Source organism: Pseudomonas sp. OTU750018 (assembly GCF_011636575.1).
GTDB lineage: Bacteria > Pseudomonadota > Gammaproteobacteria > Pseudomonadales > Pseudomonadaceae > Aquipseudomonas > Aquipseudomonas peli.
The window spans coordinates 1,353,752-1,467,522 of sequence record NZ_JAAPAU010000001.1 but is presented as its reverse complement, the minus strand read 5'-3'; the positions used below and the strand labels follow the sequence as shown (position 1 = coordinate 1,467,522).

Genomic DNA, 113,771 nt, shown 5'->3' with positions numbered 1-113,771 from the left:
GCCAGAGGCCTTCGCAGATGATCGGCAGCGGGTCGTCGGCATGCCGTACCAGCGCCAGGCAACAGACGAACTGCGCGCCGCGCTCGGCATCCGGCACATCTTTCAGAGCGTCGAGCAGCTTGGCGTTATTCGCCGCATCACCCTGGCCATCGGCGTAGCGCGCCGAGTAGATGCCCGGTGCGCCACCTAGAAAATCCACCGCCAGGCCGGAGTCATCCGCCAGCGCCGGCATGCCTGACAGGCGGGCAGCATTGCGTGCTTTGAGAATGGCGTTTTCGATAAACGATAAGCCGGTTTCTTCCGGCTCGACCATGGAGAACTCGCCGACTGAGCGCACGTGTACGCTGCTGCCGAGCATGGCCTGCAGCTCTTTGAGTTTGCCGGCGTTATGGCTGGCGAGTACAAGCTCGTTGAAAGGCATCATGTATTCAGGGCCATCATTCGTCTGGGAAGACTTCCTGGTTGAAATTAAAACTGTGCGCCACGCCATCGGCCGCGCGCACGTTGATGGTGAAGCGCAGCATTTCACGCTGGCTGAAGGTGAATTGCGCCAGGTAATAGATGGCTTCACCTTCGTTGACCTGCTTGAAGGTCAGCGGCTGGCTGCGACCGACCAGATCCTTCACTTCGCCACTGACGCTGGCGCTACTGGCCTTGCCGGCTTTGAGTACGGAAATGTTCACCACGCCCTGAGTTTTGCTGCGCACCAGGCCGTTGGCCGCGGCTATGTCCGGCTGCAGAAAGCTGGAGTTGAAGGTGATGTAGTGCACGTCGAGGTCGCCGAACGTCTGCTTGCGTTCAGCCAGCGCAGGCAGGCTCAGGCACAGGGCGATAAATAAAAGTGCGATGCGACGCATATGGGTTCTCCAGATGGACAGCGGCCTGGGATAAGGCCGCTCAATTGGCGATTTGAACATCCTGGGCAGTAGGCCCGCTGATCCGGTAAATGCCGATTTCACCTAACAGATTAGGCCAGATCCGGCTGGCCCAGCCGTGCCGGTGGTCGCGGTCCACGGCCAGACGATCCATAACTTTTGCGCCCTGATCGTGGCACAGCTTTTCGAAGTCTTCGAAGGTGCAGAAATGGATGTTCGGCGTGTTGAACCAGGTGTACGGGAGAAAATCCGACACCGGCATGCGGCCCTTGGTGGTGAGGTACCAGCGGCAGTGCCAGTGGCCGAAGTTAGGGAAGGTGATGATGCAGGTCTTGCCGACGCGCAGCATCTCCGCCAGTACTTTGTCCGGGTAATGCAGGGCTTGCAGCGACTGGGTCATGACCACCACATCGAAGCTGTTGCTGGCGAAGTTGCCCAGGCCCTTGTCGAGGTTCTGCTCAATTACGTTGACGCCCTTGCTCACGCATTGAGCGATGTTGTCCGCATCGATTTCCAGGCCGTAGCCGCTGACCTGCTTGTGTTCGGCCAGCCAGGCGAGCAGCTCGCCATTGCCGCAACCCAGGTCAAGCACCCGGCTACCGGCGGGAATCCACTCTTGGATGATTTCGAGATCCGCGCGCATGGCTACACCTTAATCCGTTTCATATAGCTGTCGAACGCCTGCAGGTAGCGCGGGATCGGCATGAGGAAGGCGTCGTGGCCCTGGGGCGCATCGATTTCCAGGTAGCAGACGTTTTTCCGCGCGGCGGTCAGTGCATCGACGATTTCCCGCGAGCGTGCCGGCGAGAAGCGCCAGTCGGTGGTGAAGGACATCACGCAAAAATCGGCGCTGACGTGGGCCAGGGTCTTGGCCAGGTCGCCATCGAAGGACGCGGCCGGGTCGAAGTAGTCCAGCGCCTTGGTCATCAGCAGGTAGGTGTTGGCGTCAAAGCGCCCGGAGAACTCTTCGCCCTGGTAGCGCAGGTAGCTTTCCACCTGAAATTCGACGCTGTGGAAGTCGTAGTTGAGCTTTTCGCTCTTCAGGCCACGGCCGAATTTCTCGCCCATGGCGTCATCCGACAGGTAGGTGATGTGACCGACCATGCGCGCCAGCATCAGCCCGCGCTTGGGGATCACGCCCTGTTCCTGAAAGTGTCCGCCATGGAATTGCGGGTCAGTGAGGATCGCCTGACGCGCCACTTCGTTGAAGGCGATGTTCTGCGCCGATAGCTTGGGCGCCGAGGCGATGGCTAGGCAGTGACGCACGCGCTCGGGGTAGCTGATGGTCCATTGCATGGCCTGCATGCCGCCTAGGCTACCGCCGATCACCGCTGCCCACTGCTGGATGCCGAGGTTGTCGGCCAGCCGCGCCTGGCTGTGTACCCAGTCTTCCACGGTCATTACCGGGAAGTCGGCGCCGAAGGGTTTGCCTGTGGCCGGGTTGATGCTGCTGGGGCCGGTGGAACCGTTGCAGCCGCCGAGGTTGTTCAGGCTGACGACAAAGAACTTATTGGTGTCGATGGGCTTGCCGGGGCCGATGCAGCTGTCCCACCAGCCCGGTTTACGGTCTTCCGCGCTGTGATAACCGGCGGCATGGTGGTGGCCGGACAGGGCGTGGCAGATCAGCACGGCGTTGCTTGCCGTGGCATTCAGCTCGCCATAGGTTTCAAAGATCAGTTGGTAGTCGGCCAGGCTGCGCCCGCAGGCCAGCGCCAGAGGTTCTGCAAAGTGCAGCACCTGCGGGGTTACCAGGCCAACAGAGTCTTGGGGAAAGGCAGTCGACATCGACCCTGCTCGCAATAAAGGAAGAGCCGCAGTCTAAAGAGCGCCGCCCCAGGCGGCAAGCGCATGGGGCGGCTGGGGTACGGCGGATATGGCAGAGCTGAACCGGGGCTATTCGCCGATGCTGTGCGGGCGTGCAGCTCCTGGCAGGTTGACCACCTTGCCCTGGCGCTGCACGGGGGCAGGGCGCCGCAGGATGCGCAGCATGTCGTTGGCCTGCGCCAGTTGCTGCTCCAGTTCGCCGCTGTAACGCGCCAGTTGCTGGCCGCGCTGACGCGCCTGCTGGGTTTCCTGGGCCAGAGCTTTAAGCCGCAGCATGTGGGTTTCCAGCAGCTGCTTGTGCTCCAGGGTGTGCTGCATCAGTGGCATCAGTGCATCGCTGGCCCACTGTTCGGCTTCCTGGCGCATGCGCTGGTGCAGGCCGATCACTTCCTGTACCAGGGTGGCGAAGAAGCGTTTGGTCAGGCTGCGCTGTTCGGTCAGCAGGGTTTTAAGCTGTAGGCGGAACTGGTCGGCCTTGGCCTGCTGCTGCTTGAGCTCACGCAGGTAGCGGTTGACGTTGAACTGCGGTGCGTCGACGCCATGCAGCGGGTTCTCTTCGTTGTGCCGACGGTAGATGGCCGCGACCATCTTGTTGGCCATGTCGGCTTCCTGCGCCAGGTTGTGCAGGTCCTGCTCCACGCTGCGGAAGAAATGCAGGATGGCCTGGTTGATACCCAGGGTGGTCCAGCTGCCGGTAAGGTTCTTGCGTACCTTGCTCAGGTGTTCGTCCAGGCGCTCGCTGCGTGAGGCATGGCGCAGCAGGTCGCCCTGACGTTTGAGCAAACGCTGGTTGGTTTTCAGGCCAAGCAGGCGTTTATGGTGCTGGCTGTGGTCTTCCTTGGTCTTGGCAGTCAGCTCGAACAGCATCTGGCCGTTGTCGTGCTGGTGATTGCTCAGCAGACCCTGTTGCTCGTTGACCTTTTCCAGACGCAGGTTGAGCACGTGCTGGCTGTTCTGCAGCAGCCTCAGCACCTGATTGACTACGCGGTCTTCGAGCAGGCGTTCCTTCTGCGCGATGATGCGTTCGCAGAGCAGGTTTTCCAGGTTGCTCATCTGGCTGCGGGCCAGCAGTTCCGGGTCCTTGCGCACCTTTGCCAGCATGGCCTGCTTGGCCGACAGCGGCAGCACGTCCTCGACGCGGATGCCGAGCTGGCGCGCGGTGCTGGTCTGAATCTGGCGGATGGCGTTCTGCACAAAGGCTTCGCCGGCCAGGTCATCCCAGAGCACGTCGATCTTGTTCAATACGGCGAACAGACTGGTCTGGGTGTCTTCGTCGAGTTGGCGGATATGCTGCTGCCACACGGCCATATCGCTGGCAGTCACACCGGTATCGGCGGACAGCAGGAAGATGATCGCCTGGGCGCTGGGCAGCATCGACAGGGTCAGCTCCGGCTCACTGCCGAGGGCGTTTAGGCCTGGGGTGTCGAGGATGCGCAAACCCTGACGCAACAACGGGTGGTCGAAGTTGACCATGGCGTGACGCCAGGCTGGCACCAGCACTTCGCCGGGCTTATTGGTGCTTTCCAGCATGTCCGGGTGAAAGCCCAGGGCAATCGCCTGTTCGACCGGCATGGGTTTGGTGCGGGCGACCTGGATAAAGGCCTGAACCATGTTGTCCGGGTCGCTGAGGTCCAGCGGAATATTTACCCAGTGCCGCGGAATACGTTTGAACTGCGCCACGCTGGCCTCGGACACGCGGGTCTCGATGGGCAGCAGGCGGATATAGGAGCGCTCCGAACGTGGGTCGAAGAACAGCTCGGTAGGGCACATGGTGGTGCGCCCAGCCTGGGACGGCAGCATGCGCTGGCCGTAGGAGGAGAAGAACAGGCTGTTGATCAGCTCGGTCTTGCCGCGTGAGAACTCGCCGACAAAAGCCAGGGTGATGTGGTCAGTGCGCAACAGTTTAAGCGCGCGCTCAAGCTTGGCTTCCACGGCCTCCGAGTTGAGTCGATTGGTCAGCAGCCAGCTGCGATAGCGGGTGATTTCGCGCATCAGCTCGCGCTTCCAGGCGACGTAAGCATCGACCTGCTGACTGAGACGTTCCATGCTCATCCTGGGCTTTCCTCCGGTTGGCGCATCCATTGTGGGGCGACTGGGCTATACGGCACCCAGGTTGAGTCGGGCACACATTGAACGGTACCGCGTGGGCAACTGACGCGGCAGATAATGCTTTAAAGCCTGCGCAATTGCGCCAGATCCACGACGTTCGTGGATTGACCTGCCTGGCATTATGCGGGTCGCAGCTATGGCGTCAATCGCATGTCGTCGCCCGCCCGCCTTATGGTCGGTCAGGATGACCGAGCGGTCAGTGCGAGTTCGGTGGGTAAACGCTGTGGTTGTTTGATGCGCACGCGCTTTTGCCGGCTTTGTTGACCGCTTTCCAGGCTGACCTGGCTTTTGCTGACTGCAAATACGCTGGCGAGGAACGCCAGCAGCTGGGCATTGGCTTTGCCATCTACAGGCGGTGCGGTAAGACGGATTTTCACCCGCTCACCATGCAGCCCCGCGAACTCATCCTTGCTCGCCTTAGGCTGCAGGTGGCACTCGAGAATCAGGTCGGCGCCGTCCCAGCGAAAGTGGCTCATCCGGCGCTCGCGGTCAGATTGCCAAACTGAGGCCTTTGTACATACCAGTCATGACCGCCAAGTTGCGGATCACCAGCATGTCGATCAGGTTGAGCAGCAGGAACGCGACGATCGGCGACAGATCCAGCCCGCCCATGCTCGGCAGAATGCGGCGAATTGGCGACAGCAGCGGCTCGCAGATCTGATTGATCAGCATGGCGGTGGGGTTATGGCTGCCTTGGGCGACCCAGGACAGAATCACGCTGATGATCAGGGCGAAGAAGAACACCTTGAGGAACAGTGCAGTGACGCCAATGATCGACCACACCAGCAGCTGCAGCGGGTTCTCCAGGCCATAACCAAGGAGCATCAGGGTGAGTGCCATCAGCACGAGCTGCACCAAAATGGCCAGCACCAGCGAGGCCAGATCAAGCCCGGCGACGCTTGGAATCACCTTGCGCAGCGGTTTCAGCAGCGGATGGGTGGCACGCACAATGAACTGGCTGAGCGGGTTGTAGAAGTCTGCACGTACCAGTTGCAGGATAAAACGCAGCAATACGATCAGCAGGTAGAGGCTGCCAATGGTCTGCAGGATGTAAACGGCGGCGGTGTTGAGTCCGATCATTTTCGTTCCTTATTGACCGAGTTGTTCGGCGAGCTCGGCAGAGCGGTGGGCGGCGGCATTCAGGGCTTTCTCGACCAAGGTCTCGAAGCCGTCAGCCTGGAAGGTCTTGATCGCAGCCTCGGTGGTGCCAGCCGGTGAGGTTACCCGGCGGCGTAGTTCGCTGGCATCGACATCGCTGGCCACAGCCATACGGGCCGCGCCGAGGGCGGTGTGCAGTGTTAGCTGGGCAGCGGTTTCGCGCGGCAGGCCGAGTTTCTCGCCCGCGGCGGTCATGGCCTCGATCAGCAGGAAGAAATACGCCGGGCCGCTGCCGGACACGGCGGTCACGGCATCGATCTGTGCTTCCTGATCCAGCCACAGTGCCAGGCCGACGGCGCTGAGCAGCTGTTCGGCCTGCTGGCGCTGGGCCGGCGAAACCTGAGCATTGCTATACAGGCCGCTGACGCCCTGGCGCAGCAGCGCCGGCGTGTTGGGCATGCAGCGCACAATCGCACGTGGGCCGAGCCAGCTTTCCAGGCTGGCGCAGCTGATGCCGGCGGCAATCGACACCACCAGCTGCTGTTCGCCGATATGTGCGGCGAGATCCAGGCAGACTTCTTTCATCACCTGCGGCTTGATCGACAGCACGATCACGTCCGCGCCCTGAATCGCCTCGGCGTTGCTGGCAAAGGTTTCGATGCCATGTTCGGCGCTGATCTTATTGCGCTGTTCGGCGCCGCGGTCACTGGCGCGAATGGCGCTGGCATCAGTGCCCTGGGCGCGCAGTCCGCCGATCAGGCTGGCGGCCATATTGCCGGCGCCGATAAAGGCAATGCGAGGCGTGGTCATAACGGGCTTCCTTTTATAGCTGAAGGCAAACTCAATCAGGTTGTGCTGTAGTCACGTGCGCCGAAGAGGGCGGTGCCAATCCTGACCCAGGTTGCGCCTTCGGCGATGGCGGCCTCCAGGTCATGGCTCATGCCCATGGACAAGGTGTCGAGGTCCAGGTTCAGGCCTTGCATCAGCTCGCGCAGGCGGGCGAAGGCGGCGCGTTGCTCGCTGGGGTCATCGGTGGGCTCGGGGATTGTCATCAATCCGCGTAGGCGCAGGTTGGGCAGTTGTGTAACCGCTTGTGCCAGGGCCTGCAGCTCATCAGGGTTGCAGCCAGATTTGCTGGCCTCACCGCTGACATTCACCTGCAGGCAGATATTCAACGGCGGCAGATGCGCCGGACGTTGATCCGACAGGCGCTGGGCGATTTTCAGGCGATCCACCGAATGCACCCAGGCAAAGTGCTCGGCGATGGGCTTGGTTTTGTTCGATTGGATCGGACCGATAAAGTGCCAGGTCAGCGGCAGGTCGCTCAATTCTGCCTGCTTTTCCAGGGCTTCCTGCAGGTAGTTTTCACCGAAATCGCAGGTGCCGGCTGCAAAGGCCTGGCGAATTGCTTCGGCCGGTTTGGTTTTGCTCACCGCGAGTAGGCCAACAGTCGCACAATCTCGCTGCGAGGCTTGCGCCGCCTCACGGATGCGCACTCCGACCTTTGCAATATTCTCTGCTATCGTGGACATTACTTGCGCCCGCCGCCTGGGTTTCGCGGCATTCTACCTGCTTGTCTGTCATTAGGGAGTCCCATGGATATCACTGAATTGCTGGCCTTCAGCGCCAAGCAAGGTGCATCGGACCTGCATCTCTCCGCTGGCCTGCCTCCGATGATTCGGGTCGACGGTGATGTTCGCCGGATCAATTTGCCTGCGTTGGACCATAAACAGGTGCACGCACTGATCTACGACATCATGAACGACAAGCAGCGCAAGGATTTCGAGGAGTTCCTCGAGACCGACTTCTCCTTCGAAGTACCCGGCGTGGCGCGTTTCCGGGTTAACGCCTTCAATCAGAATCGTGGTTCTGGCGCGGTATTCCGGACCATTCCGTCGAAAGTGCTGAGCATGGAAGACCTCGGCATGGGAGAGATATTCCGCAAGATTTCCGATGTGCCGCGCGGCCTGGTGCTGGTGACCGGGCCAACCGGTTCGGGCAAGTCGACCACCCTGGCGGCGATGCTCGACTATATAAACAGCAACAAGTATCACCATATTCTGACGGTCGAAGACCCAATCGAATTCGTTCACGAGTCGAAAAAGTGCCTGATCAACCAGCGTGAGGTGCACCGCGACACCCTCGGCTTCTCCGAAGCCCTGCGCTCGGCACTGCGGGAAGACCCGGACATCATCCTGGTCGGCGAGATGCGCGATCTGGAAACCATCCGCCTGGCCCTGACCGCCGCGGAAACCGGCCACTTGGTGTTTGGCACCCTGCACACCACCTCGGCGGCCAAGACCATCGACCGCGTGGTTGACGTATTCCCGGCCGAAGAGAAGTCCATGGTTCGTTCCATGCTCTCCGAATCGCTGCAATCGGTTATCTCGCAGACCCTGCTGAAGAAGATCGGCGGCGGTCGTGTGGCGGCCCACGAAATCATGATTGGCACCCCGGCCATCCGTAACCTGATCCGCGAGGACAAGGTGGCGCAGATGTACTCGGCCATTCAGACCGGTGGCTCGCTGGGCATGCAGACCCTGGACTCCTGCCTGAAAACTCTGGTGACCAAGGGCATCGTAAGCCGCGAAGCCGCGCGCGAAAAAGCCAAAACGCCAGAAAACTTCTAAATCGACAGTACCTGGCCGGCATTCGCCTGTCGGGTTCAGCCCAGCGGCCATTCACGCGTCTGCCGCTGGCCTTGCATAACCGCGTGATGCACATGGGCGAACAACGATGGAATTCGAAAAACTGCTGCGCCTGATGGTGGAAAAGGGCGGCTCTGACCTGTTTATTACCGCCGGCGTACCGCCGTCGATGAAGGTCAACGGCAAGATTATGCCGATCACTAAGACGCCCATGTCGCCAGAGCAGACGCGTGAAACCGTGCATGCTGTGATGAATGAGCAGCAGCGCCGCGATTTTACCGAGAACCACGAGTGCAACTTCGCCATCAGCGCACGCGGCGTCGGCCGCTTCCGCGTTAGTGCGTTTTATCAACGTAACCTGGCGGGGATGGTACTGCGTCGTATCGAGACCAATATCCCGACGCTGGACGAGTTGAAACTGCCGGAAATCCTCAAGAAATTGGCCCTGACCAAACGCGGTCTGGTGTTGTTTGTCGGTGCGACCGGTACCGGAAAATCGACCTCGTTGGCGGCAATGATTGGCTACCGCAACAAGAACAGCAGCGGCCACATCATCTCCATCGAAGACCCGATTGAATACATACACCAGCACCAGAGCTGCATCGTCACTCAGCGTGAGGTGGGCATCGACACCGAATCCTTTGAAGTGGCGTTGAAGAACACCCTGCGCCAGGCGCCGGATGTGATTCTCATCGGTGAGGTGCGTACCCGCGAAACCATGGACCACGCCGTGGCCTTCGCCGAGACAGGGCACTTGTGTCTGGCCACGCTGCACGCCAACAACGCCAACCAGGCGCTTGATCGCATCATCAACTTCTTCCCCTCCGATCGGCAGAACCAGGTGTGGATGGACCTGTCGCTCAACCTCAAGGCCATCGTCGCCCAGCAACTGATCCCAACCCCGGACGGCAAAGGCCGCCGCGCAGTGATTGAGGTATTGATCAACACCCCGCTGGCGGCCGACCTGATCCGCAAGGGTGAGGTGCACGAGCTCAAGGCGCTGATGAAACGCTCCACCGAGCAGGGCATGCAGACCTTCGACCAGGCGCTGTATAACCTCTACAGCCAGGGCGAAATCACCTACGAAGATGCGCTGCTGTATGCGGATTCGGCCAACGACCTGCGCTTGATGATCAAGCTCGGTTCGGAAACGGATGGCGATCACCTGAGCAGCATGGCGCAGGGTTTGTCACTGGAAGTCAGTCAGGACGATCCAGGTCGTCGTTTTCGTTGATTGGCGCCGGTTTCGCGTTGGGGTGATGGATGCGTTTGCCACCCTGTCGCGCAACGGATTCGGCTTGGCCATCGCGTTGCGCGCCGGCGCGAGCCTGGCTCATCAGTTGCGGAATCAGCGGGCCTTCCGGGAGGTTTCTCCAGAAACGCACCGGCATGCTGGTTTCCAGTGCGCTGCGGTTGAGCCGCGCAGGGTTGAACGTGCTGCCGTAATACGCCAGCCACAGGGCTTCCCCCGTATCCTCGGGCGTTTGCGCCAGGCGTTGCCACTCACTCGGGCAAGGGCGCTGGTAATGCAGGCGCTGGCCATCCCAATACACACCGTCATCCGGTGTGGCAATCAACCAGCGGGTGCGCCCGAGGCGCTCGGCAAAGTGCCCACTGGCACTGGCCAGGATGTCATGGGCCGGTTCATGCCAGGCCACCAGCTGTGGCCCTTCGGCGTCTTCGGGGCGCGGATGAAAACGCAGAAAGGCATGCAGGTGGTGGGCTTCGCGGCGCACCGCTTTTAGCCGTTTATGCAGCTGGCTGCCATCGATGTCTCCCGGCAGCATGGCTGCGCGATCACCCTGAGCGACCCGCCAGAGAATCCGGTAGAGCAGACTCCAGCGGTCCTCGACACGAAAGTGTGCGGCGCTTTGCAGCAGCTCCAGCAGCTGCTTGGGGATCCGCGGTGCAGGGTTTGTCACCGTAGACGTGAGGCTTATCGGTGCTTGGTCAAACAACCCACCGCTGTCGTTGTTGCCCAGCCACGTGATCTGATGCGGCGGTATACCGTGCTGCACCAGGTTTCTGGCAACCTCGCGCCAACCGGGAAAGCTGCCGTCAAATGAGGCGTGGTGCATTACCACAGCGCCATCTGTGCTGGGGTTTCGCTGAGCTGCTGGCGCAGCAGCAGGGATTCGCGGCTGGCCTGCAGGGGGCGATAGTCATGGGTGACGATAAAGGGTTTGGCCTTTTCCAAGGCGCAGCGCAGGCGCGTCAGGTCTTCAAAGCGGATGCGCTTCTGCCGGCGCAGGGCAACCAAGCGTTTCGCACTGAGTACGCCGATTCCAGGCACGCGAGCGATCATTGACGGTTCGGCGCGATTGAGGTCGACGGGGAAGTGCTCACGGTTGTTCAGCGCCCAGGCCAGTTTCGGGTCGATATCCAGCGCCAGGTTACCGGGGCCGCTGAGCAGCTCATTCACGTCGAAACCGTAGCCGCGCAGCAGGAAGTCGGCTTGATACAGGCGGTGCTCGCGTAACAAGGGCGGCGCTTCGAAGGGCACGGTGTTCGGGCTCTGCGGGATCGGGCTGAATGCCGAGTAATACACCCGGCGCAGGCGGTAGTTGCCGTAGAGCGACGCGGCCGTATGCAGAATGGTGCTGTCGTCGGTGGCATCGGCACCAATGATCATCTGTGTGCTCTGCCCGGCCGGGGCGAAACGCGGTGCGCGCTTTTCCGCGCGCGCTTCGCTCTCGCCCTGGTGGATCGAGTGCATGGCCTGCTTGATGGTGCGCACCTGCTTTTCCGGGGCCAGGCGAATCAGGCTGCTTTCGGTGGGCAGTTCGATATTCACGCTAAGGCGGTCGGCATAACGCCCTGCTTCGGCAATCAATAGCGGGTCGGCGTCGGGGATGGTCTTGAGGTGGATATAGCCGCGAAATTCGTGCTCTTCACGCAGCAGCTTGGCCACACGGACCAGTTGCTCCATGGTGTAGTCGGCCGAACGGATAATCCCCGAGCTGAGAAACAGCCCGCTGATGCAATTACGTTTGTAGAAGTCGAGGGTCAGAGTCACCACTTCTTCTGGGGTAAATCGCGCGCGCGGTACGTCGCTGGAGCGGCGGTTTACGCAGTACTGGCAGTCATACAGGCAGAAATTGGTCAGCAGGATCTTCAACAGCGCCACGCAGCGTCCATCTGGGGTGAAGCTGTGGCAGATGCCCATGCCATTGGTCGAGCCGATGCCGCTTTTGCCTTTTGAACTGCGGTTAGGTGCGCCGCTGCTGGCGCAAGACGCGTCGTATTTGGCGGCGTCGGCAAGTACCGTGAGTTTTTCGATCAGCTGCATGGTGATGTCTGCTTAACTGTTTATGCATACAGTATTTAGCAATCTTCAGCAGGCATCAAGCGTTGGGATGACTGAACGTGCCGTGGATTTCCCAGGGCAGCGAACCTTGCGTAGAGTGTGGCGTCAAAGTGATACCAGCCATCAGGAGGCACACCTATGCAGCGACAGGACACGCACAGCAAACTTATCGGCTATCTGCTGTGGATTTTCGGTTTTCTCGGCGCGCACCGTTTCTATTACGGCAAGCCAGTAACCGGGACCATCTGGTTCTTCACCTTCGGCCTGCTGTTTATTGGCTGGATCGTCGACCTGTTTCTGATTCCGGCGATGGATCGCGAGGCCGATCTGCGCTTTACCGCCGGCGATACTGATTACAACGTCGCCTGGATCTTGCTGACTTTCCTCGGCATCTTCGGTGTGCACCGCATGTACCAAGGTAAGTGGATCACCGGGATCATCTACCTGTTTACGGGTGGTCTGTTCCTGCTCGGTGTGCTGTATGACTTCTGGACGCTGAACTCCCAGGTGTCGATCAAGAACGCCGAACGCAGCTAAGGTTCAGGCAAGAAAAAGCCCGCCAATTGGCGGGCTTTTTTGTGGCATGAGGCATCACGCCTGGTAGCTGATATGCCCATCTACCAGGGTGTAACGCACGGCGCACGGCAGGCAGTGGCCGATAAAGGGGCAGTTGGCCCCTTTCGAATACCAGCTCTCCCCAGCCAGCGTCGAGGCCTGAGGATCAAGCAGCAGCAGGTCGGCGGGAGCGCCCACGCTCAGTTTGCCAGCAGGCAGACGCAGCGCTTGCGCCGGGCCACTGCTGAGGCGAGCGAGCAGGGTGGGCAGGTCGAGCAGGCCATCCTGCACCAGACTCATGGCCAGCGGCAGTAACAGTTGCACGCTGCTGATGCCGGGCTCGGTGGCTCCGAAGGGTGCCAGCTTGGCGTCGCGCTCATGCGGCTGATGGTGGCTAGATATGGCCGAGATCACCCCGCTTTTCACGGCGGCGCGCAGGCCATCGCGGTCAGCGGCGGTGCGCAGCGGCGGCTGTACGTGGTACAGGCTGGAGAAGTCGCTCAGCGCTTCATCGGTAAGGATCAGCTGATACAGCGCCACATCGGCGGTGACCGGTAGGCCACGGGCCTGGGCGTCGGCGATCAGCTGGGCGCCACGCGCGCTGGTCAGTTGGCTGAAGTGCGCACGCACGCCGGTCTGCTCGACCAGCAGCAGGTCGCGGGCAAGGGCCACAGTTTCCGCGGTTTCCGGAATGCCCGGTAGGCCAAGGAAGCTGGCAGTGGCGCCCTCATGAGCCAGGCCGCCTTCAGCCAGGTCGTGATCCTGAGAATGGAAGATCACCGTCAGGTCAAAGGTGGCGGCGTATTCCAGGGCGCGGCGCAGGGTGCGGTTATTGCTGAAACTGTCCAGGCCGTTGCCGAAGGCCACGCAGCCCGCGTCCCGCAGGGCTACCAGCTCGGCCAGCTGCTCGCCTTCGAGGCCTTTACTCAGTGCGCCAATCGGGAACACCTTGGTGTGCCCGGCTTCGCGGGCGCGGTCGAGAATCAGCTCGGCGACAGCCGGGGTGTCCAGCACTGGCTTGGTGAAGGGCGGGCAGCACAGGCTGGTGACGCCGCCGGCGGCTGCGGCCAGGGTTTCCGTGGCGATGCTGCCTTTACGGCTATAGCCTGGCTCGCGCAGGGCGACGTTGAGGTCGACCAGGCCAGGTGCGGCGATCAGGCCTTGGGCGTCGATGCTCTGCTCGGCAACGAAGCCAGCAGGGATATGGCCGATGGCAACAATCTTGCCGCTTTCGATATAGATATCAGCTTGCTGATCGAAGCCGCTGCTGGGGTCGATTACCCGGGCTCCGAGGATACGGATACGCATCAGTTCTGTTCCTCGGCATCTTGATTAAGTTGGCGCTGGGCGTTTTGCCCGCTCATGGCCATGGACAGCACGGCCATGCGGATGGCGATGCCGTAGGTGACCTGGTTAAGAATCACCGATTGCGGGCCGTCGGCCACTGCCGATTCGATCTCCACTCCGCGGTTGATCGGCCCTGGGTGCATGACCAGCGCATCCGGCTTGGCCAGTTTGAGGCGCTCTTCGGTCAGGCCGAACAGGCGATAGAACTCGCCTTCGCTCGGCAGTAGGCCGCCGGTCATGCGTTCACGTTGCAGGCGCAGCATGATCACCACGTCGACGTCTTTGAGACCGGCGGCGAGGTCGCTGTAAACGGTCACACCGTATTGCTCGATACCGACCGGCAGTAGGGTCTTTGGTGCAATTACGCGGATATCCGGGCAACCGAGTGTCTTCAGCGCCAGCATATTCGAGCGTGCCACGCGCGAATGCAGGATGTCGCCGACGATAGCTACCGAGAGGTTCTCGAAGCTGCCTTTATGCCGGCGAATGGTCAGCATATCGAGCATGCCCTGAGTCGGGTGGGCGTGACGGCCGTCGCCACCGTTGATGATCGCCAGGTTCGGGCACACATGCTCGGCGATAAAGTGTGCGGCACCGGAGTCAGCGTGACGCACGACGAAGATGTCGGCGGCCATGGCTTCCAGATTGCGCAGGGTGTCGAACAGCGTTTCGCCCTTGCTGGTGGAGCTGGTCGACACGTTGAGGCTGATCACGTCGGCCGACAGGCGCTGGGCCGCCAGCTCGAAGGTGGTGCGGGTGCGCGTGGAATTCTCGAAGAACACGTTGCACACGGTCTTGCCGCGCAACAGCGGGACTTTCTTCACGGCGCGGGCGCCGACTTCGAGGAAAGAGTCGGCGGTATCGAGGATTTCCGTCAGCAACTCGCGGGGCAGACCGTCGAGGGAGAGGAAGTGGCGCAGTTGGCCTTGGTCATTCAGCTGCAGCGGGCGCTTGGCGGCTATGGTCGTCATCTGGCGAGTCTCAGTGGGCAAGCGTCTGGAGTTCGAGTGTCAGCGGCGTGGGGCCGGACAATTTTACCCGCTGATCCGCCGCCAGCGACAGGGTCGCGCCGACCACATCCGGACGGATCGGCAGCTCGCGGGCATTCAGGTCAAGCAGGCTGACCAGGGTCACGCTGGCTGGGCGGCCATAATCGAACAGTTCGTTGAGCGCGGCGCGGATGGTACGGCCGCTCATCAGTACGTCGTCGATCAGCACCAGGTGCTGGCCTTCGATTTCGAACGGCAGCTCGGACGGCTGCACTTGCGGGTGCAGGCCGTTTTGGGTGAAGTCGTCACGGTAGAAGGACACATCGAGAATGCCCAGCGCATCGTCGCGGCCCAAGGCTTCGAGCAGTGCTTGAGCAACCCAAACGCCGCCGGTACGGATGCCAATAAAGCGCGGTTCACTGATCCGCCGCTGATTCAGGTGGCTGGTCAGGGCTGCGGCCATTTGTGGTAGCAGTTCGGCCGGGTTGGGTAAGCTCATGGCAACACTCCAGATGCAATCTTAGTAGGCGTCAGCCCAGGCAATTTTCTTCGAGCCAGCCTTGCAGCAGCAGGGCGGCGGCCAGGGCATCGACCGGGCGTTCGCGGTAACCGCTGTTCTGTCCCTGCTGCAGGCGCTGGCCCTTGGCCTCGTAGGTGGTCAGGCGTTCGTCGTGGGTGTGCACGGGCAGATTGAAGCGGCCGTTAAGGCGGCGGGCGAATTTCTCGGCACGGTCGCTCATTTCGCTTTTCGTGCCGTCCATGTTCAGTGGCAGGCCAACGACGATGGCGTCCGGCTGCCATTCCTTGATCAGCGTTTCAACTTTCTGCCAGTCCGGCACACCGTTCTGCGCCTTGAGGATGCACAGCTCGCGGGCCTGGCCGGTGATCACCTGGCCGACCGCAACGCCGATCTGTTTGCTGCCGTAATCGAAGCCCAGCAGCAGGCGTAGCGGTTTTGCGTTCGCCTCGGCCATCAGGCGTGCCCGGCTTGTGAGGTGAGCAAACTGAGGTTGACACCCAGGCGCGCAGCCGCGGCGTTCAAGCGTTGGTCAAAGGGCAGTTCGAACAGAATGCTGTTGTCAGCCGGGCAGTTCAGCCAGGCGTTGTCGGCCAGCTCGGCTTCCAGCTGTCCAGCTTCCCAGCCGGCATAGCCGAGGGTGATCAGGTATTTCTCCGGGCCAGTACCGTCGGCGATGGCGAACAGCACGTCTTGCGAGGTCGACAGGCCCAGCTCGCCCAACTCCAGGGTGGCCTGAAACTGCGGGCCGCTGGGGTGTAGGACAAAGCCGCGGTCAGTCTGCACCGGACCGCCGGTAAAGATCGGCAGGCTCTGGCACAGCACTGGCGGCTCTTCATCCGGACGCAGTTGCTCGAGTACGTCAGCCAGGTTGAGGCCGTTGGGCTTGTTGATCACCAGGCCCATGGCGCCGAATTCGTTGTGGTCGATCAGGTAGGTGACGGTCTGCGCGAAATGCGGATCGGCCATGTGCGGCATGGCGATCAGGAAGTGATGCTTGAGGTAGCTAGGGCTGGCGTCTTTCATGGGCGTTAGTTTCAGGCTTCAGGCCATTGGCTTCAAGCGCTGCGCTTGTTGCGACCGGTAAAAGTCTGCCTGATCAGTTGCTCGACAGGCGGTCGCCGCGCTCGAAACGCCAGGTGCGGATGATTTCCAGGCGGTCGACATCGGCCAGGTCGCCGGTAAACGGCGCGAACGGTGCGGCCAGGCGGACGATGCGTAGAGCGGCCTGGTCGAGCGTGCGCTGGCCGGAGGATTCCAGTACCTGCACTTCGTACAGGGTGCCGTCACGGTTGATCGACACCAGCAGGCGCAGGCTGCCGTAGATGCCCTGGCGGCGCGCTTCATCCGGGTAGTTGAGGTTGCCGACCCGCTCGACCTTTTTGCGCCACTCATCTTTATACCAGGCACCTTTGTCGCGCATGGTCGAGGCGGCATTCAGGCGATGGATCTTCGGGCGCTTGGCGTATTGCTGGACTTCCTGGGCCAGTTCGGCTTCCAGGCTGGCGATTTCCGAAGACAGTTGCGCGCTGTCGAACACCGGCGCTGGCCGGGCTTGCGGAGTGGGCTTGGCTTCTTCGCGTTTGACCGGGGTTTTCTGTTGTTGCGGGGTGCGCGTGGCAACGGCGGCCTTGGGTGCTTCCTGGCGCACTGCTGGTTGCTGAGGTGCAGCGGGCGGGGTGATGCGTTTGACTTCGCTGTCCTGAAATAGCGCCTGTTCGGTGGTCTTTGGTGCTGCCTTGTGTTCCAGAGTGCCGCTGCCTTGCTGGTTGTCCTGGGCGAGGAAGTCGGCCTCTTTGGGCTTTTCTTCGCTCTTGAAGGTGGACAGGGTGATTTCCAAGGTTTTGCTGATCTGGCTCGGTTCGGCCAGGGTAAAGCCCAGGCCGAGGATCAGCGCGGCATGCAACACGGCAGCGAGGAACAGAGTAAAGCCCAGGCGGTCCGCCGGCTGTACGCCGGCGCTGGAAAGTTCAGGGAGTTGGGCTGCTGCGTTCATCGCGTTTCGGGTCTGCTCAGGTTGCCGCGCAGTCTGCCGAGGGCGCATGGAAAAGTCTATGAAGCACTGCGCGCATTGAGCTTCTCGGCAATCTTGTCCATCAGCTGCTCGCCGATGCGGGTATCGAAGGCGGCGTCGATCTCACGGATGCAGGTCGGACTGGTTACGTTGATCTCGGTCAGGTGCTCGCCGATTACGTCCAGGCCGACAAACAGCAGGCCTTTCTCGCGCAGGGTCGGGCCGACGGCAGCGGCGATTTCACGGTCGCGTTCGGTCAGCGGTCTGGCTTCACCGCGTCCGCCGGCGGCGAGGTTGCCGCGCGTCTCTCCCGCGGCAGGAATCCGCGCCAGGCAATATGGCACAGGCTCACCATCAATCATCAGGATGCGCTTGTCACCGTCCTTGATTGCCGGCAGGTAACCCTGGGCCATGATCTGCTGCTGGCCGTGGTTGGTCAGCGTCTCGAGAATCACGGACAGGTTGGGATCACCTTCGCGATGACGAAATATCATCGATCCACCCATACCATCGAGGGGTTTGAGAATGATGTCACGCTGCTCTTTGGCAAACTCGCGCAGAATGTCGGCCCTGCGGCTGACCACGGTCGGCGGCGTGTATTGGCTGAACTGGGTGGCAAAGTACTTTTCATTGCAGTCGCGCAGGCTTTGCGGACGGTTGACGACTAGAACCCCTGCGTCCTCGGCTTGCTCCAGCAGGTAGGTGGAGTAGACGAACTCATTGTCGAAGGGCGGATCCTTACGCATCAGGATCACGTCCAAGTCACTCAGGGCGATGTCCTGCTCGGCGCCGAGTTCGAACCAACGCTGGGGGTCGTTGAATACGCTAAGCTCTGACAGGCGAGCGCGTGCTTGGCCTTTGGCTTGGTAGAGGTCTTTCTGTTCCATATAAAAGAGGGTCCAGCCGCGCGCTTGGGCGGCCAGCAACATGGCCAGCGAGCTGTCCTTCTTGAAGGCGATCTGGGCGATGGGGTCCATGACAATGCCGAGGCGGACGCTCATGGCGGTGTTCTCCGTAAAATGGCAGCGATTAAAGTGTGCTAAGACGTGATGTGGCGTCAGGGTGGCGCTGACAAGTCGGGTGGTCAAGGAAAAACCTTGGCCCCGTGCGGCTTATAGATTGCATCAGGAGAGTGTGCTAAAAAGGCCCGACGATTGGGTTGTAGCCCGTCGGTGACAGGGCCTCAGGCGCACTGATATAACGCAAAAATAACGACTCACCGAGGCGATGGTAGGGCAAACATGGAACAGCATTCCGAGGGTTTGAGGGTAATGGTGATCGACGATTCGAAAACGATTCGTCGTACCGCGGAAACCCTGCTGAAAAAGGTGGGCTGCGATGTAATTACCGCAGTTGACGGCTTCGATGCTTTGGCAAAGATCGCCGATACCCATCCGAACATCATTTTTGTCGACATTATGATGCCGCGGCTCGATGGCTATCAGACCTGTGCCTTGATCAAGAACAACAGCGCTTTCAAATCCACCCCGGTGATCATGCTGTCTTCCAAAGACGGTTTGTTCGATAAAGCCAAGGGGCGCATTGTCGGCTCTGATCAGTATCTGACCAAACCTTTCAGCAAAGAAGAGTTGCTCGGTGCGATCAAAGCTCATGTGCCGGACTTTGTACCGGTGGAGCAAGCCTCCTGACGTCCGGCTAAACAGTCGTACGCCTTTTTAAAGTATTGGGAAACACCATGGCTCGAATTCTGATTGTTGATGACTCGCCGACTGAGATGTACAAACTGACCGCTATGCTGGAAAAGCACGGCCATCAGGTACTGAAAGCGGAAAATGGTGCGGACGGCGTTGCCCTGGCGCGTCAGGAAAAGCCTGATGCCGTGCTGATGGACATCGTCATGCCTGGCCTGAATGGCTTTCAGGCGACTCGCCAGCTGACCAAGGATGCGGACACTAGCCACATCCCGGTAATCATCGTGACCACCAAGGATCAGGAAACCGACAAGGTCTGGGGTAAGCGCCAGGGTGCGAAGGATTACCTGACCAAGCCAGTTGATGAAGACACTCTGGTTAAAACCTTGAATGCGGTATTGGCCGGCTAAACCCGATCAGTCCGCAATTAAAAAAGAATAAGGCCGCAGCTGGCATGTCGGACGCGCAAACCCCGTTTCAAACTCTTCAGGATATCGACAGGCTCTGTCGTTCGCTCGCTGCTGGCTTGCCTTCGCAGCAAGCGGTCGTGCAGACATGGAGCGGTATTGGCTTCCGTATGGGCGAGCGTTTTTTTGTCGCGCCCATGGGCGAAGTGGGTGAGGTTTTGCATGAGCCGCGGCATACCTTGCTGCCTGGCGTAAAAAGCTGGGTCAAGGGCGTGGCCAACGTGCGTGGTCGCTTGCTGCCAGTGATGGATCTGTGTGGTTTCTTCGGCAATGAGTTGTCACCACTGCGCAAGAAGCGTCGCGTGCTGGTGGTTGATCACCAGGAAGTCTTTGCTGGCCTGACGGTCGATGAAGTGTTTGGCATGCAGCATTTTCCTGTGGATACCTTCTCTGAGCAGCTGCCGCCGCTCGAGGCGTCCATAGCACCCTTTATCCACGGAGTCTTTCAACGTGAACAGCCTTGGTTGGTGTTCAGCCCACACGCGCTGGCCCAAAACCCGGGTTTTCTCGACGTGGCGTATTAACAGTTTATCGGTGGGGTCGGCGTTGCCGGCCTTTTGGCGTTACATGGGAACCGTAGTGCGGTCGGTCCAGGCGGGGGCCAGTAAATGAAAAAACTAAATGCAGGTAATTTGTTAGCAGGTGCGCGCAGTAGCACATTGATCGCAGGGCTGTTTATTGTCCTGATCGTTTCGATCGTGCTGTTGTTCGCCAACTTCGCCTACATCAACACTCAATCCAACTACGACACGGAGTACATCGGTCACGCCGGTGAGCTACGCGTGCTGTCCCAGCGTATCGCAAAAAACTCCACGGAAGCGGCGGCTGGTACGGCCGAAGCGTTTGCCTTGCTGCGTGATGCGCGTAACGACTTCCAGACTCGCTGGGGTTATCTGACCGACGGTAACGAGGAAACCGGCCTGCCTGCAGCGCCAGAATCCCTGCAGCCTCAGATTGCTGTTGTGCAGCAGGACTGGGATACGCTGCGGCAGAACACCGACGCCATTCTGGCCAACGAACAGACCGTACTGTCGCTGCACCAGGTAGCTGCCACCCTGGCGGAAACCATTCCGCAGCTGCAGGTCGAGTACGAAGAAGTCGTCGATATCCTGCTGGAAAGCGGTGCGCCAGCCGCTCAGGTTTCGGTTGCTCAGCGCCAATCCTTGCTGGCAGAACGTATCTTGGGTTCGGTAAACAAGGTACTTGCCGGTGACCAGGACTCGGTTCAGGCCGCTGACATGTTTGGCCGTGATGCCAGCCTGTTCGGCCGTGTATTGGCGGCCATGCTTGAAGGCAACGCCGCCATGGAAATTACCCAGGTAAGCGACGAGGAAGCCCTCGAACGTCTGGCGGAAATTTCCGAGCTGTTCGAGTTTGTATCGGGTTCTGTAGACGAGATTCTCGAAACCTCGCCTGAACTGTTCCAGGTGCGCGAGTCGGCGAACGTGATTTTCACTGTCTCTCAGACCCTGTTGGACAAAGCTTCCGACCTGGCCGTCGGTTTTGATGACCTGGCTACAGGTCGTGCCATCAACACCCTGATTGGTTACGTGCTGGGTGCTTTGGCGCTCGGTTCGATTATCCTGATTGGCCTGGTGATGGTGCGGGAAACCAACCGTCGTCTGGCGTCCACCGCTGAGAAGAACGAACGGAACCAGGCAGCGATTCTGCGACTGCTCGACGAAATTGCTGACCTCGCAGACGGTGACCTGACAGTAGCCGCGACGGTAACCGAAGACTTCACCGGTGCCATCGCTGACTCCATCAACTACTCCATCGACCAGCTGCGCGACCTGGTAGCCACGATCAACCTGACCGCCGTTCAGGTAGCCGGTGCAGCCCAGGAAACCCAGGCCACGGCGATGCACCTGGCCGAGGCTTCCGAGCACCAAGCACAGGAAATTGCTGGTGCCTCTGCGGCGATCAACGAAATGGCCGTGTCGATTGACCAGGTATCGGCAAACGCCTCGGAATCCTCCGCGGTAGCAGAGCGTTCCGTAGCCATCGCCAACAAGGGCAACGAAGTGGTGCACAACACCATCACCGGCATGGATAACATCCGTGAGCAGATCCAGGACACCTCCAAGCGTATTAAACGCCTCGGTGAATCGTCCCAGGAGATCGGTGACATCGTTAGCCTGATTAACGACATTGCTGACCAGACCAACATCCTCGCACTGAACGCCGCGATCCAGGCATCCATGGCGGGTGACGCGGGTCGAGGCTTCGCCGTGGTAGCGGACGAAGTACAACGCCTCGCAGAACGTTCCTCTGCGGCAACCAAGCAGATCGAAGCGCTGGTTAAGACGATTCAGACCGACACCAACGAAGCCGTTATCTCGATGGAGCAAACGACTTCTGAAGTGGTGCGCGGTGCTCGTCTGGCGCAGGACGCCGGGGTTGCACTGGAAGAGATCGAGAAGGTTTCTAAGACCCTCGCGGCCTTGATTCAGAACATCTCCAACGCTGCTCGCCAGCAAGCATCGTCGGCTGGCCACATTTCCAATACGATGAACGTGATTCAGGAAATCACCTCGCAAACCTCCTCCGGTACCACTGCCACTGCCAAGAGCATTGGTAACCTGGCCAAGATGGCCAGTGAGATGCGTAAGTCGGTATCCGGCTTTACCTTGCCGGGTGGGGAGCAGGCGTAATCAGGTGCTGCGCGGCAGGCTGAAAGGCCTGTCGCACAAGGACTATGGCCGTGAGCGAGGGGCACGACATGCAGTCAGGCGTCTGGGCCTTGCAGCCTCTGGCAGACATGACAGCCACGGAGTTTCGTGACTGGCAGACGCTGCTTGAGGAGCGTACCGGGGTCGTTCTCAATGAACGGCGGCGGGCGTTTTTGCAGACCAATCTGAGTGCGCGTATGCGCGAGCTGGGCGTTATGGACTACGCCACGTATTACCGGCAAGTCACTGATGGTCCTCGCGGTGCGGTGGAATGGTCGACCCTGCTGGATCGGCTGACTGTGCAGGAAACCCGTTTCTTTCGTCATCGTCCTTCCTTTGAAGTGCTCGAAAGCTATTTGCGTGAGCGTTTGCAGCAGGGCGTGACGCAGCCATGGGAACTTTGGAGTGTTGGCTGTGCCAGCGGCGAAGAGCCTTACTCGCTGGCCATCAGTGCGGCTGAAGTGTTGCGTGAAAGTGAACACCCGGATCATTTCGGGGTAACAGGTACTGACATCAGCCTGAATGCCCTGAGCAAGGCGCGCGATGGTCAATATGGTGCGCGCCGTCTGGAGCAGTTGGATGCCGATCTGTGCCAGCGCTATTTTCTGGCCCAGGACGATGGACGTTTCAAAGTAGTGCCGAATTTGGCCGCGCGCGTGTGTTGCGCCCGGCTCAATGTGCTGGAGCTGGCCAAGGCACCGATGTCCGGAATGGACGTTATTTTTTGTCAGAACTTGTTGATCTATTTTCGTCGCTGGCGCCGCCGCGAGATCCTCAACCGCCTGGCCGAGCGCCTGGTGCCCGGGGGGTTGCTGGTGGTGGGAGTGGGCGAAGTAGCAGGTTGGCAGCATCCGGAGTTGATCCCGGTAGCCGACGAGCGAGTGCTGGCGTTTACCCGCAAGGGATAAGGCAGAAGAGCCAAGTTTATGAGTGGAGTGGCTATGGGTGATCGGCACGATTATGTCGCCCTGGAATGGGTTAAGGGCGAGATCGCGGAAACCCTGAAGCAGGCGCGTCAGGCGCTGGAGGCGTTCGTCGAGAACCCCCAGGACGCCACGCGCATGCGTTTCTGCCAGACCTATGTGCATCAGGTGCTCGGCACCTTGCAAATGGTCGAGTTTTTCGGCGCGGCGCTACTGGCTGAGGAAATGGAACAGCTGGCCGGTGCTTTGATCGATGGCCGGGTGACCAACCAGGGTGAAGCCCTGGAAGTGCTGATGCAGTCGATTCTGCAGCTGCCGGTGTACCTTGATCGTATCCAGACTGCTCGCCGCGACCTGCCGATGGTCGTGTTGCCACTGCTCAACGACCTGCGCGCTGCGCGTGGGGAAAAACTACTCTCGGAAACCAGCCTGTTCGCCCCGGATATGTCCGGCCGTACACCCGCGCTGCCCCATGAAACCATCGACCAGCTTCGTACCGCCGAACTGCCGGTGTTGCTGCGCAAGCTGCGGCAAATGCTGCAAATGGCTCTGGTTGGGGTAATCCGCAACCAGGACCTGCCGACCAATCTGGGCTACATGGCACGGGTGTTCGCGCGCCTGGAAAACCTCTGCAAGGACTCGCCGCTCGGCCCGTTATGGCAGATTGCATCGGGCGTTGTTGAAGGTCTGGCCAACGGCAGCGTGGCCAACGGCACCTCGATTCGCACCTTGTTGCGTCAGGTTGATAAGGAACTCAAACGTCTGCTCGAGCAGGGCGCCGATGGTCTTAACCAGGCCGCTCCCGACGAACTGAGCAAGAACCTGCTGTTCTATGTGGCCAAGTCGTCGGCGCAGTCGCCGCGCGTGCGCACCCTCAAAGAGCAATACCGCCTCGACGATGCGCTGCCGGACAACGATGTTGTCGATGAAGAGCGTGCCCGCCTAGCCGGTCCGGATCGCGATGCGATGCGTTCGGTGGTGGCTGCATTGTGTGAAGAGCTGGTGCGGGTCAAGGATAGTCTCGATCTATTTGTGCGCAGCGACCGCACTCAGGTCACCGACCTGGATGCCCTTGCAGCACCACTCAAGCAAATTGCCGATACCCTCGCAGTGTTGGGTTTTGGGCAGCCGCGCAAAGTTATTGCCGATCAGCTTGATGTTGTCAGTGGCCTTGCCAAGGGGCAAGGCGAGCCGAGCGATGCCGTATTGATGGATGTGGCTGGGGCGCTGCTCTATGTCGAAGCCACCTTGGCCGGTATGGTCGGTCCGTCGCAGGATAGCGGCCGCGAAGAAAGCCATCTGCCAACCACCGACGTGGCGCAGATTCACCAACTGGTGATCAAGGAAGCGCGCAATGGCCTGGAGCAGGCCAAAGACGCGATCATCGAATTTATCGCCTCACAGTGGAATCACGAACACCTGGCCCGCGTGCCTGAGTTGCTGACTCAGGTGCGTGGTGGCCTGGCGATGATTCCGCTGCAGCGTGCCGCCGACCTGCTGAATGCCTGCAATCGCTATATTCAGGAACAGCTGCTGGCACGCAAGGCCGTACCCAACTGGCAGAACCTCGACACCCTGGCGGACGCCATCACCAGCGTTGAGTACTACCTTGAGCGTCTGGCAGAAGACCATGCGACCCAGGGCGATCTGATTCTTGATGTGGCCGAGGAAAGCCTGGAAAGCCTGGGCTACCCGCTGAAAGAAAAGCCGTCGATTCTCGATCGAGTCGAGCCGCCGGTAGAGTCCTTCGCGCCATTGGCTGATCCGTTGGACGATATGGAGGTGCTCAGCGCCGAGCCTGAGGCGCCTTTGGAAGTTGAGCTCACCTTAGAACCGGTTGCAGAAGAACCGTTGAGCTTGGACCTGGCCGACGACTTCAGTGCAGAGTTTGCTGGTCTGGATTCGACGGCGATTGACGCGTCATCCAGCGATGCCAAATGGGCGTCTGAAGCGCCGAGTGCTGAGCTTGAACTGATTGATTTCAGTATCGACCTACCCGATGCCGACCCCCTCCCGCTGGCTGAGTCTCAGCCGGAGCAGCCGTTCGCCGGTGAAGAGCTGCAACTCGGCAGTTTTGAGCTGGACGAAAGCGACAGCCCGGCCAACTGGAATGAAGCTGAACTGGCTGCCCTCGAGTTGCCTGAGGTTGAGCTGCCCAGCGCTCTGGTGAGTGAAGAACCAGAACCTGTTGTGGCTGAAAAAGCGCTGTCGATGGCTGATGTGATGGCTGCTCCAGTGCAGGCGATTAATCCGCCGGCTCATGATGTGCCGCCAAGCCTGCTGCCGCCACCGGCTGATGAAGAGCCAATTGATGAAGAATTGCTGGAAGTCTTTATCGAAGAAGTCGGTGAAGTGCTGGAGACCATTAGCGAGTTCTTCCCGCAGTGGTGTGCTGACACTGAAAACAAGGACGCCCTGACCGAGATCCGTCGTGCGTTCCACACCCTCAAAGGCAGTGGCCGTATGGTCCGCGCCCTGGTTATTGGTGAGTTGGGTTGGGCGATTGAGAACCTGCTCAACCGTGTGCTTGATCGCAGCATTCAGCCGGGTGCCGAGGTGCAGCAGGTCATCGCCGACGTGGTCGCGCTGATGCCGTCTCTGGTCGATGAATTTGCCAATAAAGCGCAACGTCAGCGTGACGATGTTGACCACCTGGCTGCAACGGCACATGCCCTTGCCAAAGGCCGAAGTCTCCCAAAACCTCAAGCCCCGGTTGAGCTGGTAGCAGAGCCCGAAGGCGGCCCAGTAGCTACCAGCGAAATTATTGAGGATGAAGACGGGCTCGATCCGCAGTTGCTGGAGATTTTCCGTAACGAAGCGGAAATGCACCTCGATACACTGGTCGGATTCTTGGCTGACTGTGCTCAGGAACTGCCGCAGCCGGTCACTGATGACCTGCAGCGTGCTCTGCACACCCTCAAGGGCAGTGCTTCGATGGCCGGTATTCAACCGGTGGCCGAGATTGCTTCGCCGCTGGAAAAACTGGTCAAAGAATTCAAAACCAACTTGATCCCAATGGACCTGGCCGAAGCGGAGCTGCTGAGCAGCGCCGAGAAACTCTTCCGCCTGGGTCTTGAGCAGCTGGAAAGTCAGCCGCTGGCCGTTTTGCCGGGTGCAGCCGAGTTCCTTGAGCGCGTACAAAAGCTGCACAGTGACCGTCTCGAGCACGCCGAAAATAGCCGGCAGACCGATCAAGGCGTGAAACGCGACCCGCAGATGATCAGCATCTTCCTCGCCGAAGGCATGGACATCCTGCTGGATGCTGAAGACTTGCTGCGCAAATGGCGCGAGCACCCGTCCGAGCGTCAGGAGTTGACCTCCCTGCTGGACGAACTGACCACCCTGGGACGCGGCGCCGAGATGGCCGATTTGCCGCAGATTGATGAGCTCTGCGAAGCCTTGCTCGACCTCTATGGTGCGGTCGAGGAGGGTCGTCTGGCGGTTAGCGAGCGCTTCTTTAGCGAAGCCGAACAAGCCCACGAAGCGCTGATTGGCATGATGGATCAGGTGGCCGCCGGCCTGCAGGTCAGCGGTGCTCCCGAGCGCGTAATGGCCCTGCGCAACCTGCTGTTGGAGGCGCTGGACCCTAATACCCTGGCACTGCTGTCCAACAATGGTGACGCCGGTATCGAGATCGTCGAGCTTGCCGACGCCACGGCTACGCTGGAAGCACTCAGTCAGGACGCGCCGGACGAATTGGCCGAGCCGCTTGAGCTTGATCTGCCGGACGTTGAAGAACTGGCGGCACCTGTTACCGAGGACGCCAGTGAGCCGTTGGCCGACGCACCAGTCGCTTCGCTGTACGAGTCGCTCGACGAGGAAATGGTGTCGATCTTCCTTGAAGAAGCAGTCGATATCCTCGAGAGCGCCGGTCAAGCGCTGGAGCGCTGGTTGGCCGATACGGACAACAAGGCGGCACTATCCTCGCTGCAACGAGACCTGCACACCCTCAAGGGTGGTGCACGCATGGCCGAGATTCGCCCGATTGGCGATCTCGCCCATGAACTCGAATCCTTGTACGAAGGTCTGGTTGATCGCCGCTACAGCTTCTCGCAACCACTGGCGAACCTGCTGCAGCAGAGCCATGACTCCCTGGCACAGCTGCTGGAGCAGCTGCAAGCGCGCGTCGCCATGCCGTCACCGCTGGAGCTGATCGAAGCCATTCGCAGCTTCCGCCAGAGTGGCGGGCAAAGCTTGCCAGTGCCTCCTGTTACCTCTGAGCCTGTTGCCGAAGCCGAAGCCGAAGCCGAAGCCGAAGCCGAAGCCCTGCCAATGATCGAGTCGTTTGATCTGGCAGAGCCTGAGCCTGCTGAGCTGCCTGAGATTGAAGAAGAGATCGACTTCGGTATCCTCGCTGATGCCCCGCAGGAGCCTACGGATAGCGAGCCGCAGGACACCGGAACGTCGGAGATCAACGCGTTCGAATTGCCCGCCGTAGAGCTCGGTGAGCTGCCATGGGTCGACTCTGCTGTTGAAAGCGAAGTCGAGTCTGCCGAGCTTCTCGACACTGCTCCCGAGCTAGAGCCAGCACCGGTTGCTATTGCTGCGCCTGCTGTATTGGATGACGAGCGTGATCCTGAACTGGTGGAAATCTTCCTCGAAGAAGGTTTCGACATCATCGACAGCGCCGGTGCGGCGTTGCAACGCTGGATGGGCGACGTCAACAACAGCCTGGAACTGGAGTCGCTGCAGCGTGACTTGCACACCCTCAAGGGTGGTGCACGCATGGCTGAAATCCGTGAAATCGGTGATCTGGCCCACGAGCTGGAATTCCTCTACGAAGGCCTTGGCCAAGGGCGTTTGCGCGCCAGCCAGGACCTGTTCACGCTGCTTCAGGCCTGTCACGACAGCCTGGCTGAGATGCTTGAAGCCGTACGCGGCAAGCGCGGTGTACCAAGTGGCGAGGCGCTGATCGAAACCATCAAGCGTTTCCGCAGCAATCCGGATGAACAGCTCAGCATGCCGTCCGCGGTGGCCCTTAAGGCCGCTGAGGCCGAAGAGGATGACGATGCCGAATCGGACATCCTCGACATCTTCCTTGAGGAAGGTGACGACCTGTTGGAAGCCATGGAAGTTGCCATCGGCCGTTGGGAGGCTGACCGTGAAGACGGCGCCGCCATCGACGATATGCTGCGCATCCTGCACACCCTCAAAGGTGGTGCACGCCTGGCTGGACAGAAGCGCCTGGGCGACCTCACTCACAGCCTTGAGCAACACCTGACCGAAGCGCAAGCCCAGGGCGCGCCGTGGCCGCAGAGTCTGTTTGTTGATGTGCAGTCGGGCTTCGAAGGTTTGCAGCAGGAGCTCGATGCGCTGCGTCAGCGCCTGAATGACAGCCTGGTGGTCGATACGGCGAGCCAGCAAGCGCCTGAGCCCGTGGTCGAGCAAGCGGCGCGTATGCCGGAATTGAGCGCTCCTATTGTTGCGGCCAGTGCCATGCCCGCGCAGGAACTGGTGGCCAAGGTGCTACCGTTCGTGCGCCGCGCTGAAGAGGCCGCTCAGGAAGCCGCTTCCCGTCGCGCCCCGCAGGAACTGGTCAAAGTGCCGGCCGAACTGCTTGAAGGTCTGGTTAACCTGGCCGGTGAAACCTCGATTTTCCGTGGCCGTGTTGAGCAGCAGGTCAGCGACTTTGGTTTCACCCTGAGTGAGATGGAAGCCACCATCGACCGCGTACGTGACCAGTTGCGCCGCCTCGATACCGAAACCCAGGCGCAGATCCTCAGCCGTATTGAGGCTGAAGCCGAGCGTATGGGCTATGAGGATTTCGACCCACTGGAAATGGACCGCCACTCTCAGCTGCAGCAGCTGTCGCGCGCACTGTTTGAGTCCGCTTCCGACTTGCTTGACCTGAAAGAAACCCTGGCAGCGCGTAACCGCGATGCGGAAACCCTGCTGCTGCAACAAGCGCGGGTCAATTCCGAGCTGCAGGAAGGCCTGATGCGTACGCGCATGGTGCCGTTCGACCGTCTGGTGCCGCGCCTGCGCCGTATCGTGCGGCAGATTTCCGGTGAGTTGGGCAAGCAGGTCGAGTTTATCGTTGGCAATGCCGATGGTGAGATGGACCGTACCGTACTCGAGCGTATCGTCGCACCGCTGGAACACATGCTGCGAAACGCGGTTGACCATGGCATTGAAGCGGCTGACGTGCGTCGAGCAGCCGGTAAGCCGGAGCAGGGCACTATCCGCTTGGCGCTGGGCCGTGAGGGTGGCGATATCGTCCTGACCCTGGCCGATGACGGCGGTGGCATTCGTCTAGAAGCGGTCAGGCGCAAAGCCATCGAGCGCGGCTTGATGGACGCCGACGCCGACCTGACCGACTACGAAGTGCTGCAGTTTATCCTTGAGGCCGGTTTCTCTACCGCCGAGAAGGTCACGCAGATTTCCGGTCGTGGTGTGGGCATGGACGTGGTCCACTCCGAGGTCAAGCAGCTCGGTGGCTCGATGAGCATCGAGTCGATCCCAGGCACGGGTACCACGTTCACCATTCGGTTGCCGTTCACCGTGTCGGTCAACCGTGCGTTGATGGTGTTGTCGGGTGAAGACCTCTACGCCATTCCGCTGAACACCATCGAAGGTATCGTGCGGGTCTCGCCGTACGAGCTGGAAGCCTACTACGCGCCCGATGCACCGCGCTTCGAGTACGCCGGCCAGAGCTATGAGCTGCGCTACCTGGGCGACCTGCTTAACAACGGTCAGCAGCCCAAACTGGTGGGTCAGAGCCTGCCGCTGCCGGTGATTCTGGTGCGCTCCAAGGAGCATGCCGTTGCCGTGCAGGTTGACTCCCTGGCTGGTTCGCGCGAGATCGTGGTTAAGAGCCTCGGTCCGCAGTTTGCTGGCGTACACGGGATTTCCGGTGCGACCATCCTTGGTGACGGTCGCGTGGTAGTGATTCTCGACCTGTTGGCGACTATCCGCGTGCTGCATGCGCATTTGCTCACTCAACTGCAGCCACGCCAGCTCAGGCAGTCAGCGACGGCAGCGGAGATCGAAGCGGATCGGCCGACGCTGGTCATGGTGGTCGACGATTCGGTCACGGTGCGTAAAGTTACCAGCCGCCTGCTTGAGCGTAACGGCATGAACGTACTGACCGCCAAGGACGGTGTCGATGCCATTTCGCAGCTGCAGGAGCGCAAGCCCGACATCATGCTGCTCGACATCGAAATGCCCCGCATGGACGGCTTCGAAGTGGCCACCCTGGTGCGCCACGATGATGGCTTGAAAGACTTGCCGATCATTATGATCACCTCGCGTACCGGTGAAAAACACCGTGAGCGGGCCATGAGCATCGGCGTCAACGAGTACCTTGGTAAGCCTTACCAGGAGTCCTTGTTGCTTGAAACCATTCAGCAACTGGTGGGTCGCCACCCGGTAAACCGCAATGACTGAGAAAACTGCAGCCCGCATTGCGGTGATTGCCGATACCTCGCTGCAGCGCCACGTGCTGCAGCAAGCGTTGACCGGCAGCGGCTACCAGGTGGTGATGAACAGCGACCCGGCGCGTCTTGATCAGGAAACCCTGAACGCCTGCGAAACTGACCTGTGGCTGGTTGACCTGGCGCAGTCGGAAGATTTGCCGCTGGTCGACAGCCTGATGGAAAGCGCCTCGGCTCCGGTGCTGTTTGGCGAAGGCCACGCACCCGAGCGTCATTCGGAAAATTACCCGCGCTGGGAACGCCGCCTGTTCGGCAAATTGAAGAAGCTGGTGGGCGATCCGTCTCAGGCCGTCGGCCCAAGCCTGGAAGCCCTGTTGGCTGAAGCGCAGCGTCCATCACGCCTGGATCTGCCGGCTGCACTGGCCGATACCCCGCTGGTGGCCGGCGAGCCGGCGCGTCAAGTGTGGTTGCTGGCTGCCTCTTTGGGTGGTCCTGCGGCGGTAAAAGCCTTTCTCGATGCCTTGCCCGGCGGGTTGCCGGTGGGCTTTGTGTACGCTCAGCATATTGATGCCAGTTTCGAGAGCACGCTGCCGCAAGCCGTGGGGCGCCACAGCCAGTGGCATGTGAACCCGGCTCGACATGGCGACGCGGTGCGTTGCGGTGAAGTGGTGGTGGTACCGATCAGCCACGAACTGGGCTTCAGTGATGATGCCCTGATGCAGATATCTGAGCGTGGCTGGCCGGAACCCTATAGCCCGTCCATCGACCAGATGATGCTTAACCTGGCCCAGCATTTCGGCGCCATGAGTGGCGTCATTGCGTTCAGTGGCATGGGCAGTGACGGCAGTGCTGCGGCGGCTTATGTGCGCCGTCAGGGTGGCTTGATCTGGACCCAGCGTGCAGACAGCTGCGCCTGCCCAAGCATGCCGGACAGCCTGCGTGAAGCCGGCTACAGCAGCCACAGCGGTGATCCGCGTGAGCTGGCCGAAGCTCTGGTCAATCACCTGGCCGAGCAGTGCCGTTAATCTGGGGCTATGCCCTGTACAGGAAATTTTCATGAGCCAAGCCGTCGCCACGCAGAACAGCGCCAACAGCCTGACCGGCCTGTTGATGCCGCTGACTGACCGTACTCTGCTGCTGCCTAACGTGGCAGTGGCCGAGTTGATCCCTTATCGCGCGCCACAGACCAGTGAAGGCATGCCCGGCTGGTTCCTCGGGCAGATTGCCTGGCGTGATCTACGCCTGCCGCTGTTGTCGTTCGAAGCGGCATCGGATGGCCAGGTCAGCGTCAGCCCCGGCTCGCGCGTAGCGGTGATCAACGCTTTGGGTGGACGGCCGAACGTCAAGTTTATTGCTGTGCTGGTGCAGGGTATTCCGCGCTCGATCAAGGTCGGTGCCGATCTGGTGCGCGCCGATGTCGCCCTGTCGCCGCTGGAGCTGGATGCGGTTCAATTTGGCGAAGCCGTGCTGAAGATTCCGGACCTGATTGGGCTGGAACAGAAGCTGGCGGATGCCGGGTTGATCTGATTGACGGTAAACAAAAAAGCCCGCGTTAGCGGGCTTTTTTATGATGTTATGTAGCGCTTAGAAATCGCCCCACAACTGCTGCGCCACGCTTAACGCCACCACCGGCGCAGTCTCCGTGCGTAGCACGCGCGGGCCGAGGCGGGCGGCGTGGAAGCCCTGGGTCTTGGCCAAGGCAACTTCGCTGTCGTTCAGACCGCCTTCCGGGCCAATCAGAAAGGCCAGCGACTGAGGCTGCGGATGGCTGGCCCAAGGCTCAGCGACCGGGTGCAGCACCAACTTGAGTTCGGCGGTTACCTGCCCCAGCCAGTCATTCAGGCTGATCGGCGGATGAATGATCGGCAACACCGAGCGACCGCATTGCTCGCAGGCGCTGATCGCCACTTGGCGCCAGTGCGCCATGCGCTTGTCGGCGCGTTCATCCTTGAGGCGCACTTCGCAGCGCTCGCTGACGATCAGGCTGATTTCATTGGCGCCCAGTTCGGTGGCCTTTTGAATCGCCCAATCCATTCGTTCGCCGCGCGACAGACCTTGGCCCAGATGAATATGCAGCGGTGATTCTGCCTGGCCGGCAAAGGCTTCGCGCAACTCGACGCGCACGCTTTTCTTGCCCACCTCGATCAGCTCGCCCCGGTATTCCTGGCCGCTGCCATCGAACAATTGCACCGCATCGCCCACGGTATGGCGCAGCACGCGGCCGATATAGTGGGCCTGGGCTTCGGGCAGCTCGTGTTGGCCGATGAAGAGGGGGGCGTCGATAAAGAAACGAGAAAGGCGCATGGATTGATCGCTGCAGCGGCACAGTTGAGGCGGCAAGCTTAACGCCTCAGGCGTGCCGCATACAGCCGGCTGAGGGTGAATGCCTTAGCCCGGATCGCGAAAGCCGGGGTAGTTGGCATTACCTTGCGCCACGCTGACCGAGGTACGGGTGGCGATATCGATGCCTTCGCTGGCCACCTCGGCGAGAAAGTCGATCTGCTCCGGGGTGATCACGTAAGGCGGCAGGAAATACACCACGCTGCCCAGTGGCCTTAGCAGCGCGCCGCGCTCCAACGCGTGCTGGAACACCTTGAGGCCGCGACGTTCCTGCCAGGGGTAGGCGGTTTTGCTGGCTTTGTCCTGCACCATCTCGATGGCCAGGGCCATGCCAGTCTGGCGCACTTCGGCGACATGCGGGTGATCGGCCAGGTGTGCGGTGGCGCTGGCCATCCGAGCGGCCAGGGCCTTGTTGGCCTCGATCACATTGTCCTGCTCGAAGATATCTAGGGTTGCCAGGGCCGCCGCGCAGGCCAGCGGGTTGCCGGTGTAGCTGTGTGAGTGGAGGAAGGCGCGCAGGGTCGAGTAGTCGTCGTAGAACGCCTGATACACCTCGTTGGTGGTCAGGCAGGCGGCCAGCGGCAGATAACCGCCGGTTAGGGCTTTCGAGAGGCAGAGGAAGTCCGGGCGGATGCCGGCCTGTTCGCAGGCGAACATCGTCCCGGTGCGGCCGAAGCCAACGGCGATCTCGTCATGAATCAGGTGCACGCCATAGCGGTCGCAGGCCTCGCGCAGCAGCTTGAGGTAGATCGGGTGATACATGCGCATGCCGCCAGCGCCCTGGATCAGGGGCTCGACGATTACCGCAGCGACGGTACCGTGGTTCTCGGCCAGGGTTTGTTCCATGGCCAGGAACATATTGCTCGAATGTTCTTCCCAACTCATGCCGTCGGGGCGGTGATAGCAATCCGGACTGGGCACCTTGATGGTGTCGAGTAGCAGCGCCTTGTAGGTGTCGGTAAACAGCGCGACATCGCCCACGGACATGGCCGCGATGGTTTCGCCGTGGTAGCTGTTGGAGAGGGTAACGAAGCGCTTCTTCGCCGGTTTGCCGACGTTGAGCCAGTAGTGAAAGCTCATTTTCAGCGCGACTTCGATGCAGGATGAGCCGTTGTCGGCGTAGAACACTCGGTCCAGGCCGGCAGGTGTCATCTTGACCAAGCGCTCGGACAATTCGATCACCGGCTGATGGCTGAAGCCGGCGAGAATCACATGCTCCAGCTGATCGACCTGATCTTTGATGCGCTGATTGATCCGCGGGTTGGCGTGGCCAAACACGTTGACCCACCAGGAGCTGACCGCGTCGAGGTAGCGCTTGCCATCGAAGTCCTCGAGCCACACGCCTTCCCCACGTTTGATCGGTATCAGCGGCAGCTGTTCGTGGTCCTTCATTTGCGTGCAAGGGTGCCAGAGCACCTTCAGGTCACGCTGCATCCACTGGTCATTCAGGCTCATCGCTTTACTTCTTCCTCGGCTCACACTCATCTGCCCCCAGCCTATCAGAAGCATTGCAGTGGATGGGCAGCACAACCCTAAACGATGACTCTGGTCGCCCGCTGGTCCGCTCTATTCTGCCTTCTGTAGCCCTTGCGCTGAACTTTGCAGTGTGCCGCTAGACTAATCGTGCTGAGTTAAAGCATTAGGGCTACGCATCGTATTTCCCGATATTTCAAAGCGAAAAATTCCGCTTTTAGTCGATAGGTTTGTTGCTAGTCTTGCTCCACTCGCGGTTCTAGTCCTTCTCTCCGGAAAGTGTGTAATGCAATGGCGCAATAGTTCTTCTTACTACGGGCTGGTCAGCATCTTTATGCACTGGCTGGTCGCCGTGGTGGTCTTCGGTCTGTTTGGCCTGGGTTACTGGATGGTCGGGCTGGATTACTACAGCAGCTGGCGTCAGACGGCTCCGGATCTGCACAAGAGCATCGGCCTGGTGCTGTTTGCCGTGATGCTGGGGCGGGTGCTGTGGCGCTGGTTCAGTCCGCCCCCGGCGAGTCTGCCTAACCATGGGCGGATGACGCGTATGGCCAGCAAGCTGGGCCACAGCTTTCTCTATCTGGGGCTGTTTGTGCTGATGATTTCCGGCTACCTGATTTCCACGGCAGACGGTCGTGGCATTCCGGTATTCGGTCTGTTTGAAGTGCCAGCCAGTTTGACCAGCATTCCTGATCAGGAAGATGTCGCCGGGCTGGTGCATGAGTATCTGGCGTGGACGCTGGTGATTTTTGCCGGCATTCATGCACTTGCAGCGTTGAAACACCACTTTATTGATCGTGACCGTACGCTCACGCGGATGTTCGGTCGCTAGTTGCGTTTGCTGTTTCCGGGGCTGGACTGGCCCCATCTCACACTCACAAGGAGCATACCCATGTTGAAGAAAACCCTCGTAGCCCTGGCACTGGGTGGCGCATTGATCGGCGCTGGTCAGGCGATGGCGGCCGATTACGCCATCGACAAGCAAGGCCAGCACGCTTTCGTCAATTTCAAGATCAGCCACTTGGGTTACAGCTGGCTGTACGGCACGTTCAAAGACTTCGACGGTAGCTTCAGCTTTGACGCTGCCAAGCCGCAGGACAGCAAGGTCAATGTCACCCTGAACACCACCAGCGTCGACACCAACCACGCTGAGCGCGACAAGCACATTCGCAGCGGTGACTTCCTCAACGTCAGCAAGCACCCAACGGCGACCTTCGCGTCAACCTCGGTCAAATCCACCGGTGAAGGCACTGCCGACATTACTGGCGACCTCACCCTCAACGGCGTGACCAAACCGGTGGTGATTGCCGCCAAGTTTATCGGCGAAGGCAAGGACCCATGGGGTGGCTACCGTGCTGGCTTCGAAGGCAGCACCAAACTGAAGCTGAAAGACTTCGATATCCAGAAAGACCTCGGCCCGGCGTCTCAGGACGTTGAACTGATCATCTCTGTAGAAGGCGTGCGCAAGTAAGCCTGTCAGGCGGGGCATAACCCGCCTGAGATTAGACCTGCCAACAAAAACGCCGCCCATTGGGCGGCGTTTTTGTGTGCGGCTGGCGGACTATGACTCTTCGCGGTTGCGTGTCAGCAGGGCCGGCTTTTCGCCACGCGGACGTGCGCTCGCCAGTTCGTCAAGCTGCTCCGGTGTCGGGAAGCGGTCCAGGCGTGAGCCCTTGTGCACGATCACTGGTTGCTTGTCGCGTGGGCTTTTCACCGCCGCTTCCTGGCGTGGCAGCTCATCGCGGTTCAGCGATGTGGTGCGGGTGTCACGCGGCGGACGTGCACGGCCGGAACCATTACGGCCCTGACCGCCTTGGCCACCAGAGCCTGTGCCCTGACGACGGCCTTGACCGCCAGCATTGGCACCACCGCCATTGCTACGCGGTGGTTTGGCCGGGCGAGCGCCCAGACCAACGCCATTGCTGGCGCTTGGGCCACTTGGCGCTGCAGGCGCACCGGGCCGACGGCCACGGTTCTGCTGCTTGTTCTGGTTCGGGCTTACATAGTCGGCACGGTTGCCGAAATTATCGATTTCATCGTCGCGGAACTCGTCCGGCGCACGGTCCGGAGGGAGTGCGGGTACGGCTGGTGCGGCGGCGCGGCTCGATGATGCGCCACGCGGCTGTTGGCTGCGGCCGCCCTGTGGCTTGCTGCGGTTGTTGTCGCGACCGCTGTCCTTACCCTTGTCCTTGCGGCCACCGCCATGGCGCTCGCCTTCTGGCTTGGCGCCGCGTGGTTGACGTGGCTTCTGCGGCTCGCGCACTTCCGGACGCTCAGCCTCAACGGTGCTGGCATCAAAACCCAGCAGATCGCCGTCACCGATCTTCTGCTTGGTCATGCGCTCAATGCCCTTGAGCAGCTTCTCTTCATCCGGTGCGACCAGGGAAATCGCCTCACCGCTGCGGCCAGCCCGGCCAGTACGGCCAATGCGGTGCACGTAATCTTCTTCGATATTCGGCAGCTCGAAGTTGACCACGTGCGGCAGCTGATCGATATCCAGGCCGCGGGCGGCGATATCAGTGGCTACCAGAATGCGTACTTTGCCGGCCTTGAAGTCAGCCAGGGCTTTGGTGCGGGCGTTCTGGCTCTTGTTGCCGTGGATCGCCACAGCTGGCAGGCCGTGTTTATCCAGGTACTCGGCCAAGCGGTTGGCGCCGTGCTTGGTGCGGGTGAATACCAGTACCTGTTCCCAGGCGCCAGCGGTGATCAGGTGAGCGAGCAGGGCGCGCTTGTGGCTGGCCTGAACGCGGAATACACGCTGCTCGATGCGCTCGACCGTGGTGTTCGGCGGCGTGACCTCGATGCGCTCCGGGTTGTGCAGCAACTTGCCGGCCAGATCAGTGATGTCTTTCGAGAAGGTCGCCGAGAACAGCAGGTTCTGGCGCTTGGCCGGCAGCTTGGCGAGGACCTTCTTCACGTCATGGATAAAGCCCATGTCGAGCATGCGGTCGGCTTCGTCGAGGACGAGGATTTCCACGTGCGAGAGGTCGATGGCGCGCTGGTTGGCCAGGTCGAGCAGGCGGCCGGGGCACGCCACCAGTACGTCGACGCCTTTGGCCAAGGCCTGGACCTGCGGGTTCATACCAACGCCGCCAAAGATGCAGGCGCTGACGAATTTCAAATCGCGGGCATACAGCTTGAAGCTGTCATGCACCTGGGCGGCCAGTTCGCGGGTCGGTGTCAGTACCAGGACGCGCGGCTGCTTTGGGCCGTGACGCTGTTCGCGATCCGGGTGACCGTTGGGGAACAGTCGCTCAAGGATCGGCAGGGCAAAACCGCCTGTTTTACCTGTACCCGTCTGGGCTGCAACCATCAGGTCGCGGCCTTGCAACGCGGCGGGGATGGCCCGCTGTTGCACCGGAGTGGGTTGGGTGTAGCCGGCGGATTCGACCGCACGGACTAAAGCCTCGGAGAGACCGAGGGAGGCAAAGGACATGTGTAATCCTGTCTAGTGAGGGCGCAGCCCTATGGGGTGTATTGCCTGGCTTGAATCACGCTTGGGGGGCGTAATCCCGTCCGGTACTACTGGCCTCTGGGGGCTAGCATCCGGGCGCAAGCCTGGCGGGAAGGCCCGAGTATAACAGAGCCGCTAGTCAGCGCGAGCGTCGGTCTGCTCGGCGGTCTGAGCCGGTACTTCTTGGTGATAGCGTCGCAGTATTGCCGCGTACTCGGGGCTGCTTTTTAGGCGTCGCAGTTCGCTCTCGAAGCGTGGCACCAGTGCTGCCACGGCAGGCCGTTTGCTGAAGGCGGCATACACCTTGTCGCTGTACAGCGGTTGCGGGCTGTAGGCGATGGCATTCTCGGCGCCCATTGTCTTGGCGGTGTAAAGGCCGACGGCACGGTCAGTTATCACCAGATCAATGCGCCCCAGCAGGAGTTTGCCAATATTGGCGTCCAGCGTTGGGGCGTCCTCACGCACAAAGTGAGTGCCCTTCGCGAAGGCTTGGTTGCTGTAGGCGTAGCCGGGTTCTGTGCCAACCCGCAAGCCTGCAAGATCGTCCACCGAGTTGATCAGGTGAGGGCGTGCTCGTGCGTGGAACAGCACCATTGCGCTGTCGGCCATGGCTTCATTGGGGAAAATCATGCCTTTGGCGCGTTCGTCGCTGTAGAACGCATCGAGCAGAATATCCAGTTTGCCATCGCTCATCTTGCGCAAGCAGCGCCGCCATGGCTCCAGCGTAATGTCGTAACTGATATTCAGGTTTGTCAGTACCAGGTGCAGAAGATCAGCATCAATACCGCGCACCTGACCGTCTTCTAGGAGAGTGTAGGGTGGCCATTCATTGGTACAGACTTTCAGGGGCTGGGCGAAACTGTTGACGCTGCAAGACAGCAGGAAAAGCAGTGCATACAACCTGACCATGGTGCGGTGACCTCGCAGACTTCATTGCAGATACCCTGTCTCACTGTAGCTGCTATCTGCGTGTGTCGGCCGCCCATGACCTATAAACATGTGTGCATGTACGCTCAGGTGATCAACTTATAGCAGGGTACATAGGCGCTGTTGCCCGGCAGTTTCATCCGGTGTTGATCCACGAAGGCCTGCAGCAGTTGGTCGAGCTGGCGCATGATTTCGCGTTCACCGCGAATTTCATAAGGGCCATGCTGCTCGATCAGGCGAATGCCCTTGTCCTTGACATTACCCGCGACAATCCCGGAAAACGCCCGGCGCAGGTTGGCGGCCAGTTCATGCACCGGCTGCTCGCGAGTCAGTTTGAGGCTGGCCATGTTGGCGTGGGTTGGCTCGAATGGGTGCTGGAAGCTCTCATCGATCTTCAGCAGCCAGTTGAAGTGGAAGGCGTCGTTGTGTTCGCGGCGGAACTGTTTGACGGCCTTGATCCCTTCGGCCATTTCCCGGGCGACCTGCTCGGGGTTGTCGATGATGATGCTGTAGCGCTGCTGCGCCGCTTCACCCAGGGTTGCGCCGATAAACTCATGCAGCTGCTCGAGGTAGGCGGCGGCGCTGCGTGGCCCGGTCATGATCAGCGGGAAGGGGATGTTCTGGTTATCTGGGTGCATGAGGATGCCGAGGAAATACAGCAGCTCCTCGGCTGTGCCTGCGCCGCCGGGGAAGATGATGATGCCGTGTCCGACGCGGACGAAGGCCTCCAGGCGCTTCTCGATGTCCGGCAGGATCACCAGCTCGTTAACGATTGGGTTGGGCGCTTCGGCGGCGATGATCCCGGGTTCGGTTAGGCCCAGGTAACGGCCATGCACGTTGCGTTGTTTGGCGTGGGAGATGGTCGCGCCTTTCATCGGTCCCTTCATCACGCCAGGGCCGCAACCGGTGCAAATGTCCAGGCCGCGCAGGCCCAGTTCGTGGCCGACTTTCTTGGTGTATTTGTATTCTTCGGTGCTGATCGAATGGCCGCCCCAGCACACCACAATCTTTGGCTCGGCGCCGGCGCGAAGGGTGTGGGCGTTGCGCAGCAGGTGGAAGACGTAATCGGTGATGCCCTGAGAGCTACCAAAATCGATGCGTTGATTTTCCAGCTCGCTCTGCGTGTAGACGATGTCGCGTAGGGCGCTGAACAGCATTTCGCGGGTGCTGGCGATCATCTCGCCATCGACAAAGGCGTCAGCCGGAGCGTTGAACAGCTCCAGGCGGATGCCGCGGTCTTGCTGCAGGATATTGATCTCGAAGTCTGGATAGGCTTCCAGAATGGTCTTGGCGTTATCGCTGTGCGATCCGGTGTTGAGGATGGCCAAGGCGCATTGGCGGAATAGCGCATAGACGCTGCCGGAACCGGTTTCGCGCAGTTGTTGCACTTCACGCTGCGAGAGGGTTTCCAGGCTGCCTTTGGGGGTGACTGAGGCATTGATGGTTTTTCTGCTGACCATTGAGCAACTCCATGGAGGTCTTGAGCTTCAAGCTATGCAGGGTTGACCTTGAGGTCAAGTCGGTGTGGGTGATGAGTCACGGCAGGATATGTCTGAGGCAGCCGACTTGGGGGAAGTCCAAACTGTGGTGTGTGTCGCGGGATAACGTCCATGGCGCGTGCAGTGGCCATGGACGCGGTATCGCCCCTCAGCGTGGCAGCTTGAGGTTGTTCCAGATCGCCAGGCTCGGTTCAGCCTGGTTCATGCTGTAGAAGTGCAGGCCTGGGGCGCCGCCTTGCAGCAGGCGCTCACACATTTCAGTGATGACCTGCTCGCCATACGCCTGGATGCTGTCGGTGTCGTCACCGTAGGCTTCCAGTTGTTTGCGCACCCAGCGCGGGATTTCCGCACCGCAGGCGTCGGAGAAGCGCGCCAGCTTGCTGTAGTTGGTGATCGGCATGATGCCCGGTACCACTGGAATATCTACACCCAGCTTGCGCACACGGTCGACAAAGTAGAAGTAGCAGTCGGCGTTGAAGAAGTACTGGGTAATCGCGCTGTCTGCGCCGGCTTTGGCCTTACGCACGAAGTTGGCGATGTCGTCCTCGAAATTGCGTGCCTGCGGGTGCATTTCCGGGTAGGCGGCCACTTCGATATGGAAGTGATCACCTGTTTCTTCGCGAATAAAGCTGACCAGGTCGTTGGCGTAGCGCAGTTCGCCGCTGGCCATGCCCATGCCCGACGGCAGGTCGCCACGCAGCGCAACAATGCGTTTGATTCCGGAACTCTTGTACAGGTTCAGCAACTCGCGCAGCTCGGCCTTACTGTCGCCCACACAGGACAGGTGCGGTGCGGTGGGCACCTTCACGTCGCCGTCGAGTTGCAGCACGGTGTTGAGCGTACGGTCGCGGGTGGAGCCACCGGCACCATAGGTGCAGGAGAAGAAATCGGGTTTGTAGGTCGCCAGCTGGCGCGCCACATTCATCAGTTTTTCGTGCCCGGCTTCGGTTTTGGTGGGAAAGAACTCGAAGCTGTAACGGCGTTCTTGGCTCATAGGGTGTCTAGCCTTGGAGACGAAAGGTGGAGGGCGTTGTTCCATCCACCTTGCGGGAAGTCGGCGGTGGATAAGCCAGAGGCTTATCCACCCTACGAATTAGTAGCGGTAAGCGTGTGGCTTGAACGGGCCTTCCTGCGGCACGCCGATGTATTCGGCTTGCTTGCTGGTCAGTTGGGTCACCACGCCGCCGAAGCCTTTGACCATTTCCAGGGCCACTTCTTCGTCGAGCTTCTTAGGCAGCACTTCCACGGTCAGACGCTCGGCTTTCTTGTCGGCGGACAAGTCAGCAAACTTCTGCTCGAACAGGAAGATCTGCGCCAGTACCTGGTTGGCGAAGGAGCCGTCCATGATCCGGCTCGGGTGGCCGGTGGCGTTGCCCAGGTTCACCAGACGGCCTTCAGCCAGCAGGATCAGGTAGTCATCGTTGTGCGGGTCGAAGCTGCCGCTGCCGGTGCGGTGGATCTTGTGCACTTGTGGCTTCACTTCTTCCCATGCCCAGTTCTTGCGCATGAAAGCGGTGTCGATTTCATTGTCGAAGTGGCCGATGTTGCACACCACTGCGCGCTTTTTCAGGGCCTTGAGCATGTTCGCGTCGCACACGTTGACGTTACCGGTGGTGGTCACCAGCAGGTCAATTTTGCTCAGCAGGGCGCTGTCGATGCTTGCAGCGGTGCCGTCGTTGATGCCGTCGATGAACGGTGAAACCACTTCATAGCCGTCCATGCAGGCCTGCATGGCGCAGATCGGGTCCACTTCGGTTACGCGTACGATCATGCCTTCCTGACGCAGCGACTGCGCGGAGCCCTTGCCCACGTCGCCGTAACCGATAACCAGCGCTTGCTTGCCGGACAGCAGGTGGTCGGTGCCGCGCTTGATGGCGTCGCTCAGGCTGTGACGGCAGCCGTATTTGTTGTCGTTTTTGCTCTTGGTCACCGAGTCATTGACGTTGATCGCCGGGATCTTCAGCTCGCCCTTGGCCAGCATGTCCAGCAGGCGGTGCACGCCGGTGGTGGTCTCTTCGGTGACGCCGTGGATGCGCTCCAGCATCTGCGGGTATTTCTTGTGCAGGATCTCGGTCAGGTCGCCGCCGTCGTCGAGGATCATGTTGGCATCCCATGGCTTACCGTCCTTGAGGATGGTTTGCTCGATGCACCACTCGTACTCTTCTTCGGTTTCGCCCTTCCAGGCGAATACCGGGATACCGGCAGCAGCGATAGCCGCAGCAGCTTGGTCCTGGGTGGAGAAGATGTTGCACGACGACCAGCGTACTTCGGCACCCAGTGCAGTCAGGGTTTCGATCAGCACGGCAGTCTGGATAGTCATGTGGATGCAGCCGATGATCTTCGCGCCCTTGAGTGGCTGCTCGCCGGCGTATTTGCGGCGCAGGCCCATCAAAGCAGGCATTTCAGATTCGGCGATGATGGTTTCGCGACGGCCCCAGGCAGCCAGGGAAATGTCAGCGACTTTAAAATCGTTAAAAGCGGCGCTCATAAAAGCTCTCCATTCGTTGTCTGCGAATGGGCGCCGTTGATGCGTATGGTTAACGCCCTGTCCGAGCCTGACAAATCTCTGGTGGCCAGAGTTTGCTGCAGCGCCCCTCGGACAGGTGGCGGGTGCGACCGGAGCTGTGCCGGCCACATGAAGCTGGCGAAGTATAGCCAGCCTGGCGCATAAGCCCAAGGCTTTCTGTCGGGCGGATTGGCTGTTGCGCCATCGCTTTTGGCTGCTTCAGTCATGGTGTTTGCGTCAGCGCTGATACAGGCTGCAGATGTTTATTCCCTCAACGCGGAGCTGCCATGACGATTGCTTACTGGTGTGTATTGATTGCCCTGTTTCTGCCTTACCTGTCGACGGTTACCGCCAAGGCCGTCAGCGGTGGTTTTAGCCCGCGTCATAACCATGACCCGCGGGCGTTGCTCAACAGCCTCAGCGGCGTCGGGCGGCGGGCCAACAACGCCCAGCTCAACAGTTTTGAAGTGACCCCGGCGTTTTCGGCCGCGGTGATCATTGCCCACCTGGTAGGCGGCGCTGAGCAGGCATTGCTTGATCAGTTGGCGATCGCGTTTGTCGTCAGCCGTATTGTCTATTTTATCTGTTACCTGGCTGACTGGGCGCCGGTGCGTTCACTGGTGTGGTTCGTCAACATGGGTCTGATCATCAGCCTGTTTGTCGTATCGGCTTGATTGCAGCAGGACTGTTCAGTCCTCTGCGGCAAAACACCACGCTTGGCCGGTGGGTGCTGGGTGGCGATACTGTCACCCGTTATCCACCCGGTTGTTGGCATTTGAAGGTGTTATGAAGCTTAAAACCTTGTCTCTGGTTGTATTGGCGCTGGCTCTAAGCGGCTGCGGCGGTGTCGATCCCAATTCGCCGCAAGGCCAGCGTCAGAGCATTTTCAAGCAGATGCTCAAGGTCAGCGAAGACCTTGGCGGCATGCTGCGCGGGCGGTTGGCGTTCAAGGAGCAGGCATTTGTTGACGGCGCCGCCAAGCTCGATCAGTTGACCCGCACGCCTTGGCAGCACTTTCCGCAGGTGCGTGATGAAGGTGAGGAAAGCCGTGCCAAGGATGACGTCTGGCAGCGCCAGGCGCGCTTTCAGGAGCTGGCTCGTGCCATGGAAACCAGCACCGCTGCGCTGGTCGCCGCGACGGCGGCAAAGCCGTTAAAGCCCGATGCACTGGTTGCGCCGATGCAGCGTGTTGAAGACAGCTGCAAAGCTTGTCATGAAGAGTTTCGCGCGTTCTAAGGTCCTTAAAATCCGGCGATCTGCGCGGTGCGCAACTGCGCCTGCAGGGCTTCCACCTCGGGATGCCGGAAGAAAGCCGTTAACTGCGCCGCGCGTTGCGGGCCGATGCCGTGCTGGCGTAGCCAGTCGGCCGTGCTGCGCTGCGCCAAAGTGTCCCAGTCCGCGTTTAATGGCACCTGAGACGGAACTCCGAGGGCACGCAGCCAGGCCTGCTGCGGACGTTGGCGGGCCAATTGAAAACTCTGCTGCAAGGCCGCTGCGCTGCGCGGCCCGAGGCCGGGTACACGGCTCAACTGCTCGGGAGTTAACTCCAGCCAGTCGAGCAGGCCGTTGATCATTCCCGCCTGCAGCAGCTTTTCCCACGTGCCCGGGCCCACCCCCGGCAGAGATAAACCTTGTTTGCCGCTGAGCCAGGCCAGGCGTGCACGGAACTGGCTGGCGCAAGCGGCGCTGGCTTGCCAGCAGCTCAGGGCGTGGTAAGCGCGGGCATCTGGCACCGGCAATTCAGCGCGCTCTTGGGTGTGCCAGAACACGCTGTCGAGCACCGGGATGGTAAGCCCGGAAAGCCGGATCACCACCTGGTCGCCGGGGCGTATATCCAGCGCCTGCCAGCGTTGCAATGAGTTGGCGCTGACGTATTCGATGCGCCGGTCATCCAATTTTACCGGCTGCACGCGCAGCACCGGGGTGATGCGCCCGCTGCGGCCGATGCGAAAGTCCACGGCCTGCACCACGGCCAGAGCCTGGCCGACCGGGTACTTCCAGGCCACTGCCCAATGCGGCGGTTCTGCTTGCCAACGTGCGGCCTGCGGGCGCTGGGCCTGACGCAGCACCACGCCATCGGTGGCGAAGGGTAGGGCGCTGCTGTACCACTGCTCGCGCCAGTGGCTGGCGTCGGCCATGCTGCGGAGGGGATGGCTGAACGTGGCGCTGTCGGTGAAGCCCAGCGCGCTCAGCTGCTGCAGGCGCTCTAGCATGCTGGCTGGGCCATCGGGCCAATCCCAGACAAACAGGCCGATACCGGCTGCGTCCTCATGGCTCAACGCCTTGCGGCTCATCAGTCCGGCTACCTTACTGCGTGCACCTTGGCCGCCATCTTGCCGCTGGATATGCCCAGGTCTGCGCCAGTACAACTCGCCTTGCAGGGTCAGGTTCAGCGCCGAAGGCAGCTCTGCGGGAATTGCTGGCAGCTGGTGGGCCAGCTGGGTCCAGTCCTGCCCCTGACGGCCGTCGCCGCGACTGATCAGTTGCTGCAGGTGCCCTTGGTGATACACCAGGCTGACGGCCACGCCATCGACCTTGGGCTGAATCCAAAGCTCTTCCCGGTTAGCCATCCACTGCGCAACGGCGCGCTTGTCCGGCAACTTACGCAGGCCTGTGTGAGCCACCGGGTGCGGTTGTGGGCCGGTGCTGCTGGCCAGCGGGTTAACTGCCGTGCTGTGGGGTTCCAGGAAGCAGCTGCGCCAGTGTTGCAGGGTGACGCTGGCCTGGTCATACAGCTCATCTGCGACCGGGCTTTGCCCCAGGCGATGGTAGGCATCGTCCCATTCGGCCAGTTGTCGGCTCAGGGCATTCAATTCGCGTTCGGCGCGCGGGGCGGACCAGTCGGGGCAGGTGGCCCCAAGGGGGCTGCTGAACAGCAGCAGGCAGGCAATTCGGAGGTTCACCGTGAGCGTCCTTGCTCGGCAGATGGCTCACTCAGACTAGTCGGATTTACCCGAGTGAGCGCGATGTGTAGGCAATAAAAAGCCCCGCACAAGGCGGGGCTTCGGGTATTGCTTCAGGCTTACAACCCAGCGGCAGCGCGCAGGTCGGCGACCTTGTCGGTTTTTTCCCAGGTGAAGGTGGTGAAGGTGTCGTTGCCGACGGTCTTCTGCTTCGGTGTGCGGCCGAAGTGGCCGTAGGCCGCGGTGTCCTGGTACATCGGGTGCAGCAGGTCGAGCATCTTGGTGATGGCATAAGGGCGCAGGTCGAACACTTCACGCACCAGCTTGATGATCAAATCGTCTGCCACCTTGTTGGTGCCGAAGGTGTTGATCGAGATCGAGGTCGGCTGAGCCACGCCGATGGCGTAGGACACCTGAATTTCGCAACGCTCGGCCAGGCCGGCAGCGACGATATTCTTTGCCACGTAACGACCGGCGTAGGCGGCTGAGCGGTCAACCTTGGATGGGTCCTTGCCGGAGAACGCGCCGCCACCGTGACGGGCCATGCCGCCGTAGGAGTCGACGATGATCTTGCGCCCGGTCAGACCGCAGTCACCCACTGGGCCGCCGATCACGAAGTTGCCGGTCGGGTTGATGTGGAACTGGGTGCCTTTGTGCAGCAGCTCGGCCGGCAGGGCGTGCTTGATGATCAGCTCCATCACGCCTTCACGCAGGTCAGCCAGCGACACTTCCGGGTTGTGCTGAGTGGACAGCACAACCGCATCGATGCCGACTACCTTGCCATTTTCGTATTGGCAGGTGACCTGGGATTTTGCATCCGGTCGCAGCCATGGCAGCAGGCCGGACTTGCGCGCTTCGGCCTGGCGCTCGACCAGACGGTGGCTGAAGCAGATCGGTGCGGGCATCAGTACGTCGGTTTCGTTGCTGGCGTAGCCGAACATCAGGCCCTGGTCGCCGGCACCCTGGTCTTCCGGTTTGGCGCGGTCGACGCCCTGGTTGATGTCCGGGGACTGCTTGCCAATGATGTTCAGCACGCCGCAGGTGGCGCCGTCGAAGCCGACTTCGGAGTTGGTGTAGCCGATGTCACAGATCACGTCGCGGACGATCTGTTCCAGGTCGACCCAGGCGCTGGTTGTGACTTCACCGGCAACGATGGCCACACCGGTCTTGACCAGGGTTTCCACGGCAACGCGGGCGTGTTTGTCCTGGGCGATGATGGCGTCCAGCACCGCGTCGGAAATTTGGTCGGCGATTTTGTCGGGATGGCCTTCGGAGACGGACTCGGAGGTAAAGAGGGAGTATTCGCTCATCGTGCGGGTTCCTGTTAGTGACCGGTAGTTGCAGCCCGTAGGCCATGAGTGAGTGACGGTTTGGCAAAGTGCCGAACCTGAATCTGAAAGCCGTTGCGCAGGCCTACGTAGAGGCTTTCGCAGGTGTTAAGGCCGGCCGCAGCGGCCCAGCGCGCCAGGTCGTCCTGTTCGAAGCCCAGCCACAGGTCGCCGCAGGCTTCGCGGGCCCAGCTCTGGTTGTGGCTGCACAATTCGGTGATCAGCAGGCTGCCGCCAGGTTTCACGCGCTGCGCCAGCTGCTTGAGCGCATCGGCTGGGGCGGCGAAGTGGTGCAGCACCATGTTCAGCACCAGGCAGTCGGCAGCCGGGTAGTCGTCTTGCAGGGCGTCGGCCAGCTGCAGTTGCACATTGCCCAGGCCTTCTTCGGTGCAGCGCATGCGCGCCAGTTCAAGCATCGCCGCGCTGTTGTCCAGGGCCAGCACCTGCTGGAAGCGTTGCGCCAATTCCGGGAGAAAGCCGCCATCGCCAGGACCGATTTCCACGGCGCTGGCATCACGGCCAAAACCCAGTGAGTCGAGCAGGGTCAGCACGCTGTCGCGGTACTGCGGCAGGCCGGCGATCAGGTCCTGCTGCGCCTGAAAGCTAGCCGCGCTGCGGGCGAAGAACTCCTGGCTGGCGGCGGCGCGCTGGCCGTGCACTTGGGCGATGCGTTGCTGTACCTCGGCGGGCAGCTGTAGCTGATCGATTTCATCAAGCAGCGCGCTGTGCAGGCGACTACCCAGCTGTTCACCCTGAGCCAGGGCGCGGCGGTAGAAAATCGCATTGCCTTCGCGGCGGGTAGCCACCAGGCCAGCCTGGGCCAGCACCTTGAGATGATGGCTGATGCCGGATTGACCGGTGGCGAAGATCTGCGCCAACTCCAATACACCGAACGAGTCGTTGGCCAGGGCGCGCAGAATGTTCAGGCGCAACGCGTCACCGCTGGCCTTGCACAGGGCGGCGAGGGCATCGACCGGCTCGAAGGCCAAATGGGCGGCGCGCATATTCATATGTTGGGCAGTCTAGTCGGTCACTTTTTATCCAGCAAGGGCAATATCAAAAAGTTTTGATATTGCCCTTGCTGGTGCGCAGTGCCTGTTCGACCTGTTCCAGCAGCACGGCCGCCGCGGGGCTCAGGCTGTGTTCACGGCGCCAGACGGCATGCAGGTCGCGGCTGATCTGTAAGTCGCGAACGGGCAGGTGGCACAGCTGTCCGCTGCGCAGCTCCTCCTGCACCGCCAGTTCGGAAATCCAGGCCACGGCTTGGCCGGCCAACAAGCTGCGTTTTAGCGCCTCGCTATTGCCCAGGGCCATGGCGATACGCGGTTGCAGGCCGAGCGACTGATAGGCCTGCTCCAGACTGGCGCGGGTGCCAGAGCCCGGTTCGCGTATTAGCAGGGCGGCGTCGGCCAGTTCTCCTGGGCTGACGGTCGCCTGCTTGGCCAGAGGATGCTTGGGGCTGGCGACGGGCAGCAACGCATCCGTGCCAAGGTGGCGGTGATTGAACTGTTCCGGGGCGAATGGCCCTTCAATAAAGGCCAGGGTGATGGTGTTGTCTTCCAGTTGTTGCAGGCAGGTTGCGGTGTTGTCGATCTGCAGGCTCAGCTGCAGGTCGGGGTACTGCTGATGAAACGGCGCAATCAGCGCTGGCAGCAGGTAGCTGCCCAGGGTGGCGCTGGCACCCAGGTACAGCTCGCCGCAGCCGAGGTTGGCGAAGGCCTGCAAGTCACGTTCGGCGGCCTGCTCCAGAGCAAAGATGCGCTCGGCATAGGGCAGTAGGCGTTGCCCGGCGGCGGTCAGGGTGACGCCACGGCTTTGTCGGTCAAACAGCGGCAAGCGCAGGCGTGCTTCCAGCTCGCGGATCTCACGGGTCACCGCCGGCTGGCTGATAAACAGGCGGGCGGCTCCCGCGCTGATGCTGCCGGTCTGGGCGATGGCGAGAAAGACTTTGAGGTGATGCAGATTCATAAATAGAAGGTATGCCTTGTATCTTTTATATGTATTTTACCTATAGCACGGCTGTGCCTAACCTCCCAGTCATGGATCGCCATTGGCGATTGTCTGTGAGGAATGCCGTGATGTTGCGCCCCTTTACCCGTTTGCATGAGCCGCTGGCTTTTGTTCGTCAATTCACCCCCAACTGGTTCGCCATGACTATGGGCACCGGCGTGCTGGCGCAGGTGGTGGCCAAGATGCCGCTGACTTTCCCTGGGCAGCTGCTGTTGGCCGAAGGCCTATGGTGGCTGACGGTGCTGCTGTTTGGTCTGTTCAGTGTGCTGTTTGCCGCGCGCCTGCTGTTGTTTCGCGACACCCTGTGGCCGATGCTCGATCACCCGGTGCAGTCGATGTTTCTGGGGGCGATCCCCATGGGGCTGGTGCAGGTGATCAACGGTTTGCTGTTGTTTGCCGCGCCGGTGCATGGCGCCGCCCTCGTGACGCTGGCTCATGGCTTGTGGTGGCTGGCGCTGGTCTTGGCCCTGGGCGCTGCGCTTGGCGTGCCCTATTTGATGTTTACCCGGCAGAAGCATGTGCTGGAAACCCTGACCGGGGTCTGGCTGCTGCCGATTGTTGCACCCGAAGTGGTGGCCAGTGGCGCGGCGGCACTGGCGCCGCACCTGGCGGCGGAGTCGGCGCAATTGCTGCTCAGTCTGGGCTATGTACTGTGGGGCTTGTCGCTGAGCCTGGCGTTTGCCCTGATCGCCTTGGTGCTGCTGCGCCTAGCCCTGCACAAGTTGCCGGATATGGATTTTGCCGCCAGCAGCTGGCTGCCACTGGGGCCGCTGGCCACCGGTTGCCTGGGTCTGATCAGTCTGGGGCAGGCGGCGCCTCAGGCCTGGCAGGGCACCGCGTTGCAGGGCGCGGCCGAAATGGCGCAGCAGCTGGGTCTGGTCGGTGGGTTGGCGCTCTGGGGTGCGGGGTTGTGGTGGTTGGTCGCGGCCAGCCTGTTTACCCAGCATTACATGCGCCGTGAGCTGCCCTTCAACCTGGGTTGGTGGGGGTTCACCTTCCCGCTGGGGGTATTTACCCTGGCCACCTTTGCTCTGCAGCAGATGACCGGCTTGGCATTCTTTATGTGGGTGGGCCTGTTGCTGGCGGCCAAGCTGGTGCTGGTCTGGTTGCTGGTGATGCGTCGCACACTGCACGGTTTGTGGCACGGCGAGCTGTTTCGCGCCCCCTGTCTGGCCACGCAAGCGTCGATTTGAGGCGGCTGACGGGGGCTAATTGCCAATTGTCCGGGGTTAACGACCATCTGTGATTGCCCCCATGGCGCCGCTGGGCGAAAATGGCCGCCTTTTTCGACCCCCAGTTGCCCAAGCAGCCCCCGCAGGAGATTCAGTGATGCCCAGCCGTCGTGAGCGAGCCAATGCCATTCGTGCCCTCAGCATGGATGCCGTGCAGAAAGCCAACAGCGGCCACCCCGGTGCCCCGATGGGCATGGCGGATATCGCCGAAGTCCTGTGGCGTGACTTCCTCAAGCACAACCCGAGCAACCCGAAATTCGCCGACCGTGACCGCTTTGTGCTGTCCAACGGCCATGGCTCGATGCTGATCTACTCGCTGCTACACCTGACCGGCTACGACCTGGGCATCGAAGACCTGAAAAACTTCCGTCAGCTGCACAGCCGCACCCCGGGCCACCCGGAATACGGCTACACGCCGGGTGTAGAGACCACCACTGGCCCGCTTGGCCAGGGCATCGCCAACGCCGTCGGTTTCGCCATTGCCGAGAAGGTGCTGGGTGCGCAGTTCAACCGTGACGGCCACCAGATCGTTGACCACTTCACCTACGCCTTCCTCGGCGACGGCTGCATGATGGAAGGCATCAGCCATGAAGTCTGCTCCCTGGCCGGCACCTTGGGCCTGGGCAAGCTGGTGGCGTTCTATGACGACAACGGCATTTCCATCGACGGCGAAGTCCACGGCTGGTTCACCGACGACACCCCGGCGCGCTTCGAAGCCTACGGCTGGCAGGTGATCCGCAATGTTGACGGCCACGACGCCGACGAAATCAAGATCGCCATCGAGACCGCGCGCAAGACCAGCGACCGTCCGACCCTGATCTGCTGCAAGACCACCATCGGTTTCGGTTCGCCGAACAAGCAGGGCAAGGAAGAGTGCCACGGCGCGCCGCTGGGCAACGACGAAATCGCCCTGACCCGCGCCACCCTGGGCTGGAACCATGGCCCGTTCGAAATCCCGGCCGACATCTACGCCGAGTGGGACGCCAAGGCCGCTGGTGCGGCCGCCGAGGCCGAGTGGAACGAGCGCTTTGCTGCCTACGCCGCCGCCTTCCCTGAGCTGGCCAGCGAGTTCAAACGCCGCGTCGCCGGCGAATTGCCCGCTGACTTCGCTGAGAAGACCGCTGCTTATATTCAAGAAGTGGCCGCCAAAGGCGAAACCATTGCCAGCCGCAAAGCCAGCCAGAACACCCTGAATGCCTTTGGCCCGCTGCTGCCGGAATTCCTCGGCGGCTCGGCGGATCTGGCCGGTTCCAACCTGACCCTGTGGAAAGGCTGTAAAGGTGTGTCGGCAGACGACGCGTCTGGCAACTACATGTTCTACGGCGTGCGCGAGTTCGGCATGAGCGCCATCATGAACGGCGTGGCCCTGCACGGTGGCTTCGTGCCCTACGGCGCGACCTTCCTGATCTTTATGGAATACGCACGCAACGCGGTGCGCATGGCCGCGCTGATGAAGCAGCGTGTGTTGTTCGTGTTTACCCACGACTCCATCGGCCTCGGTGAAGACGGCCCGACCCACCAGCCAATCGAGCAGTTGGCCAGCCTGCGTGGCACGCCGAACCTCGACACCTGGCGCCCATGCGACGCCGTTGAGTCCGCCGTGGCGTGGAAATACGCCATCGAGCGCAATGACGGCCCGTCTGCACTGATCTTCAGCCGGCAGAACCTGCCGCACCAGAGCCGCGACGCTCAGCAGCTGGCTGATGTCGCTCGTGGTGGTTATGTGCTGAAAGACTGCGCGGGTGAGCCGGAACTGATCCTGATCGCCACCGGCTCGGAAATCGGTCTGGCCATGCAGGCTGCTGCCAAGCTGGAAGAGCAGGGCCGCCAGGTGCGCGTCGTCTCGATGCCGTCGACCAGCGTGTTCGACCAGCAGGATGCCGGCTACAAGCAGGCCGTGTTGCCGGTGCAAGTCGGTGCGCGTATCGCCATCGAAGCCTCGCATGCCGACTACTGGTACAAATACGTGGGGCTGGAAGGTCGCATCATCGGCATGACCACCTTCGGTGAGTCTGCCCCCGCGCCGGCGCTGTTCGAGGAATTCGGCTTCACCGTCGAAAACATCCTGGAAACCGCCGCCGAGCTGCTGGACGCCTGATCCGGCGAATGATGGGTGATGCCGCGTTGCGGCTCACCCATCCTACGGTTCCCTATCGAGACCACCATGCCCAAGCGCCCCTATCGAATTGCCCTCAACGGTTATGGCCGGATCGGCCGCTGCGTGCTGCGTGCGCTGCATGAGCGAGGCGCGGGCGCGCAGCTGGAAATCGTCGCGCTGAATGACCTGGCCGACCAAGCCAGCATCGAATACCTGACGCGTTTCGACTCCACCCACGGGCGTTTCCCCGGTGAGGTGAAGGTCGACGGCGATTGCCTGCATATCAATGGCGACTGCGTAAAGGTGCTGCGCCAGGCCAGTCCAGAAGCCATCGACTGGGCCGCGCTGGACATTGATCTGCTACTCGAATGCTCCGGTCAGTACACCAGCCGCAGCGAGGCGCAGCGCTTTATCGATGCTGGCGCGCCGCGCGTATTGCTGTCGCAACCGATGGCCAGTGAGGCAGATATCGACGCCACGGTGGTCTACGGGGTCAATCAGGATTGCCTGAGCGGCGCCGAGCTACTGGTGTCCAACGCCTCCTGCACCACCAACTGTGGTGTGCCGCTGCTCAAACTGCTGAATGAGACGGTGGGTATCGAATACGTGTCGATCACCACCATCCACTCGGCGATGAACGACCAGCCGGTGATCGACGCTTACCACCACGAAGACCTGCGCCGCACGCGCTCGGCCTTTCAGTCAGTGATTCCTGTGTCCACCGGTCTGGCCCGTGGTATCGAGCGCCTGCTGCCGGAACTCAGCGGGCGTATCCAGGCCAAAGCCATCCGTGTGCCGACGGTGAATGTCTCATGCCTGGACATCACCCTGCAGACCGCGCGTGACACCTCCACTGATGAGATCAACCGCGTGTTGCGCCAGGCAGCGGAAAGCGGCCCGCTCAAAGGCTTGCTGGCCTACACCGAACTGCCGCACGCCAGTTGCGACTTCAATCATGACCCGCACTCGGCCATTGTCGATGGCAGCCAGACCCGCGTCTCCGGGCCGCGTCTGGTCAACCTGCTGGCTTGGTTCGACAACGAGTGGGGGTTTGCCAACCGCATGCTCGATGTCGCTGAACACTTTCTCTCCCTGACTACTCCAGCCCCCGTGAAGGACTGATATATGACCGTTCTGAAGATGACCGACCTCGACCTCGCCGGTAAGCGCGTGCTGATCCGCGAAGACCTCAACGTGCCGGTAAAAGACGGTGCGGTGAAGAGCGACGCGCGCATCCTCGCCTCCCTGCCGACTATCAAGCTGGCGCTGGAGAAGGGCGCAGCGGTCATGGTCTGCTCGCACCTGGGCCGTCCGACCGAAGGCGAATTCAGCGAAGAAAACAGCCTGGCGCCGGTCGCCGCCTACCTGAGCAAGGCCTTGGGTCGCGATGTGCCGCTGGTAAAAGATTACCTCGGCGGCGTTGAGCTCAAGGCTGGCGAGATCGTGCTGTTCGAGAACGTGCGCTTCAACAAGGGCGAGAAGAAAAACGCCGATGAACTGGCCCAGCAGTACGCTGCGCTGTGTGACGTGTTCGTCATGGACGCCTTCGGCACCGCTCACCGCGCTGAGGGTTCGACCCATGGCGTGGCCAAGTTCGCCAAGGTGGCCTGCGCCGGCCCGCTGCTGGCGGCCGAGCTGGAAGCCCTGGGCAAGGCGCTGGGTAACCCTGCCAAGCCAATGGCCGCGATCGTTGCCGGCTCCAAGGTGTCGACCAAGCTCGACGTGCTCAATAGCCTGAGCCAGATCTGCGACCAGCTGATTGTCGGTGGCGGCATCGCCAACACCTTCCTCGCTGCTGCCGGTTTCCCGGTGGGCAAGTCGCTATACGAGGCCGATCTGGTGGAGACTGCTAAGGCCATCGCGGCCAAGGTCAGCGTGCCATTGCCGGTTGATGTGGTCGTCGCCAAAGCCTTCGCCGAAGACGCTGAAGCCACCGTCAAACTGGTGGCCGATGTGGCTGAAGACGACATGATTCTGGATATCGGCCCGCAAACTGCAGCGCAGTTTGCCGAGTTGCTGAAATCCTCGAAAACCATCCTGTGGAACGGCCCGGTCGGGGTGTTTGAGTTCGACCAGTTCGGCAACGGCACTAAGGTGCTGGCCCAGGCCATCGCCGAAAGCCCGGCGTTCTCCATTGCCGGTGGCGGCGACACCCTGGCGGCTATCGACAAATACGGCGTTGGCGCGCAGATCAGCTATATCTCCACCGGTGGCGGTGCGTTCCTCGAGTTTGTCGAGGGCAAGGTATTGCCGGCGGTTGAAGTGCTGGAACAACGCGCTAACGCATAAACAGCCTGATCATGGAGCGAGTCCCGATAATGAAACGGATTACCCTGCTGGCATTGCTCAGCCTGCTTGGCGCCTGCGCCAGTCAGCCTGCACCGTCGGATAACTGGACGCGCTGGGTGTGCGACAGCCAGACCGAAGTGCTCTGGCGTTTCGCCGACAGCAGCGCAGAGTCCGTCGATGTGCGCCTCGGCGGCGGTGATATCGTTTATCGCTTGCAGCAGGAGCCCGCCGGCTCGGGTGCGCTGTACAGTGACGGGATGTTGTCTTTTCACACCAAAGGCGAGGAAGGGCTGGTCTACTGGACGGCCAAGGATGACCTGATCGGCCGTGGCTGCAAGGCCCCCTGACAACGACTTAAATACAGGCCGGGTTCACTCCCGGTCTGAATGACTTGAATAGCGCCTGCCCCTGCGGCAGGCTTGCACGATTAACGAGCCCCACCGGGAGAAAGAACACCATGGCACTTATCAGCATGCGCCAGATGCTCGACCACGCCGCCGAATTCGGTTACGGCGTGCCGGCTTTTAACGTCAATAACCTCGAGCAGATGCGCGCGATCATGGAAGCGGCCGACAAGACCGATTCCCCGGTGATCGTTCAGGCATCGGCCGGTGCGCGTAAATACGCCGGCGCGCCGTTCCTGCGTCACCTGATCCTGGCGGCTATCGAAGAATTCCCACACATCCCGGTGTGCATGCACCAGGACCACGGCACCAGCCCTGACGTCTGCCAGCGCTCGATCCAACTGGGCTTCAGCTCGGTGATGATGGACGGCTCACTGAAAGAAGACGGCAAGACTCCGGCCGACTACGACTACAACGTCCGTGTCACCCAGCAGACCGTCGCCTTTGCCCACGCCTGCGGCGTGTCGGTGGAAGGTGAGTTGGGTTGCCTGGGCAGCCTGGAAACCGGCATGGCCGGCGAAGAAGACGGCGTTGGCGCGGAAGGCGTGCTTGATCACAGCCAGATGCTGACCGACCCGGAAGAGGCGGCTGACTTCGTCAAACGCACCCAGGTCGATGCCCTGGCCATCGCCATCGGCACCAGCCACGGCGCGTACAAGTTCACCAAGCCGCCGACCGGTGACATCCTCGCCATCGACCGCATCAAGGAAATCCACAAGCGCATCCCCAACACCCACCTGGTGATGCACGGCTCCAGCTCGGTGCCGCAAGAATGGCTGGCGATCATCAACCAGTACGGCGGCGACATCAAAGAAACCTACGGCGTGCCGGTGGAAGAAATCGTCGAAGGCATCAAGTACGGCGTGCGCAAAGTCAACATCGACACCGACCTGCGTCTGGCGTCCACCGGTGCCATGCGCCGCCTGATGGCCGAGAACCCGAGCGAGTTCGACCCGCGCAAATTCTTCGGTGCCACCGTCACCGCTATGCGCGACATCTGCATCGCCCGTTACGAAGCCTTCGGCACCGCCGGCAACGCCTCGAAGATCAAACCGATCTCCCTGGAAGGCATGTTCCAGCGTTATGCCAAGGGTGAGCTGGCCGCCAAGGTCAACTAAGCCTGTTGCTGTACTGAAAGCCCCGCCGATGCGGGGCTTTTTGTTATTCGGAGGAGTCTTATGACGAGGTTGATCGGGCTGTTCGGTGTACTCGCTGCATTGGCCGGCTGTGCCCATCAGCCACCAGTGAGCGGGCCGCCCGTTAATGTGGCGGTGGCGAGCGATCCGCAGCAGTGCGCCACCCGCGTCGAGTGCACGACCAAGACTGCGCGTACGTTGCTGTTTGTCTACGACTACGCCGCTGCCGGTGCGCCGCTGGTGCAGCGCGATGGGCGCTTGCTGTTTACCCCGGCCGATGTGCCCGTCACTGAATGGCCGGCGCTTTATATCCGTCTGGCCGAAGTCGAGCAGAGCGCCTTTGCCTTCAATGCGCAGTGCCGGGCGCAGACCTGTCGCCTGACGGCCCCGCAGCTGCTGCAGATCTACCGCAGTTACCTGGCGGACAAACCTTGTACCTTCTCTGCGGCGGTGTGCCGTATCGACTAGCGCGGCGGCAGGTTGGAGAGAAACGCCAGAATCGCCGCCTGCACCCGAGGCGTGTCCTGCGGCGAGAGGATGTCGCCGGCCAGCACATGGTGTGACGGGTCCTGTGTGCCCTTGAGGGCGATCAGCTGCTTGTGCGGCGAGCCAAAGCGGGCAAAGGCCGCTTCGATAGCCGGGGCGCTGACCACCTGATCGTCCGGTGAATAAATAGTGAGAATCGGCGCGCTGATCTGTTCCAGCGGCTGATCGCGCACGTATTTCACCAGCGCCATCATTGGCAGCAGTGCCTGTATCGGGTAGCGGTGGCTCCAGTAGCGCGCCTGTTCGGCGTTGCGCGGTTGCCATTGATGTTCAGGGCCCAGCAGCAAGGGCACAAAGTGCGTCGCCCAGGGCCAGGTGAGCACGGTCGCGGCCGGGTCTTTTGGGGCAAAGTTCGGCGACACCATGATATAGGCCAGCACCTGCGGGTTATCGCCCTGCAGCGCCAGCCAGGTGGCCAGGGTGGCGCCGGTGGAGGTGCCGATCACCAGCACCTGTTTGCCCAAGCGCTGGCCGATCTGTAGGGCCTCCTGACTGTCCTGCAACCAGTCCTGAACGCTGGCCTCGGCCATCGCGGCCTCGCTACGGCCGTGACCGGTGAGGCGGGTGTAGAACAGGTTGGCGCCCAGCTGCTGGGCCAGTCGGTCGCTGAGCGGTGCGGTTTCCTGGCGAGTGGCCGAATAACCATGCAGGTAGATGATCGCCAGGTCGGTCTGGCGCTGGTCTGGATGGGCCCAGACGATGGTCTTTTCCGCTCCGGGCGTGATGTCCGGGTAGGGCGCTTCAGTCTCAGCCAGATAGCGGTCGAGGTCGGCAGGCAGCTGGATCGCTGTCAGTTGGGTGTCGACGGGTGGCACAGGACCGAGGCTGAACGCCACGGCAAGCAGCGCGAGAATCAGCGCACAGGCGGGTAGGGCTTTTTTCATCGTGCGGTTCTTGTGTGAGTTGTTGTCGGCAGGATGGCTGCTGGCATTCTGCTACAGCAGCTGTAGCTGCGCCTATCGCCCATTTGTGGGCTTGGTAAAACCATGTAAAACACCGGCCACGTGCAGCGCGGCGCGCTGGTCCATACTCGGGCCACCGTTGTCTCTGGATATCTGTCTGCATGCCAAGCAAATTGCGCATTCTGTTGTACTTCTTTCTGGCTGTGCTGCTGGCGAGTGTGATGGGCACTGTGCTGCAGACCCAGTTCAATCTGGCCAACCTGCAGGCGCTTGGCGCGCCCATGCCGCTTGGTGTGCGGGTGCAGACCACCTGCCTGGACCTGTTGGGCTTTAGCCCGACCTTCGCGATGCTGGTGATCCTCGGTTTTATTTTTGCCTTGCCAGCCGCAAGCCTGCTGGCGCGCCTCTGGCCAATGGGCCGCTGGCTGCTGTTTACCCTGGCCGGTGCGTTGGCGGTGCTGGCGGCGATGGCGCTGGCCAATGCACTGCTACCGATGCCAACGCTGATTGGCGCCAACCGCACGTTTGCCGGCACCCTCGGGCTGATGGCATGCGGCAGCCTGGGCGCGCTGTTATTTGCCGTGCTGGTGCGGCGCTCATCGCCGGCGCAATCCTGATTTATCCCTCTGCAAGCAAAAGGCCCGAATCATGCTGAATACGTCCCGCGCTCTGTTGTTGTTTGGTCTGCTTGGCAGCAGCTTGGCGCACGCCATGGATTACCGCATCGAAACCGTGACTGAAGGCCTGGAGCATCCCTGGTCGCTGGCCTTCTTGCCAGATGGCCGCATGCTGGTAACCGAGCGCGTCGGCCGCCTGCGCATCATCGAGCAGGACGGCAGCCTTAATCCGCAAGCGGTTGGCGGCGTGCCCGAGGGGTTTGTCGCCGCCCAGGCCGGGCTGATGGAGGTGCTGCTTGACCCGGAGTTCGCCAGTAATCAGCAGCTGTATCTGAGCTATGCATACGGCACGACCCAGGCCAACAACACCCGTCTGAGCAAGGCGCGGCTGGTCGATGGTCAGCTGCAGGATGTGCAGGTGCTGTTTACCGCACAGCCAGCTAAGTCCGGTGCTGCGCATTACGGTGGGCGCATGGCCTGGCTGCCGGATAACACCCTGGTACTGACCCTGGGCGATGGTTTCGACTGGCGCGAGCAGGCCCAGAACACCAGCAACCACCTTGGCAAGATCGTGCGCCTGAACCGTGACGGCAGTGCGCCGAAAGACAACCCGCTGGTGGGCCAGGCCGGCGCGGCGGCGGAGATCTACAGCCTGGGCCATCGCAACGTGCAGGGCATCGTCTATGACAATCAGCTGCAACGCCTCTACAGCCACGAACACGGCCCACGCGGAGGCGACGAGCTGAACCTGATCGAGCCCGGCAATAACTATGGCTGGCCGTTGATCACCTATGGCATTGACTACACCGGTGCGCAGATTTCGCCTTACACCGAGCTGCCTGGCCTGCAGCAACCCTTGCTGCACTGGACACCGTCGGTCGCTCCTTCCAGCCTGACGATTTACCGCGGGGCACTATTCCCAGAGTGGCAGGGCGATCTGTTTGCTTCGACCTTGGCTGAGCGCAGTGTGCGACGCATTCGTCTGCAGGACGGCAAGTTGGCTGGTGAGGACGTGCTGTTCGAGGAGCTGGAAGAGCGTATTCGCGATGTGCGTGTCGGTCCGGATGGCGCGTTGTACTTACTCACTGACAGTGCTGATGGTCGGTTGCTGCGGGTTGTACCGAGCCAGTAGCTGCGGTGCCAAAAGCCGCCCTGGTTGCGCGCGGCTTGCGGCATAATCTTCGGCCTTCCCGTGCATACGCCATTTTGACCATGACCCCGCTCAAATACCTGCAAGGCTACCCGGCCCCGCTGCAAGACAAGATCCGTCAGCTGATTGCCGAGGAGCGCCTGGGAGATTATCTGGCGCGGTCTTACAGCGGCAAGCACGCGGTTCAGAGCGACAAAGCGCTGTACGCCTATATCCAAGGTCTCAAGCAGGAGCACCTGCGCAATGCCCCGGCCATCGACAAGGTGCTCTACGACAATCGCCTCGACCTGACCCACCGTGCTCTCGGTTTGCACACGGCAATCTCGCGGGTGCAGGGCGGCAAGCTCAAGGCGAAGAAGGAAATTCGCGTGGCCTCATTGTTCCGCGAGGCCGCGCCGGAGTTTTTGCAGATGATCGTGGTGCATGAGCTGGCGCACCTGAAAGAGGCTGAGCACAACAAGGCCTTCTATAAACTCTGCGAATACATGCTGCCGGGCTACCACCAGCTGGAGTTCGACCTGCGTGTTTACCTGACCTGGCGGGAACTGCCAGGAACAGCAGGCGTGCTGTCAGCCCCGTAGCAGCAGGTTGAGCTGATCCACCACCTCGGCCCATTCAGCGTCGGCTAAAAACTGTTGGCGCAGAAAGTCGGCCTGGGCTGGGTCCCAGAACGGTGCATCGGCCAGGCGGCAGCCTTCCGGCAAGGGGGAGTGGCGTTTGATAAAGAGGTCGATGCTGATCTGGTCATGCTCGAGCCCCAGTTGCTGGAACAGTGTTTCGAGCTCTTGGACGTTGGCTTGCATGGCGGTCTCCCTTTAACGCTATCGGCTGATAGCCCTTTAGTCGACCGACAGAATCTCCAACAGTTGCACACCACTGGCCACGCGCAGGGTCACTTCGTCGCCAACGGTCTTGCCCAGCAGGATCTGCCCAAGCGGCGCTTGCGGGCCGATCACCTGTATGGCTTGGCCGTCCTGCTGCAGTTTCATGGCTGCGCCGTCCGGGCCGAGGAACAGGCATTGGCGGCGGTCTTCATCGTCACTCAACTCAATCAGAGCGCCGAGCTGGATGCCCAGTAGAGGGTCAAACGCGCGCAACACCAGCTGCTTCCAGTTGCCCAGCGTCTGGCGAATGGCGGCCGCACGGCGCGCCTGCCCGGTCGCTAGATAAGACGCCTCCAGACCTAGGGTGTCGTATTTGTTTTCAGCGATATTTTCTTCATGGGTCGCCGCTTCATAGGCGGTGAGCGCCGCCTGTTGAGCCTGCAGCAGGTCAGCTTCGAGGCGGGCGATTACCTGTTTCAGCAGTTCGGTCTTATTCATGGCAGGCACTTTCTGGGCAGGCGTGCAGGGTAGCGGAAAAGCATTGGCGCGGGCAGCTACAGCTCTGCTCCCTCAAGGTCGTGCGGGTGCGGCATTAGCTAGCTGACAGGCTGGCGCTGAATGCCTTTAGCGTGGCCTCAGCCAAACTGGGTGCGGTTACGGCCTGCCGCTTTGGCTTGATACATCGCCGCGTCGGCACGACGAATCAGGGTTGTGGTGTCGTCTTCTTCTTGGCTCAGGGCAATGCCGATACTGGCCGCGACATGCACGGTGTGTCCTTCGACGGTCATCGGCTGATTCAGGCGGTCGAGCAGGCGTTCGGCAAGCTGCTGGACGGCCTCGGCTGAGTGCACGCTTTCGCAGACCATCACGAATTCATCGCCACCCAAACGTGCCGCCAAATCACTCTCGCGCATTTGCAGGTTGAGGCGCTGGGCGACTTCAGCCAATACCAGGTCACCAAAGCCGTGACCATATAGGTCGTTGATGGGTTTGAAACCGTCCAGGTCAATCAGCATCACGACCAGTAGCTCTTGGCGGCGCTGGTTGCGGCTTAATGCCTGGCTCAGGTGCTGCTGCAGTGCAGTACGGTTGGCAAGGCCCGTCAGTGGGTCGCGCATGGCTTGCTCGCTCAGGCGCTGGTTGGCCTCCTCAAGTGCCTGGGTACGCTCGGCCACCCGCTCTTCGAGTACCCGTTCGTTGTTTTGCAGCGCCGCCTCTCGCTGCCGCTTCAGCTCATTGAAACGCGCTGCAAGGGCGAAAGACAGCAAGATCATTTCCAGGCTGGAACCAATTTGCATGGAATAGAGCGTCAGGAAATTCGAGGGGATGATGGCGAAATTACGCAGTGCCAGCAGCACGGCGCCGGCCAGCAACATCATCCAGGCCAGGGCAAATAAGCGGGCCCCTGGCACGCGGTAGCCGACGCAGACGAAGCTGGTGAGCAGGAGCATGACCGTGACCGTCAGCCCGGTCAGCGACATGGTCTGTAAGGCACGCTGTACTGGCAACAGCAAGGTGGCCAGAACGGCCAGGGCAGTCGCGAAGCAGAGCACGACCAGTACACGATCCCAGCGTGGTAGCCACTGACGTGTGTCGAGGAAGCTGCGGGCAAATATCGCCGAGAAGAGTGCGGCCAATGTCAGGCTGACGGGCAGCATGCGGTTGCTCCAGGGAGCAGCCTGCGGCCATAGGTATTGCGCGCCGAGACCGTTGAGCGACAGTACGCTGAGGGCAAAGGCGCACATAAACAGCACATAGTTGAGAAAAGGCCGCTCGCGTAGCGCGAGAAACAGCAGAAGGTTGTAAAGGCCCAGGGCAATCAGTACGCCGCAGTAGGTGGCATGCACCATGTAGCCGCGTTGGCTGTACTGCTCGAAGTCGCTGAGCGACATCAGCCTGCCGCTCAGCGTCATGCTGCCAGCCGATTCGACGCGCAGGTACAGGGTGCGTTGCTCGCCAGGTTGCAGGGGTATGTCGAACACCGGCGTGCGGTGGCCGACGCTGCGTTGTGAGTAGGGTACGGTATCGCCAGAGCGTGATGTGCGTATACCGTCTGATCCGACATCGTACAGGCGCACTTCATCCAGCGAGGGGTAGTCCAGCTCTACGCGCCAGGTACGCGCTTGCAGGGTGTGTGAACGCAGCTGCAGGCGCAGCCAGATAGGCCCACGGGTGTAGCCGAAGCTGAGATCCTTGCGATGACGAAAGTCGGCGTCGACCTGCCGTATATCTTTCAGGGTCAGTGTGCCGCCGGGGTCCGCCAGGTAATCGGCCAGATCATTGAGGTTTTGCGCGGGTGTGTGGTCGTCGAGGGGTATTTCAGCCTGGCTCAGGGGCATTACCAGCAGCAGACAGAACGCTAGGACCAGGCTGCTTAGGCTGATCGGTAGCGATCGATTAGCGATGTTCCTGGCGGTGAGCATAGAGCGACCAGAGTGGTATGCGTGCGCTGGCATACTGGCAGAAAGCCTGCTCTAAGCGCTAGCCAATAGTGGCTGGCTACGCCGTATAGCCTGAGGTTAAGCCTCAGGTTGGCGTTTTTGCAGGTGTGAGGCCAGGGTGCGTAATGGTCCGAGTTGACGGCAAATCAGCGCCAGTTGGGTTTGCACCAGTCGTTGTTGGTCATCCAGGTCTTCGCTGAGTGTTTCCAGCTCGCTGGCCAGCTGTTCTTCGGCGTCACTGTAAATGGCCACTGTGCGGTCATCACTCAGGCAGCTGGCAATCTCGTCCAGGCTAGCGGCCAAGCGACTGGCGCTGGCCAGCAGCGGGTTGTCGCTGCCGCTCAGGCTGGTTTCGCCACGGTGCGCGCCAAGGCCTGAGAGGTAACTCAAGAGGGTGTGCGAGAGCACCAGAAAGCGGAAGCCGATATCCGCTTCCTTACGGAAGTGCCCCGGCTCCATCAGCATATTGCCCAGGGTGGTCGACAACGTGGCGTCGGCGTTGTGCGCGTTGCGCCGCGCCAGGCGGTAGGCCAGGTCGTCACGTTTGCCGTTGGCGTACTGAGCGATGATTTGCTGCAGGTAGCGGCTGTTGCAGCTCAGGGTGCTGGCCAGCAGGCGGTTCAGGCGGCGGCCCTGCCAGTCCGGCAGGATCAGCAGCACCGCCAGGCCGGCGATCAGGCTGCCGAGCAGGGTGTCGACCAGGCGCGGGATAAACAGCCCGTAGCCGTCGCCGACCTGGTTGAAGCAGAACAGCACCAGCAGGGTGATGGCGGCGGTGGCCAGGGTGTAGCGGCTGCTGCGCAGGGCAAAGAACACCACCCCGGCGACCACCGCAAACAGCGCTTGCACCAGCGGATTTGGGAACAGGTCAAACAACGCCCAGCCGAGCAGCAGGCCGAGCACCGTGCCGCTGATGCGCTGCACCAGCTTGAGCCGGGTCGCGCCGTAGTTCGGCTGGCAGACAAACAGCGTGGTCAGCAGTATCCAGTAGCCCTGGGTCGGGTGAATCCAGTGCAGCACGCCGTAACCGGCCGCCAGCGCGATGGACAAGCGTAAGGCGTGGCGGAACAGCAATGAGGTGGGCGTCAGCTGCAGGCGCAGGCGTTCCCAAACATCCTTGAGCGAGTGCGGTTCGCGGTCGAGCAGGCTGCTGTCCTGCTGCTCCGCCATGGCGTCAGGGTTGCTGGCATTGCCCAGTAGCGTATCCAGGCTGCGTAGGTTGCCAGCCAGCGCGCCGAGGGAGCGCAGCAGGTGACGCCAGGCGGGGTTGCTCTGCACCCGCAGGTGTTCGAGGGAGTCGTGCAAATCGTCGAGCGCCTGGCGGCACAGCTCGCGGTACTCGAACGGCTGGCGCAGTTCGATGGCCTGGGCCAGGCGCTGACAGGCTTCGCCATGCAGGCGCAGCAGGCGCTGGCAGCGGAACAACACATCGCTGTGGAAGAACGCTTCGGCCAGCTCGTTATAGGGGTAGTGCGAGGAACTGGCGCGTTCGTGGATGTCCTGGGCGAGAAAGTACAGTTTCAGGTAGCGGCTGACTTTCGGTCCCGGCCGGCCATTGCCGACCCGGTGCAGGATGATTTCCTTGGCCGCATTCAGCGCCGCCACCACGCGACCGTTCTGTTTGGCCAGGGCCAGGCGGCGTTCTTCCACATCCAGCTGACGCAGCGGTTCGAACAGCGCGGCCTTGAGCGTGAGGTACTGGCCCAGCTCGCGAAACAGCCGCGCCAGGCTGTGCTGCACCGGCTGGTTGGCGAACAGCGCATTCCACAGCACCGACAGCAGGCCATACCAGGCTGCGCCCGCCACCAGCAGTAATGGCTCCTGCCAGAGGCCCGCCGCGCCGCCGCGCTGCTCCACGCCGATCATGCTGTACACCGCGAGAATCAGCGTGGCCGCGCCGAGGGTGGCGTAGCGTTCGCCCAGTGCGCCGAGCATGGTCAGGGCAAAGCTCGACAGCGCCAGGGCGCAGACGAACAGCCAGGGGTAGGGGAACAGAAATTCCACCGCATAGGCCGCCACGCTGAAGCAGCCGAGGGTGACCAGCAGTGCCACCACGCGGCCCTGCCAACTATCATCGGTTTCCGCCAGGGCGCTGGCGATGACGCCGAGAAACAACGGGATCAGCGCATGCATCCAGCCCTGCGACCAGCACAGCATCAAGGCACCGCTGAGTGCGATAAACACCCGCAGGCTGTAGCTGAATTTATCCTGGGCCCAGAGGCGACGAAGCGAGTGGCGCAGCGCAGTGGACGGCATGGCCCGACCTTGATCAACCGTAACAGGTAGCAGCCTAACGGAGTCTGTGTCGACTTGGCAGCCGTAAGCTGTGTTGCCACCGATTAAAATGTGGCGCCGATCGATGGGTTGGTGTGAATCACGGCGGCCGGGCTACGCTTAAACTATCCGCCATTCGCGAGGCATCTGCCGTGTTGTACACCTGTGTGCGTGGATTGCTCGTGTTGCTGCTTGTCTGCTTGTCGTGCAGGGTTTTACAGGCTCAGCCGCTGCGCTTCTACACCGAAGAATACCCGCCCATCAATTTCAGCGAGAACGGCGAACCCAAAGGGCTAGCCACTGAAGTGGTGCAAGCCATCCTGCAGCGCACCGGGCAGAGCGCGCCGATCAGCGTGGTGCCTTGGGCGCGTGGGTATCAGGAGGCCTTAACCCGACCGAACACTGGCTTATTTGTGGCCATGCGCACCCGTGAGCGTGAACAGCTGTTCAAGTGGGTTGGCCCGATTACCCGCAACGTCACCAGTTTCTACGCCCTGCGCCGCTCTTTTCTATCAATCAGCCGTTTAGAAGAGGCACGTGAGTACGGTGAAATTGCCGTACCGCGCGACTGGTATAGCCACCAGCGCTTGCTGGCCGAAGGCTTCAGCAATCTGACCCCGGTCACCGGGCCGGCGCAGGTGGTGAGCATGCTCAAGCGCGGTCGGGTCAAGCTGATGGTGCTGGATAACCTGAGCATTAACGCCCTGCTGGCACAGGGCGATATCCAGTCGGACGAAGTGCAGCTGTTGTTCGACTTCATGCACAGCGACAGCTACATCGCATTTTCCCTGCAGACGGATGATGCGTTGATCAGCCGCTGGCAACGTGAACTCGACTCGATGAAGAGGGATGGCAGCTTTGCCGCGATCCACCAGAAGTGGTTGCCGGGTGAGCCCCTGCCGCCACTTGAGCCTGCCCCGGCGCCCTGAGGCTCAGACGTATTGGGCTGCCGCATAGCCGGAGGCCCAGGCCCACTGGAAGTTGAAACCACCCAGATGCCCCGTCACATCCAGCACTTCGCCGACAAAATACAGCCCCGGTGATTTCAGCGATTCCATGGTTTTTGATGACACTTCGCGGGTATCGACGCCACCCAGGGTCACCTCGGCGGTGCGGTAACCCTCGGTGCCGGCGGGCACCAGCTGCCAGTTGCCGAGCTGCTCGGCAATCGCCTTGAGTTCGGCGTGGGTGTACTGCTTCATCGGCTTGGAGGCGAACCAGTTGTCGGCCAACAACCCGGCCATTTTCTTGGTAAACAGCTCGGCGAGCAGGGTTTTCAGCTCACTGTTGGGGCGTTCGCGTTGTTGCTGCTCCAGCCACTCGGGCAGGTCGATATGCGGCAGCAGGTTGATGCTGACGGCATCACCGGGTTGCCAGAATGAGGAAATCTGCAGAATCGCCGGGCCGGACAGGCCGCGGTGGGTGAACAGGATATTTTCCTTGAAGCTCTGCCCGTTGCAGCTCACCACGCAGTCTTCCACCGAGGTGCCCGACAGCTCGGTGCACAGCGCCTTGAGCGCCGGGTCGGTGAGGGTGAACGGCACCAGGCCGGCGCGGGTCGGCAGCAGTTCGTGGCCGAACTGCTTGGCCACCTGATAGCCGAAGCCGCTGGCACCAAGAGTCGGGATCGACAGGCCACCGGTGGCAATCACCAGTGACGCGCAGCGCACCAAGCCTGCGCTGGTCTGCAGCTGGTAGCCGCTGTCCAGCTTGCTGATCTCGCTGACCGAGGTGTCCAGGCGCAGGTCGACGCCGGCCTCGTCGCACTCACTGAGCAGCAGGCCGAGGATGTCGCTGGACTTGTGGTCGCAGAACAGCTGGCCGAGCTTCTTCTCGTGGTAGGGCACGCCGTGCTTGGCCACTAAGCCGATAAAGTCCCACTGGGTGTAACGCGCCAGGGCCGATTTGCAGAAGTGCGGGTTTTCCGAAAGGAAATTGCTGGGTTCGCAGTACATATTGGTGAAATTACAGCGCCCACCGCCGGACATCAGGATTTTTTTGCCGGCTTTGTTGGCGTGATCCAACAACAGCACTTGGCGTCCGCGCGCGGCGGCCGTCAAAGCGCACATAAGCCCGGCAGCACCGGCTCCGATAATCACGACCTGGGGGGTAAGCACAGCCATTTCCTCAATCTGCGACACGCGCCAAGGCTGGCGCAAAACAGCGCGCATAGTAGCGCATGGTCACTAGGGTGTGGCTGAGCCAGTGATCGACTAGGATTAGTGCTCTGCTTTCTCTGGAATCGCCGTTGATGAATGGACTGCGTGCCTGCCTGCTGTCGTGGGTGCTGTTGGCGCCTCTGTGTGGCCATGCTGCAGAGACCTTGCGGTTGGTGGCGGACCCTTGGCCGCCATTCAATGACCAGACGCTGCTGAACAACGGGGTGGCCTCTGACCTGGTCGCCACCGCTCTGGCCCGCGCCGGCTATACCACCAGTTACGCTCAGGTGCCGTGGGAGCGCGCGGTGCGTGGGTTGCAGCAGGAAATTTACGATGTACTGATCAACGCCTGGTACACCGATGAGCGGGCAGTGTTTGGCCACTATTCGCAGCCCTACCTGATCAACCGCATCCGTTTTCTGCAACGCAAGGGCAGTCATATCAACTTCCGTACGTTGCCGGATTTGTACCCCTACAGCATCGCGGTGGTGCGCGGGTATGCCTACTCCAGTGAGTTTGATCAGGACAGTCGGCTGACTAAAGTCGGTGTAGTCGGCTTTGAAGTGGGTGCGCGCATGTTGCAGGCGCGGCGGGTGCAACTGACCCTGGAGGATGAGCTGGTGGCGCGCTTCCACCTGAGTCGCAGCCTGGCCGGGATTCGTGATCAGTTGGAGTTTCTGCCGCAGCCCTTGAGCGAGAACGGTCTGCACATCCTGGTCAGTCGCAAGCATCCGCAGCATCAGCAAATTGCCGATGCGTTCAATAAGGCGATTGAGGAGATGCGCGCTGATGGCAGCTATGCGCAGATCTTTCTGCGCCATGGGCTCTAGGGCCTGTGGTGTTGCATCACCCACTGGCGCACATTACTGCCAACAGTTGCGCCCGCGGCCCTGGCTCTTGGCCTGATACAGGCGCAGGTCGGCCTGGTGTAGCAGGCTTTCCAGGTCATCAGGGGCGCCATGGTAGATGCCGGCACTGAATGACAGTGCAGGTGCGCCGATGGCGTACTTCAAACTGGCACAGTGCGTGCGCAACTGGTCGAGGGTGTCGCTGAGGGTGGCGGCGTCCTGCTGGCTGACCATGGCAAACTCTTCCCCGCCCAGGCGACCGAGCAGGGCGTCTGGGAAGGTGGCGGAAAACGCCCGGGCAAAGCCGATGAGTGCCGCATCACCACTGGCGTGACCGTGGTCGTCGTTGATCCGTTTGAAAAAGTCCAGATCGAGCATCGCCACACTCAGGTCACGTCCGCCGGAGCGGGCCTGCTGGAACAGTTGTTGGCCATGTTCATAAAACGCACGGCGATTATTCAGCCCGGTGAGGGCGTCGTACTGCGCCGCTTGTTTTAACGCGCGCAGCAGGTCGCGGCGTTCCAGGGTCGACATCACTCGGCAGTTGAGCTCCTCCGAGCAGAAGGGTTTGCGCAAAAAGTCATCGGCGCCGTGCTTGATAAACTTGGCGCTGAGTGAGCCCTTGGTGTCGGCGGACAGGCCCAGAATGATCAGTTCGTGGCGTTTCATCTTCTGGCGCAGCAGTTTGACCAGGTCAAAACCGCTGAGCCCCGGCATGCTGTGGTCGACCACCAGCAGGTCGATGTCCGGCTGTTCCTTGAGGATCCTCAGGGCTTCATCGCCGTCGCAGGCCTCAATAATTTGGTAGCGATGCGGGGTCAGCACGTGGCGGATGTAGTGGCGTGTGGCATCGGAGTCCTCGGCAATGAGGATTTTCACTGCGCTGTTGCTTTCCAGGCGGTGCAGCAGGCGGAAGGCGTACTCGTAGGAGTGCTGGCTTTCCTTGAGGACGTAATCGACCACGCCCTTGAGCAGCATCTGGTCGCGGCGCTGTTCGTTGTAGGTGCCGCTGAGCACGATGCAAGGCAGGTGATAGCCCATCACCACGTCGACGATTTCACCGTCCGGGGCGTCCGGTAGGTTGAGGTCGACGATCGCAGCAAAGAACAGCTCCGCCGAGGTCTCCAGCATCACCTGGGCTTCGCCCAGCGACGCGCAGAAGATCGGTTGGAAGCCGGTTTCCTTGCGGAACAGATGCTCGAGAATCTTCAGCACCAATGGGCTGTCTTCGATCACCAGAATATTGCGCAAGGGTGCTACTCCTCTGTCGCTGGTCGCGTCACGGCGACCGTCTGTTTAGCGCTTATGGCAACTATAGGGTACGGATACGCAGCGAGCGGCCCTTGATTTTGCCTTCACTCAGGCACTTGAGTGCCTGCATGGCCACGACCCGTTCAACGGCGACATAGGCCTGGAAGTCGAAGATCGCGATCTTACCGACCTGCGCGCCAGGGATGCCCGCCGCGCCCGTCAGTGCGCCGAGAATATCGCCGGGGCGCAGTTTATCTTTACGGCCCGCGCCGATGCACAGGGTGATCATCGGTGGCTGTAATGGCGCGCCGCCCTGGTGCTTCAAGCTGCTCAGTGGGTGCCAGTTGAGTGGGGCCTTTTGCAGGGTTTCGATGGCTTGAGCACGGTGGCCTTCGGCTGGGGCCACCAGACTCATGGCCAAGCCCTTTTCACCGGCACGGCCGGTACGGCCAACGCGGTGAATGTGAATTTCTGAATCACGCGCCAGTTCGACGTTGATCACCATGTCCAGCGCATCGATATCCAGGCCCCGGGCGGCCACATCGGTGGCCACCAGCACCGACAAGCTGCGGTTGGCAAACATCGCCAGCACTTGATCACGGTCGCGCTGCTCCAAATCACCGTGAAGCGCGGCCGCCGAGATGCCCTTGGCGGTCAGGTGGTCGACCACTTCCTGGCATTGCTGCTTGGTAAAGCAGAAGGCCACACAGGACTGCGGGCGATAGCTGTTGAGCAGCTTGACCACCGCGTCCATGCGCTCTTCTGGCGCGATTTCGTAGAAACGCTGCTCGATCTGTGTGTCGTCGTGCAGGGCGTCCGCTTTGACCTGCTGTGGATCGCGCATAAACGTCGCGGACAGCTGCTTGATCCCGGCCGGGTAGGTGGCGGAGAACAGCAGGGTCTGTCGGCGTGTCGGGGTCTGGCTGATGATGTCTGCGATGCTGTCGTAGAAGCCCATGTCGAGCATGCGGTCGGCTTCGTCGAGCACCAGGGTGTTCAGACCGTCGAGTTTCAGCGTGCCCTTGCTCAGGTGCTGCTGGATGCGCCCCGGAGTGCCGACGATGATCTGCGCGCCATGTTCCAGCGAGCCGATCTGCGGGCCAAATGGTACGCCGCCGCACAGAGTCAGAATTTTGATGTTGTCCGCCGAGCGCGCCAGGCGCCGCAGTTCCTTGGCGACCTGGTCGGCCAGCTCGCGGGTTGGGCAGATCACCAGTGCCTGGCAGCCAAAGTAGCGCGGGTTAAGCGGGTTGAGCAGGCCGATGCCGAAGGCGGCGGTCTTGCCGCTGCCGGTCTTGGCCTGGGCAATCAGGTCCATGCCCTTGAGCATTACCGGCAGGCTCTGCGCCTGAATCGGGGTCATCTCGTTGTAACCGAGGGACTCGAGGTTCGCCAGCATGGCGGCGGAAAGCGGCAGAGAAGAGAAAGCGGTGTGGGTCACGGTACAGGCCTGCTAAACGAAATGGCGTGCAGTGTAACAGGCTGCGCACTGCGGCCTGTCTTAGAACAGATCGATGGGGTCGACGTCCAACGACCAACGCACGGCGCGGCCGCTTGGCATCTGCTCCAGTGCGTGCATCCAAGTGTTGAGTAAGCGATGCAGCGGCGCACGGGCGTTCGCCTGCACCAGCAGCTGGGCGCGGTAGCGGCCGGCGCGCCGCTCCATTGGCGCGGGCACCGGACCAAGCAGTTCAATGCCGCTGAGTTTCAGCTCGTTCAGCAACAGCTCTGCTTCCGTGCAGGCATCATCGAGAAAACCTTCAGCCTGGCCGGGTTTGTGTGCCTCGGCACGTAGTAGAGCGAGGTGGCAGAACGGCGGCAGGCCAGCACCTCGCCGTTCACTTAAAGCCTGTTCGGCGAAGGCGAAGTAGCCCTGTTCGGTCAGCTGTACCAATAAAGGATGGTCGGCCAGATGACTTTGGATAATCACCTTACCCGGTTCTTCGGCGCGCCCAGCACGACCGGCGACCTGCACGATCAGCTGGGCCATGCGTTCGCTGGCGCGAAAATCCGCCGAGAACAGGCCGCCATCGGCATCGAGAATCGCCACCAGAGTGACGCGCGGGAAGTGGTGACCCTTGGCGAGCATCTGCGTGCCGACCAGGATGCACGGCTCGCCGCGCTGCACGGTGTTGAACAGGGTGGTCATGGCCTCCTTGCGCGAGGTGCTGTCGCGGTCGACGCGCAAGACCGGCACGTCGGGGAAGAGAATCTCCAGACGTTCTTCGGCGCGCTCGGTGCCGGCGCCGACCGGTCGCAGGTCGACGTTGTTGCACTTCGGGCAGTTACTCGGCTGGCGCTCGACGTGGCCGCAGTGGTGGCAGCGCAGCTCGCGTGAGCGCTGGTGCACGGTCATGCGTGCATCGCAGCGCGGGCACTCGGACAACCAGCCGCAGTCGTGGCAGAGCAGGGTCGGGGCGAAACCGCGGCGGTTGAGGAACACCAATACTTGCTGGCCGGCCTGCAAGGTTTGTGCGATTGCCTGCTGCATGGGGCCGGAGATGCCGGAATCCAGCGGTCGGCTTTTCACATCCAGGCGCAGAAAACGCGGCTGCTTGGCGCCGCCGGCGCGCTCACGCAGGTGCAGCAGGGCGTAGCGGCCACTGTGGGCGTTGTGCAGGCTTTCCAGCGAGGGCGTGGCCGAGCCCAGCACGATCGGGATGTTCTCCTGATGGGCACGTACCACGGCGAGGTCGCGGGCGTGGTAGCGCAGACCTTCCTGCTGTTTATAGGAGGCGTCGTGCTCCTCGTCGATGATGATCAGCCCTGGCCGCTGCATGGGGGTGAACAGCGCCGAGCGGGTGCCGATGATGATGTCCGCCTCGCCATCGCGCGCCGCCAGCCAGGCGTCCAGGCGTTCGCGGTCATTCACTGCCGAGTGCAGCAGGGCAATACGGGCGTTGAAGCGCTGCTCGAAACGCGCCAGGGTTTGCGGACCGAGGTTGATCTCCGGGATCAGCACCAGAGCCTGCTTGCCGGCCTCCAGGGTTTCGCGGATCAGCTGCAGGTAGACCTCGGTCTTGCCGCTGCCGGTGACCCCGGCGAGAAGAAAGGCGTTGAAGCTGGCGAAACCTGAGCGGATCGCCTCGCTGGCCGCGCGCTGCTCAGCATTCAGCGGTAGCTCCGGCTGCGCCAACCAGTTGGCGTGGCGCTCGCTCGGCGCATGACGGCGCACGTCAATCTGCACCAGACCCTTTTCCAGCAGCAGGTCGAGGCTGTCCTTATTAAGCTGCAGTTTGCTCAGCAGTGCATGGGCAACGCCGTGGGGGTGCTGGGCCAGGGTTTTCAGGGCGTCGCGCTGACGCGGTGCGCGGCTCAGGCGGGGGTCGTCCAACTGCGCGCCGGCGGTGACCGACCAGAAGCGCTGTTGGCGTACTTCCGCCGGCTCGCCCTGGCGCAGCAGTACTGGCAGCGCCCAGCTCAGGGTGTCGCCCAGGCTATGCTGGTAATACTGCGCGGTCCACAGGCACAGCTTGAACAGTGCGGGCGGCAGCGGCGATTGGGCGTCCAGTAATTGCAGGGCGGGCTTGAGCTTGTCGGCCTGCACGTCGCTGTGCTCCGTGACTTCGATCAGGATGCCGATCATTTCGCGTCGACCAAACGGCACGCGCAGCCGCGCACCGGGCTGCAAGGCACTGCGCGGCACACCGGGCGGGGCACGGTAGTCGAACAGGCGGCGCAGCGGCGAGGGCAAGGCGAGGCGCAAAATGACGTCTGGCAAGCGATGGGCTCCTGGTTGCAGGGCGCGATCTTAGCATGCTGCCAGTCGACGGCCGGCCTTGCGTCGCGGCGGTGCTCTGGTATTATCGCCGGCCTATTTCCGTGCGGTACCTGACAATAGTGTCTGGTGGCGGCACGACAGCCCTGAGGAATCATCATGAAAGCCGATATCCACCCGAACTATGTAGCCGTCACCGCCACCTGCAGCTGTGGCAACGTGATCGAAACTCGCTCCACCCTGGCCAAGCCGCTGAGCCTGGACGTGTGCAACGAGTGCCACCCGTTCTACACCGGCAAGCAGAAAATGCTGGATACCGGCGGCCGTGTTGATCGCTTCAAGCAGCGTTTCGGCATGTTCGGCGCCAAGCAGTAAGCTTGCGCACAGCGACGCAGACCCACATGGGTTTCACCTCGCTACTGAAAAAGGCGTCCCTTGTGGGCGCCTTTTTCGTTTTCGGCGTTTATGCCGGCGGCGCCCTGGCGTTCTGTCCGGCGCCGGCCAACTTGCCCAGTGCCAAGGTGCAGCGGGTGGTAGATGGCGACACCTTGCGCCTGGTCGATGGCCGCACAGTGCGGTTGATTGGCTTGAACAGCCCGGAGATGGGTCGGCAGGGGCGTTCCGCCGAGCCGTTTGCCGAGGCCGCGCGCCAACGCCTGCAGGCGCTGGTGGCGGCCAGTGATGGTCGAGTGGCCCTGCAGCTTGGTCGACAGGCCAAGGACCACTACGGGCGCACCCTGGCCCACGCCTATGACGACCGTGGTAATAATCTGGAAGCGCAGCTACTCGCCGAGGGCTTGGGCTATCAGGTGGCGGTTGCACCTAACCTGGCGCTGGTGCAGTGCCAGCAAGCCGCCGAGCGCAGTGCGCGGCAGGCACGTGCGGGGCTCTGGCAGCATTCGCCAGTGCTAGCGCCTAAGCAGTTGAGTCGTGGTGGCTTTGCTTTGCTCCGCGGGCAGGTACAGCGTATCGAACGCAATGGCGGCGGTCTGTGGCTGGAAATGGGCGATTCGCTGGTGCTGCATATCGCACCCCGGGCGTTGGGCAATTTTGATCTGCGCGCGGTCGAAAGCCTTGAAGGCCGCCAGGTCGAGGCTCGTGGCTGGGTGATTGATCGCTCCAGGCGTGGCGGCTTGCGCGCGGGACAGGCGCGCTGGATGCTGCCATTGACTGATAAGGCTATGTTAGAGGCCCTGCCATGATCCTGCGTGTACTGACGCTCTCTGTCCTGCTGGTACAGTTAGCCGGCTGTGCGGTCAATCCGGCCACTGGCCGCAGCGATTTCGTGATGATGAGCGAGCAGCAGGAACTCGACCTCGGGCGCCGCTACAACCAGGAAATCCTCAAAGAAAACCCGCGCTACGCTGATGAGAAGCTGCAGGCTTACGTGCAGCAGGTCGGTGAGCGGGTGGCGGAGAATAGCCACCGCAACCAGCTGGCCTATCAGTTCACCGTGGTCGACAGCCCGGATATCAACGCCTTTGCCCTGCCGGGCGGCTACATCTATATCCATCGCGGGCTGCTGGCCTATCTCAGCTCGGAAGCCGAACTGGCCGCCGTGCTAGGTCATGAGGTCGGCCACGTCACCGCGCGGCACAGTGTGCAGCAGCAAAGCCAGTCCACAGCCTGGGGTTTGCTCGGCCAGGCTGTGGCGATTGGCACTGGCGTGGGTGCCGCTGCCGATGTCACCGGCGTGCTGGGCAGTGCCGTTGTCCGTGGTTATGGCCGCGACATGGAGTTGGAGGCCGATGGTCTGGGTGCACAGTACTTGGCGCGCAGCGGTTATGACCCGCAGGCGATGATCGAAGTGGTCAAGGTGCTGAAAAATCAGGAAGACTTTGCCCGCGATCAAGCTGCCGTGCGCGGTGAGGCGCAACCTGCGGGCGGCTACCACGGGCTGTTCGATACCCATCCGGATAACGACCGGCGTTTGCAGCAGGTGCTGGGCCCGGCGCGGGCCTTGGCTACCGGTCAGCAGGAGGTCAATCGCGAGGCCTTTCTCAAGCGCCTGGAAGGTCTGCCCTTTGGCGACTCTGCCGAAACCGGTGTGCGTCGCGGTCAGCGCTTTTACCATGCCGATCTGAACTTCACCCTGGCGTTTCCCAAGGGCTGGAGCCTGCTCAATCGTCCGGATGCGCTGATCGGTCACACCGCCGATCAGCAGGCGTTTATCGCCATGACCTTGGAAGATAACCCGCAGCAACTGGCGCCGGCTGAACTGTTGCGCCAGCGCGTCGGCGGTCAGCGGTTGGTGGCCGGCGTCGAGTTGCAGCAGGCTGGTCTCAAGGGCTATAGCGCGGTGATTCCAGGCACTGCCGCCAAGCGCGTGGCGGTTATCCAGCATGGTGCGCGGGTTTACCTGTTTGTCGCAGCGGTACGTGGTCGCGCCTCGCTGGAAACTCAGGATGAGCAGTTTCTCAGCGTGATCAAAAGCTTCCGGCCGATGACTAGCGCCGAGTTCCAGCAGGCGCAGCCGCTGCGCTTGCAGATGGTCAAGGTCAAGCCGGGACAAACCATCGAGGCGCTGGCCAAAGGCAGCAAGTTGCCGGGGGATGCGCTGAAGACTCTGCGCCTGCTGAATAACCTCTACCCATCAGGGCAGCCGCGTACTGGCGACTGGCTGAAGGTCGTGCGCTAGGGCTGGCGTGCCCATCCGGACTCGTCAGTCTTGTGCAGCTGTATACAACTTGCGTATCCTCGCCGCCTGCCTGTTCAACAGCCCAAAGCGGAAATGCCAACATGTCTGATTTGAAAACAGCCGCTCTCGAATACCATGCGAATCCTCGTCCGGGTAAGCTGAGTGTCGAGCTCACCAAGCCCACCGCAACTGCGCGCGATCTGTCCCTGGCCTATAGCCCAGGTGTCGCTGAGCCTGTGCGCGAAATCGCGCGTGACCCGGAGCTGGCGTACCGCTACACCGGCAAAGGCAACCTGGTGGCAGTGATTTCCGACGGCACCGCTATTCTCGGCCTGGGCGACCTGGGCCCGCTGGCTTCCAAGCCGGTGATGGAAGGTAAGGGCGTGCTGTTCAAACGTTTTGCCGGCATCGATGTATTCGATATCGAAGTCGAGTCTGAAAGCCCGCAGGCATTTATCGACACCGTACGTCGCATCTCGATCACCTTCGGTGGCATCAATCTGGAAGACATCAAGGCGCCCGAGTGCTTTGAAATTGAACGCACGCTGATCGAACAGTGCGACATTCCAGTGTTCCACGATGACCAGCACGGCACCGCGATCGTGACTGCGGCCGGCATGCTCAACGCCCTGGAAATCGCCGGTAAAACACTGCCAGAGGCCAAAATTGTGTGCCTGGGTGCTGGCGCAGCCGCAATCTCCTGCATGAAGCTGCTGGTGAGCATGGGCGCCAAGGTCGAGAACATCTTTATGATCGACCGCAAAGGCGTGATCCACGCTGGCCGCGATGACCTCAATCAGTACAAAGCGGTGTTCGCCAGCGAAACCACCAAGCGCACCATGGCTGATGCCCTGGACGGTGCCGATGTCTTCGTCGGCCTGTCGGGTGCCAACCTGCTGGCGGCTGAAGACCTCAAGCGCATGGCGCCGAATCCGATTGTGTTCGCTTGCTCCAACCCTGACCCGGAAATCAAACCGGAGCTGGCGCGCGAAGTGCGCAGCGATGTGATCATGGCCACCGGTCGTTCCGACTACCCGAACCAGGTCAACAACGTGCTGGGCTTCCCGTTCATCTTCCGCGGTGCGTTGGACGTTCGTGCGACCCGTATCAACGAGGAAATGAAGATCGCTGCAGCCCTGGCTCTGCGTGACCTGGCCAAGCTGCCAGTGCCCCAGGAAGTCTGTGACGCTTACGGCGGCATTGCCCTGTCGTTTGGCCGTGAGTACATCATTCCGAAGCCGATGGACCCACGCCTGATCACTGTGGTCTGCGATGCTGTGGCCAAGGCCGCGATTGAAAGCGGTGTGGCGACTCTGCCGTATCCGAAGCATTACCCGTTGCAGTCGGTAAACGACGTGTTCAACGGCTAATCGCTGAGCACTAGTGCAATAAAAAACCCGCTAAGGCGGGTTTTTTATTGGCGCGATTTCCGGTTTGCTAAGCCGCTGCTTAAGGTGCCGAGTGGCTTAGAACAGGTCGATCGGCGCCGATTCGTCAGCGGGTAGCGGGCTGCCCGGGATGTAGGTGCCCGGCTCAAACTCACCCATGGGCGGTGGCGAGTCCTCACTTTTGAACAGCTCGAAATAGGCTTCCGGTGTATCCGGTGTGGCGGCGCGACCGCTGTGGGGATCGATACGCAGGGTCAGCAAACCTTCGGGTTCGGCCAGTAGATGGCTTGGCTTGTCCTTGAGGGCAGCAGCCATGTAGCTCATCCAGATCGGCAGGGCTACAGTGCCGCCATACTCATTGCGACCCAGGCTTTCCGGCTGATCAAAGCCGGCCCAGACCGTGGTGATGTAGTCGGCGTTATAACCAGAGAACCAGCTGTCTTTTGATTCGTTGGTGGTGCCAGTTTTGCCTGCCAGGTCATCACGGCCCAAGGCCATTGCGCGGCGCCCCGTGCCGCGTTTGATCACATCTTGAAGCATGCTGGTCATGATGTAGGCGGTGCGCCCATCAATGATCTGCTCGGCAAGTACCGGCTCAGGCGGCAGAGGTTGGTCGCCTGTGCTGAGTTGTATCGTGCTGTTTTGTTCTGCGCGCTGAGCGATGCCAGTAGGTGTTTGCGCTGGGTTGGCGTTGAACAGCTGTTTGCCAGTGCGATCCTCAATCCGTTCGATCAGGTAGGGCTCGGTCTTGTAGCCGCCGCTGGCAAACACGCTCCAGCCTTCGGCGATTTCCATTGGGGTCAGGCTTGCGGTGCCAAGCGCCAATGACAGGTTGGGCGGCAGGTCCTTTTTGTCAAAACCAAAACGCTCGATATAGCTCAAGGTGCTGGCAATGCCGAGGTCTTGCAGCAGGCGAATCGATACGAGGTTGCGCGAGCGGTACAAGGCTTCGCGTAGGCGGATCGGACCCAGGAAGGTGTTGTTGTCATTCTTCGGTCGCCAAACCTGCGACAGCGCGTCATCGGTGAACACAATTGGCGCGTCATTCACCAGGGTGGCGGCGGTGTAGCCTTTATCCAGCGCGGCGCTGTACACGAAGGGTTTGAAGCTCGAGCCGGGTTGGCGCTTGGCCTGGGCGGCACGGTTGTAGTTGCTCTGCTCAAAAGAGAATCCGCCCACCAAGGCGCGAATGGCACCGTTGTTCGGATCCAGGGAAACAAGAGCGCTTTGTGCTGCGGGCAGCTGAACGAAGCGCAGGCTTCCATCGTCCTGAGGCTGCACACGAATCAGGTCGCCTATCTGGCTCACATCAGCAGGCTGTTGTGGGCGTGGGCCAAGGCTGTTGGTGTTAAGGAATGGTCGCGCCCACTTCATGCTGTCCCAAGCCACGGCCTGTTCTTCGCCGTTACGCAGCAGGACCATAATTCCGCTTTTCTCTACGCCGGTAACAATGGCCGGCTCCAGGCCGCCGAGAGACGTCTGCTTGCTCAGTTCGGTTAACCAATTTTCTTTGGTCATGCCGGGTAGCCGGCTTTCTGGTCCGCGATAGCCGTGGCGCTGGTCGTATGTGATCAAGCCTTCGCGTACGGCCGTATTGGCCGCCAGCTGCAGATCGCTCGGTACCGTGGTGGTGACATTAAAGCCTTCGGTGTAGGCCTCGCTGCCGTAGCGCCCGACCATCTCGGCTCGTGCCATTTCGGCTATGTAAGGCGCTACCAGCTCGGGCGTTGGCACGTGGTAACTGACATTGATCGGCTCGGCGAGCGCCTCTTTGTAGCGCTGCTGGTCAATGCGACCCAGGCTGAACATGCGCCCGAGAATCCAGTCGCGGCGCTCAAGGGCACGTGTTGGGTTGACTAGCGGGTTGAAGCGCGAAGGCGCTTTAGGAAGTCCGGCAATCATGGCCATCTGTGAAAGAGTGACGTCGCGAATGGACTTACCGTAATACACCTGAGCGGCTGCTTCGATACCGTAGGCGCGATTACCGAGATAAATCTTATTCACATAAAGTTCAAGAATTTCGTTCTTACTGAGCTCTCGCTCAATTTGCAGAGCTAGAAGTATCTCGTTGATCTTGCGTGAGAAACTTCTTTCACTGGTCAGGAAGAAGTTCTTTGCCACCTGCATGGTGATGGTGCTGCCACCACTCTGGATTTGCCCGCTTTTCAAGATTTGCGTCGCAGCGCGCATCAGGCTGGTCAGGTCGACGCCATAATGATTGGCAAAGTTGTCGTCTTCGGCTGCCAGCAGCGCGCTGATGAAGTCTTGGGGAATGTCTTCGAAGGCGATGGGCGAGCGGCGCATTTCACCGAATTCGGCAATCAGCTTGGCGTCGCTGCTGTAAACGCGCAGAGGAATCTGCAGCTGAATGCTGCGCAATGATTCGACGGATGGAAGGCTGGGGCTAAGATAGAGGAAGGCACCGCTGAAACTGAGTACCAGACCACAAAAAGCGGCGAGGCTAGACCAGCAAAAAAAACGCAAAAGACGCATCAAGATTTTTGGATTTCCAGATAAAAGAACGGGTTAAGCGAAACACAAGGTTAAAAGAGAAAAACTGATCACATTATAAGCGGTTTTTTTGCCGGGTAGCCATTTGCGCTTCTGTCAAGACTGTTATTTAATGTGAAAAAACATAAATAGTCCGTAAGTCGCGGATGCCAATAGGAAATCGGTCGTGCTAGGGCTCTTCAATAAGAAAGCGAATACGCTACTCGGGATCGATATCAGTTCGACCTCCGTCAAGCTCCTCGAATTGAGCCGCTCCGGAAGCCGCTACAAGGTAGAGGCTTACGCAGTCGAGCCGCTCCCGCCAAACGCGGTGGTCGAGAAAAACATCGCCGAGCTGGAAGGTGTGGGTCAGGCCCTTTCACGTGTGCTAGCGAAGGCTAAGAGCGGTGTAAAAACCGTCGCCGTCGCGGTTGCCGGGTCTGCTGTTATTACCAAGACCATCGAAATGGAAGCCGGGCTTTCTGATGATGAGCTCGAAAACCAACTGAAGATCGAAGCCGACCAGTACATCCCCTATCCCTTAGAAGAAGTTGCCATAGATTTCGAGGTGCAGGGCGCATCCCCGCGTAATGCCGATCGAGTTGAGGTACTGCTCGCAGCATGTCGTAAAGAGAACGTCGAGGTTCGTGAGGCCGCTCTTGCGCTTGCTGGTCTCACCGCCAAAGTGGTTGATGTCGAGGCTTATGCCTTGGAACGCGCCTATGGTTTGTTGATTGACCAATTGGGTGGTGGTCGCGATGAGCTGACCGTAGCGGTTGTCGACATTGGCGCCACCATGACCACGCTCAGTGTTCTCCATAACGGCCGTACCATCTACACCCGCGAGCAACTGTTTGGTGGCAAGCAGTTGACCGAAGAGATTCAGCGTCGTTACGGCTTGTCAGTTGAAGAGGCAGGCCTTGCCAAGAAGCAAGGCGGCTTACCGGATGACTACGACAGCGAAGTGTTGCAGCCTTTTAAAGAAGCCGTGGTGCAACAAGTCGCTCGATCGCTGCAGTTCTTTTTCGCTGCAGGTCAGTTCAATGATGTCGACTACATCCTGTTGGCAGGCGGTACTGCTTCGATTCCAGACCTTGATCGTTTGATTCAGCAAAAAATTGGTACTCAGACATTGGTCGCTAACCCATTCGCTGAAATGGCGTTGAGTGGGAAGGTCAACGCTGGTGCGCTCGCCAGTGATGCGCCAGCCTTGATGATTGCCTGTGGTCTGGCAATGAGGAGTTTCGACTAATGGCGCGGATTAACCTTTTACCTTGGCGCGAGCAGCTGCGCGAAGAGCGCAAACAGCGCTTTCTAGTAACACTTGCTGGTGTGTTTATCGTAGCAGCAGGCGCTGTATTTCTTGGTGATCAATATTTGAGCGGTGCGATTGAGCGGCAAAATGCACGAAATGAATTTGTGCGTAAGGAAATTGCTGTTCTAGATGCACGCATTAAAGAAATTAGTGAGCTGAAAACTCGGCGAGAGCAGCTTCTTGAGCGTATGAAAATTATTCAGGATTTACAGGGTAATCGGCCGATTATTGGTCGTGTCTTCGATCAGCTGGTTCGCACATTGCCGGATGGCGTCCATTTCACTGGTGTGAAAATGACAGCGAAGAATATTGATATTGTTGGTGCAGCTGAGTCTAACAACCGCGTATCCAATCTGATGCGTAATTTAGATGCTTCGGATTGGCTAACCGCACCAAATCTGACTGAAGTTAAGTCAGTAACTGCTGGCGCTGTTGATCAGGCTAATGTATTTAAATTGAGTGTCCAGCAAACTCAGCCTGGGTTAGCGGCAGAGGAGGCTAAGCAATGAGCCTTAATGATTCGCTAGAGAATTTGCGAAAAATTGATTTTAGTGACCTCGATTTTAATAATGTCGGATCTTGGCCTGCCGCAGTAAAATTTATTGCTGGCCTAGTCCTGTTTATAGCTATTGTAGCGCTTGGGTACAATTTTCATTTGAAAGATCTCCAAGTTCAGTTGGAGCTACAGCAGAGTCAGGAGCTTTCTCTTAAAGAGCAGTTCTCCAGTAAAGCTTATCAAGCAGCCAATTTGGATGCTTATAAGGAGCAGATGCAGGAAATGGAGGTTTCATTTGGAGCTTTATTAAAGCAGCTGCCGAGTGATACTGAGGTTCCGGGGCTATTAGAAGATATCACGCGCACAGGGTTAGGGAGTGGTCTGGAGTTTGAGGAAATAAAGCTTCTGCCCGAAGCTACGCAGCAGTTTTACATAGAGTTACCGATTCAGATTAAAGTTGTAGGTGCTTATCATGATCTTGCTACGTTTGTAAGTGGTGTTGCTAGCTTACCTAGGATTGTAACCTTGCACGACTTCGATCTAGTTCCTGTTGAAGTTGACGGTGTTGCGACTCTGAGAATGAGCATCTTGGCTAAAACCTATCGCTACAACGATAAAGGGGGGGCAAAATGAGATTATATCTACCCTTTGTGTTCTGTTTTTTTGTGTTGATTAGCGGCTGTGGTGTTAGTCGAGATTTTTCCGATCTACAAGCTTATATGGATGAAGTTCGTGCGCGTCCCAAGGGTTCAATCGAACCATTGCCAAAATTCCAGCCATATGAAAGCTTTACTTATGGTGCGGCTTCTTTGCGCAGTCCTTTTCAGCCGCCAGTAAAAATTGACTTGGCTAGTCAACAGAAAGGGTCGGTCGATGTCAAGCCGGATGAGTCAAGGGTTAAACAGTTTCTCGAGGACTTCAATATAGAAACGTTCCAGATGGTTGGAACGTTAGCTAATGATAGTGGAAACTTTGCGTTGATTAGTGGTTCGAGTGGCGTTCATCGGGTGCGTGTCGGCGACTATCTAGGTCGTAATCACGGGCGTATTTTGGCCATTGACGACGCAAAAATTGATGTTGTTGAGATTGTCCCAGATGGTGAGGGCGGTTGGTTGGAGCGTCCGCGCAGTCTCTCCCTTAAGGAGCGCTCTTAATTGAGCGAGTTAGCTATGATGAAAAATAATCGGTCTGCCCAACGGAACCTCCTAATGAACAGCTCTTTTTCGCGTCTTAGCCTTTCTCTTTCAGCGGTGATATTTTCACCTTTTCTTTTAGCTGCTGATTTGCAAACACTTGATGTGGCTGCATTGCCTGGCGATAGAGTGGAACTGAAGCTGACTTTTGACGAGCCGGTGCTTGCCCCTCGGGGTTATACAATCGAGCAGCCTGCGCGCATCGCCCTTGATTTACCAGGTGTGGCGAACAAGCTAGGCGTGAAGAATAAAGAGCTGGGTGTGGGCAATGCTCGAAGTGTGACTGTGGTTGAGGCGAAGGATCGCACTCGTTTAATTATTAATCTTACTAATTTATCGCCGTATAGCACTCGGGCTGAAGGTAATACACTTTTTGTAGTAGTGGGGGAAGGTACCCAAACCTCGGCTTCAGCACCTGTGCAGGCAGCTGCTCCTGTTGCTGCCTCCTCAAAAATTTATGCGTCGCAAGAAAGAGCTATTAGTAATATAGATTTTCAGCGCGGTGAGCAGGGCGAAGGTAATGTTGTTATTACATTGTCTGATGCTTCTGTAAGTCCTGATATTCAGGATCAGGGTGGTAAAATTCGATTGAATTTTGCTAAAACACAGCTTCCCGAGGCGTTACGCGTTCGACTGGATGTTAAGGACTTTGCAACGCCTGTGCAGTTTGTGAGTGCTGCGGGTTCTGATGGGCAAGCCAATATTATTATCGAGCCGGCAGGTAGCTATGATTATCTTGCTTACCAGACAGATAATAAGTTGACACTTAGTATTAAGCCTTTGACTCAGGATGAAGTGGATAAGCGTAAAAGTGAAAGTTTTGCCTATACGGGTGAAAAGCTTTCGCTGAATTTTCAAGATATTGATGTTCGCTCTGTGTTGCAGTTGATTGCAGATTTCACTGACTTGAATCTGGTAGCTAGTGATACGGTAGCAGGCAATATTACTCTGCGTTTGCAGAATGTTCCTTGGGATCAGGCGTTGGACTTGGTTTTGAAGACTAAGGGATTAGATAAGCGTAAGGTTGGCAACGTATTGTTGATCGCACCTGCTGATGAGATTGCTGCTCGTGAGCGGCAAGAGCTCGAGGCGCAGAAGCAGATTGCCGAGTTGGCACCTTTGCGCCGGGAGTTGATTCAGGTTAATTATGCGAAAGCATCAGATATGGCGAAGTTATTCCAGTCCGTAACCAGTGCAGATGGTGCTTCAGATGATCGCGGGTCCATAACCGTGGATGATCGTACGAATAGCATCATTGCTTATCAAACACAGGATCGTCTCGACGAGTTGCGTCGAATTGTTGCTCAGCTAGATGTTGCTGTTCGTCAGGTAATGATTGAAGCTCGTATAGTTGAAGCAAACGTTGATTACGATAAGGCGCTGGGTGTGAACTGGCGTGGCGCCAGCGTAGGCGATACAAGCTATGTCGTAAGCGGTCGAGGTGGTAATCGCGTGGCTGCTCCGGGATATGGTCAGAATATTCCTAATGTCCAAAATCCAACGCCTTCCTTAGGTAACTTTGTGGATATGGGGGCTGCTGGTGCAACTTCTGGATTTGGTATTGGCTTTATAACTGACAATACTATTCTTGATCTTGAGCTTTCAGCGATGGAGAAGACCGGTAATGGTGAGGTGGTTTCTCAACCTAAGGTTGTTACTGCGGATAAAGAAACAGCAAAGATATTGAAGGGTTCCGAGGTTCCTTATCAGGAGGCTAGCTCTAGTGGTGCCACCAGTACTTCATTCAAAGAGGCAGCGCTGTCGCTTGAAGTTACGCCGCAGATCACTCCCGATAATCGAATTATTATTGAGGTTAAAGTCACTAAGGATGCGCCAGACTTTAGTAATGCTGCTTCAAGCGGTGGTGTGCCTGCGATTAGCAAAAATGAAGTTAACGCAAAGGTTTTAGTGGCAGACGGCGAGACGATTGTTATTGGCGGTGTATTTACTAATACGCAGTCTAAATCAGTGGATAAAGTGCCGTTCCTTGGCGATGTTCCTTACATTGGACGCTTCTTTAAGCGTGACTTAGTGCAGGACAAGAAATCAGAGCTGTTGATCTTCCTGACTCCGCGCATCATGAATAATCAAGCCATTACGGTGAGTCGCTGATTCAGTGCGGAATTTGATTCTTGTAGGCCCGATGGGTGCTGGTAAAAGTACCATCGGGCGTTTGCTTGCTAAAGAGTTGCGGTTGCCGTTCAAAGACTCTGATAAAGAGATTGAGCAGCGTACGGGCGCGGATATTCCTTGGATCTTTGATGTTGAAGGTGAGCAGGGATTTCGTGAGCGTGAGCAGGCGGTGATTGCAGACCTTTGCGATGTCGACGGTATGGTGCTTGCCACTGGCGGCGGTGCGGTAATGCGTGCTGAAAACCGTGTTGCCCTTAGGCGTGGTGGACATGTGGTCTACCTGCATGCGTCTGTCGAGCAGCAGGTGGATCGCACTTCACGTGATCGAAATCGTCCCCTGTTGCGGGCGGCGGATCCGGGTAAGGTTCTGGCTGATCTGTTGGCAGTTCGTGATCCGCTTTACCGTGAAATCGCCGACGTAGTAGTCGAAACCGACGAGCGTCCGCCTCGTCTGGTGGTACAAGAGATCCTTGAGCGTCTTGAGGCGCTTTCTCCCCGTTAAAGCGCAGACTGAACTGCGCTATCCTAGGCCCCTTTGAAATCTGGGGGCTCTATGCAAACTCTTCATGTCGATCTTGGTGAGCGCAGCTACCCGATCTATATCGGTGGCGAGCTGTTGGCTCGTGATGATGTGTTGGTGGCCCACATTGTTGGTCGTCAAGTCGCGATCGTAACCAATGAGACAGTTGCTCCCCTATATCTCGCAGCGCTTGAGCGCTCGCTTACTGGTTTTGCCGTAACTTCTGTTGTTTTGCCTGATGGCGAAAGTTACAAAACCTGGGAAACCCTGCAGCTGATTTTTGACGGGTTGCTAGGTGCGCGGCATGACCGGCGCACGACCTTGATTGCTCTAGGGGGTGGCGTAATTGGAGATATGGCGGGGTTTGCAGCGTCGTGTTACCAGCGCGGTGTCAATTTCATCCAGGTGCCAACAACATTGCTGTCTCAGGTCGATTCGTCGGTTGGCGGCAAAACCGGGATCAACCACCCGCTGGGTAAGAATATGGTGGGTGCCTTTTACCAGCCGCAAGCTGTGTTGATCGATACTGCTACGCTCGCTACCTTGCCCGCTCGAGAATTGTCAGCCGGTTTGGCTGAGGTGATTAAGTACGGTTTGATCTGTGATGAGCCCTTCCTGTCCTGGCTTGAAGCGCATATGCCAGCATTGCGCGCGCTAGATCAGGAGGCCCTGACTGCTGCAATTGCTCATTCCTGCGCAGCCAAAGCCCGTGTGGTTGCGGCGGATGAGCGTGAGTCAGGTGTTCGCGCTACGTTGAATCTTGGGCACACCTTCGGCCATGCCATCGAGACGCACCAAGGCTATGGTTCGTGGCTGCATGGTGAAGCGGTGGCGGCGGGTACTGTCATGGCGTTGGATATGTCTGAGCGGTTGGGCTGGATTAGCAAGTCCGAGCGCGAGCGTGCTGTTCGGTTGTTTATGGTTGCAGGGTTGCCGGTTGTTCCACCTGAGGATATGACGCCTGAGGATTTTATGGAGCATATGGCGGTCGACAAGAAAGTCCTTGATGGCAAGCTGCGTCTGGTGTTGTTACGTGGCTTGGGTGAGGCGGTTGTAACCGGTGATTTTCCCCGGGAAATTTTGAATGCCACGCTGAGCGCAGACTATGCGGCTCAGCTGGCTCAGCTTAAAAATTAACGAGTGTCCCATGACAAGTCTGCATGCTGACGAGGCGTTTCTCGATCATTACCACTTCACCCACGACCCTTTTGCTTCGAGGGTGCCGGGGTTTAAGTTTTTCCCTGCCCAGCGCAAGCCTGTGCTGGGTCAGTTGCACCATCTGGCGCGTTACAGTCAGTTGTTGCTGGTGGTCAGTGGGCCGGAAGGCAGTGGCAAGACCCTGCTCCGCCAGGCGCTGGTAGCGAGTACCAATAAGCAGGCAGTGCAGAGTGTTGTGGTGTCCGCCAAGGGCGCTTCGGATCCTGCGAGCATTTTGCGTCAGGTCGCGCAGGGGTTGCAGGTGCAGCGGCCAGAGCTGCCGGCCATTCTTGCGCAGGTTGGGCAATTAGCGCTGACCGGGCAGGAAGTCTATGTGCTGGTGGATGATGCTGAAGATCTCAGTGATGCGGCCTTGACCAGCTTGCTGAGTCTGGCGGTTGGCAATGCGGAAGGGCGTCCGCATGTTTTTCTGTTTGCTGATTCGCAGTTGCTGCCGCGGCTTGAGCGTGTGGCTGCGGGTGATGAGTGCTTTCATGTCATCGAGTTGCAGCCCTACAGCGAGGATGAGACGCGCGAGTATCTGGCTCAGCGTCTTGAGGGTGCGGGGCAGGGCATTGAGGTGTTGAGTGATGACCAGGTTGCCGATATTCATGAGCAATCTTCCGGCTGGCCGGGCGTAATCAATCAGGTTGCGCGCCAGTCGCTGGTTGAGGCGATGTTGGCGCAGCGTGGTGCGGCGAGTCGCGGTGGTTTTGCCTTCAATTTACCGCGCAAGCATCTGCTGGCATTGTGCGTGGTTGCTATCGGGGTTCTGGCTGCCTGGTTTATGCAGGGGCGCGTCGTTGAAGATGTCGATGCGCCTGTTATCGCGCAGCTGCCACTTGATGAGGCTGCACCGCCTGCAGTGGTTGCGCCACCAGCCGATGCTGCGGTTGCGCCCGCGATTCAGTTCGAGGGTGCCAATCAGCCACTGCCGCTACCTTTGGTGGGCGAGGCACAGCCGGTTATTCGTGAGCCTTTGGCTCAGGCGGCTGGCTTGGGTGGTGCAGAAGAGGCTGACGCTGAGGGCGTTTCTGGGGCTGCAGATGTAGTGCCTGAGCCAGCGCCAGTCGTGTCGGCGAGTGCTCCGGTTGCGCCTGTGGTTTCTGAGCCGATCAAGGTTGCTCCAGTGGTTACTCCGCCAGTTGCGCCCGTGGTCAAACCGGTTACGCCAGTGACGGCTGCAGTGCCGCCGCCAATTAAGCCGCAAGCGCCGGCTGCTGTGGTCAAGCCTGCTGCTGGTGGCGATTGGTATACCGCGCAGGCGGGCTCGCGTTATACCCTGCAGATCCTCGGGGCTCGGTTGGAAAGTGGTGCGCAGGCTTTTGTAAAAGCCAATGGCGCGGATTACCACTATTTCAAGAAGCAGCATCAGGGCAAGCCGCTGTACGTGGTCACCTATGGCAGCTTTGCCACGCGTGATGCGGCGCAAGCGGCCTTGCGTACCCTGCCTGCGAAGGTGCAGGCTGGTAAGCCCTGGCCGCGTAACTTTGCTGGCATTCAGCAAGAGATTGCCCAGGCGCGCTAGCTGATACACTTCAGCGCTCGCGCTGACCGGTCGGTCGCTACCACGACCTTCCGGTCTTATCCTTCGTTTTCGCGACATATTTTTTCAAGGCTTCGTCACTAAGGTTTGTGACGACCTAGGTGGGTATGTACAATGACTGCCCTTTCGCCTGCGCAAAGCTGGGGCTTAGTCCTGCGCGCATGGTAAGTGGTTGAATTAGAAAGTAATTGCCTTGTGATAGGCCGTCTGGTGAGAGTCCCTATGAAAGCAGGTTTGTACCGTCCTGATGAGTTCAAGGATAACTGCGGCTTCGGCCTTATCGCCCATATGCAGGGTGAGGCTAGCCATCACCTGCTGCAGACCGCGATTGAAGCCCTGACATGCATGACCCACCGTGGCGGGATCAACGCCGACGGTAAGACCGGTGACGGTTGCGGTCTGCTGATCCAGAAGCCTGATGCTTTCCTGCGGGCCATGGCCCAGCAGCACTTTGCCGCCGAGCTGCCTAAGCAGTACGCCGTCGGCATGGTGTTCCTCAACCAAGATCCAGTGAAGGCTGAAGCGGCCCGCGAAAACATGAATCGCGAGATTCTTGCTGCCGGCCTGAGCCTGGTCGGCTGGCGCAAAGTGCCAATCGACACCAGCGTACTCGGCCGCTTAGCGCTTGAGCGTCTGCCACAGATCGAGCAGGTGTTTATCGGCGGCGAAGGTCTGTCCGATCAGGAGTTTGCGATCAAGCTGTTCAGTGCCCGTCGTCGCTCATCGGTGGCCAACGCCGCAGACAGCGATCACTACATCTGCAGCTTTTCGCACAAGACCATCATCTATAAAGGTCTGATGATGCCGGCCGACCTGCAGCAGTTCTACCCGGACCTGGGTGATGAGCGTCTGCAGACCGCCATTTGCGTCTTCCACCAGCGCTTCTCTACTAACACCCTGCCAAAGTGGCCGCTGGCTCAGCCCTTCCGCTTCCTGGCGCACAACGGTGAAATCAACACCATCACCGGTAACCGCAACTGGGCACAGGCGCGTCGCCTGAAGTTCGCCAACGACCAGATCTTCGATCTCGATGAACTTGGCCCGCTGGTCAACCGCGTGGGTTCCGACTCATCGAGCATGGACAACATGCTTGAGCTGATGGTCACCGGCGGCATCGACCTGTTCCGTGGCGTGCGCATGATCATTCCGCCTGCGTGGCAGAACGTCGAAACCATGGACGCCGACCTGCGCGCGTTCTACGAATACAACTCCATGCACATGGAACCCTGGGATGGTCCGGCCGGTGTGGTACTCACCGATGGCCGCCATGCCGTGTGCCTGCTCGACCGTAACGGTCTGCGTCCGGCGCGCTGGGTCACCACCAAGAACGGTTACATCACCCTGGCGTCGGAAATCGGCGTGTGGAACTACGCTCCCGAGGACGTATTGGCCAAGGGTCGCGTCGGCCCGGGGCAGATCCTGGCGGTGGACACCGAAACCGGGCAGATCCTCGGCAGCGATGACATCGACAACCGTCTGAAGTCGCGTCATCCCTACAAGCAGTGGATGCGCAAGAGTGCCCAGCGCATTCAGGCGACCCTGGAAGACCGCGACCATGGTTCGGCGTTCTATGACGTCGACCAGCTCAAGCAGTACATGAAGATGTACCAGGTCACCTTCGAGGAGCGTGATCAGGTATTGCGTCCGCTGGGCGAGCAAGGCCAGGAAGCAGTCGGCTCCATGGGCGATGACACGCCAATGGCCGTGCTCAGCCAACGTGTGCGCTCGCCGTACGACTACTTCCGCCAGCAATTCGCGCAGGTAACCAACCCGCCGATCGACCCGCTGCGTGAAGCCATCGTCATGTCGTTGGAGATCTGCCTCGGTGCCGAGCGCAACATCTTCGAAGAGTCGCCAGAGCACGCCGCGCGAGTAATTCTCAGCAGTCCGGTGATCTCGCCGGCCAAATGGCGCGCCTTGATGAACCTGGATCGCCCAGGCTTCGAGCGTCAGCTGATCGACATGAACTACGACGAGTCGCTCGGCCTGGAAGCCGCCGTGCGTAATATGGCCGATCAGGCTGAAGAAGCGGTGCGCGCCGGTAAGGTGCTGCTGGTTCTGTCTGACCGTCATATCGCCCCGGGCAAGCTGCCGGCTCACGCCTCGCTGGTTACCGGTGCGATTCACCATCGCCTGACCGAAAAAGGCCTGCGTTGCGACTGCAACATCTTGGTCGAGACGGCGACTGCTCGCGATCCGCATCACTATGCTGTGCTGCTCGGTTTCGGTGCGTCGGCGGTTTATCCGTTCCTGGCTTACGAAGTACTGGGCGACCTGATCCGCACCGGCGAAGTGCTGGGTGATCTGTACGAAGTGTTCAAGCACTACCGCAAAGGCATCTCCAAAGGCCTGCTGAAGATCCTGTCGAAGATGGGTATCTCCACCGTGGCGTCCTACCGGGGTGCGCAGCTGTTTGAAGCAGTCGGCCTGGCCGATGACGTCACCGAGCTGTGCTTCCGAGGTGTGGCCAGCCGCATCAAGGGCGCACGCTTCGTCGATATCGAAAACGAGCAGAAGCTGCTCGCGGCCGAAGCCTGGAACGCGCGCAAGACCATCCAGCAAGGCGGTCTGCTCAAGTTCGTTTACGGCGGCGAGTATCACGCCTACAACCCGGATGTGGTCAACACCCTGCAGGCAGCGGTGCAGCAAGGTAGCTACGAAAAATTCAAGGAATACACCACGCTGGTCGACACCCGTCCGGTGTCGATGCTGCGCGACCTGCTGAAACTGAAGCTGGCCGACAAGCCAATCGCACTGGATCAGGTTGAGCCGCTGGGCGAGATTCTCAAGCGCTTCGACTCGGCAGGTATCTCGCTGGGTGCATTGTCGCCTGAGGCGCACGAAGCCATCGCCGAGGCGATGAACCGCCTGGGTGCGCGCTCTAACTCCGGTGAGGGCGGCGAAGACCCAGCCCGTTACGGCACTGTGCGCAGCTCGAAGATCAAGCAGGTGGCCACCGGCCGCTTTGGCGTGACCCCCGAATACTTGGTCAACGCCGAAGTGCTGCAGATCAAGGTTGCTCAGGGCGCCAAGCCCGGTGAGGGCGGCCAGCTGCCCGGCGGCAAGGTCAACGGTCTGATCGCCAAACTGCGTTATGCAGTACCGGGCGTGACCCTGATTTCGCCACCACCGCACCACGACATCTATTCCATTGAAGACTTGGCGCAGCTGATCTATGACCTCAAGCAGGTCAACCCGGCCGCTCTGGTGTCGGTCAAACTGGTGGCGGAAGCCGGTGTCGGCACCATCGCCGCCGGTGTGGCCAAGGCTTACGCCGACCTGATCACCATCTCCGGTTACGACGGTGGCACCGGCGCATCGCCGCTGACCTCGATCAAGTACGCAGGTGCGCCGTGGGAACTCGGCCTGGCCGAAACCCACCAGACCCTGCGCGGTAACGACCTGCGCGGCAAGGTGCGGGTACAGACCGACGGCGGCCTGAAAACCGGCCTCGACGTGATCAAGGCGGCTATCCTCGGCGCCGAAAGCTTCGGCTTCGGTACTGCGCCGATGATCGCTCTGGGCTGTAAATACCTGCGCATCTGTCACCTGAACAACTGCGCCACCGGCGTGGCCACGCAGAACGACAAGCTGCGCAAGGATCACTTCATCGGCACCGTCGAAATGGTGATGAACTTCTTCACCTATGTCGCCGAAGAAACCCGTGAGTGGCTGGCCAAGCTGGGTGTTCGTAGCCTGGAAGAGCTGATCGGGCGTACCGATCTGCTGGAAATGCTGCCGGGCGAAACCGCCAAGCAGGGTCATCTTGACCTGACGCCGCTGCTCGGCAGCGACCACATCCCGGCTGACAAGCCGCAGTTCTGCCTGGTTGATCGCAATCCGCCATTCGACGAAGGCCTGCTGGCCGAGAAGATGGTCGAGCTGGTCAAGCCGGCGATTGAGGCAGCCAGCGGTGCTGAGATTGATCTGGAAATCTGCAACTGTGACCGTTCCATCGGTGCCCGTGTCTCCGGCGAAATCGCCCGCAAACACGGCAACCAGGGCATGGCCAAGGCGCCGATCACCTTCCGCTTCAAGGGCACTGCGGGCCAGAGCTTCGGTGTGTGGAACGCCGGTGGTCTGAACCTGTACCTGGAAGGCGACGCCAACGACTACGTCGGCAAGGGCATGACCGGCGGCAAGCTGGTGATCACCCCGCCGAAAGGCAGCCCGTTCAAGACCCAGGACAGCGCCATCATCGGCAACACCTGTCTGTACGGCGCCACTGGCGGCAAGCTGTTCGCAGCCGGTACTGCGGGCGAGCGTTTCGCCGTACGTAACTCCGGTGCGCACACCGTGGTTGAAGGCACGGGCGACCATTGCTGCGAATACATGACCGGCGGCTTTGTCTGCGTACTGGGCAAAACCGGCTACAACTTCGGCTCCGGCATGACTGGCGGTTTCGCCTACGTGCTGGATCTGGATAACAGCTTCTACGACCGCGTTAACCACGAGCTGGTGGAAATTCAGCGGATCAACAATGAGTCGATGGAGGCTTACCGTAGCCACCTGGAACGCGTGCTCGCCGAGTACGTCCAGGAAACATCGAGTGAGTGGGGCGCGACCCTGCTGGAAAACCTGGACGACTACCTGCGCAAGTTCTGGCTGGTCAAACCGAAGGCGGCAAGCCTGAAGTCGTTGCTCTCCAGCACCCGTGCCAACCCGCAATAAGAATGCGCCTGAAGTGGTTTGATGAGGTATTGCAATGACTGAACGTCTGAATAACGACTTCCAGTTCATCGAAGTCGGGCGCAAAGACCCGAAGAAGAAACTGTTGCGTCAGCGTAAGAAAGAGTTCGTCGAGATCTACGACAACTTTAAGCCTGCGCAAGCGGCCGATCAGGCACACCGTTGCCTGGGTTGTGGTAACCCCTATTGCGAATGGAAGTGCCCGGTGCACAACTTCATTCCCAACTGGCTCAAACTGGTGTCCGAGGGCAACATCCTCGCCGCCGCCGAGTTGTCGCACCAGACCAACACCCTGCCGGAAGTCTGCGGCCGCGTGTGTCCGCAAGACCGTCTGTGCGAGGGTGCATGCACCCTGAATGATGGCTTCGGCGCGGTGACCATCGGCTCGGTGGAGAAGTACATCACCGATACGGCGTTCGCCATGGGCTGGCGTCCGGACATGTCGCGCGTGGTGCCAACCGGCAAGCGCGTTGCGGTCATCGGTGCTGGCCCGGCTGGCCTGGGCTGCGCCGACGTCCTGGTGCGCAACGGTGTGACCCCGGTGGTATTCGACAAGAACCCGGAAATCGGCGGCCTGCTGACCTTCGGTATTCCCGAGTTCAAGTTGGAGAAGAGCGTGCTGAGCAATCGCCGCGAAGTCTTCACCGGCATGGGCGTCGAGTTCCGCCTGAACACCGAGATTGGCACAGACATCACCATGCAGCAGCTGCTGGATGAGTACGATGCCGTGTTTATGGGCATGGGCACCTACACCTACATGAAAGGTGGCTTCCCTGGCGAAGACCTGCCGGGCGTCACCGATGCGCTGGATTTCCTGATCGCCAACGTCAACCGCAACCTCGGTTTCGAGAAGAACGCGGAAGATTTTATCGACATGAAGGGCAAGCGCATCGTCGTTCTCGGCGGTGGCGACACCGCGATGGACTGCAACCGTACCTCGATTCGCCAGGGCGCCAAGTCGGTTACCTGCGCCTATCGCCGCGACGAAGAGAACATGCCGGGCTCGCGCAAGGAAGTGAAGAACGCCAAGGAAGAAGGGGTGAAATTCCTCTTCAACCGTCAGCCGATCGCCATCGTTGGTGAAGGCAAGGTTGAGGGCGTGAAAGTTGTCGAGACCCGTCTCGGCGAGCCGGATGCCCGTGGCCGTCGCAGCCCTGAGCCGATTCCGGGCTCCGAGGAAATCATCCCGGCGGAAGCCGTGCTGATCGCCTTCGGTTTCCGTCCAAGCCCGGCTGCCTGGTTCAGCGATTTCACGATCGAAACCGACAGCCAAGGCCGCGTCGTAGCGCCGGAGCAGAGCCAGTTCAAGCACCAGACCAGCAACCCGAAGATCTTCGCTGGTGGCGATATGGTTCGCGGTTCTGACCTGGTGGTGACTGCGATCTTCGAAGGCAGGAACGCCGCCGAAGGTATCCTCGACTACCTCGGCGTCTAAGTGTCTGCGTGATTGACTTGGCCTTACGGGCCGAGGCAAATCGTCGCAATAGATAAAAGGCACGGCACTCGCCGTGCCTTTTGTTTTGCGCTCTGCGAAAATACCCGCACTTTTTTACCGATTACTTTTCTCGGGAACTGCCATGACCGCCCTGAAGAACGACCGCTTCCTTCGTGCTCTGCTCAAGCAGCCTGTCGACGTCACCCCGGTGTGGATGATGCGCCAGGCCGGTCGTTACCTGCCGGAGTACCGCGCCACCCGCGCCAAGGCGGGTGACTTCGTCAAGCTGATGAAGAACCCGGAGCTGGCCTGCGAGGTCACCATCCAGCCGCTGGACCGTTACCCGCAGCTCGATGCGGCGATTCTGTTCTCTGACATCCTGACCATCCCCGACGCCATGGGCCAGGGCCTGTATTTTGAAACCGGCGAAGGCCCGCGTTTCAAGAAAGTCATCAGCAGCATGGCTGATATCGAAGCGCTGCCGATCCCCGATCCAGAGCAGGATCTGGGTTATGTGATGGACGCCGTGCGTACCATTCGCTGTGAGTTGAATGGCCGCGTGCCATTGATCGGCTTTACCGGCAGCCCCTGGACCCTGGCCACTTATATGGTTGAAGGCGGCTCAAGCAAGGACTTCCGCAAGTCCAAGGCCATGCTTTACGACAACCCGCAGGCCATGCACGCGTTGCTCGACAAGTTGGCGCAGTCGGTGACCGCCTACCTCAATGGGCAGATCAAGGCCGGCGCACAGGCCGTGCAGATTTTCGATTCCTGGGGCGGTTCGCTGTCAGCGGCGGCGTATCAGGAGTTCTCCCTGGCCTATATGCAGAAGATCATCGACGGGCTGATCCGCGAGCACGACGGTCGCCGTGTGCCAGTGATTCTGTTCACCAAGGGTGGCGGTCTATGGCTGGAGTCCATGGCGGATAGCGGTGCCGAAGCGCTGGGCCTGGACTGGACCTGCGATATCGGCAGCGCCCGTGCCCGTGTCGGCAACAAGGTGGCGCTGCAGGGCAACATGGACCCGAGCGTGCTGTACGCCAACCCGGCGGCAATCCGTGCTGAAGTGGGGCGTATTCTCGCGGCTTATGGTCATGGCAGTGGTCAGGTGTTCAACCTTGGCCACGGTATCACCCCGGAAGTTGATCCTGAGCATGCGCGTGCCTTCTTCGAAGCGGTGCATGAGTTGTCTGGGCAGTACCACCAGTAAACTCTGCTCAAAACAAAGGCCGCTCATGCGGCCTTTGTTTTATCTGCGTTTCTTAGAACCTGACTCGGATCTCGCGAGCTAGAGCGAGACAAGGCAAAAATGGCCGAGGAAGCGGAGTTCACTGGTGTAAATGAGCATTCCGAGACGCCGCGTCCCGGGCCATTTTTAACGCCGTATCGCCGACGCGCAGCAGATCCGTGGCAGGTTCTCAGGGCTTACGCAGATCGCGTACGGCCCTTACCAACGCCAGTTGCTCAGCTTCGCTGAGCTTGTCGGCGTAATCGGGCATGGCGCCGGGACCGTCCTGAATAGCTTCGAGGATGTCGCTGTCGCTGTTGTTGTCCTGCCATTTGGCCTTGCTCAGGTTCTGTGCAAAGTACAGCCAGCCGCGCATGGTGTTGGCGCGGCCGTCTTCGGCGTGGCATTTGACGCAGTGCTGGCGATACAGCTGCTGGCCGTCAACGTCGGCGAGTGCGGGCAGGCTGGCGCTCAACGCCAATACGATGAACAGGCCGTGCAGTGCGGGCTTATTTAACATTGGCCAGGTTTCCTTTGAGGGCGACGCCCGCCATGATCGCGCCAGCGTGGCACTCATACTTCTGGCTATCCTTGTACTCGACGTTCTTGTAGTTACTGGCCAGGTCGACCACGGCATTGGCACCGGCCGCTTTGGCCGCGTTCTGGAAGCGGATCAGCGCGGACTGCAGAGCCCAGCTGCAGGCGGCTTCATCGCTCTTGTTGAAGGCGTTGGTCTTCTGGCTGGTGGTGACGCCAGACTTGACCACGCTGACCGCGCCAGCTGGTTTGTTGCCAGCCAGGTAGAACTTCACGCTGCCGTCTAGGCGGCCAGCGTTGAGGGCTTCCTGCACGACAGTCTCGAATGGCAGAAAGTGGGTGGTGTCACGCGCTTGGCTGACGGCAGGGAACAGGCTGATGCAGGCTGCTGCGAGAATCCAGGTTTTGGCGTTCATGGGTCGCTCCTTTTTTATGAGGTTTTTCTGGGAACTGCTTTGGGTTGCGCAAAAAGAGGTTGCTGCCGTAGCCAGTGTAATCCAGCTGCTTTTTAGCTCCAGCGTTTGAAGATCAGCGACGTATTCACTCCGCCAAAAGCGAAGTTGTTGTTCATCACGTACTGGTGGCTCATCTGGCGGAATTCACCGCGCAGGTAGTCCAGTTCGCCGCAGGCCGGATCGACCGCATCCAGATTCAGGGTCGGCACATAGCTGTCTGCGTTCATCATTTCGATACTGAACCAGGACTCCAGCGCGCCACAGGCGCCCAGGGTGTGGCCGAAGTAGCTCTTCTGCGAGCTGATCGGCATCTGGCTGCCGAACAGTTCCTGGGTCGCCAGGGTTTCCGCGACATCACCCTGGTCGGTGGCAGTGCCGTGGCCGTTGACGTAACCGATGGCGGAGGGTTGTAAACCGGCATCCTGCAGCGCCAGCTCCATTGCCCCGCGCATGGTGGCTTGTACGGGTTTAGTGGCGTGCTGACCGTCTGAGTTGCAGCCAAAGCCGACGATTTCTGCATGGATGGTCGCACCACGGGCCAAGGCGTGCTCCAGTTCTTCGAGTACCAGAATGCCGGCGCCTTCACCGATCACCAGACCATCGCGGCCGCTGTCGTAGGGACGCGGCGAAGTGTGCGGGGCATCGTTTTTCAGGCTGGTGGCATAAAGCGCATCGAAGACCATGGCTTCGGTGGGGCAGAGTTCCTCGGCGCCGCCGGCGAGCATCATCGGCAGGCGGCCAAACTTGATCGCTTCATAGGCGTAGCCGATGCCCTGGCTGCCGCTGGTGCACGCGCTGGACGTCGGGATCAGGCGACCCTTGAGGCCGAAGAAGATGCTGATATTGGCCGCCGTGGTGTGCGGCATCATACGGATGTAGGAGTTGGCATTCAGGCCGTCGGCCACCGAGTTGAGCAGCATATTGCCGAATGCCTTGATCTCGTCGGTGCTGCCGGTGGAGGAGCCGCAGGCCACGCCCATCCGACCGTCTTGAATGCGTTCGTCGCCGAGCAGGCCGGCATGCTCCAGTGCACGTTCGGCGGCGTATACCACCAGTTTGGAGACGCGGCCCATGCTGCGGGTCTGCTTGCGGTTCCAGTGCTTGGGTTGCACGAAATCATCCACCGGGCCGCCGAGGCGGGTGTTCAGCTCACTGAACCTGTCCCACTCGTGCATATAGCGGATACCGCTCTTACCGGCCTTGAAGTTCGCCTCGATCGTCGGCCAGTCGCTGCCCAGCGAGGTCACGCCGGCCATACCGGTGACTACCACCCGTTTGCATCCGCTCATCAGCACAACCCACCATTCACCGCGAGGACCTGGCGGGTAATGTAGGCCGCCTCCTCGGACATCAGAAAATTCACCGCGCCGGCCACTTCTTCCGGGGTGCCCATGCGCTGCGCGGGGACCATCTTGAGGATTTCCTCAACCGGCACATCGGCATCGAGGATTTCGGTATCGATCAGCCCGGGTGCGACGCAGTTGACCGTGATCTTGCGCTTGCCCAGCTCGATGGCCAAGGCCTTGGCCGCGCCGATGATGCCGGCCTTGGAGGCGCTGTAGTTGACCTGGCCGCGGTTGCCAATCAGCCCGGACACCGAGGTGATGCAGACGATGCGTCCGGCCTTGCGCCGCCGCACCATGGGCATGGTCAGCGGGTGCAGCACGTTATAGAAACCGTCGAGGTTGGTGCGCATGACGATGTCCCAGTCGTCCTCGCTCAGCGCTGGGAAAGCGCCGTCGCGGGTCAACCCTGCGTTACACACCACGCCGTAATACGCGCCGTGCTGCTCGACATCGGCCTCCAGCGCCGTGCGGCAGGCGGCGCGGTCGGACACATCGAATTGCAGGATGCGCGCCTGTTGGCCCAGCTCGATGATCTGCGTCTGCACCGCTTCGGCTTCCTCGCGGCGGGCGCGGCAATGCAGCACGATGTCATAGCCGCTTTTGGCCAGGCGCAGGGCAATCGCCCGGCCGATGCCACGGCTGGAACCGGTGACCAGAATGGTTTCGCGCAGGGCTGCTGTTTCGCTCATGGCTGAGTTTCCTGAAATTCTTCCTGAAGATAGCTGGCCACCTGCGGTGGCCGGAATACGTTAAGCCGTGCCAAGGCCTCGATGCCGGGACCGCGCAGCTGGCATTCGAACACGCCCATGCCGTTGTCATCCTGCAGCGAGCGGCTTGCATGGATATGCAGCTCGGCTCCGGCCGGGAAGCGTTCGACATTGCATTCGTACTTGCGCGTGCCAAGCAGAAAGCCCAGCTCCACCGGCTCGCCGCGCAGGCGCGCCTGGCAGCCTGCGTAGGCGGCGACGCTCTGCGCCATCAGCTCGATGCCAACCCAGGCCGGCAGGCTGCCGTCCTCCAGGTTGAACAGGCCGCCGTTGCGGATGGTCAGCTGGGTTTCGATGTCCTCATCGCCAAAGCGCAGCACCTGATCGATCAGGATCATGTCCGCGGCGTGGGGAATCAGCTCGGCGATTGGCCATTGGCTCATGGATGTTCTCCTGGCATTTCGCCGTGCTCTTCACCCAAGAGCAGGCTGATATTGTTGCCGCCAAAGGCGAAGGAGTTGCTCATCAGTCGGCGTGGGCGACTGCTGCGCAGTTGCGTGCCGGGCTGGACCAGATTCAGTGCCGGCAAGGCCGGGTCAGCTTGGCCATCCCACAGATGCGGGGGGAGTAGCTGATCCGGGTTGTATTCGCTCAGGGTCAGCCAGCAGAAAGCCGCTTCCAGTGCCCCAGCCGCGCCAAGGGTATGGCCGACCATGGACTTGCTCGATGAACAGGGCACACCATGGGGGAAGATGGCCTGCACCGCCTGGCTTTCCATTGCGTCGTTGTGGGTCGTAGCGGTGCCATGCAGGTTCAGGTAATCGACCTGATCAGCGCTGATGCCGGCCGCCGCCAGTGCTTTGCGCATGGCCGCCTGGGCACCAAGGCCATCGGGCTGCGGTGCGGAAATATGGTGAGCATCTGAGCCGGCGCCGCCGCCAAGCAGGGTGATTGGTACAGCACTCTGGGCTGCGCCGCTTAGCGGCTCTCTGGTCATTAAGAACAGCGCCGCCGCTTCGCCGATATTAATGCCATGGCGATTGACGGAAAACGGGTTGCAGCGCTCCGCCGAGACGGCTTCCAGGGCGGTAAAACCATTCAGCGTCAGGCGACACAGGCTGTCCACGCCACCGCAGATCACCGCATCGCACACCCCGAGGTTCAGCAGACGCTGCGCGCTCAGCAGCGCCCGCGCGCCCGAGGTACAGGCGGTGGAAATGCTAAAGCACGGCCCGCTCAAACCCAGCCAGTCACTGAGAAAATTCGCCGGTTCAGCCAGCTCCTGCTGGGCATAGTGATAATGCGCCGGCAACTCGCCCTCGTTGAGATAGGTGGCGATGCTCTGGCTGGCTTCCTCAATGCCCGAGGTGCTGGTGCCGAGTACCACGGCGATACGCTCGGCGCCGAAACGGCTGATAGCGGCGCGCAGTTCTGGCTCGATTTCCAGCGTGGCAGCCAGCAGCAGCTGGTTATTGCGGCTCGGCGGATGGTCCGGCAAATCGGGTAAATCAGGCAGGCTGCCCGGCACGGCGCCGACGGTCAGCGCGCGCTCGGCCACCCAACCGGTTTGCGCCTGCATGCCGCTGCTATCGCCGGCAAACAGCGCTGTCGCCACCGCCTGCTTGCCTTGGCCGAGGGCGCAGTTAAGGCCCAGTGCGTTGAGGTAGACCGGCATCAGGGAATCTCTTCGTCGGCGAGGGCATAGACCCGGTAACTCAGTACCTGGCCCTGGCTCAGGGTGAAATCCAGCGGCGCGTGGTAGTCGATCAGCCAGTGCGGATTAAGCCGGCGCTGACCGTCGGCCAGTTGCTGCCAGGTGTCGGGCGCATAGCTGGCGGGCAGCTTGTCGATCGGGGTGAGGGCGAACAGCAGGGCGGCGAACAGCTCCTGGGCATCGCTATTGGGCGGCAGCAGGCCATCGGCGCGCCACTGGCCATTCTCCAGTAACTGCCGCGCCAGGGGCACGCCGAGTGGATCGAACAGCGACCAGCGCAATGCCGATTGTTCGGCCTGCACCACCAGCCACCAGGTCTGCTGATCCGCGCCTTGCTGGCGTTCGACGCGCAGCGCGGCGGGCAGTGGCGCACCAAAGCTTGGCGCGCCTAGCGGCAGCGGCGTGTGAGCGGCGCAGGCGCTGAGTAGCAGGCCGAGGCCGAGCAGGACGAGGCGTCTCATGCCGGAGTTGCCTCCAGCGGCTTGCGCGCCACCACATTGACCAGGGTTTCATTGCGCTGGCCGGCCGGCTTGGGTTTCATCAGCCCCCAGCGCTCCAGCAAGCCGAAGTCTTTGGAGCGACTCCACCACAGATAGGGGTAGGAGACATTATTGGCATCGAACGCGAAGCCCTGGCCGTGCAACATCTGCAGATAGCCTTCGGCGCTTTTCTGCACATGCATGGGGTGGCGGAACAGCCAGCGGATCACCCAGGTGTCGATGTAGTACTGAGTCGATTCCGCGAACAGCAAGCGCCCGCCCGGCTTGAGCACGCGCCAGAATTCGGCGAGTGCCTGTTCCTGCTCGACCAGGTGATGGAAGGTCTGGTGACAGAACAGCAGGTCGACGCTGGCATCCGGCAGGTCGATGGCCGCGCAGTCGCTGGCGATCAATTGCACATCCAAGCCCAGGCGCTCCGCCTCGGCACGCGAGCAATCGAGGCTGTGCGGGTCGGCATCCAGACCGATTATCCGTGCAGGCGCAAACACCTCGGCGAGCAGGCCGAAGGACTTGCCCTGGCCGCAGCCGGCATCCAGCAGCACCGGTGCTTCTGGCAGTGGGCCGGCGAACAGGCCGCGCAGGTCATTGATTGCCACGCGCAGCACATGGTGCTGCCAGACGTGGCTCTGCAAGAACCAGAAGCCGAAGCGGGTTTCCTCGACGTAGGTGGCGGCCGGGTTGTTCATAAACATCCTTATTTATTGGCTGGCGCAGACTTCGGCGAGGACGCGCAGGCGGCGCTTGGGCTCTGCCACATAGGGGTTCTTCGCGTCCCAGGCATAGCCCGCGAGGATCGAGCTGATCATCCGGCGGATTTCCGGCTGGGCCTTCTCGTAATAGATCACGTCTTGGAAGCTGCCGTCATACCAGCCCTCGACATACACGCGGAAGGTGTCGACGCCGCGCTTGAGTGGGATGGCAAAGTCCTGCTCCCAGTCTACCGTCTCGCCACTGAGTTGGCGGTGCAGCAGGCCAGCGGCCATGCTCGCAGAACGCATGGCGATGGTCACCCCGGAGCTAAACACCGGGTCGAGGAACTCCGCCGCATTGCCGAGCAGGGCAAAGCCTGGGCCGTGCAGGGCTTTGACGTTGGCCGAGTAGCCGCCAATGGTACGCGCCGGGGTGTCCCACACGGCGTTTTTCAGCACCTTGTGCAGGCTGGGGGTCTCTTCGATAAATTGCTTCAAGCAGGCGTCGAGATCTTCCGGGCGACCTTGATAGCGGGTGGCATCGGCTACTACACCGACCGAGCAGCGGCCGTTGCTGAACGGGATGGTCCAGAACCACACGTCGCGCAGGGTCGGGTGGGTGGTGATGAGGATCTTCTCGCGGTCGAAACCGGTGCCATCGCTGCGGTCTTCGACGTGAGTAAACACTGCCTGGCGTACGGGGAAGCTCGACGGCGTGTCGAGGTCGAGCAGGCGCGGCAGCACGCGGCCGTAGCCGCTGCCATCGAGGACGAAGGCGCACTCGACCTGGTATTCATGGCCATCGGCCAATCGGCGCACACTCAAGCGTGGGCGGTCGGCGCTGAAATCAACGGCGAAGATTTCTTCTTCATAACGAATTTCCACACCCTGCAGCTCGGCCTGATCCGCCAGTAGCTTGTCGAAATCGGCACGCAGCACCTGATAGGTCGAACCCTGCCCCGGGGTAAAGGTGTCGCGGAAATCGAATTCGGTATAGCGCTCGCCCCAGCCAAAGGCCGCGCCATGCTTGGTCTGGAAGCCCGCCGCACGCACTGCATCGAGCATCCCGGCTTCTTCAACAAAGTCCAGGCAGTGCGACAGCAGGCTCTCGCCAATTGAGAAGCGCGGGAAGCGCTGGCGCTCCAGCACCAGCACGTCATGGCCATTGCGCTTGAGCAGCGCACCGGCAATCGCCCCGGACGGGCCGGCACCTATCACTACGACTTGGCGTTGTTCGACTTCAAGAGACTTCATAGCGGCTTCTGGCCTCATGCGTGGCGGCGTGTGGGTAAGCACCGGCCAGGGCCGGTAACAGGGTCGAGATCAGGCCCATGAGCATCAGGGCGAAATACAGTGCTGGGCTGATTATCTGCTGTTGCAGCAGCAGATTGAGAAAGATGATTTCAGTCAGGCCACGGGTATTCAACAGCAGGCTTTCGCGCCACTGCCCCGCATAGGCGCGCAGTTGTCCGGCGGCCCAGCTCAGGCCCAACCAGTTGCCGGCCAGTTTGCTGATGATCGGCAGCAGCAACAGCGCCGCAAACTGCCAGGCAGAATACCCCAGCCAGGCGTCGTGCCAGTCGATCTGCAGCAGGCCAAAGGCCAGAATCAGCGGCACTGCCAGCCAGGTTTGCAGCCAGCGCAGCACCCCGGCGGGTAGTGGCAGGAGTAAAGGCAGGCGCAGGGCAGTGAGCAGCAACAGGTAGGCGATGCCGAACACCAGGGCATTCAGGTGCAGTTGCTGCATCAACAGCAGCAGGGCGAGAAAGCAGCTGCCATTGAGGAGCGAGGAACGCAGCGGCAGCAGCTTCAACAGCAGTGGCAGGCTGGCGGCCAGCAGCGGCCAGAGCAGGGTGGCCGGATCGCTGCTGCCCTGAGCCAGGCCGAAGATCAGCCAGCACAGCAAATCCATGATGATTGCTGCCTGCAGCAGCTGGCGGATCTTGGCCACCGGGTAGCCGAGGTGCTGCAGGTAGAGAAACAGCACTGGAATGGCAGTCAGGGCAAACAGCAGCCCCACGGCAATATCGGCCAGGCCGCTTTGCTCTGGCAGCAGCCAGAATGCGCAGGCCAGGCCGCAGAAGAACGGCACAAAGAAACTCGGCAAGGCGATCTGCAGGCTGCCCGGCTCCAGTTGTAGATCAACCACATCACTGAGGATATGCCCCAGCAACAGGCAGAAGGCCATGCCATATAAGGGCTCCAGCCACACTGGCGCGAGCAGCTCGCGGGCGCCGAAGCCCAGCGGCGTGGTCCATAGCATCAGCAGCGGCAGGCCCAGGGTGGCCAGCAGCAACTGGCTGACAATCGGAATCAGGCGCAGGCGTTTGCCCAGCCAGGTCACCAGGGCAAATAGCGCGAGAAGCACCAACCAGGCCAGTGCGATGCTCATAGCGTCTGCGCCTGGTTAGCTGTGCTTTGCCGGGTGCCGGCCCAGGGTGCCAGCAGAAAGCAGAACAGCAGGCCAAGGCTGATTGCCAGACCGAAGTTGGCAATCGCCGGGGTGTCGCTGATCAGCAGCAGGCCGAACGACAGCCAGCTGGTCAGCGCCGAGAGCAGGGTGCCGAGCAGGCTGACCGCCGGCCCGCCGATGTTCTCGCGCATCAGGATGGCGTAATCCACGCCGATGGCGGTGATCAGCAGCAGGCCGAACAGGCTGAACAGCGTCAGTGGCTGGCCCAGCCAACCCAGGCAGGCCAGCGCAGCCAGCGCCGCCAGCAGCGGCAGGCAGACCACCCGCAGTGCGCCGCCGAGGCCGAACGGCAGGCACAGCAGCAAGAGTATCGCCACGCTGGAGATGAGTTTTAATTCTGCGGCGCTAAGTTGGGTGGCGCTAAACAGCGCGTTGAGTTCGCTGATCCGATCCACCAGCTGCACCCCCGGCAGACCCTCGACCAGTGGCTTGAGTTCGCTGCTGTTGCTCAGTCCCTGCAGGCTGACCAGCCCGGCCACGCCATCTGCATGGGCTCCGAGCCATAGCGGGCGCCAGGCCTCGCCCAGGGGGCTGGCCAGGGCTTGTTCCAGGCTCGCCTGGTTGTTCTGTTGTAGCGTCAGCAGTTCGTTATGCAGCGCGGCCGGCGGGATGCCCAGGTCGAGCAGCGGCTGCCAGTGCGGCGGCAGTTCGCTCAGTGCCGCGCGCAATTCCTGCAGCTGGCTGTCGGGAGCGACCAGTTGGCTCAGGGCGCGGTAGTCACGCAACTGACCGTTCTGCACCGCCTGATCCAGGCGCTGGCTCAGCGCCGCCTGGCGCTCCAGCAACTGCTGCGGGTTAGCGGCGCGTACCAGAAAGAACTGGCTGGTGGGCTGCTGCCCGGTCAGCTCGGCGATACGCTGGGCCTCGGCCAGCAATTCCGGCTCCTTGCCGAGCCATTGGCGCAGATCATTTTGTGTATGCAGCTGCCACAGACCGCCGGCACAAAACAGCAGTAGCAACGCCAGCAGCGGTGCGCTGCCGATCTTGGCCAGCAGGCGTGCCCGTCCAGCCAGCAGGCGTTGGCTAAGGCTCAGCAGTTGTGGCGATGGGCTTAGGCGCAGGCCGCGTAGCCAGGCCGGCAGCAGGCATACCGAGCACAGATAAGCGGCAATCAGCCCGGCGGCGGAAAACAGCGCGACTTGGGTCAGCGCCGGAAACGGGGTAAAGGCCAGCGCCAGGTAGCCGATCAGGTTGGTGCCCAGGCTCAGGCTCAAGCCCGGCAAGGTGGCGCGCAGGGCGCCCCAACTGGTCCAGCCATCTGTGCCCTCGGCGTTGCTCCAGCTCTTGCTTAAGTAATGTTGCGGATAATCGGCGGCGACCCCGACCAGGCTGGCGCCCAGTACCAGGGTCAGGGCGTTGATCTGGCCAAACACCAGCACGCAGGCGGTACAGCCGGCCAACAGCGCTATACCAATCGGCAACAGGCTGACCAGCACCCGCACGCGGCGGAAGGCCAGCAACAACAACAGCAGGGTGCCGAGGGTGGCGCCGCCGCCAATCAGGCTGATCTCGCGGGTCGCCTTGGCCTGCCCGGCTGCCGCATACAACACGCCACCGGCCGCCAGCAGTTGGCCGCCGGCTGTTTCGACCTGCGTGCGGGTAGCGGCGACCTGGGCGGCTATCAGCGGCGGCTCCTGCATATCGAAGGCGCTGCCCTGGGCGCTGGCACGCAGCAGGGCCCAGGTCATGCCCGGCTCTTCCAGCAGCAGTGCGCCGCTGCTCAGGTCGGCCTGGATGCGGCTGCCGGGATTCAGCGCCTGCTGCGAGCGTACGCCCAGGCCCAGCCAGTCCTGCTCGATGGGCAGCAGGCTGAAACCAGCGAAGGTGTCGAACAGCTGGGCGGCGCGTTGTTCGATCAATTGTTGCGGCTGCTCCAGCAACAGCTGGCGATCTGCCGTCGGCAGCAGACTCAGGCGGTTGCTGCGCAGGTAGTCGCGCAGTGCCGCGAGGTCGCTGTCGACGTTCCATTGCACCTGGGCGAAGCGCCCGCTGTCGCGCCACTGCTCGCCCACCTGCTGCGCCAGGGCAATCGCCTGGTCGCGCTGCGGGTGGCCAATCAATAGCAACAGGTCGCGGTTGAGCGGCTCCTGCATACGTTGCTCGGCCTGCTGCACCAGTTCATCGCCGCTACCGGCCGGCAACAGCGCGAGCATATCTGCCGCTACGGGTGGGCCGTTGCGCCATTGCCACGCGGCGAGCGCCAGTAGGGCGGCGAGCAGCAGCAGAAAGCCGCGCGGCAGCCAGCGTTCACTGCGCAAAGTCGCGCCGCTCCTGTTCGCTCAAGGCATCGCCTGCCTGGCTTTCCGGTAAGCGCAGCACGCTGTGGTCGCCCTGGGTTTCATGCAGCTCGATGCGTTGCACCAGCGCGCCGCCGTCAATCTGGATGCGGCTGAAAATCTGCTTGAGCAGCACCGAGTTCGGTACCAGGCGCAGTTGCCAGGCCTCGGTCGTGCCGCTCAACTGCAGCTCGAAATCCCGCGCCAGGCCACTGTGGTCACCTTTGAGTACGGCGAGAAACAGCCGGCTCTGTTGCGCGGCGACATCCTGGCCGGGCTGCTGTTGCCAGCCGCTGGGCGTGCGTTTGGCGATGCCCTGGCCGTCGATGCGGTAATCCTGCTTAAGCGGGCTTTGCAGCTGCCAGAGCAGGCCGAGGTCACGGCTCAACACAAACTGACCGCGACTGGTCAGTGGCTGCGGCAGGGCGCGCAGGTGCTTTTCCTGAATCAGCGGGCCGCGCACCACAGCAGGCTTGGCCAGCTGGGCGCTGAGCTGGTCGAGGTCGAAGGCCAGCGCACTCTGGCTCAGCAGCCAGAAGCCGAGGCCTGCCAGCAGGCGTTTCACGCCAGCACCTGTGCAACGGCGTCGATCAGCACCTTGGGCGAAGCGAACTGCATCTCGCGGGTGGCGATTTCCACCGCCACCTGCACGCTGCTGCCACGGGTCATGCGCTCGCCGGTTGCGGCATCGGTGATCAGGTAGTTGATCTTCAGACGGTTTTCCCATTCCACCAGATCGGCGCGCACGATGATCTTCTGACCAAACTGCGCGCCACGGATATAGCGCAGCTGCAGGTCGATCACCGGCCAGGCGTAGCCGGCGGCACGCATCTGTATGTAGTTGTGGCCGAGCTTGTCGAGCAGGGCGCAGCGCGCTTCTTCGAAGTATTTGACGTAGTGGCCATGCCAGACCACTTCCATCATGTCGACGTCGAAGAACGGCACCTGCAGTTCGATTTCCGCCTGCAATACGCCTTTGCTACGCATAGAGCCTCCAATGCTGCGCGCGGATGCGCACCAGGCACAGGCGCAGCTCGGCTTCCAGGGCGCGGTCTTCGATCACCGGATGGAAGTCCACAGCCAGCTGTTCACGCATGGCGGCGATCGGCGCGGGGATGTCGTTCTTGCCGTCGCGCTGGCGCAGCCACACGCCTTGGTTGGCGGCCAGCAAGGTGGCGGCGGCGACCTGCTCGGTCAGCTCCAGGCTGCGCAGGGCGTCGCGGGCGGCGATGGTGCCCATGCTCACCTTGTCCTGGTTGTGGCACTCGGTGGAGCGGGAGAACACGCTGGCCGGCATGGTGTTTTTCAGCGCTTCGGCGGTCCAGGCGCTGGTGCCGATCTGCACGGCCTTGAAGCCGTGGTTGATCATCGCGCTGACGCTTGGCGCGCCGGACAGATTGCTCGGCAGGCCGTGGTTGTAGCGGGTGTCGACCAGCAGGGCGAGCTGGCGATCAAGCAGGTCGGCGACGTTGCCCACCAGGTTTTTCAAGCTGTCCATGGCGAAAGCGATATGCCCGCCGTAGAAGTGCCCGCCGTGCAGCACGCGCTCGGCTTCGGCGTCGATCAGTGGGTTGTCGTTAGCGCTGTTCAGTTCGATCTCGATGAACTGGCGCAGCAGACCCAGGCTATCGGCCAGCACACCGAGCACGTGCGGCGCACAGCGCAGCGAGTAGCGATCCTGCAAGCGGTGCAGTGGCGCGGTCGGCGCGTCGATGGCCAGGTCCTGGCGCAGCCAGGCGGCGACCTGCATCTGCCCCGGATGCGGCTTGGCGGCGAACAGGCGCTCGTCGAAGTGTTCCGGATTGCCCTCCAGCGCCACCACGTTGAGTGCGGTGATACGGGTGGCCAGCTTGAGCAGGTAATCGGCGCGCGAATAGGCCTGGCAGGCCAGGGCGGTCATCACGGCGGTGCCGTTCATCAGCGCCAGGGCTTCTTTCGGGCGCAGGGTCAGCGGCGTCCAGCCGAGTTCCTTATGCACATCGGCGGCGCTGCGGCGCTCACCTTTAAACATCACTTCGCGTTCACCGCTGAGGGTGGCGGCGACATAGGACAGCGGCGTCAGATCGCCGCTGGCGCCCACCGAGCCTTCTTCCGGAATCAGCGGCAGCACATCAAATTCGAGAAACGCCTGCAGGCGTTCGAGCAGCTCCACGCGCACGCCGGAAACGCCCTGACACAGCGACTGCAAACGCGCGGCCAGTACGGCACGGGTGGCAGGCTCATCGAGCAGCTTGCCGAGGCCACAGCCGTGGAAGGTGTAGAGGTGACGCGGCAACGCTTCGACTTGGTGCAGCGGCACGGCCACTACGCAGGAGTCGCCGTAGCCGGTGGTGACGCCGTAAATCACGCCTTCCTTGTCCAGCAGGCTGTCGAGGAAACGCGCGCCCTTGGCGATTTTTTCGCGGTAGGCGGCATCGCTTTGCAGCTGCGCCGGTGCGCTGCGGCTGGCCAGGGCGACAACCTGTTCGATGCTCAGGGGGCGCTCGCCAAACACGATGGGATCAGGCTGATGTGTCGTCATCTTCATTCCAGAACGGGTAGAAATTGAACCATTGCAGGGGCGCATCCAGACAGCGTTGCGCGAGCTGGTCGGCGTAGCGCTGGGTCCAGTGGCGGATCACCGCGTCCCGCTCGCTGCGCTTCCACTGCAGGCGCTCGGCGAAGGGCTCAATGATCACCTGGTAACGGTTATCGATTTTCAGGCAGTGAATCAGATTGACTGGGCATTGCAGCAGCCCGGCCAGCAGCCACGGGCCTTGTGGGAACGCGGCGGGCTTGCCGAGGAAGTTCACGTTAACTGTGCGGCTCCCGGTGAGCGGTACGCGGTCACCGGCAATTGCCAGCCATTCGCCGCGCTCCAGGCGTTCGGACAATTGCAGCATGATTGCCGCATCCAGCTCGCTGACCTGAATCAGCCGCAAGTGCGTGGCCCCGGCCTCACCGAGCAGGCGGTTGAACTGTTCGGCATGTTTGGTGTGCACCAACACGTTCATCGTCACCTGCTCGCCGAGTTCGGCCAGGGCGCGGCAGACTTCGAGGTTGCCCAGGTGTGCGGCCACCAGCATTTGTCCACGGCCTTCCTGGCGCAGCTGGGTGCAGGCGTTGCTTGGGTCGATCAGGGTCACCTGTTCCAGGCCGAGCTTGCCGTTCCACACGTCGAGCTTGTCCAGCAGGGTGTCGGTGAAACTCATGAAGTGGCGCAGCACCGACAGGCGGCTGGGCTGCAGTTCGCGGCGTCCGCTCCAGGTGGCCAGGTTGCGCTGGTATTGATAAATGCTGCGTCGCGCTTCGGCGCCGAACAGGTAGAAATACAGCACGATCAGGTACAGCAGCGGGCTGATCAGCCGGCGGCCGAGCAGGCGCGCCAGCCAAGCGGTGAATTTCATCAGGATAAAGCTGCCGCGCTCACGTTGCCCGGCCCAGTGTGGCTGGCTCATCCGCGCCACCTGTGCCAGAGGATCTGCGGGGCGCGCAGCAACATGCCGAAGAACAGCTTGGCGTGCATCTTCGAGATCAGCGCGTTGTCGAGCCACAGGCGAAAGTGCGAGAGGCCGTCCAGCGGGTAGTGCACCTGGGTCGGCAACCACTGCATCGGCTGATTGCGCCAGGCCAGGCGTACCAGTACTTCGGTGTCAAAGTCCATGCGCTTGCCCAGGGTTACCGAATCAATCAGTGCCAAGGTGGCCGGCAGCGGGTACACGCGAAAGCCGCACATGGAGTCGCGGATGCTTAGCGACAGGGTGTTGATCCACACCCAGACGTGGGTCAGGTAGCGCGCGTAGAGGCGGCCTTTTGGCACGCTCTCGTCGTACTGCGGGTAACCGCAGATCAGCGCCGCAGGAGCGGCTTGCGAGGCGTCGATGAAGCGCGGCAGATCACTGAGGTCATGCTGGCCGTCAGCATCCACCTGCAGCGCATGACTGAAACCCAGTCGCGCCGCTTCACGCAGGCCGGCCATTACCGCGCCGCCCTTGCCCTGATTCACCGCCAGCCGCACCAGGTGGGTGTCAGGCTGAACGGCCAGCTGATCTATCACCGCCGCGCAGGCTGGGCTGGAGGCATCGTCCACCAGCACGCAGGGCAGGCCGGCCGCGTGCAGCGCGGCGACCACCACGGGCAGCGCGTGTTCGTGGTTATACACAGGGATCACCGCGCAGGGCTTATGGAAAGCTACCTGCGTTGCCATCGCTGCGTTAAGAGCAGGCTCAGAATGCTCATTTAGCGCTTGTAAACTCCGCTTCTTCGCCTGCTCTTGCCTTGCGCTGGCTGCCTCGCCAACGCTTTCCAGGGGTTCTTTAGACACTGGCGGCCCCCAGCAGAATCCGTCCGGAGGAACAGGCGGCCTCGCCGTTGCGGAAGGCGAAGTACAGCTTGCCGCGCGCGGCGTCGAAACGCAGGCTCAGCTGTAAGCGATCTCCCGGGCGCACCAGTTGCTGAAATTTCAGCACTTCCATGCCGCTGAAGCGTGGTGGCAGGTCCTTGATCAACTGACGCGCCAGTTGCTGCGCCCAATCGACTTGCACCACGCCTGGCAGTACTGGCGTTTTCGGGAAGTGACCGCTGAAGTGCGCCAGGTCCAGCGGCACCACCAGCTCCAATTGCCATTCACCGTCCTGCTCCACGGCCGACAGTGGTTCCACCTGGGTTGGCCGTGGCTCGGCCAGCATTGCTTCGACGGTGGCCTGGGCCAGCTTGCCCTGACTGTTATAGGGCAGCTGCGCGAGCAGGCGCCAACGGCGGGGCAGGGCGATGGCTTCGCAATGACCGGCCAGGTGGCGACGCAGGGTTTCGGTGACGGTCTTGCGCCCTTCATTGCGCAGCGCATGCAGGCCGGCTGGGCTCAAGGCTACTAGGGCGCCGAGGTAGGCACGGCCTTCCTGCAATACGCCGAGGCGCGCATCGCTGAGCCATGCGTGGCTGCTCAGTGCCTGTTCGAGCATGGGCAGGGAGATACGCTTTTCTTCCAGTTTGATAATCCGATCCAGGCGGCCGCGCAGGGCAAAGCGGCCATCGGCCTGCAGTTCCACCGCATCGGCGGTCTGCTCGCGGTGGCCGGCAGGCAAATACGGCGAGGTCAGGTGCAGCGCACCTTCGGCGTTTTGTCCCAATTCGATGCCGGCAAACGGCGTCCACAGTTCGCCGCCCTGACGCCAGGCGATACCGCCGGTTTCCGAGCTGCCGTAGATTTCCGTGGGCCATTGGCCAAGCAGCGTGTGCAACTCGGTGGCGGTTTCACTTGGCAGCGCGCCGCCTGAGGAAAACACTTGGCACACCGCACTCAGGGCTTCCCAGTCCAGGTTGTCGCCCATACGTTTCAACAATGCCGGGCTGGCCACCCAGGCGAAAGCAGTGCCGGTTGCCAGGCTTTCGCGCTGCAAGTCTTCGGGGAACGGCTGGGCGCGGCGCAGGAATACGCGGCCGGCGCAGAGTGGCCACAACACGCGAAACAGCAGGCCGTAGATATGCTGAGTGGCGACGCTGCCGAGAATGGTCGCCTGGCCCAGTTGCGCGCCCCACAGCTGTTCCAGGGCGGTCACTTCATTGGCCAGCTGGCGCAGGGATTTGTCGATCAGCTTGGCTTCGCCGCTGGAGCCGGAGGTGCACAGGGTCAGCTGACATTGGTCGAGATCGAGTGGCGCGGCCGGCAGGGTCGCACCGTCCTGGGTAAGCAGGTCGTCGAGGCTATTCAGCCATAGGTCGCACTGACTGGCCATGCGCTGGCGGGTTTGCGGCTGGGCATCAGCCGGCAGCAGTACGGCAATCCCGGCGCGCCAGGCGGCCAGCAGGGCGATGGCCAGTTCACCGGCATCGTCGAGGTACAGCGCCAGGCGTTTTACGCCACGGCCTTGCAGCTCAGCCGCCAATTGCAGGGCATGCTGGCGCAGCTGGGGGTGATCCAGGTCCGCGCTTACTGCGCGACCGGGGTGGGCGTCGAGCAGCAGGTGCTCGAGGGACAGCCAGTTCATTCATGTCTCCTAACACGCTGGCGCACCAGCCACTCACCCGCAAACAGCAGGCCCATCAGGCCGTAGGCAATCAGCCCGGTATACAGCGTCCACCAGCTCAGCGGTGCCCAGATATTCAGCGCCACCACCACCAGACCGTTGGCCAGGAAGAACCCGGCCCAGACCTGGGTAACAGTCCGCGTATAGCGCACGGCAACTTCCGGCAACTGCGGCTCGGTCAGGCGCGCCAGGCGCTCGATCAGCGGTGGGCCGAACTTCAGGCTAAGGCCGAACAGCGCCAGCAGCAGGCCGTTAAGCAGCACCGGGTACCAGCGCAGCAGCTCAGGCTCACCAGCCAGGCCCAGAAGCAGGCAAAAGCCCAGGGCCACCGCGGTCATCCAGCGGTTGCCCGGCTTGCCCCGTTGGCTGAGCGCGCGGGCCAGCCACAGGCCGCCAAGCAGCAGGGCGAACAGGCGTGGCGACAAGTGCTCCATGCCGTAGTACACGGCAAAGGGGTAGAGCAGTCCGGCCAGCAGCAGGAGCAGGCCAAATAGACGACTCATTATTCGCTGGCTGGAGCGTTAACCAGCTGCAGCACCGCCTCGACCACGTCACCGACCGTGCGCACCGCCTTGAACTCTTCGGCCGCAAGCTTCTTGCCGGTCTGGCGCTTGATGTGGTCGATCAGGTCCACGGCATCGATGCTATCGATCTCCAGGTCCTGATAGAGGTTGGCTTGCGGCGTAATACGTTCGGCGTCCAACTCGAACAGCTCGACCAGTGCGTCACGCAGGGTGTCGAAAATCTCTTCACGGGTTTGCATCGGCGGCTCCCTCAGGCGGTCTGTTGCGATGACACGAATGCCGCCAGGCTGGCTACGTTGGCAAAGTGCTTGCGGGTGTCTTTGGCTTCAGCGTCGATCTTGATGCCAAAGCGCTTCTGGATCGCCAGGCCGAGCTCCAGGGCGTCGACCGAGTCCAGGCCGAGGCCTTCACCGAACAGCGTCAGGTCGGCGGCAATGTCTTCGGCCGCCATGTCTTCAAGGCCCAGGGCATCGATAATCAGGTTCTTAATTTCCAGCTGTAAATCGCTCATCTTTGGCGAGCTCCTTCATAAAGTGTTGGTGCAGAAAATCGTTTAGTTTGCGCGAGGCTATCGGCGGCGCCCCCATGGCATTGAACTGCTGTGGGTCAATATCCTCGCCTACGCGTAGGCGAATGTGAAAACGGCGCGACGGAATGCTGTACCAGGGCTCGGCTTTGGTCAGTGTGGTGGGGCTTACGCTGATCACCACTGGGGTAACGATGCGTGCGCCACGAATCGCGATGGCCGCTGCACCACGGTGAAACTCCGGGGCTTGCCCCGGCGTGGTGCGCGTGCCTTCGGGGAATATCACCAGAGTCTGGCCGCTTTGCAGGGCGCCGGCGGCTTCGTCGAGCATGTCCATGCTGCCGCTGTTGCTGATGAAGTGGGCCGCGCGCAAGGGGCCGCGCATGCTCGGGTTGTCCCACAGGGTTTGTTTGACCACGCAGTTGGCATCACGAATAAAGGCGATCAGTACCACCACATCGATCAGCGAGGGGTGGTTGGCGATGACCATTTGTCCCGGTTGACCGAGGCGTTCGATGCCTTCGACTTCGTAGGTCAGTACGCCGCTGCGGTACATAAAGCGCACGAACAGGTAGAAGGTTTTGCTCACCACCGCGCGGGCGCGGGTGCGCCGGTTCAGGGCATCGCCTGGCAGCAGGGCCAGCAGGGGGAAGATCAGCACGCGCAGCAGCACACCGCCGATGCCGAACAGGCTGAAACTCAGGGCCGTGGCCACCAGCCGCCAGACATAGGGCGGGCTGTAACGGCTCAGGCCTTGTTGCGTGACCAGGTCCATTGTCGGCTCTTCCAGTGGTGCTGCAGGGTCGGCTGGTCGCTGCACAGGGCGCGGACCAGGTTGAGAGCGTGGGGCCATTCGCTGCCGGCGCCGTCGCCCCGGCTCAGGTGCAGCTGCCAGTCATCGCCCGGCGTCAGCAGCAGGCCAACGGCATAGGGGAACGGGACGTCGTCGATAAATGGCGCGTAAAGCTCGGGCGGAGTTTCTTCGGCAATCACTACTAGCACTGCTGGTGCGCCGTCGTGGAGCATGCCGCAGGCTTCCAATATGGCGTTTT

Annotated in this window: 103 protein-coding genes and 1 riboswitch (2 of these 104 running past the window's edge); of the genes, 42 read left to right on the top strand and 61 right to left on the bottom strand. The window is 60.8% G+C overall.

Annotated elements, in window-relative coordinates; translation table 11 throughout:
- From rdgB to HCI85_RS06885, 9 genes are all read right to left on the bottom strand, one after another.
- Positions 1–424, bottom strand: the 5' portion of a protein-coding gene (gene rdgB, locus HCI85_RS06925; protein ID WP_090250142.1) for an RdgB/HAM1 family non-canonical purine NTP pyrophosphatase. 173 nt of this gene lie to the left of the window's left edge; only the first 424 of its 597 coding nucleotides appear in the window; it begins with the start codon at positions 422–424; its stop codon lies off the left edge, out of view.
- A 13-nt stretch (positions 425–437) separates the two neighbouring features.
- Entirely contained in the window at positions 438–857 is a 420-nt protein-coding gene (locus tag HCI85_RS06920; RefSeq protein WP_090250138.1) for a DUF4426 domain-containing protein, read from the bottom strand.
- A 40-nt stretch (positions 858–897) separates the two neighbouring features.
- Positions 898–1,518 (bottom strand): methionine biosynthesis protein MetW, encoded by a 621-nt coding sequence (metW, locus tag HCI85_RS06915; protein WP_167143414.1) that lies wholly within the window; start codon positions 1,516–1,518, stop codon positions 898–900.
- Between the two features lie 2 nt (positions 1,519–1,520).
- Positions 1,521–2,660, bottom strand: coding sequence for a homoserine O-succinyltransferase MetX (metX, locus tag HCI85_RS06910; protein ID WP_167143411.1), 1,140 nt, complete (start codon positions 2,658–2,660; stop codon positions 1,521–1,523).
- A 108-nt stretch (positions 2,661–2,768) separates the two neighbouring features.
- On the bottom strand, positions 2,769–4,751 hold the full coding sequence (locus HCI85_RS06905; RefSeq protein ID WP_167143408.1) for a dynamin-like GTPase family protein: 1,983 nt from the start codon (positions 4,749–4,751) through the stop codon (positions 2,769–2,771).
- Positions 4,752–4,987: 236 nt separating this feature from the next.
- Positions 4,988–5,284: a DUF167 domain-containing protein gene (locus HCI85_RS06900; RefSeq protein WP_167143405.1), complete on the bottom strand. Its 297-nt coding sequence runs from the start codon at positions 5,282–5,284 to the stop codon at positions 4,988–4,990.
- A gap of 13 nt (positions 5,285–5,297) precedes the next feature.
- The gene (locus tag HCI85_RS06895) at positions 5,298–5,888 is read right to left on the bottom strand and encodes a YggT family protein (protein WP_160085796.1); all 591 of its coding nucleotides are present in this window, start codon (positions 5,886–5,888) and stop codon (positions 5,298–5,300) included.
- 9 nt (positions 5,889–5,897) lie between these two features.
- Complete coding sequence (gene proC, locus HCI85_RS06890) at positions 5,898–6,716, bottom strand: pyrroline-5-carboxylate reductase (protein ID WP_167143400.1); 819 nt, start codon at positions 6,714–6,716, stop codon at positions 5,898–5,900.
- A gap of 35 nt (positions 6,717–6,751) precedes the next feature.
- Entirely contained in the window at positions 6,752–7,438 is a 687-nt protein-coding gene (locus HCI85_RS06885; protein WP_090250118.1) for a YggS family pyridoxal phosphate-dependent enzyme, read from the bottom strand.
- Between the two features lie 63 nt (positions 7,439–7,501).
- Between HCI85_RS06885 and HCI85_RS06880 the strand changes: the two genes are divergently transcribed.
- Together HCI85_RS06880 and HCI85_RS06875 are read left to right on the top strand one after the other, a co-directional pair.
- On the top strand, positions 7,502–8,536 hold the full coding sequence (locus HCI85_RS06880; protein WP_090250115.1) for a type IV pilus twitching motility protein PilT: 1,035 nt from the start codon (positions 7,502–7,504) through the stop codon (positions 8,534–8,536).
- A 106-nt stretch (positions 8,537–8,642) separates the two neighbouring features.
- Positions 8,643–9,788: a PilT/PilU family type 4a pilus ATPase gene (locus tag HCI85_RS06875; protein WP_090250113.1), complete on the top strand. Its 1,146-nt coding sequence runs from the start codon at positions 8,643–8,645 to the stop codon at positions 9,786–9,788.
- Here HCI85_RS06875 and HCI85_RS06870 read toward each other — a convergent pair.
- Complete coding sequence (locus HCI85_RS06870; protein ID WP_167143397.1) at positions 9,754–10,632, bottom strand: TIGR03915 family putative DNA repair protein; 879 nt, start codon at positions 10,630–10,632, stop codon at positions 9,754–9,756. The two genes, HCI85_RS06875 and HCI85_RS06870, sit on opposite strands and share 35 nt — an antisense overlap.
- Positions 10,632–11,843 carry a putative DNA modification/repair radical SAM protein gene (locus HCI85_RS06865; protein WP_167143394.1) on the bottom strand — a complete coding sequence of 404 codons (1,212 nt, stop codon included), beginning with the start codon at positions 11,841–11,843 and terminating at the stop codon, positions 10,632–10,634. The genes HCI85_RS06870 and HCI85_RS06865 overlap by 1 nt, the downstream gene beginning before the upstream one ends.
- 156 nt (positions 11,844–11,999) lie before the next feature.
- Between HCI85_RS06865 and HCI85_RS06860 the strand changes: the two genes are divergently transcribed.
- A complete protein-coding gene (locus tag HCI85_RS06860; protein WP_090250106.1) occupies positions 12,000–12,398 on the top strand; it encodes an NINE protein in 399 nt (132 codons plus the stop codon).
- 54 nt (positions 12,399–12,452) lie between these two features.
- Here HCI85_RS06860 and HCI85_RS06855 read toward each other — a convergent pair whose 3' ends face one another.
- The 7 genes from HCI85_RS06855 to gshB form a co-directional block, all read right to left on the bottom strand.
- Positions 12,453–13,724 carry a dihydroorotase gene (locus HCI85_RS06855; RefSeq protein ID WP_167143391.1) on the bottom strand — a complete coding sequence of 424 codons (1,272 nt, stop codon included), beginning with the start codon at positions 13,722–13,724 and terminating at the stop codon, positions 12,453–12,455.
- Positions 13,724–14,734, bottom strand: a complete 1,011-nt coding sequence (locus HCI85_RS06850; RefSeq protein ID WP_167143388.1) for an aspartate carbamoyltransferase catalytic subunit — start codon at positions 14,732–14,734, stop codon at positions 13,724–13,726. The genes HCI85_RS06855 and HCI85_RS06850 overlap by 1 nt, the downstream gene beginning before the upstream one ends.
- A gap of 10 nt (positions 14,735–14,744) precedes the next feature.
- Positions 14,745–15,251 carry a bifunctional pyr operon transcriptional regulator/uracil phosphoribosyltransferase PyrR gene (gene pyrR, locus HCI85_RS06845; protein WP_167143385.1) on the bottom strand — a complete coding sequence of 169 codons (507 nt, stop codon included), beginning with the start codon at positions 15,249–15,251 and terminating at the stop codon, positions 14,745–14,747.
- A 31-nt stretch (positions 15,252–15,282) separates the two neighbouring features.
- Positions 15,283–15,726: a Holliday junction resolvase RuvX gene (ruvX, locus tag HCI85_RS06840; protein WP_167143382.1), complete on the bottom strand. Its 444-nt coding sequence runs from the start codon at positions 15,724–15,726 to the stop codon at positions 15,283–15,285.
- Positions 15,726–16,295, bottom strand: a complete 570-nt coding sequence (locus tag HCI85_RS06835; RefSeq protein WP_167143379.1) for a YqgE/AlgH family protein — start codon at positions 16,293–16,295, stop codon at positions 15,726–15,728. Before HCI85_RS06835 ends, ruvX begins: the two co-directional genes overlap by 1 nt.
- 73 nt (positions 16,296–16,368) lie before the next feature.
- The gene (locus HCI85_RS06830; RefSeq protein WP_090250092.1) at positions 16,369–17,265 is read right to left on the bottom strand and encodes an energy transducer TonB; all 897 of its coding nucleotides are present in this window, start codon (positions 17,263–17,265) and stop codon (positions 16,369–16,371) included.
- A gap of 56 nt (positions 17,266–17,321) precedes the next feature.
- Positions 17,322–18,284, bottom strand: a complete 963-nt coding sequence (gshB, locus tag HCI85_RS06825; RefSeq protein WP_090250089.1) for a glutathione synthase — start codon at positions 18,282–18,284, stop codon at positions 17,322–17,324.
- 240 nt (positions 18,285–18,524) lie between these two features.
- Between gshB and pilG the strand changes: the two genes are divergently transcribed.
- From pilG to HCI85_RS06785, 8 genes are all read left to right on the top strand, one after another.
- Complete coding sequence (pilG, locus tag HCI85_RS06820) at positions 18,525–18,932, top strand: twitching motility response regulator PilG (protein WP_069516374.1); 408 nt, start codon at positions 18,525–18,527, stop codon at positions 18,930–18,932.
- Positions 18,933–18,979: 47 nt separating this feature from the next.
- Positions 18,980–19,345, top strand: a complete 366-nt coding sequence (gene pilH, locus HCI85_RS06815; protein ID WP_090250086.1) for a twitching motility response regulator PilH — start codon at positions 18,980–18,982, stop codon at positions 19,343–19,345.
- A gap of 44 nt (positions 19,346–19,389) precedes the next feature.
- Positions 19,390–19,926: a chemotaxis protein CheW gene (locus tag HCI85_RS06810; protein WP_090250084.1), complete on the top strand. Its 537-nt coding sequence runs from the start codon at positions 19,390–19,392 to the stop codon at positions 19,924–19,926.
- An 84-nt stretch (positions 19,927–20,010) separates the two neighbouring features.
- Positions 20,011–22,056 (top strand): methyl-accepting chemotaxis protein, encoded by a 2,046-nt coding sequence (locus HCI85_RS06805; RefSeq protein ID WP_160085787.1) that lies wholly within the window; start codon positions 20,011–20,013, stop codon positions 22,054–22,056.
- A gap of 68 nt (positions 22,057–22,124) precedes the next feature.
- The gene (locus HCI85_RS06800) at positions 22,125–22,982 is read left to right on the top strand and encodes a protein-glutamate O-methyltransferase (RefSeq protein WP_160090046.1); all 858 of its coding nucleotides are present in this window, start codon (positions 22,125–22,127) and stop codon (positions 22,980–22,982) included.
- A 33-nt stretch (positions 22,983–23,015) separates the two neighbouring features.
- Positions 23,016–30,383, top strand: coding sequence for an Hpt domain-containing protein (locus HCI85_RS06795; RefSeq protein ID WP_167144310.1), 7,368 nt, complete (start codon positions 23,016–23,018; stop codon positions 30,381–30,383).
- A complete protein-coding gene (locus HCI85_RS06790; RefSeq protein ID WP_090250076.1) occupies positions 30,376–31,395 on the top strand; it encodes a chemotaxis protein CheB in 1,020 nt (339 codons plus the stop codon). The genes HCI85_RS06795 and HCI85_RS06790 overlap by 8 nt, the downstream gene beginning before the upstream one ends.
- 31 nt (positions 31,396–31,426) lie before the next feature.
- Positions 31,427–31,897 (top strand): chemotaxis protein CheW, encoded by a 471-nt coding sequence (locus HCI85_RS06785; protein ID WP_167143376.1) that lies wholly within the window; start codon positions 31,427–31,429, stop codon positions 31,895–31,897.
- Between the two features lie 57 nt (positions 31,898–31,954).
- Here the strand turns inward: HCI85_RS06785 and HCI85_RS06780 are convergent, their stop codons facing one another.
- A complete protein-coding gene (locus HCI85_RS06780) occupies positions 31,955–32,674 on the bottom strand; it encodes a 16S rRNA (uracil(1498)-N(3))-methyltransferase (protein ID WP_167143373.1) in 720 nt (239 codons plus the stop codon).
- A gap of 84 nt (positions 32,675–32,758) precedes the next feature.
- Positions 32,759–34,165: an adenosylmethionine--8-amino-7-oxononanoate transaminase gene (locus tag HCI85_RS06775; protein WP_167143371.1), complete on the bottom strand. Its 1,407-nt coding sequence runs from the start codon at positions 34,163–34,165 to the stop codon at positions 32,759–32,761.
- A gap of 304 nt (positions 34,166–34,469) precedes the next feature.
- On the opposite strand from HCI85_RS06775, the gene HCI85_RS06770 reads away from it, so the two are divergent.
- A complete protein-coding gene (locus HCI85_RS06770; RefSeq protein WP_167143368.1) occupies positions 34,470–35,015 on the top strand; it encodes a cytochrome b in 546 nt (181 codons plus the stop codon).
- 60 nt (positions 35,016–35,075) lie between these two features.
- Positions 35,076–35,654, top strand: a complete 579-nt coding sequence (locus tag HCI85_RS06765; protein ID WP_090250063.1) for a YceI family protein — start codon at positions 35,076–35,078, stop codon at positions 35,652–35,654.
- A 90-nt stretch (positions 35,655–35,744) separates the two neighbouring features.
- Here the strand turns inward: HCI85_RS06765 and HCI85_RS06760 are convergent, their stop codons facing one another.
- From HCI85_RS06760 to ahcY, 5 genes are all read right to left on the bottom strand, one after another.
- Complete coding sequence (locus tag HCI85_RS06760) at positions 35,745–37,619, bottom strand: DEAD/DEAH box helicase (protein WP_167143365.1); 1,875 nt, start codon at positions 37,617–37,619, stop codon at positions 35,745–35,747.
- Between the two features lie 153 nt (positions 37,620–37,772).
- Complete coding sequence (locus HCI85_RS06755) at positions 37,773–38,546, bottom strand: substrate-binding periplasmic protein (protein ID WP_167143361.1); 774 nt, start codon at positions 38,544–38,546, stop codon at positions 37,773–37,775.
- Positions 38,547–38,650: 104 nt separating this feature from the next.
- Positions 38,651–40,024: a nucleotide 5'-monophosphate nucleosidase PpnN gene (ppnN, locus tag HCI85_RS06750; RefSeq protein WP_167143357.1), complete on the bottom strand. Its 1,374-nt coding sequence runs from the start codon at positions 40,022–40,024 to the stop codon at positions 38,651–38,653.
- Positions 40,025–40,211: 187 nt separating this feature from the next.
- Positions 40,212–41,057 (bottom strand): methylenetetrahydrofolate reductase [NAD(P)H], encoded by an 846-nt coding sequence (metF, locus tag HCI85_RS06745; RefSeq protein WP_090250053.1) that lies wholly within the window; start codon positions 41,055–41,057, stop codon positions 40,212–40,214.
- A gap of 99 nt (positions 41,058–41,156) precedes the next feature.
- A complete protein-coding gene (gene ahcY, locus HCI85_RS06740) occupies positions 41,157–42,551 on the bottom strand; it encodes an adenosylhomocysteinase (protein WP_167143354.1) in 1,395 nt (464 codons plus the stop codon).
- Positions 42,552–42,572: 21 nt separating this feature from the next.
- Positions 42,573–42,666, bottom strand: a riboswitch (S-adenosyl-L-homocysteine riboswitch).
- Positions 42,667–42,856: 190 nt separating this feature from the next.
- Between ahcY and HCI85_RS06735 the strand changes: the two genes are divergently transcribed.
- Both HCI85_RS06735 and HCI85_RS06730 read left to right on the top strand, forming a co-directional pair.
- Entirely contained in the window at positions 42,857–43,243 is a 387-nt protein-coding gene (locus HCI85_RS06735) for an MAPEG family protein (protein ID WP_167143351.1), read from the top strand.
- A 112-nt stretch (positions 43,244–43,355) separates the two neighbouring features.
- The gene (locus tag HCI85_RS06730) at positions 43,356–43,805 is read left to right on the top strand and encodes a c-type cytochrome (protein ID WP_167143348.1); all 450 of its coding nucleotides are present in this window, start codon (positions 43,356–43,358) and stop codon (positions 43,803–43,805) included.
- A 5-nt stretch (positions 43,806–43,810) separates the two neighbouring features.
- On the opposite strand, the gene ligB is transcribed toward HCI85_RS06730, so the two are convergent.
- The 4 genes from ligB to HCI85_RS06710 all read right to left on the bottom strand — a co-directional run bounded on the left by ligB (position 43,811) and on the right by HCI85_RS06710 (position 48,768).
- Positions 43,811–45,472 carry an NAD-dependent DNA ligase LigB gene (gene ligB, locus HCI85_RS06725; RefSeq protein WP_167143345.1) on the bottom strand — a complete coding sequence of 554 codons (1,662 nt, stop codon included), beginning with the start codon at positions 45,470–45,472 and terminating at the stop codon, positions 43,811–43,813.
- Positions 45,473–45,591: 119 nt separating this feature from the next.
- Entirely contained in the window at positions 45,592–46,782 is a 1,191-nt protein-coding gene (gene metK, locus HCI85_RS06720) for a methionine adenosyltransferase (RefSeq protein ID WP_167143342.1), read from the bottom strand.
- 14 nt (positions 46,783–46,796) lie between these two features.
- A complete protein-coding gene (locus HCI85_RS06715) occupies positions 46,797–47,810 on the bottom strand; it encodes an ArsR/SmtB family transcription factor (protein WP_167143339.1) in 1,014 nt (337 codons plus the stop codon).
- 46 nt (positions 47,811–47,856) lie between these two features.
- Positions 47,857–48,768, bottom strand: coding sequence for a LysR family transcriptional regulator (locus HCI85_RS06710; protein WP_167143336.1), 912 nt, complete (start codon positions 48,766–48,768; stop codon positions 47,857–47,859).
- A gap of 110 nt (positions 48,769–48,878) precedes the next feature.
- On the opposite strand from HCI85_RS06710, the gene HCI85_RS06705 reads away from it, so the two are divergent.
- The 7 genes from HCI85_RS06705 to HCI85_RS06675 all read left to right on the top strand — a co-directional run bounded on the left by HCI85_RS06705 (position 48,879) and on the right by HCI85_RS06675 (position 56,437).
- Entirely contained in the window at positions 48,879–50,003 is a 1,125-nt protein-coding gene (locus tag HCI85_RS06705) for a TDT family transporter (protein WP_167143333.1), read from the top strand.
- 136 nt (positions 50,004–50,139) lie between these two features.
- Positions 50,140–52,140, top strand: coding sequence for a transketolase (gene tkt, locus HCI85_RS06700; protein ID WP_167143330.1), 2,001 nt, complete (start codon positions 50,140–50,142; stop codon positions 52,138–52,140).
- Between the two features lie 66 nt (positions 52,141–52,206).
- Positions 52,207–53,262, top strand: a complete 1,056-nt coding sequence (gene epd, locus HCI85_RS06695; RefSeq protein WP_167143327.1) for an erythrose-4-phosphate dehydrogenase — start codon at positions 52,207–52,209, stop codon at positions 53,260–53,262.
- 3 nt (positions 53,263–53,265) lie between these two features.
- Positions 53,266–54,429, top strand: coding sequence for a phosphoglycerate kinase (locus HCI85_RS06690; protein WP_167143323.1), 1,164 nt, complete (start codon positions 53,266–53,268; stop codon positions 54,427–54,429).
- Between the two features lie 29 nt (positions 54,430–54,458).
- On the top strand, positions 54,459–54,776 hold the full coding sequence (locus tag HCI85_RS06685; RefSeq protein WP_090250020.1) for an MliC family protein: 318 nt from the start codon (positions 54,459–54,461) through the stop codon (positions 54,774–54,776).
- A gap of 110 nt (positions 54,777–54,886) precedes the next feature.
- Positions 54,887–55,951, top strand: a complete 1,065-nt coding sequence (fba, locus tag HCI85_RS06680) for a class II fructose-bisphosphate aldolase (RefSeq protein WP_090250017.1) — start codon at positions 54,887–54,889, stop codon at positions 55,949–55,951.
- 60 nt (positions 55,952–56,011) lie between these two features.
- Complete coding sequence (locus HCI85_RS06675) at positions 56,012–56,437, top strand: hypothetical protein (protein ID WP_167143320.1); 426 nt, start codon at positions 56,012–56,014, stop codon at positions 56,435–56,437.
- On the opposite strand, the gene HCI85_RS06670 is transcribed toward HCI85_RS06675, so the two are convergent.
- Positions 56,434–57,399, bottom strand: coding sequence for an alpha/beta hydrolase (locus tag HCI85_RS06670; RefSeq protein ID WP_167143312.1), 966 nt, complete (start codon positions 57,397–57,399; stop codon positions 56,434–56,436). The two genes, HCI85_RS06675 and HCI85_RS06670, sit on opposite strands and share 4 nt — an antisense overlap.
- Positions 57,400–57,578: 179 nt before the next feature.
- On the opposite strand from HCI85_RS06670, the gene HCI85_RS06665 reads away from it, so the two are divergent.
- From HCI85_RS06665 to HCI85_RS06655, 3 genes are all read left to right on the top strand, one after another.
- Entirely contained in the window at positions 57,579–58,034 is a 456-nt protein-coding gene (locus HCI85_RS06665; RefSeq protein WP_167143310.1) for a hypothetical protein, read from the top strand.
- Positions 58,035–58,065: 31 nt separating this feature from the next.
- Positions 58,066–59,166 (top strand): PQQ-dependent sugar dehydrogenase, encoded by a 1,101-nt coding sequence (locus tag HCI85_RS06660; RefSeq protein WP_167143309.1) that lies wholly within the window; start codon positions 58,066–58,068, stop codon positions 59,164–59,166.
- A gap of 80 nt (positions 59,167–59,246) precedes the next feature.
- On the top strand, positions 59,247–59,765 hold the full coding sequence (locus HCI85_RS06655; protein ID WP_167143308.1) for a YgjP-like metallopeptidase domain-containing protein: 519 nt from the start codon (positions 59,247–59,249) through the stop codon (positions 59,763–59,765).
- On the opposite strand, the gene HCI85_RS06650 is transcribed toward HCI85_RS06655, so the two are convergent.
- The 4 genes from HCI85_RS06650 to yccS form a co-directional block, all read right to left on the bottom strand.
- The gene (locus HCI85_RS06650) at positions 59,754–59,987 is read right to left on the bottom strand and encodes a DUF2789 family protein (RefSeq protein ID WP_167143307.1); all 234 of its coding nucleotides are present in this window, start codon (positions 59,985–59,987) and stop codon (positions 59,754–59,756) included. The genes HCI85_RS06655 and HCI85_RS06650 overlap by 12 nt on opposite strands.
- Before the next feature lie 36 nt (positions 59,988–60,023).
- Entirely contained in the window at positions 60,024–60,506 is a 483-nt protein-coding gene (locus HCI85_RS06645; protein WP_167143304.1) for a GreA/GreB family elongation factor, read from the bottom strand.
- Positions 60,507–60,643: 137 nt separating this feature from the next.
- Complete coding sequence (locus HCI85_RS06640) at positions 60,644–62,431, bottom strand: diguanylate cyclase domain-containing protein (RefSeq protein ID WP_167143300.1); 1,788 nt, start codon at positions 62,429–62,431, stop codon at positions 60,644–60,646.
- A 96-nt stretch (positions 62,432–62,527) separates the two neighbouring features.
- Positions 62,528–64,705, bottom strand: a complete 2,178-nt coding sequence (yccS, locus tag HCI85_RS06635; protein ID WP_167143298.1) for a YccS family putative transporter — start codon at positions 64,703–64,705, stop codon at positions 62,528–62,530.
- A gap of 200 nt (positions 64,706–64,905) precedes the next feature.
- Here yccS and HCI85_RS06630 point away from each other — a divergent pair, with 200 nt between their 5' ends.
- The gene (locus tag HCI85_RS06630) at positions 64,906–65,652 is read left to right on the top strand and encodes a substrate-binding periplasmic protein (RefSeq protein WP_241693736.1); all 747 of its coding nucleotides are present in this window, start codon (positions 64,906–64,908) and stop codon (positions 65,650–65,652) included.
- A gap of 3 nt (positions 65,653–65,655) precedes the next feature.
- On the opposite strand, the gene HCI85_RS06625 is transcribed toward HCI85_RS06630, so the two are convergent.
- On the bottom strand, positions 65,656–66,846 hold the full coding sequence (locus HCI85_RS06625) for an NAD(P)/FAD-dependent oxidoreductase (RefSeq protein WP_446730773.1): 1,191 nt from the start codon (positions 66,844–66,846) through the stop codon (positions 65,656–65,658).
- A gap of 128 nt (positions 66,847–66,974) precedes the next feature.
- On the opposite strand from HCI85_RS06625, the gene HCI85_RS06620 reads away from it, so the two are divergent.
- A complete protein-coding gene (locus HCI85_RS06620; RefSeq protein WP_167143291.1) occupies positions 66,975–67,712 on the top strand; it encodes a substrate-binding periplasmic protein in 738 nt (245 codons plus the stop codon).
- Positions 67,713–67,745: 33 nt separating this feature from the next.
- On the opposite strand, the gene HCI85_RS06615 is transcribed toward HCI85_RS06620, so the two are convergent.
- The 3 genes from HCI85_RS06615 to HCI85_RS06605 form a co-directional block, all read right to left on the bottom strand.
- The gene (locus HCI85_RS06615) at positions 67,746–68,981 is read right to left on the bottom strand and encodes a diguanylate cyclase domain-containing protein (protein WP_167143288.1); all 1,236 of its coding nucleotides are present in this window, start codon (positions 68,979–68,981) and stop codon (positions 67,746–67,748) included.
- A 61-nt stretch (positions 68,982–69,042) separates the two neighbouring features.
- A complete protein-coding gene (gene dbpA / locus HCI85_RS06610) occupies positions 69,043–70,422 on the bottom strand; it encodes an ATP-dependent RNA helicase DbpA (protein WP_167143284.1) in 1,380 nt (459 codons plus the stop codon).
- 60 nt (positions 70,423–70,482) lie between these two features.
- Entirely contained in the window at positions 70,483–72,702 is a 2,220-nt protein-coding gene (locus tag HCI85_RS06605; RefSeq protein ID WP_167143281.1) for a primosomal protein N', read from the bottom strand.
- A 156-nt stretch (positions 72,703–72,858) separates the two neighbouring features.
- On the opposite strand from HCI85_RS06605, the gene rpmE reads away from it, so the two are divergent.
- The 4 genes from rpmE (at position 72,859) to HCI85_RS06585 (ending at position 76,707) form a co-directional block, all read left to right on the top strand.
- Positions 72,859–73,074, top strand: a complete 216-nt coding sequence (gene rpmE, locus HCI85_RS06600) for a 50S ribosomal protein L31 (RefSeq protein WP_090249983.1) — start codon at positions 72,859–72,861, stop codon at positions 73,072–73,074.
- Positions 73,075–73,100: 26 nt separating this feature from the next.
- On the top strand, positions 73,101–73,901 hold the full coding sequence (locus HCI85_RS06595) for a thermonuclease family protein (protein ID WP_167143279.1): 801 nt from the start codon (positions 73,101–73,103) through the stop codon (positions 73,899–73,901).
- The gene (locus HCI85_RS06590) at positions 73,898–75,337 is read left to right on the top strand and encodes a M48 family metalloprotease (protein ID WP_167143278.1); all 1,440 of its coding nucleotides are present in this window, start codon (positions 73,898–73,900) and stop codon (positions 75,335–75,337) included. The genes HCI85_RS06595 and HCI85_RS06590 overlap by 4 nt, the downstream gene beginning before the upstream one ends.
- 101 nt (positions 75,338–75,438) lie before the next feature.
- Entirely contained in the window at positions 75,439–76,707 is a 1,269-nt protein-coding gene (locus HCI85_RS06585; RefSeq protein ID WP_167143275.1) for a malic enzyme-like NAD(P)-binding protein, read from the top strand.
- A gap of 96 nt (positions 76,708–76,803) precedes the next feature.
- On the opposite strand, the gene HCI85_RS06580 is transcribed toward HCI85_RS06585, so the two are convergent.
- Positions 76,804–79,218: a penicillin-binding protein 1A gene (locus HCI85_RS06580; RefSeq protein WP_446730772.1), complete on the bottom strand. Its 2,415-nt coding sequence runs from the start codon at positions 79,216–79,218 to the stop codon at positions 76,804–76,806.
- Positions 79,219–79,402: 184 nt separating this feature from the next.
- On the opposite strand from HCI85_RS06580, the gene HCI85_RS06575 reads away from it, so the two are divergent.
- The 11 genes from HCI85_RS06575 to hemE all read left to right on the top strand — a co-directional run bounded on the left by HCI85_RS06575 (position 79,403) and on the right by hemE (position 94,949).
- The gene (locus HCI85_RS06575) at positions 79,403–80,467 is read left to right on the top strand and encodes a pilus assembly protein PilM (RefSeq protein WP_090249972.1); all 1,065 of its coding nucleotides are present in this window, start codon (positions 79,403–79,405) and stop codon (positions 80,465–80,467) included.
- Positions 80,467–81,039 carry a PilN domain-containing protein gene (locus tag HCI85_RS06570; protein WP_167143269.1) on the top strand — a complete coding sequence of 191 codons (573 nt, stop codon included), beginning with the start codon at positions 80,467–80,469 and terminating at the stop codon, positions 81,037–81,039. Before HCI85_RS06575 ends, HCI85_RS06570 begins: the two co-directional genes overlap by 1 nt.
- On the top strand, positions 81,036–81,659 hold the full coding sequence (gene pilO, locus HCI85_RS06565; protein WP_167143266.1) for a type 4a pilus biogenesis protein PilO: 624 nt from the start codon (positions 81,036–81,038) through the stop codon (positions 81,657–81,659). The genes HCI85_RS06570 and pilO overlap by 4 nt, the downstream gene beginning before the upstream one ends.
- Positions 81,656–82,180: a type 4a pilus biogenesis lipoprotein PilP gene (gene pilP / locus HCI85_RS06560; protein WP_167143263.1), complete on the top strand. Its 525-nt coding sequence runs from the start codon at positions 81,656–81,658 to the stop codon at positions 82,178–82,180. The genes pilO and pilP overlap by 4 nt, the downstream gene beginning before the upstream one ends.
- A gap of 54 nt (positions 82,181–82,234) precedes the next feature.
- Positions 82,235–84,331, top strand: a complete 2,097-nt coding sequence (gene pilQ / locus HCI85_RS06555; protein WP_167143262.1) for a type IV pilus secretin PilQ — start codon at positions 82,235–82,237, stop codon at positions 84,329–84,331.
- 4 nt (positions 84,332–84,335) lie between these two features.
- Positions 84,336–84,854, top strand: coding sequence for a shikimate kinase AroK (gene aroK / locus HCI85_RS06550; protein ID WP_160085752.1), 519 nt, complete (start codon positions 84,336–84,338; stop codon positions 84,852–84,854).
- A 51-nt stretch (positions 84,855–84,905) separates the two neighbouring features.
- A complete protein-coding gene (gene aroB / locus HCI85_RS06545; RefSeq protein WP_167143259.1) occupies positions 84,906–86,009 on the top strand; it encodes a 3-dehydroquinate synthase in 1,104 nt (367 codons plus the stop codon).
- Between the two features lie 10 nt (positions 86,010–86,019).
- A complete protein-coding gene (locus HCI85_RS06540; RefSeq protein WP_167143256.1) occupies positions 86,020–87,597 on the top strand; it encodes an AAA family ATPase in 1,578 nt (525 codons plus the stop codon).
- A 240-nt stretch (positions 87,598–87,837) separates the two neighbouring features.
- On the top strand, positions 87,838–92,286 hold the full coding sequence (gene gltB / locus HCI85_RS06535) for a glutamate synthase large subunit (RefSeq protein WP_167143252.1): 4,449 nt from the start codon (positions 87,838–87,840) through the stop codon (positions 92,284–92,286).
- 34 nt (positions 92,287–92,320) lie between these two features.
- Positions 92,321–93,739 (top strand): FAD-dependent oxidoreductase, encoded by a 1,419-nt coding sequence (locus HCI85_RS06530; protein WP_160085748.1) that lies wholly within the window; start codon positions 92,321–92,323, stop codon positions 93,737–93,739.
- A 142-nt stretch (positions 93,740–93,881) separates the two neighbouring features.
- Complete coding sequence (hemE, locus tag HCI85_RS06525; protein ID WP_167143248.1) at positions 93,882–94,949, top strand: uroporphyrinogen decarboxylase; 1,068 nt, start codon at positions 93,882–93,884, stop codon at positions 94,947–94,949.
- Positions 94,950–95,157: 208 nt separating this feature from the next.
- Here the strand turns inward: hemE and HCI85_RS06520 are convergent, their stop codons facing one another.
- From HCI85_RS06520 to HCI85_RS06415, 22 genes are all read right to left on the bottom strand, one after another.
- On the bottom strand, positions 95,158–95,487 hold the full coding sequence (locus HCI85_RS06520) for a c-type cytochrome (RefSeq protein ID WP_167143246.1): 330 nt from the start codon (positions 95,485–95,487) through the stop codon (positions 95,158–95,160).
- Complete coding sequence (locus tag HCI85_RS06515; protein WP_090249943.1) at positions 95,477–95,920, bottom strand: excinuclease; 444 nt, start codon at positions 95,918–95,920, stop codon at positions 95,477–95,479. The genes HCI85_RS06520 and HCI85_RS06515 overlap by 11 nt, the downstream gene beginning before the upstream one ends.
- A gap of 92 nt (positions 95,921–96,012) precedes the next feature.
- Positions 96,013–97,248 (bottom strand): beta-ketoacyl-ACP synthase, encoded by a 1,236-nt coding sequence (locus HCI85_RS06510; protein WP_167143243.1) that lies wholly within the window; start codon positions 97,246–97,248, stop codon positions 96,013–96,015.
- Positions 97,248–97,976, bottom strand: a complete 729-nt coding sequence (gene fabG, locus HCI85_RS06505; protein ID WP_167144306.1) for a 3-oxoacyl-ACP reductase FabG — start codon at positions 97,974–97,976, stop codon at positions 97,248–97,250. The genes HCI85_RS06510 and fabG overlap by 1 nt, the downstream gene beginning before the upstream one ends.
- 14 nt (positions 97,977–97,990) lie before the next feature.
- Positions 97,991–98,455: a hotdog family protein gene (locus HCI85_RS06500; RefSeq protein WP_167143240.1), complete on the bottom strand. Its 465-nt coding sequence runs from the start codon at positions 98,453–98,455 to the stop codon at positions 97,991–97,993.
- On the bottom strand, positions 98,452–99,687 hold the full coding sequence (locus HCI85_RS06495) for a beta-ketoacyl-[acyl-carrier-protein] synthase family protein (RefSeq protein WP_167143237.1): 1,236 nt from the start codon (positions 99,685–99,687) through the stop codon (positions 98,452–98,454). Before HCI85_RS06495 ends, HCI85_RS06500 begins: the two co-directional genes overlap by 4 nt.
- Positions 99,687–100,187, bottom strand: a complete 501-nt coding sequence (locus tag HCI85_RS06490; protein ID WP_160085741.1) for a DUF3261 domain-containing protein — start codon at positions 100,185–100,187, stop codon at positions 99,687–99,689. The genes HCI85_RS06495 and HCI85_RS06490 overlap by 1 nt, the downstream gene beginning before the upstream one ends.
- Positions 100,184–100,912 (bottom strand): class I SAM-dependent methyltransferase, encoded by a 729-nt coding sequence (locus tag HCI85_RS06485; RefSeq protein WP_167143234.1) that lies wholly within the window; start codon positions 100,910–100,912, stop codon positions 100,184–100,186. The genes HCI85_RS06490 and HCI85_RS06485 overlap by 4 nt, the downstream gene beginning before the upstream one ends.
- A 12-nt stretch (positions 100,913–100,924) precedes the next feature.
- Complete coding sequence (locus HCI85_RS06480) at positions 100,925–102,169, bottom strand: NAD(P)/FAD-dependent oxidoreductase (protein WP_167143231.1); 1,245 nt, start codon at positions 102,167–102,169, stop codon at positions 100,925–100,927.
- Entirely contained in the window at positions 102,156–103,307 is a 1,152-nt protein-coding gene (locus HCI85_RS06475) for a sodium:proton antiporter (RefSeq protein WP_167143228.1), read from the bottom strand. The genes HCI85_RS06480 and HCI85_RS06475 overlap by 14 nt, the downstream gene beginning before the upstream one ends.
- Positions 103,304–105,646 carry an MMPL family transporter gene (locus HCI85_RS06470; protein ID WP_167143225.1) on the bottom strand — a complete coding sequence of 781 codons (2,343 nt, stop codon included), beginning with the start codon at positions 105,644–105,646 and terminating at the stop codon, positions 103,304–103,306. Before HCI85_RS06470 ends, HCI85_RS06475 begins: the two co-directional genes overlap by 4 nt.
- Entirely contained in the window at positions 105,636–106,229 is a 594-nt protein-coding gene (locus HCI85_RS06465) for an outer membrane lipoprotein carrier protein LolA (RefSeq protein ID WP_167143222.1), read from the bottom strand. The genes HCI85_RS06470 and HCI85_RS06465 overlap by 11 nt, the downstream gene beginning before the upstream one ends.
- Positions 106,226–106,651: an acyl-CoA thioesterase gene (locus tag HCI85_RS06460; protein WP_167143219.1), complete on the bottom strand. Its 426-nt coding sequence runs from the start codon at positions 106,649–106,651 to the stop codon at positions 106,226–106,228. The genes HCI85_RS06465 and HCI85_RS06460 overlap by 4 nt, the downstream gene beginning before the upstream one ends.
- Positions 106,644–108,185 (bottom strand): HAL/PAL/TAL family ammonia-lyase, encoded by a 1,542-nt coding sequence (locus HCI85_RS06455; RefSeq protein WP_167143215.1) that lies wholly within the window; start codon positions 108,183–108,185, stop codon positions 106,644–106,646. The genes HCI85_RS06460 and HCI85_RS06455 overlap by 8 nt, the downstream gene beginning before the upstream one ends.
- Positions 108,166–109,101, bottom strand: coding sequence for an LpxL/LpxP family acyltransferase (locus HCI85_RS06450; protein WP_160085733.1), 936 nt, complete (start codon positions 109,099–109,101; stop codon positions 108,166–108,168). The genes HCI85_RS06455 and HCI85_RS06450 overlap by 20 nt, the downstream gene beginning before the upstream one ends.
- Positions 109,098–109,850, bottom strand: coding sequence for a glycosyltransferase family 2 protein (locus HCI85_RS06445; protein WP_167143213.1), 753 nt, complete (start codon positions 109,848–109,850; stop codon positions 109,098–109,100). The genes HCI85_RS06450 and HCI85_RS06445 overlap by 4 nt, the downstream gene beginning before the upstream one ends.
- Positions 109,851–109,959: 109 nt before the next feature.
- Positions 109,960–111,630, bottom strand: a complete 1,671-nt coding sequence (locus HCI85_RS06440) for an acyl-CoA synthetase family protein (protein WP_167143210.1) — start codon at positions 111,628–111,630, stop codon at positions 109,960–109,962.
- A complete protein-coding gene (locus HCI85_RS06435) occupies positions 111,627–112,172 on the bottom strand; it encodes a COG4648 family protein (protein ID WP_167143207.1) in 546 nt (181 codons plus the stop codon). Before HCI85_RS06435 ends, HCI85_RS06440 begins: the two co-directional genes overlap by 4 nt.
- The gene (locus tag HCI85_RS06430) at positions 112,172–112,432 is read right to left on the bottom strand and encodes an acyl carrier protein (protein WP_090249899.1); all 261 of its coding nucleotides are present in this window, start codon (positions 112,430–112,432) and stop codon (positions 112,172–112,174) included. The genes HCI85_RS06435 and HCI85_RS06430 overlap by 1 nt, the downstream gene beginning before the upstream one ends.
- 11 nt (positions 112,433–112,443) lie before the next feature.
- The gene (locus tag HCI85_RS06425; protein WP_090249897.1) at positions 112,444–112,704 is read right to left on the bottom strand and encodes a phosphopantetheine-binding protein; all 261 of its coding nucleotides are present in this window, start codon (positions 112,702–112,704) and stop codon (positions 112,444–112,446) included.
- Positions 112,679–113,494 (bottom strand): lysophospholipid acyltransferase family protein, encoded by an 816-nt coding sequence (locus tag HCI85_RS06420; protein ID WP_167143205.1) that lies wholly within the window; start codon positions 113,492–113,494, stop codon positions 112,679–112,681. Before HCI85_RS06420 ends, HCI85_RS06425 begins: the two co-directional genes overlap by 26 nt.
- Positions 113,467–113,771, bottom strand: partial view of a beta-ketoacyl synthase chain length factor gene (locus tag HCI85_RS06415; RefSeq protein WP_167143202.1) — the 3' portion only. 412 nt of this gene lie beyond the right edge of the window; the window shows 305 of its 717 coding nt (coding positions 413–717); its start codon lies beyond the right edge, outside the window — the gene reads right to left on this strand; the stop codon is at positions 113,467–113,469. The genes HCI85_RS06420 and HCI85_RS06415 overlap by 28 nt, the downstream gene beginning before the upstream one ends.

Bases quoted from the DNA above. Each gene is read 5' to 3' on its own strand.
- HCI85_RS06920 (WP_090250138.1), bottom strand. From the start codon at position 857: ATGCGTCGCATCGCACTTTTATTTATCGCCCTGTGCCTGAGCCTGCCT.
- metW (WP_167143414.1), bottom strand. From the start codon at position 1,518: ATGCGCGCGGATCTCGAAATCATCCAAGAGTGGATTCCCGCCGGTAGC.
- metX (WP_167143411.1), bottom strand. From the start codon at position 2,660: ATGTCGACTGCCTTTCCCCAAGACTCTGTTGGCCTGGTAACCCCGCAG.
- HCI85_RS06905 (WP_167143408.1), bottom strand. From the start codon at position 4,751: ATGAGCATGGAACGTCTCAGTCAGCAGGTCGATGCTTACGTCGCCTGG.
- HCI85_RS06900 (WP_167143405.1), bottom strand. From the start codon at position 5,284: ATGAGCCACTTTCGCTGGGACGGCGCCGACCTGATTCTCGAGTGCCAC.
- HCI85_RS06895 (WP_160085796.1), bottom strand. From the start codon at position 5,888: ATGATCGGACTCAACACCGCCGCCGTTTACATCCTGCAGACCATTGGC.
- proC (WP_167143400.1), bottom strand. From the start codon at position 6,716: ATGACCACGCCTCGCATTGCCTTTATCGGCGCCGGCAATATGGCCGCC.
- HCI85_RS06885 (WP_090250118.1), bottom strand. From the start codon at position 7,438: ATGTCCACGATAGCAGAGAATATTGCAAAGGTCGGAGTGCGCATCCGT.
- HCI85_RS06880 (WP_090250115.1), top strand. From the start codon at position 7,502: ATGGATATCACTGAATTGCTGGCCTTCAGCGCCAAGCAAGGTGCATCG.
- HCI85_RS06875 (WP_090250113.1), top strand. From the start codon at position 8,643: ATGGAATTCGAAAAACTGCTGCGCCTGATGGTGGAAAAGGGCGGCTCT.
- HCI85_RS06870 (WP_167143397.1), bottom strand. From the start codon at position 10,632: ATGCACCACGCCTCATTTGACGGCAGCTTTCCCGGTTGGCGCGAGGTT.
- HCI85_RS06865 (WP_167143394.1), bottom strand. From the start codon at position 11,843: ATGCAGCTGATCGAAAAACTCACGGTACTTGCCGACGCCGCCAAATAC.
- HCI85_RS06860 (WP_090250106.1), top strand. From the start codon at position 12,000: ATGCAGCGACAGGACACGCACAGCAAACTTATCGGCTATCTGCTGTGG.
- HCI85_RS06855 (WP_167143391.1), bottom strand. From the start codon at position 13,724: ATGCGTATCCGTATCCTCGGAGCCCGGGTAATCGACCCCAGCAGCGGC.
- HCI85_RS06850 (WP_167143388.1), bottom strand. From the start codon at position 14,734: ATGACGACCATAGCCGCCAAGCGCCCGCTGCAGCTGAATGACCAAGGC.
- pyrR (WP_167143385.1), bottom strand. From the start codon at position 15,251: ATGAGCTTACCCAACCCGGCCGAACTGCTACCACAAATGGCCGCAGCC.
- ruvX (WP_167143382.1), bottom strand. From the start codon at position 15,726: ATGGCCGAGGCGAACGCAAAACCGCTACGCCTGCTGCTGGGCTTCGAT.
- HCI85_RS06835 (WP_167143379.1), bottom strand. From the start codon at position 16,295: ATGAAAGACGCCAGCCCTAGCTACCTCAAGCATCACTTCCTGATCGCC.
- HCI85_RS06830 (WP_090250092.1), bottom strand. From the start codon at position 17,265: ATGAACGCAGCAGCCCAACTCCCTGAACTTTCCAGCGCCGGCGTACAG.
- gshB (WP_090250089.1), bottom strand. From the start codon at position 18,284: ATGAGCGTCCGCCTCGGCATTGTCATGGACCCCATCGCCCAGATCGCC.
- pilG (WP_069516374.1), top strand. From the start codon at position 18,525: ATGGAACAGCATTCCGAGGGTTTGAGGGTAATGGTGATCGACGATTCG.
- pilH (WP_090250086.1), top strand. From the start codon at position 18,980: ATGGCTCGAATTCTGATTGTTGATGACTCGCCGACTGAGATGTACAAA.
- HCI85_RS06810 (WP_090250084.1), top strand. From the start codon at position 19,390: ATGTCGGACGCGCAAACCCCGTTTCAAACTCTTCAGGATATCGACAGG.
- HCI85_RS06805 (WP_160085787.1), top strand. From the start codon at position 20,011: ATGAAAAAACTAAATGCAGGTAATTTGTTAGCAGGTGCGCGCAGTAGC.
- HCI85_RS06800 (WP_160090046.1), top strand. From the start codon at position 22,125: ATGCAGTCAGGCGTCTGGGCCTTGCAGCCTCTGGCAGACATGACAGCC.
- HCI85_RS06795 (WP_167144310.1), top strand. From the start codon at position 23,016: ATGGGTGATCGGCACGATTATGTCGCCCTGGAATGGGTTAAGGGCGAG.
- HCI85_RS06790 (WP_090250076.1), top strand. From the start codon at position 30,376: ATGACTGAGAAAACTGCAGCCCGCATTGCGGTGATTGCCGATACCTCG.
- HCI85_RS06785 (WP_167143376.1), top strand. From the start codon at position 31,427: ATGAGCCAAGCCGTCGCCACGCAGAACAGCGCCAACAGCCTGACCGGC.
- HCI85_RS06780 (WP_167143373.1), bottom strand. From the start codon at position 32,674: ATGCGCCTTTCTCGTTTCTTTATCGACGCCCCCCTCTTCATCGGCCAA.
- HCI85_RS06775 (WP_167143371.1), bottom strand. From the start codon at position 34,165: ATGAGCCTGAATGACCAGTGGATGCAGCGTGACCTGAAGGTGCTCTGG.
- HCI85_RS06770 (WP_167143368.1), top strand. From the start codon at position 34,470: ATGCAATGGCGCAATAGTTCTTCTTACTACGGGCTGGTCAGCATCTTT.
- HCI85_RS06765 (WP_090250063.1), top strand. From the start codon at position 35,076: ATGTTGAAGAAAACCCTCGTAGCCCTGGCACTGGGTGGCGCATTGATC.
- HCI85_RS06760 (WP_167143365.1), bottom strand. From the start codon at position 37,619: ATGTCCTTTGCCTCCCTCGGTCTCTCCGAGGCTTTAGTCCGTGCGGTC.
- HCI85_RS06755 (WP_167143361.1), bottom strand. From the start codon at position 38,546: ATGGTCAGGTTGTATGCACTGCTTTTCCTGCTGTCTTGCAGCGTCAAC.
- ppnN (WP_167143357.1), bottom strand. From the start codon at position 40,024: ATGGTCAGCAGAAAAACCATCAATGCCTCAGTCACCCCCAAAGGCAGC.
- metF (WP_090250053.1), bottom strand. From the start codon at position 41,057: ATGAGCCAAGAACGCCGTTACAGCTTCGAGTTCTTTCCCACCAAAACC.
- ahcY (WP_167143354.1), bottom strand. From the start codon at position 42,551: ATGAGCGCCGCTTTTAACGATTTTAAAGTCGCTGACATTTCCCTGGCT.
- HCI85_RS06735 (WP_167143351.1), top strand. From the start codon at position 42,857: ATGACGATTGCTTACTGGTGTGTATTGATTGCCCTGTTTCTGCCTTAC.
- HCI85_RS06730 (WP_167143348.1), top strand. From the start codon at position 43,356: ATGAAGCTTAAAACCTTGTCTCTGGTTGTATTGGCGCTGGCTCTAAGC.
- metK (WP_167143342.1), bottom strand. From the start codon at position 46,782: ATGAGCGAATACTCCCTCTTTACCTCCGAGTCCGTCTCCGAAGGCCAT.
- HCI85_RS06715 (WP_167143339.1), bottom strand. From the start codon at position 47,810: ATGAATATGCGCGCCGCCCATTTGGCCTTCGAGCCGGTCGATGCCCTC.
- HCI85_RS06710 (WP_167143336.1), bottom strand. From the start codon at position 48,768: ATGAATCTGCATCACCTCAAAGTCTTTCTCGCCATCGCCCAGACCGGC.
- HCI85_RS06705 (WP_167143333.1), top strand. From the start codon at position 48,879: ATGTTGCGCCCCTTTACCCGTTTGCATGAGCCGCTGGCTTTTGTTCGT.
- tkt (WP_167143330.1), top strand. From the start codon at position 50,140: ATGCCCAGCCGTCGTGAGCGAGCCAATGCCATTCGTGCCCTCAGCATG.
- epd (WP_167143327.1), top strand. From the start codon at position 52,207: ATGCCCAAGCGCCCCTATCGAATTGCCCTCAACGGTTATGGCCGGATC.
- HCI85_RS06690 (WP_167143323.1), top strand. From the start codon at position 53,266: ATGACCGTTCTGAAGATGACCGACCTCGACCTCGCCGGTAAGCGCGTG.
- HCI85_RS06685 (WP_090250020.1), top strand. From the start codon at position 54,459: ATGAAACGGATTACCCTGCTGGCATTGCTCAGCCTGCTTGGCGCCTGC.
- fba (WP_090250017.1), top strand. From the start codon at position 54,887: ATGGCACTTATCAGCATGCGCCAGATGCTCGACCACGCCGCCGAATTC.
- HCI85_RS06675 (WP_167143320.1), top strand. From the start codon at position 56,012: ATGACGAGGTTGATCGGGCTGTTCGGTGTACTCGCTGCATTGGCCGGC.
- HCI85_RS06670 (WP_167143312.1), bottom strand. From the start codon at position 57,399: ATGAAAAAAGCCCTACCCGCCTGTGCGCTGATTCTCGCGCTGCTTGCC.
- HCI85_RS06665 (WP_167143310.1), top strand. From the start codon at position 57,579: ATGCCAAGCAAATTGCGCATTCTGTTGTACTTCTTTCTGGCTGTGCTG.
- HCI85_RS06660 (WP_167143309.1), top strand. From the start codon at position 58,066: ATGCTGAATACGTCCCGCGCTCTGTTGTTGTTTGGTCTGCTTGGCAGC.
- HCI85_RS06655 (WP_167143308.1), top strand. From the start codon at position 59,247: ATGACCCCGCTCAAATACCTGCAAGGCTACCCGGCCCCGCTGCAAGAC.
- HCI85_RS06650 (WP_167143307.1), bottom strand. From the start codon at position 59,987: ATGCAAGCCAACGTCCAAGAGCTCGAAACACTGTTCCAGCAACTGGGG.
- HCI85_RS06645 (WP_167143304.1), bottom strand. From the start codon at position 60,506: ATGAATAAGACCGAACTGCTGAAACAGGTAATCGCCCGCCTCGAAGCT.
- HCI85_RS06640 (WP_167143300.1), bottom strand. From the start codon at position 62,431: ATGCTCACCGCCAGGAACATCGCTAATCGATCGCTACCGATCAGCCTA.
- yccS (WP_167143298.1), bottom strand. From the start codon at position 64,705: ATGCCGTCCACTGCGCTGCGCCACTCGCTTCGTCGCCTCTGGGCCCAG.
- HCI85_RS06625 (WP_446730773.1), bottom strand. From the start codon at position 66,846: ATGGCTGTGCTTACCCCCCAGGTCGTGATTATCGGAGCCGGTGCTGCC.
- HCI85_RS06620 (WP_167143291.1), top strand. From the start codon at position 66,975: ATGAATGGACTGCGTGCCTGCCTGCTGTCGTGGGTGCTGTTGGCGCCT.
- rpmE (WP_090249983.1), top strand. From the start codon at position 72,859: ATGAAAGCCGATATCCACCCGAACTATGTAGCCGTCACCGCCACCTGC.
- HCI85_RS06595 (WP_167143279.1), top strand. From the start codon at position 73,101: ATGGGTTTCACCTCGCTACTGAAAAAGGCGTCCCTTGTGGGCGCCTTT.
- HCI85_RS06590 (WP_167143278.1), top strand. From the start codon at position 73,898: ATGATCCTGCGTGTACTGACGCTCTCTGTCCTGCTGGTACAGTTAGCC.
- HCI85_RS06585 (WP_167143275.1), top strand. From the start codon at position 75,439: ATGTCTGATTTGAAAACAGCCGCTCTCGAATACCATGCGAATCCTCGT.
- HCI85_RS06580 (WP_446730772.1), bottom strand. From the start codon at position 79,218: ATGCGTCTTTTGCGTTTTTTTTGCTGGTCTAGCCTCGCCGCTTTTTGT.
- HCI85_RS06570 (WP_167143269.1), top strand. From the start codon at position 80,467: ATGGCGCGGATTAACCTTTTACCTTGGCGCGAGCAGCTGCGCGAAGAG.
- pilO (WP_167143266.1), top strand. From the start codon at position 81,036: ATGAGCCTTAATGATTCGCTAGAGAATTTGCGAAAAATTGATTTTAGT.
- pilP (WP_167143263.1), top strand. From the start codon at position 81,656: ATGAGATTATATCTACCCTTTGTGTTCTGTTTTTTTGTGTTGATTAGC.
- pilQ (WP_167143262.1), top strand. From the start codon at position 82,235: ATGAACAGCTCTTTTTCGCGTCTTAGCCTTTCTCTTTCAGCGGTGATA.
- aroB (WP_167143259.1), top strand. From the start codon at position 84,906: ATGCAAACTCTTCATGTCGATCTTGGTGAGCGCAGCTACCCGATCTAT.
- HCI85_RS06540 (WP_167143256.1), top strand. From the start codon at position 86,020: ATGACAAGTCTGCATGCTGACGAGGCGTTTCTCGATCATTACCACTTC.
- gltB (WP_167143252.1), top strand. From the start codon at position 87,838: ATGAAAGCAGGTTTGTACCGTCCTGATGAGTTCAAGGATAACTGCGGC.
- HCI85_RS06530 (WP_160085748.1), top strand. From the start codon at position 92,321: ATGACTGAACGTCTGAATAACGACTTCCAGTTCATCGAAGTCGGGCGC.
- hemE (WP_167143248.1), top strand. From the start codon at position 93,882: ATGACCGCCCTGAAGAACGACCGCTTCCTTCGTGCTCTGCTCAAGCAG.
- HCI85_RS06520 (WP_167143246.1), bottom strand. From the start codon at position 95,487: ATGTTAAATAAGCCCGCACTGCACGGCCTGTTCATCGTATTGGCGTTG.
- HCI85_RS06515 (WP_090249943.1), bottom strand. From the start codon at position 95,920: ATGAACGCCAAAACCTGGATTCTCGCAGCAGCCTGCATCAGCCTGTTC.
- HCI85_RS06510 (WP_167143243.1), bottom strand. From the start codon at position 97,248: ATGAGCGGATGCAAACGGGTGGTAGTCACCGGTATGGCCGGCGTGACC.
- HCI85_RS06500 (WP_167143240.1), bottom strand. From the start codon at position 98,455: ATGAGCCAATGGCCAATCGCCGAGCTGATTCCCCACGCCGCGGACATG.
- HCI85_RS06495 (WP_167143237.1), bottom strand. From the start codon at position 99,687: ATGCCGGTCTACCTCAACGCACTGGGCCTTAACTGCGCCCTCGGCCAA.
- HCI85_RS06490 (WP_160085741.1), bottom strand. From the start codon at position 100,187: ATGAGACGCCTCGTCCTGCTCGGCCTCGGCCTGCTACTCAGCGCCTGC.
- HCI85_RS06485 (WP_167143234.1), bottom strand. From the start codon at position 100,912: ATGAACAACCCGGCCGCCACCTACGTCGAGGAAACCCGCTTCGGCTTC.
- HCI85_RS06480 (WP_167143231.1), bottom strand. From the start codon at position 102,169: ATGAAGTCTCTTGAAGTCGAACAACGCCAAGTCGTAGTGATAGGTGCC.
- HCI85_RS06475 (WP_167143228.1), bottom strand. From the start codon at position 103,307: ATGAGCATCGCACTGGCCTGGTTGGTGCTTCTCGCGCTATTTGCCCTG.
- HCI85_RS06460 (WP_167143219.1), bottom strand. From the start codon at position 106,651: ATGCGTAGCAAAGGCGTATTGCAGGCGGAAATCGAACTGCAGGTGCCG.
- HCI85_RS06455 (WP_167143215.1), bottom strand. From the start codon at position 108,185: ATGACGACACATCAGCCTGATCCCATCGTGTTTGGCGAGCGCCCCCTG.
- HCI85_RS06450 (WP_160085733.1), bottom strand. From the start codon at position 109,101: ATGAGCCAGCCACACTGGGCCGGGCAACGTGAGCGCGGCAGCTTTATC.
- HCI85_RS06445 (WP_167143213.1), bottom strand. From the start codon at position 109,850: ATGGCAACGCAGGTAGCTTTCCATAAGCCCTGCGCGGTGATCCCTGTG.
- HCI85_RS06440 (WP_167143210.1), bottom strand. From the start codon at position 111,630: ATGAACTGGCTGTCCCTCGAGCACCTGCTGCTCGACGCCCACCCCGGT.
- HCI85_RS06435 (WP_167143207.1), bottom strand. From the start codon at position 112,172: ATGAGTCGTCTATTTGGCCTGCTCCTGCTGCTGGCCGGACTGCTCTAC.
- HCI85_RS06430 (WP_090249899.1), bottom strand. From the start codon at position 112,432: ATGCAAACCCGTGAAGAGATTTTCGACACCCTGCGTGACGCACTGGTC.
- HCI85_RS06425 (WP_090249897.1), bottom strand. From the start codon at position 112,704: ATGAGCGATTTACAGCTGGAAATTAAGAACCTGATTATCGATGCCCTG.
- HCI85_RS06420 (WP_167143205.1), bottom strand. From the start codon at position 113,494: ATGGACCTGGTCACGCAACAAGGCCTGAGCCGTTACAGCCCGCCCTAT.